Below are 111,865 nucleotides of genomic sequence, written 5' to 3' on the forward strand. Positions count from 1 at the left end.
TCAAGCTGGAGAACCGGCAGCACCACCCGGGCATGGCGGCGCAAGGCTGCGGCAAGCTGCACATCCTCGGCAGCGGCCTCGCTGAAGATGATGTCCAGCGCCACTGCCGTGGCGCCTGCCGCGCTCAGCCGGTCGACGAGCGTCGCATGCAGGCTGCGCGGCCAAGGCCAGCGCCCAAGCTCGGCAAGGCTGGCGTCATCGATGGCGACGATCACGATCTGCTGATCTGCCGGATGCTCAGCACGGCTCAGGGCGATGTCATGCAATTGCAGATCGAAGCGCCACAACCAGCCCTGCAGCGCGCATGCCAGGGCCAGCAGCGCCAGCACGCCGCTGACCAGCGCCCATTCAAGCCGGATGCGCTGTGCCGGCTGCACGCTCAATCACTCACAGGGCCAACAGGAGCAGCACGGGCACGCCGAGCAGCCACCAGGGCCGGTAAGCCTCGATCTCAAACTGCTGCGGGCTGCTCCACTGGCCGACAAAACCATCCGGATCGGTGGCCCGCACACGGACGAACCATTGCCCGGGTTCGGGCTTGGGCAGGACCAGACGCGCCTCCTGCGTCTCGCGGCGGGTATGGATCTGGCTAAAAGCCAGATCCTGGGCCATCTCGACTTCAAAGCGCTGACCCGGCTCGGCCGGCCAGGCCAGCACCAGCTCCTCGTCACTGATGGCTGGTGCGGCAGGTGGATCCTGTAGGGCCTTGAGGGTGAAGGACACCACATCGCTCCACGGGCCGCGATCGCCATCCGCCCGCACCGAGCCCAGGCGCCATTGATACTCGCCGGGCGGCAGCGCCACATTGATGCTGCTGCCGCTCAGATCCTCACGTGCATACACCGGTGTTTCGAAACCGGCCGGGCCGGCGACCTGCAGGCGGTAGCGTGCCGCCTCCGGATTGCGCGTCCAGCTGAATTCGACACGCTCTGCCTGGATGATGTTGCCGGAACGCTCACCACTCACGAAGGGTGGCTCAGGCCGCGCCTTAAGGCGGAAAGCGGTTTCGCTGTGCTGCCCCTCCAGTCCGCTGGCGCTCACGGCGCGCAGACGTAAACGGTAATCGCCATCGGGCAGATCGGCCAAGCGCGCCTCGCCTCCGCTCACCAGTTGCTCTGCCGCTGGCAAAGCAAAACCAGCCGGGCCCGCCACGATCACGCGGTGCGCTGCGGCCCCCGCCGTTTCAGGCAGCGGAATGCGCAGCAGGGGGCGCTCAAAGAGCGCTGGAATGGCGGCCGTAGCGGGCGCCGGCAAGAGGGTTTCGGTGTGCACGCCGCGCGCATCCACCACCGCACCTTCTCCGGCCTCAATACGCTGCTGCTGATTGGCCGCCACCGCACCCTCGGTAACTTCCACACGCGCTGCCGTGCCATCGTAGCCAGCACGGAATTCGGTGCCGCGCACACCGATCACGGCCGTTGGAGTGCGGATTTCGTAGCGTGCCGCCGGACCACGTTGCGGCTGCACCTTGGTTTCGATGCGCCCGCGGCTCACCTCCAGCCTGCTCTGCTGCACCTCGGTGCCGCGCAAGCGCTGCAAGAGCTCGATGCGGGTGCGGCTGTCCGGCTGCACGATGCAGCGCGAGCCATCCGGCAGCACCAGCACGGCATAGGCGCCGGGTCCGGTGCTGATCACTTCATTCACGGCCAACTGGGCGCCTGCCACCAACAGCCCCTTGCTGCCACGCACCTCGCCCAGCACCGATTCGACGCGCGCCTGCTGCGGCTCACTGCGCAGCAGGGCGTAAGGGATGCGCAGGGTGCTGCCCGGCTTCAGGCGCTGCGGGTCGGCAATGCCATTGAGCTCCTGCAGGCGTGGCCACTGCGCCGGGCGGGCGAGCAGGCGCTGGCTGATATTGATCAGGGTGTCGTGTTCGGCAATCTGCAGCTCAAGCGTCTCGCCGGCGGGGGCCGCCAGCGCCGACAGAGGCAGGAAACTGGCGGCCAGCAGCAGGCGGCGCAGGAATGTGTGGCGAAGTGTCATCGGGAAGCTCGGCAAACGGGGCGGGAATTGCACGCGAGGGGGCGGCTCGGGCACACTCGGAGTATGCCACTGGGCACAAATAGCAACTGATAAACACTTCACAGGGAGCAGGAAATGAGCTTTTTCAGCGAATTCAGAGAGTTCGCCCTCAAGGGGAACGTGGTCGATCTGGCGGTCGGTGTGATCATCGGCGGGGCCTTCGGCAAGATCGTCGATTCGATGGTGGGCGATGTGTTCATGCCGATCGTGGGCGCTGTGGTCGGCAAGATCGATTTCTCGAATCTGTTTCTCGTGCTGGGCACCGTACCGGCGGGTGTGGAGAACAATCTCGCCGCGCTGAAGAAGGCCGGTATTCCGGTGCTGGCCTACGGCAACTTCATCACCATCGCGATCAACTTCGCGATCCTGGCCTTCGTGATCTTCATCATGATCAAGCAGATCAACCGCCTCAAGCGCGAAGCGCCCGCCGCCCCGGCCGAAGCGCCCGCCACGCCGGAAGACGTGCTGCTGCTGCGCGAGATCCGTGACGCGCTGAAAAAGTAAGCACCGCGCACCGCGCTTCATCAGGGCGGCCGCTGGCCGCCCTTTTTCATTCCCGCCTCAGCAAGCCTTGTTGCCCTGGGCCGCGCACAGCCTGGCGCGGGCCGCCTCCATCGAGCCCAGATCGATGAGCTTGCGATAACCCAGGCTAGCGAGGGTTTGCGCGGCGAGGGCGGAGCGCCGCCCAGAGCGGCAGTAGAGCTGCACTTCGTCGTCCTTGCTGACGCCCGCCATGCCAATGCGCTGGCCGATCAGCTGATGATCAATGTTCAGCGCCCCCTCCAGATGGCCCGCGGCATATTCCTCCGGCGTACGCACATCGATCAGCACCGTTTTCGCACTGGCCAGCCCACCAGTCAGAACCAGCAGGGCTACAAGGCACAGCTTCTTCAGCATTTCGGTCTCCTTAGAGTCTGATCCACATCAACGCCGAGATTCTCGCCGCCAAACAATAATTGGCTTTTGCCAATAATCAAGCTTCGATGGCTCGCCCCCCCAAGCAGCGCTGCATCCGATGTGCGCCGGTTTCAGACTACTTCAAGCCACGCGGTGTGCCCTTGCACGCGCTGGACGAAATCGCTCTGGAGCTCGACGAGCTGGAGGCCTTGCGCCTGGCGGACCTGGACGGCCATTACCAGACCGAGGTCGCGCTGCGCATGGGCGTCTCGCGCCAGACCATCGGCAACATCCTCGCCCGCGCCCGTCACAAGATTGCCGATGCCCTGCTCAACGGCAAGGCCCTGCGAATCTCATCCACATCGCAGGGCGAGGCTCAACGCCCTCCTCACCCGCCCACGGGAGAGGATCTGGTGGAGAGGGCCGCAATCACGGGGCCGTCTCCTGTCGATTTAACCCAAGTACTGAAGGCAATGCCATGAAACTCTGCATCCCCGTCGCCAGCCCGGAAGGGCTCTCCAGCGCCCTGCACGCCGACTTCGGCGCCGCCCAGCATCTCGTGATCGTGGATGGCGAAGCCGTTCATGTGCTCGACCGGGCTCAGCCCGAATCGATCAGCGAGGAGCTGGTCAGTGGCATCCAGGGCATCCTGTGCAGTGAAATCCATCCGCGCCTGCTCTTCGAGCTGCAGCGCAACGGTATCCAGGTGTATGGCTGCGAAGCGGCCACCGCGGCCGAAGCTCTCGCCCAGTTCCAGGCTGGTGAGCTGGAAGCCGCACCACCCTTCGATCCGCATGCCGAACAAGCGGGCGGAGGCTGTGGCGGTCACGCTCACGGAGACGATCACGAATGCTGCGGTGGCAAAGGCCATGACAACCCAGACCATGAGTGCTGCGGTGGCAAGGGGCACGCACATGAAGGGGGTGGCTGCGGCGGCCATGGCGGCAACAAGAGTGGGGGCTGCGGCTGCGGGCACTGAGCGACGGGCCGAGGCTGGGCGACCTGTGGACGCCCTGTCAGCCCCAGCGAAGGCTGAAGCGTTACACTTGCGCTGCCTTCATCGGAACGCCTCTATGCCCCGCCTGCATCCCGCCGCCCTGCCCCTGCTCTTCGTCTGCCTCCTTGCCGGCTGCTCCACGCTGAGCGAAGACGAGTGCCGGCAGGGAGACTGGGAACGCGTCGGCTATCGTGACGGCCAGAACGGCCAAGCGCCCGAGCGCATCTCTACGCACCGCAAATCCTGCAGCGTGTACCGCCTGGAGCCGGACGAGACGGCTTGGCGTCTTGGGCGCGAGCGCGGCCTGAATTTCTACTGCACACCGGCCAACGGCCTCTCCGCCGGCCGACGTGGAGAGCGCTATGCCGGGGTATGCCCGGAGCGCTCCGAAGCGGCTTTCCTGCGCGGTTTTGAAGCCGGGCGTGAGATCCACCTCGCCCGCGAGCACATCGACTATCTGGAGCAGGAACAGCGCAGCATCGAAGTTCGCATGCCAGGCGCTCGCAACGAAGAAGAGTTGCGCCAGTATTCAAATCAGCTGACCCGGCTACGCCTGGAACGCGAGCTCGCCGGGCGCGAACTGCGCCTGTCCGAGCAGCGTGCCGAGCGCCTGCGCTGGTAAGTCACGGGAGAGGTCATGAGCATCAGTCGCAAACCGATCAACCGTGGCGGCATCAAATCCGCCGGCTATGATCGGGCCAGCCGCGTGCTTGAGATTGAATTCTCAAGCGGCAAGGTGCTCCAGCACACCAATGTGGGCGACGAGATCGCCCAGCGCTTCCTCGCCAGCAGCTCACCGATGGGCTACTACCAGGACAAGATCGAGGAAGAGTACCCGACCCGACGCTAAGCCCCCCGATCAGGCGTGTTCCGGAACCTTCTGCTGCGGATGCCCCGGCTCGTATTCATACTTGGGCAGGATCGGGTTCATGCTGTCCCAGCACTGAGCGCTGTGGGTCCACAGATCTGCAGCGGGACGGAACAGGGTCGGATCGTCCAGGCTGCCCGCCTTGAGGGCGATGTAACCGGGCAATGCCGCGCTTGACATGAACAAGGGCGAACCGCACTCCGCGCAGAAACCTCGCCGCACCGTGTTGCCGCTATCCGCCACCGACACGAAATACTTCGGCACACCCTGCCTCAGACAGAAGTGATCGGCCTGCACCACCACCAGCGGCGCAAAAGCCCCGCCACTGCTGCGCTGACAATCCCGACAATGACAGTTGAGCATCACAACCGGCTTCGCCTCGCATTCATAACGAATTGCTCCGCAAGCACAACCTCCTGTCAGTACGACAGTCATGATCGCCTCCCGAGGATGCCTGGATGATTTGACTATAGGCCGCTGCGCATGGCGATCCTGCCAGCCTGCCCCTAGGCGCGCCAGATGCAACAAAATGTTTCGAAGCGCTAGCGCCCGCCCCGCCGGAAGCGCTCTCCAGCAAGGCCGCAGGGGCTTGGGGCCACTCGGACGACGCTTACATTTGCTTGCAAGCACGCGTCAGCCGGTGCGGCAGGGCTTCGTTAATCTGCACAGACGGCAGGCCGCCGCCTTCAGACTCAGGAGATCATCATGCAAGCCCGTTCCCTGCTCATCCCACTCGCCCTGCTGCTCAGCACAGCCAGCAGCTTTGCAGCCAGCACTCCGCGCACCCCCGAAATCCGCCAGGACCGTCGCGAAGTCCGCTCCGACAAACAGGCCGTGCATGCCGATCACCGCGAATTGCGCCACGAGCGCCGCAGCGGAGATCTGAGTGGCGTACGGGCCGAACGGCATGATCTGCACACGGATCGCCGCGACCTGCATCAGGACAAGCGCGATTTGCGTCGTGATCGCCGCGCTGCCGGTGCGCCGGGCTAAGCCCCACACGCATGAAAAAGGCCGACCCGTGGGTCGGCCTTTCTGTATCCGGAAACAGCCAGGATTACTTTTCCGACAGCGCTTCCACGCCAGGCAGAGCCTTGCCTTCGAGGAATTCCAGCGAAGCGCCGCCACCGGTGGAGACGTGCGAGACCTGATCTTCCAGGCCAGCCTTCTCAACCGCTGCCACGGAGTCGCCACCACCGACGATGGTGATCGCGCCCTTGGCAGTGGCTTCGGTCAGCGCGTTGGCCACGGCGTAGGTGCCGACAGCGGAAGCGTCGATTTCGAACACGCCCATCGGGCCGTTCCACAGCACGGTCTTCGCGCCACGGATGATGTCTGCATACAGTGCAGCGCTCTTCGAGCCGATGTCCACGCCTTCCTGATCCGAAGGAATCGCGGTGGAGGCGACTTCAACCAGACCATCCAGCGTACGGGCGCCGAAGTCCAGACGCTTGGTGACCATGGTGTCGATCGGCAGTACCAGCTTGTCGCCAGCCTTGGCCATCAGGCTCTTGGCGAGTTCGACCTTGTCGTTTTCGCACAGCGAATTACCGACTTCATGGCCTTGGGCCTTGAGGAAGGTGAAGGCCATGCCGCCACCGATCAGCAGCTTGTCGACCTTGGGCAGCAGGGCTTCGATCACGTCGATCTTGCCGGAGATCTTGGAGCCGCCGATGATCGCGACCAGCGGACGCACCGGCTTGTTCACGGCTTCGCCAAGGAAATCGAGTTCCTTCTTCAGCAGCAGGCCGGAAGCGCGCGGCAGGTTGATGCCGACCACCGAGCTGTGGGCGCGGTGAGCGGTGCCGAAAGCGTCCAGCACGAACACGTCGCCGTTGCGCGAGAGGGCTGCGCGGAAGGCTTCAACAGCTTCCGGCGTGGCCTTGGTGACGTTGCCTTCCTTGTCCTTGACCTTGCCTTCTTCTTCGAGGTGGTAGCGCACGTTTTCGAGCAGCACCACTTCGCCCGCGGCGAGCTTGCTGGTCACAGCTTCGACTTCAGCACCGACGCAGTCCGACAGGAACTTCACCGGCTTGCCCAGCAGCTTTTCCAGACGCTCAGCAACCGGGGCCAGCGTGCACTTGGCGACAACCTTGCCATCCGGGCGGCCGAGGTGTGACATCAGGACGACGGAAGCGCCCTTGTCCAGCGCGTACTTGATGGTCGGGATGGCGGCGCGGATGCGCTTGTCGCTCTCGACGACGCCGTTATTCACCGGCACGTTGAAGTCCACGCGCATCAGTACGCGCTTGCCGGCCAGGTCCAGATCTTCGATGAACAGCTTGGTCATGTATTTGTCCTTGGTTTGTAAGGATTTTCAGGGGAATCAGTTCGGCATTCTACAAACAAACCCAGCGAAAGGCAGCGGAACAGGGATTGCTTTGGACCTCCTCCTGCAAGAACCTGCGTTTTGTCAAATTCTGTGGGTCGGGTTGTTACCTGAGCACCCGTGATTTACCTTGATTAGAGCTAAGTCCGACAAAGGCACACCCGTCGAAAGACGGGGTCGCAAAGTTTCCGGTCTAAGGGGCAACCTACGACAGCGGGACCGCCAGAACACAGCCCATCACTGGGCTGCGCCCTGCCGTTCATGCTTGCTCCCTCCGGATTGATCAGTCATTCAGGAGACCTGCATGAGTGCGCCGCAAAACAAAAGTCACCAACCCCGCCGTAACGGTGTCCTCCTGCTGACACTGCTTCTTCCGGCAGGCCTTGCTCAAGCGGCAACCTATGCACCCTGGCTCAGGCAGATTGGTGTAAATGATGCAATCATGTCGGCCGCCAACTGGGGAACCGGACAGCTGCTCGGCGTGGTCGACACCGGAATCAATCCAACCCACCCTTCGTTTGCCACAGGGCAGGTTTCACAGACCCTGAGCACCTGCGCCGCTGTCAGCTTTCGCTGCAGCAACGGATTCCGTGATGACAACAGCCATGGCACGGCAGTCGCAGCCATCGCGGCCGGCAACAAACCCTTCGCCTGGAACGCAAGCTATGGCGGCTACACCACGACCGCAGGGAGCGTGATCAGCGTCGCCCCCAACGCCAACATCGTTGCTAAAAAAGTGCTGAATGCCTCCGGGTCTGGCTACAGCACTGACGTGGCCAACGGGGTGCGCAAGGCTGCCGATGCCGGCGCGAGCGTAATCAATGTCTCAATCACCTACGGCAACACGGCCGACATGGTTGCCGCCATCAACTATGCGGCCTCCAAGGGCGCATTCATCGTCTGGGCGGGTGGCAACAGCAATGTCGCACTACTGAATGGTGCCAATACCAACGGGCTGACCGCCCAAGCCATCAGCCGACTGGTATTCGTGGGCTCGGTGAGCCCGACCAATGCAAAGTCCTCATTCAGCAATACCCCCGGCAGCGGCAAGCTGGTCAATACCAATGGCCAGGCAACGGGCTATTCGCTGCGTTGGCTGGTCGCACCGGGGGAGTCCATTCTCGCCCCCTACACGACAGCCGGTACCGGTACCTGGTCTTACTGGTCCGGCACCTCAATGGCGGCCCCTGTCGTCAGCGGTTCGTTGCTGCTGCTGCAATCGGCCTGGCCGATCCTGAAAACTCGCGGCACCAGTATCGACCTGCTGCTCGCCACGGCCACTGACCTGGGACCTGCAGGCGCTGACAGCACCTATGGCGTCGGGCTTGTAAATCTGGGCCGCGCATTTCAACCCTATGGCACTCTCAGCGTGACCCGTGCCAATGGCAGCACCATCGCCCTGAGTAGCCTCACCGGCAGCATGATCAGCAGCGGCGCGCTGGGCAGCATGGCCTCAGTGCAGTCAAAACTCGCCAGCTACACCGCGCTGGATACCTATCTGCGCAACTTCACGGTCAATCTCTCTGGCCTGATCAAATCCCCCGCCGCCAAAGCTAGCCTCAATGCGCTGCCTACGAACGTCAACAAGGGCCCTCGTGCAATCAAACTCGCGGACGGGCGCGAACTCGCCTACTGGCAGGGCCCCGGTGACAGCCCCAGAGACCACCTGGGTGAATTCGGCTTCAACGAGGAACTGGCCTCGCAACGTCAGCAAGGCTTTGCCATGTTCACCGACGCCAGCGGCACCAGCATCGCGATGGGCTACGGCTATCCGGCACAGTACGCCTTCACGCGCGCCATGACCGGCGATGAAAACCTGGCCTGGCTCTCACATGACAGCGCACTCCCCGACCTGATGAACCTCAGCCAGGGCGGCGCACTCGTTGCGGCTGGCCTGCCATTAAGTCAGTCGCTGCGCTTTGCTGCCAGCTGGAGCAACACGGCGGCAACCGAAGCAGGCCGCAACGGGAACTGGTCGCCCTCCTGGGCGACCCCCGAAGCACAAGGCATACAGTTGGGCATGAATTACCAGCTCACCCAGATGTTCAGCACCGGAGTGAAGATCGGCGCACTGACCGAGCAGCATGGTCTGCTCGGCAGCACGTATGACACACACTCCGCAATGAGCCTGGGCCGCAACAACAGCATGAGCTACGCGGCCACGCTGGGCATGCGCTTAAGTGCAAATCATCACCTACTCTTCGAAGGCGGCTTCGCACGCAGCTCGGCGGCGCAGGCCGATGGCCTCTTTGCCGGAACTAGCCGCATCCGCTCAACGTTCTGGAGCGCGAGCTACCAGCAAACCAAACTGCTAGCGTCACGTGACCGCCTGACCCTGAGCCTGCGTCAGCCCTTGCGCGTCAGCCAGGGAAACATCAACGTGACGAGCACCATGATCGCGGAAGACGGCGAGGCATACCTCGTGCATGAATCAGCCAGCCTGCGGCCAGATGGCAGGGAGCTGGAGCAGCGCATCACCTACGCCTTGCCTACTGGCAAACTCAGCGACATGACACTGCAAGCCAGCTACCGAAAAGATGCGAACAACATCCAGGGGGATAACGATGCCTCGGTCGGCATGATCTGGAGCACCCGTTTCTGAAATCCCGGGGCACCAAAACAAAACGCCCGGCAGATTGCCGGGCGTTTTCATAAATCAAGCACGCATCAACCAAACATTACCCGGCCTTCAACCAGCGTGTGCTTCACTACGCCTGGCAGCGGCATGCCGAGGAAAGGCGTGTTCTTGCCCTGACTCCTGAGCGCTTCGCGGGTGAGCACCTGATCGGCTTCAGCATCGAAGATCACCACATCGGCACGCGCACCCACCCCGAGGTGGCCGCCCTTGGTGATGCCCATGATGCTGGCGGCACTGGCGGTGACGCGGGCCAGCGCGTCGGGCAGGGACACCTTATCTTCCTGCGCCCACTTGATCACCAGCGGCAGCAAGGTTTCGAGGCCGGTCATGCCCGGCTCGGCTTCGGCGAACGGCATCTGCTTGCCATCGTCATCCACCGGGGTATGGTCTGAACACACGGCGTTGATCTTGCCGCTGGCGAGGCCGGCGCGCAGCGCCGTGCGGTCGCGCTGGCTGCGCAGCGGTGGCACCACGTAGCACTGCGGGTTGAAGTAGCCAATGTCGATGTCGCACAGGTGCAGGTGGTGGGCGGCCACGTCGCAGGTCACGTCCAGCCCGCCAGCGCGTGCGCGCTCAATACATTCCAATGCGGCAGCCGAGGAAATACGCGTGATGTGCAGCTTCACGCCGGTCATGCGCGCGAGGCTCAGGTAGGTTTCGAGCGCCACGGTCTCGGCTTCCACCGGAATCCCGGTGAGGCCCATGCGCGAGGCGACTTCGCCATCGTGCGCCACGCCGCCCTTGCCCAGATAGGGGTCAATCGGCTGCAGCCAGACGCGGAAGCCGAAGGTGGCGGCGTACTGCATGGCACGCAGCAACACATTGGTATCGAGCACCGGCGTATTCACCTGCGAAAAAGCCACACAACCGGCTTCGACCAGCTCGGCCATCTCGGTGATGCGCTTGCCTTCAAGCTTGGCGGTGAGCGCGCCGACCGGATACACGTGGGCGCAGTGCAGCTTCTTGGCGCGGAAGCACAGCATCTCGACCAGACCCGGCTCATCCAGTACCGGATCGGTATCCGGCGGGCAGGCCAGGCTGGTGATGCCGCCAGCCATCGCTGCCTGCATTTCGGACTCCAATGTGGCGCGGTATTCGAAGCCAGGCTCGCGCAGACGGGCCGACAGATCCACGAGACCGGGGGCGACGATCAGCCCCTTGGCGTCGATCACCTTCTCGGCCACAAAGCCGGCCGGAGCGCTGCCGAGGGCAACGATCTTGCCGCTCTCGATGAACACATCCTGCTGAGCGTCGATCTGGTTGGCCGGGTCGATCACGCGGCCGTTTGCAATCTGGATTTTCATGTTCTCAGTTCCCCGCTGCCAGCATGCTCATCACCGCCATCCGCACCGCGATGCCGAAGGTCACCTGCGGCAGGATCACTGCGTTGGCGCCGTCGGCTACGGCCGAGTCAATCTCCACGCCGCGGTTCATCGGGCCCGGGTGCAGCACAATGGCATCCTTGGCGGCGAGCGCCAGCTTCTCTTCGGTGAGGCCGTAAAACTTGAAGTATTCGCCGCTGGAAGGCAGCAGCGCGCCGCTCATGCGCTCGTTCTGCAAGCGCAGCATCATCACCACATCCACGCCTTTCAAACCCTCTTCCATATCGTGGAAGACGCGCACGCCCATGCGTTCCACGTCGGTCGGCAGCAGCGTCTTCGGCGCGATCACGCGCACTTCCGGCACGCCCAGCGTAGTGAGCGCGGCGATCTCGGAACGCGCCACGCGCGAGTGCAGCACATCGCCGACGATGGCCACCGTCAGCTTGGTGAAGTCCTGCTTGTAGTGGCGGATGGTGTACATATCCAGCAAGCCCTGCGTGGGGTGCGCATGGCGCCCGTCGCCGGCATTGACCACGCTGATGTGATCGCGCCCGGTGTTGCGCAGGTGCTGGGCCAGGAGATAGGGCGCACCGCTGGAGGCGTGGCGCATCACAAACATGTCCGCGCCCATGGCGCAGAGATTGTCTACCGTGTCGAGCAGGGTCTCGCCCTTGCTGGTGGAGCTGGTCGACACGTTCAAATTGATCACGTCGGCCGACAGACGCTTGGCGGCGATTTCGAAGGTGGTGCGGGTGCGCGTGCTGTTCTCGAAGAACACGTTGAACACGCTCTTGCCACGCAAGAGCGGCAGCTTCTTCACTTCGCGCTCGGCCACTTCGGTGAAGGGCGCGGCGATGTCGAGAATTTCGGTGAGAATGGCCTTGGGCAGGCCGTCGAGGGTCAGCAGATGGCGCAGGCGGCCATCCTTGGTGAGCTGAGGATTAAGCACTTTTCACCTCCAGGGAAAGATTGCCGGCCACATCGCGCTTCAGATCCAGTTTGCTGCCTGCGGGCAGGCGCTCCGGCAGATGCCAGGCGCACCAGGTCGGGCCGATCGGCAGTTGGCGCTCGCCACGATCGACCAGCACAGCCAGATCCACGCAGGCCGGGCGGCCGTAGTCAAAGAGTTCATTGAGCGCAGCACGCGTGGTGCGGCCGGTGTAGAGCACGTCATCCACCAGAATGATGTGACGCTCGCTCACGTCGAACGGGATCCCGGATTTCTGCGGGTGCGGATGCAGGCCGCGCGAGCCGTAGTCGTCGCGATAGAAAGACACATCGATGCTGCCCAGCGGTTCGGCAATGCCCAGCAACTGGTGCAGGCGCTCAGCCACCCACACGCCGCCGGAGTGGATACCAACCAGTGCAGTATCAGGCCGCAGTTGCGAGCGGATCAGGGTGGCGAGTTGCTCGCAGAGCACATTGGCGTCAGGCAGGTTCATCGTGATTGTCCGTGTCCAGAAAACTTTGCAGGATGCGCTGGGCAGCCAGCGCATCGAGATGTTGTTTACGTTCGCGCCAGCTGCGGCTGACTTCGCGCAACATTTCTTCAGCTTCCGCGGATGACAGGCGCTCATCCACCAGCGCTACCGGCAGGCCGAAGCGGCCATTCAACTGGTTGGCAAAGCGCTTGCAGCGCGCCGTCATCTCGGTGGCCGTGCCATCGAGTGCGCTGGGCAAGCCGACCACCAGCCTCACTGGGCGCCATTCCTTGATGAGCTTCTCGATCTCCCCGAAACGCAGATCATTGGCCTCACCGTGGATGGTCGTGAGCGGTTGGGCCAGGCGGGTTTCGGTTTCGCCGGTAGCCACGCCGATGCGGGCCGTACCAAAGTCGAAGCCGAGCAGGGTACCCATCATGCAGATGCCCGCAACACAAGCGTTCTACACTCCGCTCGCCCCTTGAGGGAGAGGAGGCGGGAAAGCGGGAAGACGCACTTCACGCGTGCCCCGCCACATCCGAGAGATTCGCGAAGTCGATGCCCAATAGATGAACAGCGGCGTCCAGGCGTTCCTCAGCCGGCCGCTCGAAGATGATGCGCGGATCGGCCGCCACCGTGAGCCAGGAGTTCTGCGCCAGCTCTTCCTCGAGCTGGCCGGCCCCCCAGCCGGCATAGCCGAGCGTGATCAGCAATTCTTGCGGTTCGCCGCGTTCAGCCAGCGCCTGCAGGATGTCCTTGGAACTGGTCAGGGCGATCTCGGGCGTCACCTTGAGGCTGGACTGCCAGTCGCCATGCGGGCGATGCAGCACGAAGCCACGATCGGTCTGCACCGGACCGCCGAAGTAGATCGACTCATCGCCGCGCTCGGCATGCTGAAGGGGGATCTCGATCCGCTCCATCAATTCCTTGATGTCCAGATCGAGCGGGCGATTGACTACCACGCCCAGCGCGCCGTCCTCATTGTGTTCGGCCAGATAGACCAGTGCCTTGGCAAAAGGGCCATCGGCCAGCCCAGGCATGGCGATGAGGAAATGATGGGTAAGGTTCACGTTTTGCACCATTCCATTTTAACCTGTTTGCCCGCGCCCTGTTCCGGCCCGCAATCACCTGAAGCCATGTCCCGCGACCCTGCCGCCCTCGTCTGGTTCCGCCGCGATCTGCGCGATTTCGATCACGCTGCGCTCTCCCATGCCTTGCAGGCTCACGCCAAGGTGTTCTGCGCCTTCGTGTTCGACACCGACATCCTCGACGCGCTACCTTCCCGGCAGGATAGACGGGTGAGCTTCATCCATGCCAGCCTCGCCGAGCTGGATGCCCGTTTGCGCGAAAAGGGCGGCGGCCTGATCGTGCGTCATGGCCGCGCAGAGGAAGAAATTCCGCGCATCGCGAACGAATTGAAAGTGGTGGCGGTTTTCGCCAACCATGACTACGAGCCGGCCGCGATCGCCCGCGATACCCGCGTGGCAAACAGCCTGAAGGACAGCGGCATTGTCTTCCGCTCCTTCAAGGATCAGGTGATCTTCGAGCGACGTGAGATCCTGACCCAGTCCGGCAAGCCCTTCGGCGTATTCACGCCCTACAAGAATGCCTGGTTGCGCAGTGTGCAGCCGCGCGATCTGGGAGCCTGGCCGGTTGCCGATTTCGCCGGTCATCTTGCCTCGCCGCCGGAAGGCAGCCACCTGCCGGCGCTGAGTGCACTCGGATTCGAGACCTGCGATTTGCGCGTCACTCCCGGCATGCGTGGCGGCGAAGCCTTGTGGGAGGAATTCACCGGGCGCATCAACCAGTACCACGCGGCGCGCGACTTCCCCGCTGTAAAGGGGGTTTCCTACCTGTCCACCCACCTGCGCTTTGGCACCGTATCGATCCGCGCACTGGCCGGCAATGCCCACGCGCGCAGTGGCGCCGGAGCCGAAAGCTGGTTGTCGGAACTAATCTGGCGCGAGTTCTACCAGCAGTTGCTGTTCAACCATCCCCACGTGGTCGAGCATGCCTACAAACCGGAGTTCGACGCGCTGCACTGGGAACAAGGCCCGGCTGCCGATGCCCTGTTCGATGCCTGGTGCGAAGGCCGCACCGGCTACCCGCTGGTTGATGCTGCGCAGCGCCAGCTGCTCGCCAGCGGCTTCATGCACAACCGCCTGCGCATGGTCAGCGCCAGCTTCCTCACCAAGGACCTGGGCATTCACTGGCTGCGGGGCGAGCGCTTTTTCGCGCAGTGGCTGCTCGACTACGATCTGGCCGCCAACAACGGTGGCTGGCAATGGGCCGCCTCCACCGGCTGCGATGCCCAGCCCTGGTTCCGCATATTCAACCCGATCACCCAGTCGGAGAAGTTCGATCCACAAGGCAAGTTCATCCGCCGCTATGTGCCGGAGCTCGCAGCTGTGCCAGACAAACTCATCCACGCCCCGTGGAAACTCAAACCCGCGGAGCAGCGCGCCATCGGCTGCGTGATCGGCCGCCACTATCCGGCCCCGATCGTCGATCACGCCACCGCGCGTGAGCACACCCTGGCGCGTTTCAAGGCCATCCGGTCTAAGCACGAAACCGACGCGGAATAGCCGCCCATACGCTATCGAACGGTCGCCCGGCGCGCGCCTGCTACCGCTCGTCGGGTCGTGACAAATTTCACGTTTTTGCCAAAAATTGTCAGATTAACATCCAGACACCTTGTCGGAATTTTTCCTACATTTCCCGTCCTGATAACAAGCCGGCAAGGAACTGGAGGAATCATGCAGCAGCTCTCTCATGGCTTGAAAGCCACTCTTCTGACATCCATCCTGAGCGTCGCGCTCACCGCCTGTGGCGGTGGTGGTGGTGGCGGGTCATCCAGCGAAACCAACAGCGCTACCAGCAGCAGCCCAAGTCAAACTTCGGCCAGCTCCGCGGCCAATAGCACAGCCGCCGCCTCGTCGAGCAAAACCTCGTCGTCAGTCTCCAGCACGAACGCCTCGGCCACTTCGAGTTCGGTCACCTCATCCACAGCAGCTTCCAGCGCCGCGACCAGCAGCACAGCCGCTACCTCATCGAGCAAGGCCTCGTCGTCGGTCTCCAGCACGGCCGCATCCAGCGCAGCAGCCGCTTCAAGCGTTGCCGGCGGCGCCGCCGCGACGACTTCCGGTGGTTTCTCCACTGCCACGGGCGGCAACGTTGCCAGCGCGCGCAAATTCACTGCAGCCAGCCACACTGAAATCAACACCATCATTGCCAACGCGCGTTTCAACGATGCGGGTAAAGAAGTCAGTACTGGAGCATATCCGCTGCACATCACCTACACCGGCAATGAAGACACACTGATAGCCCAGATCGTCGCGGACTCCACCATTGACGCCAATCACGATTGCCCGGCGCCGCACTGGAACGATGCCTACCGCTATGTCGAGGTGAAGAACTACACCGCAGGCATCACCATCGAGGGCGCCAACGGCTCCTCGGCCAACTTCGGCATCGTGATCAACGGTGGTTCGAACAACGTCATCGTGCGCAACATGAAGATCGGCGCACTCGGCGGAGCCAAAAACGATGCCGATATGTTCCGCATCGACGGCGGTTCCAACGTGTGGATCGACCACAACGAGATGTTCGCCGTAAACAACGAATGCAACGGCTCGCCCGACGGCGATCTGACCTTCGAGTCGGCCATCGACATCAAGAAGGCCTCGCACAACATCACCGTGTCGTACAACTACATCCACGACAGCAAGAAAGTCGGCCTGGATGGCTCCTCCTCGTCCGACATCGATGGCGGCCGCGAGATCAGCTACCACCACAACTACTACAAGAACGTGAACGCCCGCTTGCCGCTGCAACGCGGTGGCTGGATCCACGTGTACAACAACCTGTACGACGGTATCACCGACTCAGGCATCAACACCCGCCAGGCCGGCTACGCGCTGATCGAAAGCAACTACTTCCAGAACGCCAAGAATCCGGTGGTGTGCTTCTATGACAGCGGCAGCAACTGCGGTTTCTGGGATCTTCGCAACAACAACATCACCAGCACAGCTGACTTCGCCACCTACAACATCACTTGGTCGACACCCTCCAGCGGTGACAAGAGTGCTTCCAACTGGACCACCACTGGCGCCTTCCCGATCACCCTTCCCTACACCTACACGCCGCACACACCGGCCTGCGTGAAGGCCAACCTGCCCAGCGTCGCGGGCGTGGGCAAGGCATACGCCACGCTCAGCTGCAACTGATCCCGCTGCACAGTCAAAGCTTGCGGGCCGCCCTCGGGCGGCCCTTTTTGTCTCCGGCAAACTCACCTCACACAGCCGACCTGCGTCAGGAAAGCGCTCCTGCGGCTGGAGTATGATTGCCGCTCCCTGCTCCGGAAGCACTGGTTTGAAGATCCGTCTGGCAATCCTCCTGCGCGTGCTTGGCTTCACCCTCGGCGGCATCATGGCTGTAGTGGCAGCACTGGCCATGTGGGTGTGGATCAGCTTCGATGCTGAGCACACCGCTCAAGCGCTCACGCGCCACTTCAAGGATGTGCACCAGCGCGGCCTGCTCATGAGCCAGCCGCCGCAACTCTCCATCTGGCCGCGCCCAGCGCTGCTGCTCAAGCGTGCCTCGCTGACCGAGGCCGGCCGCTCCGAGGCCTTTGCCAGCGTGACCCAGTTGCGCCTGGAGCTGGCTACCCTGCCGCTGCTGCAGGGCATCTTCGAACTGCGGGGCGTGCGGGTCACCGGCCTGAGTGTCCGCCTGCAACGCAACCGCAAGGGCGAATGGAACTTTACCGACCTGATCGATCCGCCCGCCTCGGCAGGCCTGCCGGAATGGCAGCTCAGGCTTGAGCGTCTGCGCCTGGACGAAGCGCGCTTTGCTATCGAACGGCAGGGCGGCAACGAACGTATCCTGCTGCGTGGCCTGCAGCTTGACGCCAGCCTGCCCGCTGGCGAGATGGCCGGCAAGCTCAGCTGGCAAGGCGAGCTCAGCGAAGCGGCCAGCACCAGCGAGCTGAAGTTCCGCGGGGATGCGCGCCTTAAGCTGCAGGACGGGCTCTCCTCCGGCAGCCTCGACGAATTGCACACCTACTTCGATGGCAACAGTCATGGCCTACAGGGTGCCACCTTGCAGCTCGACGCCCAGCGCCTGCTATGGGCACGCTACGGCCGCGAAGGCAGCCTGGCCGATCTGCAGGCCCGCCTGCGCGGTGCTGCCGGGGCTCAGGCACTGGATTTCAACGCCAGCGCGCCCGACCTAGGCTGGCTGGACGAAACTCTGCAGGGCCGCGACTTCCAGTCCACGCTGGCCCTGCGCACGGTGGACGGGCAGAGCGAATTGCGGCTGAACCTGCCGGAGATGCAGGCCACCGCCCCACGCGGCTTCCACACCGCTCAGGCACGCTTCGACTGGAAGCAGCAGTACGGCAAAACGCTGGGCAGCGAAGGCCAGCTCAAGCTGGATCTCTACGCCGAACCGCTCAGCGGCCTGCTGCGTGCCGAGCGGGTTGCCGGCGAAATCGGCCTGCAACACCCACGTCTGCACACCCCGGCCGCACGCGCACGCCTCGACGGCAGCTTCAGCCTGCAAGCCGGCAACAGCGAGCTCACCTTGCAGGCCTTGCTCGGCGAGGATGCGCTGCAACTCAAGGCCCGCCTGCAGCAACTGTGGCCACTGAGCGGGCGCTTCGAGCTCGGAGCCACCCGCCTTGATGTCGATCGCCTGCTCGCGGAAGCCCGCCCCGGCAACAGCCTGCCACCGCTCACCCTGCCCGCGCTGGACCAGCACAGCCTTGGCGGCAGCTTGAAACTCGCCCACCTGCGCATCGGTGGCGTGGAGATTACCAGCCTGCAAAGCCCGCTGCTGATCGACAAGGGCCAGCTCAATGCCGACGGCTTCCTGGCCCGGATTCATGGCGGCGAAGTCTCCGGCAAGCTGCTGCTCGAGCCGGCCAGCAGCAGGGTCAGCCTGCAAGGCGACTTCACTGCGCTGCCACTCTCGGACATCACCCGCGAGAGCAGCCTGCCCCTGCCGCTGGGCGGCCAAGCCAGCGGCTCCTACCGCCTCGGCTGGCTGCAGCAAGCCAACCAGGCCCCGCTCGCCACACTCAGCGGCGCCATCCGCTGGAACCTCACTGACGCCACCCTGCAAGGCGTGGACCTCGAGCGCAGTCTGCAGGAGCTGGGCCCCGCCATCGGCGCCGGGCGCATGTCCGCCCGCAGCCCGGCCGCGGATGAACGCAGCGAACTGGGTAGCGCCAACAGCCGCTTCGTGTTTGAGCAAGGCAAGCTCGCGGTCGAACGCATCGAAACGCGCAGCAAATGGCTCAAGCTTGGCGGTAGCGGCCAAGCCGACCTGCCGCGCGGCGAAATGGATTTCAGCCTGCAAGCCGAACTCCTGCCAGCCGCACCACGCGAGCTCACCGCCCTGCGTGGCAAGCCGATTCCGCTACGCCTCAAAGGTCCACTGCTGCACCCGGATCTGCGCTACGAACCGGGCACTGCCAGGCCCACTGCTTCACCCGCCAAAAAATGACCCAGGAATTCAGCAGCTACATCGTCGGCGGCGCCGTGCGCGACCGCCTCCTCGGCCTGCCGGTGCAGGACCGCGACTGGGTCGTGGTCGGTGCCACCCCCGAAGCCCTCGTCGCCGCAGGCTACAAGCCGGTCGGCAAGGACTTCCCGGTCTTCCTTCATCCGCACACGCACGAGGAATATGCCCTGGCCCGCACCGAGCGCAAGACGGCGCCCGGCTACAAGGGCTTCGTCTTCCACACCGATGCCGATGTCACGCTCGAAGAAGACCTGATCCGGCGCGATCTCACCATCAACGCCATCGCCCAGGCCGCTGACGGCTCGCTGATCGATCCCTATGGCGGCCAGCGCGATCTCGCAGCACGCGTCTTCCGCCATGTCAGCCCGGCCTTCGCCGAAGATCCCGTACGCATATTGCGAGTGGCGCGCTTTGCCGCGCGCTTGCCGGACTTCACACTGGCGCCAGAAACCCTCGCCCTGATGCGCGAGATGGTGGCGGCCGGCGAAGTCGATCATCTGGTCTCCGAGCGCGTATGGCAGGAGCTCTCGCGCGGCCTGATGTATCAGCACCCGGCGCGCATGCTCGAAGTGCTGCGCGAATGTGGCGCCCTGGCTCGCCTGCTGCCGGAACTCGATGCCCTCTTCGGCGTGCCCCAGCCCGAGCAATACCATCCCGAAATCGATACCGGCCGCCACTTGCTGCTGGTGATCGACCAGGCTGCGGCACGCAACATGAGCCTGCCAGTGCGCTGGGCGGCACTGCTGCACGATCTCGGCAAGGGCGGCACCCCGCGCGAGAACTGGCCGCACCACTACGGCCACGAAGCGCTCGGCCTACCGCTGGTTGAAGCCGTCTGCGCACGCCTCAAGGTGCCGGTGGACTGCCGCGAACTGGCGCTACTGGCCGCCCGCGAGCACGGCAACATCCACAAAATCGGCGAGATGCGTGCCGACACCCTCACCAAACTGCTGGAGCGCAGCGATGCGCTCCGCCGCCCGGAGCGCTTCGAGGGCTTGCTCGAAGTCGCTGCCTGCGACTTTCACGGCCGCACCGGCTTCGAACAACAGGCTGACCCGCATACCGCCCCGTGGCGAACCCTGCTCGCCGCCTTCCGCGGCGTGAATGCCGGCGCGATTGCAGCAGCGCTTGCCGACAAGCGCCAGATCCCGCAGCGCGTGCATGAAGCGCGCGTAGCTGCCGTCGCCGCGGCGCTCGCTGGCCTGCGCTGAGCGGGCAAGACGAGTGCCAGGCCCGCGACGCATGGCGCACAATAGCGCCTCGCCTCCCGCTGCTGCCATGAAGCCGTTCCGCTGCCTGCTCCTCCTTGTCCTGCTCAGCCCGCTCGCCGCCCTCGCCGAAGGCTTTGCCTTGCCGGCCTTCGAACAGGTGCGCGCCAGCCATCTCAGTTCCGACGCTCTGCTGCTGGACCGCACAGGGCTGCCACTGGCCGATCTGCGCCTCGACACGCGCGTGCGCCGGCTCGACTGGGTACCGCTGGCCCAGCTCTCACCGGCCATGCGCGACGCGCTGCTGACCGCTGAAGACCGCCGCTTTTTCGCCCACAGCGGCGTGGACTGGGTGGCCTTCGCCGGAGCCGCCTGGCAGAACCTGTGGGGCGGCGGCAAGCGCGGCGCTTCAACCCTGACCATGCAGCTCGCCGGCCTGCTCGACCCGGCCCTGCGCATGCCGGCCAATCGCCGCAGCGTGGCGCAGAAATGGGATCAGAGCCGCGCCGCGCTGGAGCTTGAATCGAAGTGGAACAAGCAACAGATCCTCGAGGCCTACCTGAACCTCGCGCCTTTCCGGGGAGATCTGCAGGGCATCTCCGCCGCCAGCGAGCTGATCTTCAAGCTGCCGGCGAGCCGCCTCGGCCCGAGCGAAGCGAGCCTGCTCGCAGCCCTGTTGCGCGGCCCGAACGCCGCCCCGCCACTGGTGGCCAAGCGTGCCTGCCGGCTTGCCGCCAGCCTCGGTCGCAACAACCAGTGCGGCGAGATCACCCGCCTCGCCCAGAGCCAGCTCGACACCCCGCGCAACATGCCGCGCTACCGCCTCGCCCCGCACCTGGCGCGCCGCGTGCTGCAGCAAGGCGGCCAGCGCAGCACCAGCCTGCTCGATGGCCACCTTCAGGCACGCCTGCTGGCCGCCTTCACACCCCAGGATGATCCCGCCAGCGCAGTGCTGGTACTGGACAACAGCAGCGGCGAAGTGCTGGCCTGGATCGGTGCTCTGGACCCGCTCGGCGCCGATGGCGTCGTCCGCCCGCGCCTGGCACCGGACTGGTGGTGGCCCTACGCCACGGCGCTGGGCATCGAGCAGCGCCAATGGACGGCCGCCAGCCCGCTGCCGCTGGGCGCCGTGATCTTTGACCCACGTGACGCACGCGCCGCCACCCCCAGCTGGATGAGCCTGCGCTTCGCCTTGCGCGATCACCAGCCTGCCGCACTGATCGGCCTGCACGCCCGCCAGGAGCGCGAGGCCTGGCTTGAGCGCCTGCGCCTGCTCGGCTTCGAGCCTGACGGCGACACCCCGGCCGCGCCCAGCCTGCTCCAGCTTGCCAGCGCCTGGCGAGCCTTCGCGGCAAACGGCCAATGGCAGGCCGCACGCTGGCTGCCCACGCAGGAAAGCAACCCACGGCGAGCCTGGCGCGCCGACACCGCCTTCGTCCTCAGCGACCTGCTCGCCAGCCCCGGCCCGGCCGGCTGGGCCAGCCTGTGGCAAAGCCACGCCAGCGAAGACGGCAGCCGCCTGCTGATTGGCCACAGCGAGCGCTACACCCTGGCGCTGGCCACCACCGGCAACGATCCGCTGGGGCTGTGGCAACGTCTGCAGCTGGCGGCGGCCGGCGACTCTCGGCCGCCGCCAGCGCCGCCCGGCCTCGTTACCCAGAACGTGTATTTCGAACCCGCCCTGGAAACCCCTCGCAGTGAGTACTTCCTGCGCGGCAGTGAAATCGAAACCGTCACGGTGCTGGCAGACGGCCGGCGTGGCCGCATAATCTTCCCGGCGGCCGGTCTCAACCATGTGTTGGACGAAACCGGCCGGCCGCGCGAGCGCTGGATCCTGCAGGCCGAGAGCAGTACCGCCCTGCGCTGGCTGCTCGATGGCCACCCGCTCGGCGAAGGCCAGCGCCTGCTGTGGAATGTTCAGCCGGGCCAGCACCGCCTGGCGATCAGCGATGGGCGCGGTGAAATCCTTCACGCCATCGAATTCGAAGTTCACCCAGCCCCCGAGAGTCAGGAACGATGAACAGCTCGCTCGAAGTCTTCCACACCGCCCCCCAAGGGCAGCCACGCCCGCATCCGCTGCTCTTCGTGCACGGCGCCTATGCCGGCGCCTGGCTGTGGCAGCGCCACTACATGCCCTGGTTTGCCGGCCTCGGCTGGGATTGCCACGCCTTCTCCTTCTCCGGCCACGGCGCCAGCCCGGGGCAGGATCGCCTGAACAGTTTTTCGATTGCCGATTACGTTGCCGATCTGGCCGGCGTGATCCGCGCCATGCCGGTCGCCCCTATCGTGATCGCTCACTCCATGGGTGGGCTGGTACTGCAGAAATACCTTGAAAGTGCCGACCTGCCGGGCGCCGTGCTGCTCTGCTCGGTACCACCGCAAGGCCTGCTCGGCGCCACCCTGAACCTGATCTTCTCGCGCCCGAATGTACTCTTCGATCTGAATCGCATCATCGGCGGCGGTGAGCCGCAGCTCGACAGCGTGCGTGAGGCCCTCTTTCACCAACCAGTCAGCCGGGCGCTGCTCAACGAGTGCTTCATGCACATGCAACCCGAATCGATGCGCGCCGTGTGGGACATGAGCGGTTTCGACCTGCCCCGCCCGGCACGCATGCGCCGCCCGCCGATGCTGATCCTCGGTGCAGCGGAAGATGCCCTGATCCCGCCCTCACAGGTCGAGCAAACTGGCCGCGCGCTGGGTCTGCCGGTCGAATTCATCGCCAATGCCGGCCACGCCCTGATGCTCGAGCCGCACTGGCAGCCGGGCGCCGAGCGCATCGCGGCCTGGCTCACCGCAGAGGGCTTCTGAAACACGGCAGGAGGTCACGGAGAGGAGGGCCCGGAGCACCATGCGCTACCGTATAATATTGTCAGGCAACTTATGAACTAGTCTTACCATGCCCGGCTCGCTGATCACCCTCGAAAACGACCACCAACGCCTTGGCCTCTTGCCCTCACTCGGCGGCAGCGCCGCCTTCTGGGATGTACGACGGGATGAGCGGAATTCGCCCTGGTGCCCGATCTGGCGCCCTTATGCCCCCTCCGGCTCACGCCGCATCATTGCCAATTTCCCGCTCGTCCCGTGGTCCAACCGCCTTCCTGGCGGCGGCTTCGAGCTCAACGGCCGCTTCTATCCAGTGCACAACCCGCTGCCCGAGAACCCCATGCCCTCCCACGGCACCGGCTGGCGCCAGCGCTGGCTGGTGACCCGCATCTCGGCCAGTGAGATAGAGATGAGCATGGAGACCCGCCAGGCCGAGGATGCACCGTTTCACTACCAGGCCCGCCAGCGTTACCAGCTCGATGCTGCGCAGATGCGCATGCGCCTGGAAGTTACTCACCTGGGCGAGGAGCCCTTGCCCTATGGCCTCGGCTTTCATCCCTACATCCTGCGCGCACCGGGCCTGCGCCTGCGCTTCGGTGCCGCCGGTTACTGGCCAGCCAGTGACGGCCTGCCGCATGAGCACGCCGAGGCCTTGCCAGCGGAGTGGAACTTCAATCAGCTGCGCGAAATCGGCTCCGGCCTGATCGACCACAACTTCCACGGCTGCGACGGGCGCATGACAATGGAACGACCGGACATCGATCTGCGCCTGGACTGGCAGACCACCCAGCCAGCCGGGCTGGACACCGCCATCCTGTATCGCCCGACCCACGACGAGTGGTTCTGCTACGAGCCGGTTACCCACATCACCGCCGCCCACGGCCGGGCCGGCATGCCGGGCTTGCGTTTGCTTGGCCAAGGCGAGAGCATGGCGCTCGAAGTCGTCCAGACCCTCTCCAGGATCCAGCCATGAACGTGCAGCATTTCGAACTCGACCGCGAGTTCATCACCCTCGACAACCTGCTCAAATTCCTCGCCATCGCCTCTTCGGGCGGCGCTGCCAAAGTCATGGTGGCCGAAGGGCTGGTGAAGGTGAATGGCGAGATCGAGCAACGCAAGACGCGCAAGCTGCGCGCTGGCGACGTGGTGCGCGTGCACGGCGGTGAAGAGATTCACATCACTGGCGGAGTCAGCCCGCAATAGCGCCCTTCAGGCGTACATCGAGGGCCTCGCCCACGGCCCCGGCCGACTCGCCGAAGCTGCCGGAAAATGTCTCTGCGGGATCGCCGCCGGCCTTGCTGGCGCGCACCCATTTACCAAGCGTGGCGGCGCCCTTGTCCGCCACCAGCTGATCAACCGCTGCCGCCGCGTAGTGTACGACGACACTCGCGCCATATTTCCCCTGCGCCTTGCGATAGCTTTCCGCCGTCTGCAATTCGCCCAGACTCGGCAGGCCCTTGCCGGCCAGGCGCAGGTTGTCGCTACGCAGCCTGTGGCTCTCGGCCAGGCTGCGCAAGGCCAGCGCATCGAGTGCCGCACTGGCGATGTAATCACGCAAGCCGTTGCCCAGCCAATGCAGCTGCCCCTTATTGCTGCCCACGACCTGCAGATAACGCCCAGTCACCGTGGAGGCGGTGATCGCCGCGAGGCGCTCGGGCGTGTCGAGACGGCCCAGATCGAAGAACACCACACTGTCCTGCCACAGCGAACTGGAGCCGCGTGCCAGCTTGTCCGCTTCCTCCTGGCTACGCCCCAGCTCGCGCGCAATCGCCGCGCTCATGGCAGCCCGATCCGGCAGCAGGAAGACTCTCAGGGTGATCGGCAGCGCGCTGCCCAGCCGCTCGCGCAGCAAGCCTTGCGCCTGCCCGAAAGCTGCTTCGACGAGCGCTTGTGAGGCTTCCGGAATATCTCCCTCGGCAACCATCTCGAGCGCCTTGCCTCCCTTCATCGCCTGTTGATACCACCCCTCGAAACCGGCATAGAACTCCCGTTGGGCAAGGCCGAAGTGCTCGCGAAAGCAGGTGCTCTCGAGCGAAAAACTGTCCATGCATTGCATGTAGGCAACCAGTGCCGGGAAGATGCCCTCCCCCTTCTTTTCAGCCAGCGCCATCATCATCAGATCGGCCATCTCGTAGGGCAGGCGCTTCTGGTCCATCAGACGAGTCCAGGCATCAAAGCTCAGCCCATCCATCTCGCCGGGAGCCACCGGATCGCTCGCCCCGCGCAGGCGGTTGACGCGATCGAGGCGCCACTTCTCCAGGCTCTGACTACCCAGGCGCTTGGCCACCAGCGCCCCCATCCAGTCCGCCATGCCTTCCTTGATCCAGCGATTGGCGCGCTCCATGCCGCCGAACTGCCCGACGAGCTGGCCCTGCAACATGTGAGTCAGCTCATGCGCCATGGTGAAACGTGCATTGGCCAACCCGGCCGGATTGGTCAGCTTCAGGAAGACGGTGTTCTTGCCCGGTGTCGCCAGCCCGCTGGTGAGCCGCCCTACCTGCTCAGCCTTGTCCGCCGAATAACCGCGCTCCACGCGCAGGGACTCGATGTAGCAGGCCTCGCTGGGGCACAGATTCACGAAGGTCGGCTTGTCCAGCGTCACCCCGAAATGCTCGGCGGCAATCCCGTTGAAAGCATCGATGCTGCGCTGCACTTCGGCCGCCAGCTTGGCATCCGTACCGGCCGCAACATGAAGGATGATGCCCGCCTGCGCAGGCAGCCACACCACCAGGCTCAACAAGGCGACCAGCAACTCCAGGGCAGGCATCGCAGCACTCCTCCACGCAAACATGGCACGCATCCTAGCCGAAGCGGTGGCGGCGAGGTTTGCACGAACGCGTCGGAAGCCAGCCGAATGCGGTTGTGCTGCGCGGGCACAACCCTTAGAGTGAGATGGGTACTCCTGCGCGGCAAACGAAACCCAAACTGGGGGAAATATGAGACAAACCGCACCTTGGCCCGACTTCGACGGCAACCCGATCATGGAGGGCGACCGCATGGTGCATCCCTCCGGCGAATGCGGCATCGTCGTGCTGCGCAGTGATGCGCCAGACGACAGCGCTCGCTGGCGTGTCGATTACAGCGGTGGCATCTCGCGCAGCCTGTCAGCCGAAGTCAGTCGCGACGGTCGTTGCGTCGTGATCGACGAGACCGGCAAGACCTTCTGAGCGGCGGGCCGCAAACGACCAAGCCATGAAAAACGGGCCTCCCGCGTGAGCGAGAGGCCCGCTTGCAGCGTGTCGGCCGCCGCTCAGGCGACGATCGGCCGGTACTTGGGCACCAGCAGCTTCATGACGCCCCAGCCGATCAGGTAGGCCACCGCACACACCGAAAAGATCACGAAATAACCCGCCCTGATCCCTTCGAAGCCCAGCAGCTTCCATTGGTTCGTAGCTGCAAAATCAAACAGCACGCCCGAGCCCTTGTTGATCAGGTAGGAACCCACGCCACCAGCCATGCCACCTATGCCCGTCACCGTGGCAATCGCCGTGCGCGGGAACATGTCGCCAACGGTCGAGAAGATGTTCGCGGACCAGGCCTGGTGCGCTGCACCAGCAATCCCGATGATGATCACCGGGAACCAGTAGGAGTAATGCCCCAGCGGCTGGGCCAGGAGCGCCAGCAGGGGGAAGAAGGCGAAGATCAGCATCGCCCGCATGCGCCCGGCGTAAGGATCCATGCCTTTTTTCGTCACGAAATAGGACGGCAGCCAGCCCCCGATGATGGACAGCAAGGTGATCGCGTAGAGCACGAATAGCAGCAGTTGTGCCATCAGCGAATCCGAGCTCAGGCCGTACACATCGCTGAGGTAGGCCGGCGTCCAGAACAGGTAGAACCACCACACGCCATCGGTCATGAATTTGCCGAAGATGAAGGCCCAGGTTTGCTTGTACTGGAAGCACTCGGCAAACGAGATCTTGCGTTCGATGCGCTCAACATTGTTATTGGCGAGGGTTTCAGCGGTCTTGTCCTGACTGATGTACGCCAGCTCGGCGGCATTCACCCGTGGATGCTGATGCGGCTTCTTGTACATGAACACCCAGAACCCCATCCACACGAAGCCCAGGGCACCGATCAGCACGAAAGACATTTCCCAGCCGTAGTGGCGGGCAATCACCGGAATGGTGACCGGTGCCAGCAGTGCTCCGACGGTCGCGCCGGCGTTGAAAATGCTGGTGGCAAAGGCCCGGTCCTTCTTGGGGAAGAATTCGGCCGTAGCCTTGATGGCCGCCGGAAAGTTACCCGCCTCGCCCAGCGCCAGCACGAAACGCGCAAAGACGAACAGACTGGTACTGACGGTAACGATCAGCCCGGCATCCCCCACCGCAGCGATGGCTTCCTTGGCCCCTTCAAAACCGACCAGCCACTCGCCCGCCACCACACCTGAAGTCGCAATGCCACAGAAGGCATGCAACACCGCCCCCAACGACCAGATTCCGATCGCCCACAGAAAGCCCTTCTTGGTATCCATCCAGTCAACAAAGCGGCCAGCAAACAACATGCTGAACGCGTAGAAGATGGAGAACAGCGCCGTGATGTTGCCGTAGTCGCTATTGGTCCAGTGAAACTCTGGTGCAATGAAATCTTTCCAGGTCAGCGACAGTACCTGTCGGTCCAGGTAATTGACCGTGGTCGCAAAGAACAGCAAGGAGCAGATAGCCCAGCGGTATTGCGACATTTTTCCATCGGGATGTTTTCCTGCCATGTTCATGCTCCTGCTGCAACGGTAACCAGATCCGGGAAGTGCATTCAAAACCTAGGGAAAACCCTAGTTTCGGAGCGAAGTATGGCTCAGAGGACATGTCCGGAACTCGCGCGTGCTCAAATCCGGCGCAAAAAAACAGGCCTGCACCTTGCGGTGGAGGCCTGTTTTCCTGGCAGGAGCTGACTGGATCAGAGGATCATGCCGGCGCCAACGGTATTGTTGTTGCTCTCATCGATCACGATGAAAGCCCCGGTGCCACGATTCACGCTATAGGCATCGGAGAACAAGGGCTGAGCCAGCTTGAAGCCAACCTTGGCGATATCGTTCATGGCAAGCTGCGTGGCTTCCACATGCGCCTGCGAGTTCACATCCACCTTGAAAGCCACGCCGGTGAGCTTGGCCTTGGTGGTGCGCGTGGTGTGGCGGATCAGGTACGTGCGGGCCGGCGACAGCGGGGTCTCGGAGAGCCAGCACAACATAGCTTCGATTTCCTTCTTCTGCTCCGGCACTTCACCGCTCTTGACCAGCATGTCGCCACGCGAGATGTCGATTTCATCTTCGAGCAGGATGGTGACGGACTGTTCGGTCTGGCCTTCAACGATATCCACGCCGCCGATCTGCACCGCCTTCACGCGGCTCTCGCGGCCATTCGGCAGGGCGGTGAGCAGGTCGCCGACCTTCACCGAGCCGGACTCGATGCGGCCCTGGAAGCCACGGTAGTCGTGCAACTCGGGGTTGGCGGAATCCTGCGGGCGGCATACGAACTGCACCGGGAAGCGGAAGGCTTCGGCGTGACCCTGATGCGCGCTCGGCGCAGCTTCGAGCAACTCCAGCAAGGTCGGGCCCTGATACCAGCTCATGGTTTCCGAGCGATCAACAAGGTTGTCGCCGTTCAGTGCCGACATCGGGATGAACTGGATGTCGCGGCCGTCGTTGAAGAGGCCCATCTTGGCGATGAAGGCTTTGTAGTCGGCGACGATGGCGTCGAACTTGGCCTGATCGTGATCGATCAGATCCATCTTGTTCACCGCCACCACAACGTGGGGGATGTTCACCAGATGGGCCAGATAACTATGCCGACGGGTTTGCGTCAGCACGCCCTTGCGCGCGTCGATCAGGATGATGGCCAGATCGGCGGTGGAGGCAGCGGTCACCATGTTGCGGGTGTACTGCTCGTGGCCCGGTGCATCGGCAATGATGTACTTGCGCGTACCGGTGGAGAAGTAGCGGTAGGCCACGTCGATGGTGATGCCCTGCTCGCGCTCGGCCTGCAGGCCGTCGGTGAGCAGCGACAGATCGACCGCTTCCATGCCGCGCTTGGCGGAGGTCTTCTCGATGGCGTTGAGCGTGTCGGCGAGGATGGTCTTGGTGTCGTAGAGCAGGCGCCCGATCAGGGTGCTCTTGCCGTCATCCACGCTGCCGCAGGTCATGAAACGCAGCAGGCCGTTGTCTTGAATGTTTTCGTGTGCAGACATCTTAGAAATACCCTTCTTTCTTCCGCTGCTCCATGGAGGCTTCGGAAGTCTGATCGTCGAGGCGCGTCGCGCCGCGTTCAGTAATCGTGGTGGTGGCGGTTTCGATCACGATCTTCTCGACCGTGTCAGCGTCCGACAGCACCGGTGCGGTGCAGGGGATATCGCCCACGGTGCGGAAACGCACGGTCTGGTTGATCACCTCTTCGCCAGCCTTCGGCACGTTGAGGATCTCGCCATTGGCCAGTTGCACGTTCACCGGCATCATCGCGCCGCCGCGCATCACCACATCGCGCTTATGCGAGAAGTAGATCGAGGGCAGTTCGAGTTTCTCGCGCTCGATGTATTGCCACACGTCCATCTCGGTCCAGTTGCTGATCGGGAAGGCGCGGATGTTTTCGCCACGGTGCACGCGGGCGTTGTACAGACTCCACAGCTCCGGGCGCTGGTTCTTCGGATCCCAGGACCCGAACTCATCGCGGAAGCTCATCACGCGCTCTTTGGCGCGGGCCTTCTCTTCATCGCGGCGGGCGCCACCGATACAGGCATCGAACTCGAATTCGGCGATGGCTTCGAGCAGGGTCACGGCCTGATGCTTGTTGCGCGATTCGTCCGCGCTCTTGAGCACCACGGTGCCGCGCTTCATCGAATCTTCGACCGAGCGCACGATCAGGCGCTCGCCCAGCTCGGCCGCGCGCTTATCGCGAAAGTCGACCACTTCCTTGTAGTTATGGCCGGTATCGATGTGCATCAGCGGGAAAGGAAACTTGCCGGGGCGGAAAGCCTTTTCAGCCACCCGCAGCATGCAGATGGAATCCTTGCCGCCGGAGAACAGCAGCACCGGGCGTTCGCACTGACCAGCCACCTCACGCATGATGTGGATGGCCTCGGCTTCGAGCCAGTCGAGGTGAGAGAGGGTTTGTTTGCTCAGAGTCGTCATGGTTGGATCTTCAGCGTAGCCGCAGGGCCATTGAAATCATTTCTTGTGGAGGCCGCATTCCTTGTTGGCGGGGTCCTCCCACCACCAGCGGCCGGCACGTACATCCTCGCCCACGGCAATCGCGCGGGTGCAGGGCGCGCAGCCAATGCTGGGATAGAACTGGTCGTGCAGGGCGTTGTAAGGCAGGCCATGAATCCGGATATAGGCCCACACCTCCTGCTCGCTCCAGTCGGAGAGCGGATTGTACTTCTCCAGCCCGTTGGCATCATCGAACTGGCGCACCGGCAACTCGGTGCGCGTGGCACTTTGCGCGGCGCGCATGCCGGTCACCCAGGCTTTTTTGCCGGCCAGCGCGCGCTTGAGCGGCTCCACCTTGCGGATCGCACAGCACGCTTTGCGCAGCTCCACTGATTCGTAAAAGGCGTTGATGCCCTGGCTGCGCACATAGGTCTCGACCGCCGTCGCATCCGGGAAGTACACCTTCAGGCGGGTGGCGTAGCGCTTCTCGACCTCGCCCATCAGCGTATAGGTCTCGGCCGGCAGGCGGCCGGTATCGAGCGAAAAGATCTCGATCGGCAGCTTCTCGGCCAGGATCAGGTCAGTCAGCACCATGTCCTCGGCGCCAAAGCTGTTCGCGAAGGTCACCTGACCCAACTGAGCACCATGCTCTTCAGCAATCGCGTGCAGCAGTTCGAGCGCATTGGCGCGCTTCACCGCGATGTTGGCGCGCACGACCTCGTCGATAACCGGATTCGTGGCCGGATTGGCTGCACGCGGCTTGAGGAAGGAAACGGTTTCCGCCATATCAGCCCCGGGCGTAGCGGCGCCACACGGGCTGCTCGATCACGGTCGCACCCTGATAGGGCTCGGAGAAATCCTTCAGGGAAGCCAGTGCATCTTCGGCCGAACGATCAGCGCGAATGTCATAGGCATCATAGCCACAGCGCTTGAGGAAGAAGAGCTGATCGCGCAGCACATCGCCAAAGGCGCGCAGTTCATTCTTGAAGCCGAAGCGCGATCGCAGCAGAGCGCCGGTGGAATAGGCGCGGCCATCAGCGAAACGCTCGATGAACACGGCAATCACCGGGAACACGTTCAGATCCGCCTGATTTTCAGCCAGGGTCTCGACCAGTTCATGGGTTTCCAGCCACACGCCGATTTCGCCGACGGCCACCCGCGCGGCGAACTCGGCCTTGCGCGCCAGCCACACGGACAGCGGCAGCAATACCTTGCCCGCAGGTACTTCGGTGCCGGCAATCTGCTCGGCGGTGGCGCTTTCGGCGCCAGTGAGCTTGAACAGCACGACCTTGCCGGCCTGCTTCTTCACTTCGGTTTCCACGATGGGCAGACGCACGATCTGCCAGGCGTCGTCGGTCACGATGCTGGTCACACCAGCTTGCAATTTGATCAGATTGCTCATGGCTCAGGCCTCCACTTTCTGCTTGCCCGGCTGGCGGTCGGCATACACCCGCTCCTTGAAGGGCGTGTGCCCGAGGCGGCGCACGGTGTCGATGAAACGCTCATCCACGCTGCGGTTTTCGAGATACACCTCGATCAGGCGCTTGACCACGCCGGCGACCTCATCGGCCGCAAAAGACGGGCCAATCACGGCGCCAAGGCTGGCGTCGTTGCCCTGCTTGCCGCCGATGGAAACCTGATACCACTCGGAATCGCCTTTATCCACGCCCAGCACGCCGATATGGCCGACGTGGTGATGGCCGCAGGAGTTCATGCAACCGGAAATGTTGAGTTCCAGCTCGCCGATGTCGTGCTGATAATCCAGATCGTCAAAGAGCTGCTGGATCGAGGCGGCAATCGGAATGCTCTTGGCATTGGCGAGATCGCAGAAATCACCGCCTGGGCAGCAGATGATGTCGGTGATCAGGCCGATGTTGGGTGTCGCCAGACCTGCGGCCCTGGCCTCCTGCCACAGCGCATACAGATCACCGAGCTTGACGTCAGAGAGCACGATGTTCTGCTCGTGCGTGGTGCGCAGCTCGCCATAGCTGTACTTGTCAGCGAGGTCTGCTACCACTTCGAGTTGCTTATCGCTGATATCGCCCGGAGCAATGCCGGTGGGTTTGAGCGAAAGGGTCACGGCACGATAACCCGACTGCTTGTGGGCATGCACGTTGCGCTGGAGCCAGTTGGCAAAAGCCTTCTCGGCAGCAGCCCTGGCTTCGATGGCGGCATCGCCGTCGGCCAGTTTTGCGTAGGCCGGGGCGGTGAAGAACTTCGCCACGCGATCGAATTCAGCCTGGGTGATGGTGTTCGGGCCATCCTTGTGGTGCGCCCACTCAGCCTCCACCTGACGCTTGAACTCTTCAATACCCAAGGCTTTCACCAGGATCTTGATGCGTGCCTTGTAGATGTTGTCACGGCGACCGTGGCGGTTATAGACCCGGATGATGGCATCCGCATAGGTCAGCAGATGCTGCCAGGGCAGTGCGGCCTCGATGACTTCGCCAAGAATCGGGGTGCGGCCCAGACCGCCCCCCACCCACACCTTGATCAGCAATTCGCCCGCGCCATCACGATAAAACTCCAGACCGATGTCATGCATCTGCACCACGGCGCGGTCATTGCTGGAGCCACTCACGGCGAACTTGAACTTGCGCGGCAGCAGTGCGAATTCCGGATGGAAAGTGCTCCACTGCCGAATGATTTCGGCCAGCGGGCGCGGATCCACCACTTCATCCGGCGCGATGCCGGCGAACTGATCGGTGGTCACGTTGCGGATGCAGTTGCCGGAGGTCTGGATAGCGTGCATCTCCACCGTAGCCAGTTCGGCAAGAATATCTGGCACATTCTTCAGCTCAGGCCAGTTGTACTGGAAATTCTGACGCGTGGAGACGTGGGCGTAGCCCTTGTCCCAGGTGCGAGCAATGTGCGCGAGCTTGCGGATCTGCGTCGAATTGAGCAGACCATACGGCACCGCCACACGCAGCATCGGGGCATAACGCTGGATATAGAGGCCGTTCTGCAGGCGCAGCGGCTTGAATTCGTCTTCTGACAGCTCGCCAGCGAGGTAGCGGCGGGTCTGGTCGCGGAATTGCGCCACGCGCTCATCCACGATCCGCTGGTCATATTCGTCGTACTTGTACATTCGAGTCTCTCTGATGAATCAATGTGCCGCAATCAGCTTGGAGCCGATCAGCACCAGCATGCAGGCCAGGATGGGGCGCAATACTTTTTCGGGAACCTTGGCGGAAATCTGGCTGCCCACCCAGATACCGGGGAGGGAGCCGAGCAGCAGGCTGCCCAGCAAGAACCAGTCGACGCTGCCCAGCAGCCAGTGACCAATCCCGGCCACAAGGGTCAGGGGTACGGCATGGGCGATATCCGAGCCCACGATGCGATGCGCGGGGAGTGAAGGATACAGGAAGAAGAGTGCCGTTACGCCCAGAGCCCCTGCTCCCACCGAGGAGATCGAGACCAGGACACCCAGCACCGCACCAGTCAGCACGGTGAGCCAGAAAGTACGGCGTGGGTTAGGCTGGGCCGGTGCGTGGCGCTGGGCAAAAGCCTGCAGCTTCTTGCGAAAGATCAACGCACCTGCCGTCAGTACCAGCGCAATGCCCAGGAACAAAGAGATCAGCTTGCTGGCGCCGCCGATGCCGCCCGGAAAGAACCGATGGACCAGCAGCAGGGTCAGCGCCGCCCCCGGAATCGAGCCGTAGGCCAGCGCCCGGGTAATAGCCCAGTCTACGGTGCCTTTGAGGCTGTGGGCCACCGTGCCGCCGGCCTTGGTCACGGCCGCGTAGAGCAGATCGGTACCGACAGCAACAGAGGGCGACACGCCAAAGAGCAGGACCAGTAGCGGCGTCATCAGGGAACCGCCGCCAACACCGGTCAATCCGACAATGGCTCCTACCGCAAAACCGGCGAGGGGATACATCAAGTCCATGAAATGCTTTCTTGTGTGCTCAGGGGCTGGCAATGCGCAAGCCTGTCCTTGTGAAAGCGGATCTTAGAGGCTGAGATATCTCAAACACCCGGGTTCTTTTCTGGATGCTTAGAACTTTTGGTGATATAGATCCTTAAAATTCTTGGGAACGCCGCCATGAACCTCCAGCAACTGCGCTACGTCCTCGAAGTCGCCCGTCACAATCTGTCGGTCTCTGAAGCGGCCGAGGCACTGTTCACCTCGCAGCCTGGCGTCTCCAAGCAGATCCGCCTGCTCGAAGACGAACTGGGTATCGAGATCTTCGTGCGCCACGGCAAACGCCTCACCGCCATCACCGAGCCGGGCCTGCAGGTGATGGCCGTGGCCGAACGCCTGCTACGTGAGGCCGACAACCTGCGCCAGGTCGGACAGGACTTCCGCAACGAAGACGCCGGGCGCCTGGTGATCGCCACCACCCACACCCAGGCCCGCTACGCCCTGCCTCGTGTCGTAGCCGATTTCATGCGCCGCTATCCGAAGGTGCAACTGCATATCCACCAGGGCAACCCACGCCAGATCTGCGAGCAGGTGCTCGCAGGCGAGGCGGATATCGCCATTGCCACGGAAGCCGCCAGCGATCTGCCGGATCTGGTGTTGCTACCCTGCAAACAATGGAACCGCAGCGTGATCGCACGCAAGGGGCACCCGATCCTGAAGGAAAGCCCACTCACCCTGGAAGCCGCCAGCCGCTTCCCGATCATCACCTACGATTCGGCCTTTGCCGGGCGCGGCCTGATCAACAAAGCCTTCCTGGCCCGTGCGCTGAAGCCCAACATCATCCTCACCGCCATCGATTCGGATGTGATCAAGACCTATGTGAACATGGACCTGGGCATCGGCATCATCGCCAGCATGGCCTTCGATCCGCTGGTAGATCGCGAACTGGCGGCCATGGATGCCTCTCACCTGTTCGAATCCTCCACTACCCGCATCGGCCTGCCGAAGAATGCCTGGCTGCGCGGCTACGCCTATGCCTTCATCGAGATGTTCGCGCCACAGTTGCAGCGCAACGTGGTGGATGCCGCGCTCAGAGGCGGTTCGGCGGCAGATCCGGGTTTGTAGGCTCGACCAGCAGGCGTGCCGTGATCAGGCCATTGATCGCGCCGAATACCGTGGCAGTGGCCGAAAACACCGGCCACAAGCCCCACAAGCCCTCATGCGGCACCAGCCAGACGCGCGCCAACAGCATCTGCCCGGCAATATGCGCAAACGCCGCGACCAGCGACAGACTCACCGCACCGAACCAGCGCCGTGGCAGCCACTGCGCCAGCCCCAACGCTGCCAGGCTCAACAGGCTGCCGGCCAGACTCAGGAAGAAGCCAGGCGCGAACAACTGACCCAGCAGCAGGCTTGCTGCAAACACCCTCAGCAGCGCTACCCAGGCCGCCTCGCGCCAGCCGTGCCGCATCAGCACCAACAGCACCACGATGTTCGCCAGGCCCGGCTTCACTCCTGGCAAGGGCGTGGGAATGGCCGCCTCCGCCACGCTCAGGGCGATGGCCGCAGCCGCGTAGCGCGCCACGCGATAGTCGGAAGCATCGGGTTGGAAGGTGATCTGTGCCATTTCAGTAACTCAGGGAATCGTAGGACTCGCTACGCCCCTGCAGTTGCAGGCTGACTTCGTTCGGCGCACAGATGGCCGCCGCCCCGGAACGCGTCAGCCAGCCCTGCTTGACGCAATACTGGCGTGGTCCCGGATCCGAAACCACGCGCGCCCGGCCTGGCTGTACCTCGATCAAGGTCTTGCCCAGCGGCCCCATGACTTCAATGCCCCCGGGCCGATCCAACGGCAGGCTGGCTACGGTCTTGCCCCCGGCCCGTACCACTGCGAGGCTCGGGCGATCCGGCCCCCACAGCTGCAGTGCGGCCAGCACGGTAGCCGCTACGGCGACCAGCACGGTCAGGTAATCACCGGGGCGCAGCAAGGCCAGCCAGGCACGGACAGCCATCCCTCAGGTCTTCTTCAGACCAGCATCCAGCGAGCGATGGCGCACGATCACGCGCGCCTGCTGGGCAAACTCACGCGCTAGCCACTCCGCCAGATACACCGAACGATGCTGACCGCCAGTGCAGCCGATCGCCACGGTGAAATAGCTGCGGCCGTCATGGCAGAAGCTGGGCAGCCAGTCAGCGATGAACTTGCGAATGTCCTGCGCCATGCGACGCGCGTCATCCGAAGCTTCGAGGAAGGCAATCACCGGCTGATCCAGCCCGGTCAGCGGACGCAGGGCTGGATCGTAGTAAGGATTGGGCAGACAGCGCACATCGAAGACGAAGTCCGCATCCACTGGCAGGCCATGCTTGAAGCCGAAGGACTGGAACAACAGAGTCGGCCCGACCGTTGGAGCAGACTCGATCAGCTCGCGAATCCAGGCCCGCAGCACGTTCGGATGCAGGGCGCTGGTATCGATGCGTTGGCCAAGTTCGGCCACATGCGCCAGCAGTTCGCGTTCGCGATCGATGGCTTCCTTCAGCGTGGTCTGGTCTTCAGCCAGCGGGTGACGCCGGCGCGATTCGGAGTAACGCGCGATCAGGGCTTCATCACGCGCGTCAAGAAAAATGAAGCGCAGGTCGGGGACCATTCCACGCACATGGGCAATCACCTCGGGCAAGGCTTCGATGGAAGCACCTGCGCGCACATCCACCGCGACGCCGACACGTTGATAACCCTCGGCCTGCAATTGCGCGATAAGTTGCGGCAACAGGGTGGCGGGCAGGTTATCGACGCAGTAATAACCGGTGTCTTCGAGCAGCTTGAGGGCGATACTCTTGCCGGAGCCCGAAAGGCCGCTGATCAGGGTGAGTTGCATGCGGGGACCTGCTGGATGAGTCTGCGCAGAGGATAGCGAATTTCAGCGCCGCAAGGCTTGATGTATGGTCTGGTACGCGACTCGGCGTTCAGCGCAGCGCGCCAGGATCTGCTCCCGCTCGGCCGCATCGGCAGCATGCCAGCCAGTGATTTCATCCAGCGTGCGGAAGCAGCCGACGCAGGTATCGGTGCGGCCATCCAGGCAGCACTCGCGCACACAGGGTGAGGCCGGCAACTCAGCAGCCATGTTTACCAGCTCAAATTGCGGCCGGTGTAATCAAGGAAGCAGCCGTTATCGTCCGCACCGGCATCGGCAATCACCTGGCGCAAACCTTCCACCGATTCGCTCACACCGACCAGCGCATTCGGCCCGCCCATCTCGGTACGTACCCAGCCCGGATGCAGCGCGATCACCGTTGCGCCCTGCGGCCCGTACTCGTTGGCCGCCGCCTTGACCACCATGTTCGAGGCCGCCTTGGAGCAGCGGTACGCCAGTGCGTCCGCCCCGCTGGTCTCGTAGATCGACCCCATTTTCGACGACAGCACCGCAATCACACCCTTGGCCTGTGCCACGCAGGGAGCCAGCACCTGAATCAGGCGCATCGGCCCGAGCACGTTGGTATGCATCACTTCATCGAAAGCCGCGTCGCCGGGCGCGGCAAAACTGCCGGTGTCCGGGCCGAACACGCCGGCATTGCAGATCAACAGATCCAGTGGCTCATCGTCCAGATGCCAGCCCAGCGCGGCGACCGATTCCGGGTCCGTCACGTCCAGCGCCTGCACATCCACATCCGCCGGCAGCCAGCCACGCGCCTGCTCGGGCGAGCGGCAACAGGCGATCACCCGCCAGCCCTCGGCCGCGTACTGCACGGCAAACTCCAGGCCGATGCCACGGCTGGCACCGGCAATCAGCACGGTCTTGCTCATTTCGCAGGTTCCTGTCAGCTAGAGGCATGTGCCCCTGTCATGTTCCGCCTCATTATGGGCGCTCATGTGCGGGAAGGGTAGACTCGGGCGCCCGACGTCTTGCCGCCACAGTTTGTGCGGCGCACAATCCAGCACAAGAGCCCGCCACCATGAGCCGCCTCATCGAATATCCATTCACCCTCGCCCCGGAAGCGCCGGCCCTGCTTGAAGTGGCAGCAGGTGTGCGCTGGCTGCGCATGGCCCTGCCATGGAGCCTCAATCACATCAATCTGTGGCTGCTCGACGACGGGGAAGGCGTGGCGCTGGTCGATACCGGCCTGGGCGATCCGCCCTCGCGCGGCTTATGGACAGCGGTGCTGGAACAACTCGGTCGCCCCCTCACGAAGATCGTCGCCACCCACTACCATCCGGATCACCTAGGCAACGCCGAATGGCTCTCGGCCGCGACCGGAGCGCCGATCTGGATTTCGATGGCGGAATACCTGCTGGCCCATGCCCTGCACGCCCAGACCAGCGGCTTCGACATGGCCAGTCAGCACGCCCACTTCCAGCGCCACGGCCTGGACGCAGACCGGCTCGCGAAGATGAACGCGCGCGGCAACATCTACCGGCGTGGCGTGCCCACCCTGCCCAGTCGCTACCGCCGCCTGATCGACGGCGATGTGCTTGAAATCGGTGGCCGCGGCTGGCACGCCATTGCCGGCTACGGCCATTCGCCCGAGCACATCGCGCTGCACTGCGCCGAAGCCGGTCTGCTGATCTCAGGCGACATGCTGCTGCCGCGTATCTCCACCAACATCAGCGTCCCGGCCGCGATGCCCGAGGAAGACTCGGTCGGTCGCTTCCTCAGCTCGCTCGAACGCTTCCGCCCGCTGCCTGCCGACACGCTGGTGCTCCCTGCTCATGGCCTGCCCTTCCGGGGCATACCTGCCCGAGTGGACCAGCTCGTCGCACACCACGCCGAACGCGATGCCACTATGCTCGCAGCGATGCGGGAATGCCGCAGTGCAGCAGAGTTATTGCCGGTGCTTTTCCCGCGCGAACTCGATCCCCACCAACTCATGTTTGCCCTGGGCGAAGCCATCGCCCACCTGAACCATCTGTGCCAGCAAGGCCGCGCCCAGCGCATTGAAGAAGCAGAGGGCCTGATCCGTTATCAGGCTCTGGATTGAAACCCCCGCTTGCTCTTTCAGGAGTTCACCATGGCAGCCCCCCAGACCGAAACGCCCAAAGCCGAACTGCCGGACCCGCAGGAAGTTGCTCGAACCTACGCTGAAGTGGCTCAACGCGCCTCCAAGCTGCTCACCGAGCACATGCAGCGCGAGAGCAAGCGCGGCATCCAGCCGCCCTCGGATGAGCTGGGCGTGGCGCAGGCCTTCCTAGACATGATGAACAAGCTGCTGGCCGACCCCTACCGCCTGGCCACGGCGCAGATGAATCTGGTGTGGGATTACTTCTCGCTGTGGCAACACTCCATGCAGCGCCTGTGGGGTCTCTCGCCAACGCCGGTGGCGGCGCCCGACAAATCCGACAAGCGTTTCAAGCATGAAGACTGGCAGGACCATTTCCTGTTCGACTTCATCAAGCAAAGCTACCTGATCACTGCCCGCCACATTCACGACACCGTATCCAGCGTCGACGGGCTGGACGAAGAGAGCCAGCAGAAGGTGAACTTCTACACGCGCCAGTACATCGACGCACTGGCCCCCTCCAACTTCGCCTTCACCAACCCGGAAGTCTTTCAGGAAACCATGCGCTCGCATGGCCAGAATCTCATCAAGGGCTTCAACAACCTCTTGCGTGATGTAGAAGAAGGGGACGGCAAACTGCGCATCCGCATGACCGACACCAGCGCTTTCGAACTCGGCAAAAACGTCGCCACCACGCCGGGCAAAGTCGTGTTCCAGAACGACATGATGCAGCTCTTGCAGTACACCCCCAGCACCACCAAGGTGAATACCCGCCCGCTGCTGATCGTGCCGCCCTGGATCAACAAGTACTACGTGCTCGACCTGCGCGACAAGAACTCCTTCATCAAGTGGGCCGTGGATCAGGGCAATACCGTGTTCGTGATCAGCTGGGTAAATCCGGATGCCCGCCATGCTGAAAAGAGTTTCGACAGCTATCTCTCCGAAGGCGTGCTGGCCGCCCTCGACGCCGTGCTCGAGCAGACTGGCGTAAAAGAAGTGAATGCCGCCGGCTACTGCCTGGGCGGCACCCTGCTGGCCAGCACCCTGGCCTACATGGCCGCCAAGAAAGACAAGCGCATCGCCTCGGCGACCTTCTTCACCACCTTGCTGGACTTCTCCCAGCCGGGCGAGCTGGGCGTATTCATCGACGAGCCGCAGGTGCAAGGCCTCGAAAAGAAAATGGCCGCGCGCGGCTATCTCGAAGGCAGCGAAATGGCTACCACCTTCAACATGCTGCGTGCCAATGACCTGATCTGGTCCTTCGTGGTGAACAACTACCTGATGGGCAAGGACCCCTTCCCCTTCGACCTGCTCTACTGGAACTCGGATTCCACACGCCTGCCGGCCAAGATGCACAGCTTCTACCTGCGCAAGATGTATCTCGAGAATGCCCTCAGCGAGCCGGGTGGCATCGAGCTGTGTGGCGTGAAGATCGATCTCTCCAAAATCAACGTGCCCTGCTACTTCATCTCCACCATCGAAGACCACATCGCGCCCTGGAAGAGCACCTATCTCGGTGCGCTGCGCCTGGGCAAGACACCGCGCTTCGTGCTCGGTGGCTCCGGCCATATTGCCGGCATCGTCAACCCGCCAGTTGCCAACAAGTACGGCTTCTGGGTGCGTGAAGACGGCAAGCTGCCGGACAACAGCGAGGACTGGCTAAAGGATGCCAGCCACCAGGCCGGCTCGTGGTGGACCGACTGGCAGGCCTGGGCACAGGCACAGGATCCGGGCCAGGTTGCCGCCCGTGATCCCGCCACGGGCAAACTACCGGTGCTCGAAGATGCACCGGGTAGCTATGTGAAAGCGCGCCTGGACAAGGCACCGCGCTAAACGACGACCCCATGTGCAAAGGGGCGCATGCCACAAGGCTGCGCCCCCTTTCTTTGGTTTCGCCAGCCCGGCCTCAGCCCAGAGCAGTATCCAACACCATCATAAGAACAAAACCCGCCATCAGGCCCAGTGTGGCCGGCGTCTGATGGCCATTGCGGTGGGTTTCCGGAATTACTTCGTGTGACACCACGAAGATCATCGCCCCGGCCGCCAGTCCCAGGCCCACGGGATAAGCCAAGGCAAAGCCCCCGGCCAGACCGAGCCCCAGCACGGCTCCCAGCGGCTCCATCAGACCGGACAGCATGGCCAGCAGCACGGCACGAAGATTGCCGACCCCCGCAGCCCTGAGCGCCATCACCACCGCCAGCCCTTCCGGAATATCCTGAATCGCAATCGCCGTCGCCAGCGGCAAGCCGACCGATACATCGCCACGTGCGAAGCCCACGCCCATTGCCATGCCTTCGGGCAGGTTGTGCAACGTGATCGCCAGCACGAAGAGCCACACCCGGTTCAAGCGTTCCGCGCCCGGCCCGCAATCACCGCAGCTCTCATGCGTGTGCGGCGTGAACTGGTCCAAACCCAGCATCAGCAAAACCCCAAGCCCCAGCCCCCCCGCGACCACCAACGCCCCTAATACGCCACTCCCGGTAAGCGTTTCGGCGGCAGCGATGCCCGGCAGGATCAAGGAGAAGGAGCTCGCGGCCAGCATCATCCCGGCAGCAAAACCGAGCATGCAGTCTTCCGCTTTCTGCCCCACATTACGCAGCACCAGGCCACTCGCAGCCCCCAGTGCGGTCGTGGCAAACCCCGCCAGACCGGCCAGCATGCCCTGCCGCACCCCGGGCGCCGCCACACCGGCAAACAGGCTGACAACACTCTGCACCAGCAACAGCAAGACCAGCCCCCCCGCCAGCAACAAACCCGCCGCGGTAAAAGGGTGTTTGCGCGCGTGATCCAGCCAGCTGGCACGAAAAGAGGAATTGGCAAGGGCGGTGGCGGCGGTATTCATGGCAGGCATCGAGCAAGCGGGAGAGCGTCGATTGTCGCGCCAAATGCAACTAGCCGGTGCTATTAACACGATTGCCAGCCAGCAACTGCCCACTAAGTCGCACGACTCAAAAAAACCGCAATCCCGATCAAGAAAAATCAGAATCACGTCTCTAGTGTGACCGGTAACCGGCGACTTTTCAGTCGCACGGTATCAATAATACGGAGACAAAAATGAAGAAATTCCCAGCCTTGGCAGCTTCCTTGCTGCTCAGCCTGACGCTCACTGCCTGCGGCGGTGGCGGCAGTTCAGGCGACACCGCTACCAGCAGCACAGCCAGCTCAACCAGATCCTCCGCTGCAGCCTCGAGTGGCAGCTCTCTCGCCGCCAGCTCAGCGGCGACCAGCTCCAGTTCGCTTGGCGACTCCAGCAGTTCGGCCACCTCCAGCACAGCCTCAAGCAGCGCTACGACCGGCGGCGTAACCATCCACATGCTGGGTGACTCGACGATGACGATCTATACCGAAGATCGTCGGCCGCAGATGGGCTGGGGCGAAAAGCTGCCCATGTTCTTCAATAGCAGCGTGACCGTAAAGAACTGGGCTCTGGGCGGGCGCAGCTCGCGCAGCTTCTATAACGAAGCAACCCGTTGGCCGGCAATCCTGCCCGTCATCAATGCCGGCGATTACGTAATCATCCAGTTCGCTCACAACGACCAGAAATACGGTTCGGACTACGCCGTCTATGGCACTTACGCCTTCTGCAGCGACGGCAGCGGCGACGGTGAAGCCTGCACGGGTGCAGTTGACGCACTGGATAGCAGCGCTCAGAAGAACGAGCACTCCTATTACCAGTACCTCAAGCAATATGTGTCTGAAATCAAGGCCAAGGGGGCCTACCCCATCCTGATGTCGCCCATCGTGCGCAAGTATTTCAGCGGTAGCTCAATCACGGCCGAAGGCCAGCACAATGTCGCCATCAAGGGCACCGAAACCTATGTCCGCGGTGACTACCCCGCAGCCATGAAAGCCGTGGCCACCAAGTACGGCGTGCCCTTTGTCGACCTGACCGCAGAAACCAAGAGCATCGTAGAGAGCTATGGTGATACCGCTGCAACCGCCAACCTCTACATCGCCGCCGACAGCACGCACCCGCAGGTTCTCTTCGCCACGCTGATCGCCAAAAAAGCTGTCGAAGGCATGAAGAGCCTGAACATCCTGAAGCCTTACATGGTGGATGTCAGCTCGCTGGTGGCCAGCCCCAGCTCACTCGCCTGGAGCACCCGCTACGTTAATGTGGCGTCGACCAAGTCGATCACGCTCTCGGCTTTTGATCTGGCACCTGCCGCCGGAACCGTCACCGCCACATCGCCCTCCAGCGCCTTCGAGCTTTCACTCGACCAGACGACCTGGAGTAACGCGGTCACGGTGAACTACACCAACGCCGCCTTTACCAAGACGCTCTATGTGCGCTTTACGCCGACCGCGGTGCAGGACTACAGCGGCAATATCAGCTTCTCCCAGGCAGGGAGTTCGCTCGGAACCGTGGCGGTAAGCGGCAGCGGTGTAGCCGCAGGTGCGGGCGTTGACTCCTACGCCACCTGGTTTACGGCGGGGACCTCAGTGACAGCCGTGACAGATGGCCTGGTGACCGCTTCCGATGTGCTGGCCAGCGACCTGACCGCCACAACCTCGAAAGTCATCGCGGTAGATGGACAGGACACAACGGTTGCCCGCTACTCGGTGAACACCTGGGCAAGTCGGGACGAAGGCAAGTATCTGGAGTTCGCGGTCACCCCCAGCGGGGCCTTCAGCGTCTCGGCGATTTCGGCCTATCTCACCACCAGCGGTGGCTCCACCGTTGTTGCCGACATGGACTATTCCACCGACAAGGTGAGCTGGACCAAGCTCAACTCGACAACCCTGGCGTTCAGCAAGGACACCATGACAAAGCTTGAGTACAGCACCACGATTCAGGTCGCCGCAACTGGCACGCTCTACCTGCGCATTTACCCCTGGAACACCTCTGGCTCTGCCACCACCACCGGTAAATCGCTCGGCTTGTACGGCGTGAAAATCTTCGGCAAAGTTTCCCAGTAAATACAACACCGACCAGCAGGCCGGGCCTTGGTGCCCGGCCTTTTTCATGCTGGGCCATTGCGGTTTTCCCGAGCGGGTGCAAACCGCCTGAGCTAACTCAAGCAGGGCTTGTCCGAACTGCCCATGAGCCCCATCGAAAGCCTAAGATGCGCATACATCACCCGAGGAGAGGCTCATGCCCGTCACCCCCGAATTGCTCGATGAACTCAACACCCTGCTGCGCTTTGATCTCGATACCAATCAGCAAGGCATCAAGATTCACCATGATGCACCTGCAGCCATCGCCGCCTCCGCCCAGCGCCTGCATGACAAGGGCCTGATCACCCAGATCGATGGCGGCTATCTGACTCCGCTCGGCCGTCATGCCGCCGAACACGCCCAGACCCTGATCTCCATTCTCACCACCTCGCCCGGGCTCGGCAACACGCCCTGAGCACCGTTGCCCGGGTCCGGCCATGCCGGACTGCGGGTAAGTTCCGCTCCTTACGTCGGCCGTGCACTTCCACCGCGCCGGCCCGCAGCGCCCGCGCACGCGCCCGCTTGCAACAATCCTCCCTGACAAGAAGATGGCATCAGGGAGAAAAACATGCTCAGAAATTTGCTTACGCTCACGCTGTCGCTGGGCCTGCTCGCCGCATGCGGCGGCGGCGGTGGCAGCAACGCAGGTCAGGCAGCCGGGAGTTCCACCACCAGTTCGGGGCAGAGCAGCGCAGCCGCGAGCAGCGCCGCCAGTGCCAGCTCGATGGCAGCCTCTGTTGCCAGCAGCAAAACCTCCAGCACGGCCACCCAAAGCAGTGCAGGCTCCTCGGCTGCAGCAAGTTCGCTTGCTGCCTGCAGCGGCAGTTTTATGGGTCACAGCAAGCTGCTAATCGGCGCACAGATGGAAGACGCTACCGCGACGGCGGCCCCCTTCGATGTACGCTACCGCTATCTGGCCGGCGGCATCCGCGATGCAGGCTCATGCACCGCCAGTTGCGACGGCAGTTGTGGCAGTTGGTGGGGGTGCTGGCAAGACACCAGCAAGGCACCTGGCCAGTACATTCTGAGCCATATCCAGACTACCGGCAGCGCGACCTGGCAAGGCAAGGCCCGTGCGCAGATTCCGGCCATCACTTATTACGAACTCCTGCATGGCGCGAAGACCAGCGAAGGCGCTGCGGAAGTGGCTGCCATCAACGACGCGGCCTTCCTTACCCGCTACCTCGACGACTGGCGCTTCCTGTTGCAGACGATCGGTGGCAACCAGGCCCTGCTGCATATCGAGCCGGATTTCTGGGGTTTCGTCCGCCAGAGCAATGCTAGTCCGCAACTGGTGCCGGCCAAGGTCAGCAGCGCCAATCCGACCGATTGCGGCTCACAGGCCAACACCGCCACCGGTCTGGCCAAATGCATGATCGCCATGGTGCGCAAGTACGCCCCGAACGCCAAGGTCGGCCTGCACGCCTCACCCTGGCTCAGTGGTACAAGTGGCGACGGCATCGCCACCGGCAACTTCATGGTGGCGCTCGGCGCAGCTGATGGCGATTTCGTCGTCACCGATCCATCGGATCGCGACGCGGGCTACTACGACAGCATTGGCCAGAACCGCTGGTGGACCGACACCAGCGCAGCCGCCTATCTGGCCTGGAGCAAAGCCGTCTCCGATACCGTGGGCAAACCCAGCGTCATGTGGCAGATCCCGCTGGGGAATGCGGCACAAACCAATACGACCAACCACTGGAAGGACAATCGTGTTGACTACCTGTTCAGCCACCTGACCGAGGTCCGCAACGCCAAGGTCGTCGCCCTGCTCTTCGGTGCCGGCGACAGCAACCAGACCACGCCGGAAAGCGACGGCGGCAACCTGATCAGCCAGACCACCAGCTATTGGCAAGCGGGTGGCACGCCGCTGTGCCAGTAAGCACGCGCTGAAAACAAAACGCCCGGACAAGTCCGGGCGTTTTTCATTCGACAGGCGGAAATTACGCAGCCTTGGTGACTTCCGCGTAGGCCCATTCCAGCCAAGGCAGCACGGCTTCCAGATCGGCGGTTTCCACCGTGGCGCCGCACCAGAAGCGCAGGCCGCTCGGGGCATCCTTGTAAGCGCCGATGTCATACGCAACGCCTTCCTTGTCGAGCAGCTTCACCAGGGCCTTGACCTGATCCGGCGTGGCGTCGAGCGAGAAACACACCGAGGTGTTGGAGCGCGACACTTCGTCCTTGGCGAGGAAGTGGATCCACGGCGTTTTGGCGACAAAGCGCTCGAACACGGCGAGGTTGTCATTGCTGCGCTTGATCAGTGCCGGGACGCCACCGATGGAGTCGACCCAAGCCAGCGCATCCAGATAGTCTTCGTTGGCGATCATCGACGGGGTGTTGATGGTGGCGCCTTCAAAAATTTCGGTCATCAGCTCGCCGCCCTTGGCGATGCGGAAGATCTTCGGCAGCGGCCAGCTCGGCTTGTAGTCCTTGAGGCGTTGCACGGCGCGCGGCGACAGGATCAGCATGCCGTGAGCACCTTCACCACCCAGTACCTTCTGCCAGGAGTAAGTAACGACATCCAGCTTGTCCCACGGCATTTCCATGGCGAACACGGCGGAGGTGGCGTCGCACAGGGTCAGGCCTTCGCGGTCAGCGGGGATCCAGTCGCCGTTCGGCACTTTCACGCCGGAGGTGGTGCCGTTCCAGGTGAACACGATGTCGTTCTTGGCATCCCACTGGGCGAAATCCGGCAGTTCGCCGTAAGGGGCGCTGAAGTTGCGCACGTCCTTGAGCTTGAGCTGCTTGACGATGTCGGTCACCCAGCCTTCCCCGAAGGATTCCCAAGCAAAGGTGTCCACCGGGCGGGCACCGAGCAGGTTCCACATGGCCAGCTCGAACGCACCCGTGTCAGACGCCGGCAGGATGCCGACGTGGTAGTCCGCCGGGATGCCCAGCAGGCGCTTGGTTTCGGTGATGGCCTTGGCCAGACGGGCCTTGCCCAGGGAGCTGCGGTGCGAGCGGCCGAGAATGTCCTTCGGCAGATTGGCCAACGAGTAGCCAGGACGCTTGGCGCAGGGGCCCGAAGAGAAGTTCGGCGAGTTCGGTTTGATGGTGGGTTTCACGGCAGACTCCAGTGAAGAAGGAAAATTCTGAGTCCGCCATTGTAGTCCGGCGGGCGCGGGAGGGGAAACCGCTAGCCGGCTACGATTTTTCTTGCCCCCTCTTCCGACATCCGGCCGCTTAACAAGCTGGCCTGCCCCTAAACTGGCCTGTCACGCAATCCATCTACCAGTGACCTAGGGATGCCCATGCCGGCACGTTCGTTGATCAAGACAGTCACGCTGGCCCTGCTGCTGCCTGGAATGGCAATGGCCGCGCCGCAACTGAGGCTGCATAACGCGCTGGCCAAGTGTGTGAGCATCGAGATGACGCCGCCGCAATCAAGACACCAGCAGCTGATACTGGAGGCGGATTTCCGGATCAAGCAAGCAACAGCGGCCTGTGGCTGCACCTCGATGCGAGTCGCCTGGCACAGCGAGCTTGCGGGCGAAACCCTGAGCCAAGAGCGCTTTAGTCTTTCAGGCAACACGCACAAGCGGCTGGTACTGGGTGCAACCGACCGCACACAGGGCCTGAGCGAAATGAACCTGCATTTCAGCTGCGCAGCAGAGTAAGCGCGAAATGAAAACGGGAGGCCGAAGCCTCCCGCAGAGCTTTACTCAGGCTTGCCGGATCAGAAGCTCGTCACGTCCGACGGGCTGACATCACAGTAAGCAGTGTTGAAAAACTCGCCGTACTTCTCGGTCGAGCCATTGCCCTTTTCGATGCCCTTCCACTCCTCGCAGATCCGCGGCTTGGAGGTGATGGCCGAGGTCCACACCAGGCCCTTGACCTTCAGGTTACGGATCGTGGCCTTGTCACCATAGTTACGGTTCAGGCCCACTACGGTGCTGCTGATCGTGCCATTAATGGTTACGTTGTTGATCTGCACATAGCGCGGACCGCCGTTGCTGGTGCAGTCCCCGCAGGAACGCCACAACTTGCCAACCGCGCCATAGGTGTTGAAGTTCTCGATCACAAAGGTGCTGTTCTTCGAGTTGTGCTGGAAGGTCTTGTCCTGCGCAGCATTGGCCGAGCCACCCGAGATCGTGAAGGTACCGCCCTCAGATTTGTTGGTCGCAGCATCCTCACACACGTCTTCCCACACCACATTCTCAGCCCGGCAATTGCCAGATACGCAGTGAATGCCATCGGCCGCATTGGCGTTGATGCGTACATTCTTGATGGTGGCATTCTTCAGCGTGAACAGCGGTTGCTGGGATTCGCTGCCGCCATTGCAGGAAGTCCCGACAGTGATGCCACCGCAATCGACGGTAGCATTTTCGATGGTGCTGCCAGGCGCGCATGTATTGGTGGCAACACTGGATGCGGCGCTGCTAGCCGCCGAGCTGGCCTTGCTCGATGACGCAGCGCTGGAAGCCGTCGCACTGCTCGAAGCAGCAGCACTCGAAGCAACGCTGGATGCGCTGGAGGCACTCGAAGTGCCGGAAGGCACCGAACACTCATTGGTACCGCCGGCCACCTTGGTGCCCGTGCCGAAGGTGACTTCACCACACACGAAACTGCCCGAGAGCGTCTTGTAGGTGAATTTGTCCGCACGGCCATAAGCCACGCTCGTATTGGCCGGCACACTGCAGGTTTTACCTTCGCTGCAGATCGTGACATAACCAGCGGGGCGGTTGGCCGCCTGGGCCGCACCAATGCTTGCCAGAGCCGTCAAGCCCAGCATGAAGTACTTGATTGTCATTGCTTGTCTCCTGAGATTTATTGTCTGGCGCTCATGCGCCATTTTTTGTACTGCACCGGGGGGATGACACCCCTTCCGGTGCATTCAGGCTAGATCAGGCCTTAAAAAACGCAAACTGCGCTCGTCAGAAAGATCAAGTTTTGTGCGCTGCAAGATCAGCATGAAAGTCACGCTCAGCGAGTTTTTCAAGCTGCTAATCAGCATGCGTTTTGCGCAGAAATCGCGCCGGCGCCGCCTTGTCGCCAGAAAATCCCGTAGAATCCGCCCCGTCATCGGGGAGTAGCCACCCGCAGCAAGCGGGCCCAGCGTCAACAGACTTGGTCGCAAGACCATGGCGCTGGGAGCCAAGCCAGGTTCGGCGAGACCTTTGACTGTTGCGGTGTCGATGCAGGTCGACGGGTCGCGGCAGTCATTGTGTTCGTCCGTCGGCCTGCCTCGTAATGACTCACATGGAAGCCTTCCTCGTCTCCACGGGCATCGTCGCCCTCGCCGAAATGGGCGACAAGACGCAGCTGCTCGCCCTCGTGCTCGCCGCACGCCTCAAGAAGCCCCTGCCGATCTGCCTGGGCATCCTTGCCGCCACACTGGTCAATCACGCCTGCGCAGCGGCTGTCGGGCAATGGATCACCCTGCATCTCGGCGCGGATGCCATGCGCTGGATCCTCGGCGTGTCCTTCCTCGCCATGGGCGCCTGGATGCTGATCCCGGACAAGCTGGATGACGACGATGCCCCCAAGCCGGCGCGCTTCGGCGCCTTCCTGACCACTACCATCGCCTTCTTCATCGTCGAAATGGGTGACAAGACCCAGATCGCCACAGTCGCGCTGGCAGCCAAGTATTCCGCACTGGCCTGGGTGGTGGCCGGCACGACCGTCGGCATGATGCTGGCCAATGCGCCGGTGGTGTATTTCGGCGACAAGCTGACGAAGATTGTGCCGATCAAGGTCGTGCACATCGTCTGCGCGCTGATTTTCGCTGCGCTGGGCATGGCCGCCCTGCTGAATCTGGGCGAAATGCTCTGATCAGAGCCAATTCTGTGCGGCTTCGAGCGCAATCAAGGCCTGCTTGCGCTCGATGCCCCAGCGATAGTCACTGAAATCTCCACTCTCACGAATCACCCGATGGCAGGGGATCAGCGCAGCAATGGTATTGGCGCCAATCGCACTGCCAACAGCGCGGGCGGCCTGTGGCTTGCCCAGAGCACGGGCGATCTGACCATAACTGGCCAGATCGCCCGGCGGAATACGCAACAAGGCCTGCCAGACCTGAATCTGGAAATTGCTGCCACGCAGCAGCAGATGCAGGGGTGCCGAGCCCGGCAACCGCTGGAAGGCTGCATTCAGCGTGCGCTGGGCCGCATCCGGTTCATGGCACAGACGGGCTCTGGGCCATTCCTCACGCAAGACAGCCAGGGCAGCCGCTTCCGCCAGAAATTCGAGGCGGCAGATGCCCCGTGGGGTCAGGGCCACGAAAGCTTGGCCAAGGGGCGTAAGGCCGCTGCCATAGAGAATGTCCAGCCCGGCCCCGCCTTGCGCCACCTCACCGGGCGTAACGGCCTCGCAGGTCACCATCAGGTCATGCAGACGACCAGGGCCGGACAATCCGCTGGCGAGACTGGCCTCCAGGACCGAGGCGGAAGCCCGCAGGCGCCGACGCGCCTCCTCCTTGCTCAGGAACTGCAGGAAGCGCTTGGGGCTCACGCCCGCCCAGGCACTGAACAGGCGCTGCAGATGAAAGCTGGACAAGCCCAGCGCATCCGCCAGCACAGCTAGATCGGGCTGCTCGCGGGCATGTTCGCGCAGGAAGCGAATGGCCTGCGCGATGGTGGCGTAAGCCTCGCTCTGAGTGGCCGCAGAATGAATGGGGAGATCGGATGGCATGCGCGAAGTGTCGCAGCCGGTAGCGCCGGCCGCCACCCGATTCTTGCTAGAGCCCCGGCGGGCGCTGCATTTCCTCGAACACGGTGGCCGAGGTGTCGACGATGAAAGGCGTCTCCGGCAGGTTCTGATAGAACCATTCGGCGATCACCAGCTCACCTTGGCCGCGCTCGAAGGGGCCGATGTGGGCCAGGTCGCCGTTCATGAGCTTGCAGTCGAAGTAGCGCAGACGATCCTCGCCCATCAGACGGATCGAGTGGATCTTCTCCAGCGCGATGCGATCCACGCGCATCGGCCGGCTGGCCGGATTGCGGAAATACAGGAAGCCGTCGAGTACTTCGATGATGGCCACGCCCACCAGCGGCCCACGCGTGAAACGGCGCACCAGCTGATAGGCAAGGATGGCCACGATCAGACCACCCACGACTTGTTTGCCAGTGCCATCCAGATTGCCGCCTAAAAGAACGAAGACCAGACACACCACGCCGACTGCGACACTCACCCACAGGGTGCGCTCGGCCTGCTTGACCGAGCGCTCATGCAACTTTTTGCTCATGGAATCCTTATTTTGCGAGCGGCTCGGTGCGGCCAACCAGATGCAGCACATTACCTTCTGGGTCGCGGAAGAAGAACAGCTGCACGCCATTCTCCAGCGCCTTGTAGTCCTCCAGCACTTCGACGCCACGGCCCTTCAGGCGGCCAGCGCCCTCGGCCACATCCGCCGCATTCATGCGCAGCGCGATGTGACGGATACCCTGAGCGCGATAGTGCTCGGTGCCGATCTCACGCTCGGCCTGGATGAACTCGATGATTGAGCTGCCATCGGCTGCCAGCACAAAGGCCGTGCCATGACCATCGTCGCGCACGATCAGCTGGAACTTGAGCGCGTCGATATACCAGGCGCGCAGCGCCTCCGGATCCCTGGCGATGATGCAGGTGTGCTCGATGCCCTGGATCAGCACGTTCTTCGGTGCGTCGGCAAGGCGCGGCGGCATCGCCAGCGAGAGGCGGTTGGGGCGCGAGATCAGGTGCAGGATGTTGCCGTCCGGATCACGGAAGTGATAAGTCGCCAGACCTTCCGGGAACTGGTGTGGCGTTTTGCCAATGGTTTCCACGCCGCTTTCGCCCAGGCGATGCACCGCCTCACCAAAATCATGCGCATCCACCGCCAGCGCGATGTGGCGCAAGCCGCTGTCCTTGACCTGGGGCTTGCCGGCACACAGCGAAGGCTCCTGGCTCGGCACCAGCTCGATCATCGAGCCGTTGGCCATGAGCAGGAAATACACACCTGCGCCGTTATCCAAGATGCACTTCATGTCGAGATTCTTCACATACCAGTCACGCAGGCGCGTGGTGTCGGCAGAAAAAACCGCAACGTGTTCGATGCCCTGATAGATCGCCATGGAATTGCCTCGGGAAACGGGTGGGTGGCAGCAGCCTGGCAAACCGCGCCCGGCTGTCCGTGAAATGCTTCGGAAGCTTGCTGCGCGCAATCCTAGCTTTTTTTCGCGATCTCGTAACGCGGCAAGCGCAAACTGATTGCAATGCTCAGCGCGGCCATGATCGCGCAGAGCACGAAGCCAAGGTGGATTCCGCCCACCAGTGCGTGACGCGCCTGCTCGATCAGCGCCGCTGCATCAAAGCCCAGCCTGCCCGCCAGCTCGGCCAACGCCTGCTGATCAGCCGCCCGGATCAGAATCTGTGGCGTATCCATCAGGCTCTCCAGTGCCGCTGACTCCAGCTTCAGGGCTGCCACCGCCCCTCCTGCATCGTGCGCGTAGCGGGCATTGACCATCACGCCAGCAATGCCCACGCCGAGCATGCTGCCGATCATCCGGGTGGTCTGGATCAGCGCCGAGCCCACGCCCAGATCACGCTTGCCCGCCACGGCCATCATCTGCAGGGTCAGGTTGGGCAGTTGAAAGCCCAGGCTGAAGCCGCACAGGGCAAATTGCAGCAGGATCTGCCAGTTCGGCGCGCCCGGCCCGAGCAGACTCAGGCACAGGCAGCTGACCAGCGTGCCGATCTGGCCCCAGGCAATCACCCGCTCGGCGCGCGCGACGCGCGGCAGAATGCGGCCATTCACGATGCTGCCGAGCGTGATGCACACCAGCAGCGGCGTCATCAGATAACCGGCCTGTTTGGGTGAGAAGCCAAAACCGCCTTGCAGCAGCAGCGGCGAGTAGAACACCAGCACGAACATCGACAACCCGGTCAGCAAGCCCAGCACCATCAGCTTCAGCGCATCACGATTGGCGAAGAGGCGCGGCGGAATGATCGGCGAAGCGGAATGGTGCTGATGCCACACGAAGAGCGCCCCGCAAAAGATGGCGCCCAACATCAGGGCCGGGCCACGCCAGTCGGCAAAGCCATGGGTCTGGATCGCTTCCGAGCCGAGCAACAGGGTCGTCACGCTCACCGCCAGCAGCAGGGCACCGAGCCAGTCGATGCTGCGGTCGCCCTCCTCGTGATGCACGATGTGGGGCAGATAGCGCCACACCATAGGCAGCGCCAGCACGGCCACCGGCAGATTGATGGTGAACACCGAACGCCAGCCGAAATGCTCAGTGAGCCAGCCACCCAGGGTCGGCCCGAGCGCCGAGGCCACGCCGAAACTGGCCGACAGCAGCACCTGCCAGCGCACGCGCTGGGCGCGGTCCGGGAACAGATCCGGTACGCAGGCAAAAGCCACGCCCACCAGCATGCCACCGCCAATGCCCTGCAGACCGCGCGCCAGCATCAGCTGCGTCATGCTGCCGGCGAAGCCGCAGGCTGCCGAAGTGACCGTAAAAGTGATGATCGCCGCCAGCACGAAAGGCTTGCGGCCATACAGATCGCCGAGCCGCCCGGCAATCGGAATCGTGATTGCGCTGCCCAGTAGATAGGCCGAGGCGATCCACGGATAGAGATCGTAGCCCTGCAGCTCGGCCACGATGCGCGGCATCGCGGTGCCGACCACGGTCGAATCCAGCGCAATCAGGATGATCACCAGACAGATGCCCAGCATTGCGGCCAGCGAGGCACGGAAAGAGCGGGGTGCATGTTCCATTTCAGAGCTCCTCGCTGCGGACTCGCAGCCCTTGCACCAGGGACTCCAGCGCGGCTCCGATCAAGCCATGCTGATCATCCGGAATGCCGGCAAACAAGCCCTCGGTCCGCGCGGTAAGCAGCGCATCGAACTTGCGCGCCTCGGCCAGTCCGGTTTTGGTCAGGTGCAGTTGCAGGCAACGCCGGTCCTCTGGCAAGGGCTCGCGCGTGACCAGCCCTTCCTCCACAAAGCGATCCACGATGCGGCTGATCCAGCTCTTGTCCAGCCCGGCCACGCGCCCAAACTCCCCCTGCGTCAGCGGCCCGCTGCGCAGCAGAAGCATCAGCAAGCGATGGTGCTGTGAATAGCCCAGCGCGTGCGTGTGGCGGCGCTGGTCGAGAAGATAGAGACGGATGAGTTCGCGCAGCTGCTGAGCGAGAACCTGCTTTGGATCGAGGGAGGGCATGGGGAGATTCTTTGGTTGCTATACGCAACAGTCTAGCAAGATGGTTGCTAATAACAACCGTCTTAACCTTCCATTACAGAGTCACCTCCACTGCGCGAACGCCTCGTAAGACGGCCGAAACATGCCGCGCACTGAACCGGCGGCAGCCCCAGCAGTCCAATCAGCCACTTTGCAGCCACACACGGAGAAACTCATGCAATGCCCCGTCTGTACCGACAAAACCCTGATCATGAGCGAGCGCCAAGGTATAGAAATCGACTATTGCCCTGGCTGCCGGGGGATCTGGCTAGATCGTGGCGAGCTGGACAAGATCATTGAGCGCAATGCCGCCGAGCAGGCGCCCGCCGGCGCTTCACGCCCCGTCGCGCCAGCCTCTGCACCACCTCCTCAGCACACACCGCGCCCACAGCACGACGAGCACTACCGCCACAAGCGCAAGAAGAGCTTCTTCGAGGAGCTGTTCGACTGAGAGCCCTCTTTCTTGCCCATCCGATGCAAAGCAAACGGGCCGCCATGCGGCCCGTTTTCACGTCTGATGCTGCCGCACGAAGCGGCGTGGGTCAGCGGTACTGGTTGATGTCGTCGCGGGTGGCGATGGCGACTTTGCGGGCCTGCTCGGCGAAGTCTTCACCCTTGCCGGCGTAGAGGATGGCGCGCGAGGAGTTGATCATCAGGCCAAGGCCGGCGGCGGTCTTGCCCGCATTCACTGTGGCCTGCACGTCGCCGCCCTGTGCGCCGACGCCGGGCACCAGCAGGGGCATGTCGCCGATGATGGCGCGCACGTCAGCCAGTTCCTGCGGGAAGGTGGCGCCAACGACCAGCGCGGCCTGACCGTGCTTGTTCCACTTCTCGGCAACCAGCCCGGCAACGTGTTGGTACAGCTTCTTGCCGCCATCGACCGTGAGGTTCTGCAGGTCGGAGCCGCCGGGGTTGGAGGTGCGGCAGAGCACGATGAGGCCACAATCCGGGTACTCGAGGTAGGGCTCGACCGAGTCGAAGCCCATGTAGGGATTCACGGTGAGCGCGTCGGCCTGATAGCGCACGAAGGCTTCGCGAGCGTACTGGGCCGCAGTGGCGCCGATGTCGCCGCGCTTGGCGTCGAGGATGACGGGGATGTCCGGGTACTCGGCGTGGATGTAGTCGATCAGTGCTTCAAGCTGGGCCTCGGCGGATTCGCCGGCGAAGTAGGCGATCTGCGGCTTGAAGGAGCAGGCGACGTCGGCGGTGGCATCGACGATGGCTTTGCAGAACTCGTAGATCGCGTCCGGCTTGCCTTGCAGATGGGCGGGAAACTTGGCGAGATCCGGGTCCAGGCCCACGCAGAGCAGGGAGTTGTTCTTTTGCCAGGCGGCGGCGAGGTCGTCGATGAAGGCCATGGTGAGTCCAGCAGAGAGGGGAGTGGCCCGATTTTACCGCAGCGGGCTGCGGGTTATTGCCCACAGGCATAAGGACATTCAAAACAGGGGCTTTCCAGTACCGGTCCCACCGCGCAGAATCCACCTCCTTCATCACGGAGGAATATTCATGCGCTTCGATACGCTGGCCATCCATGCCGGTTACAGCCCGGACCCCACCACCAAGGCCGTGGCGGTGCCGATCTACCAGACCACCAGCTACGCCTTCGACGACACCCAGCACGGCGCCGACCTCTTCGACCTGAAGGTGAAGGGCAACATCTACACGCGCATCATGAACCCCACCACCGACGTGCTGGAGCAGCGCGTGGCCGCGCTGGAAGGCGGCATAGGTGCGCTGGCGCTGGCCTCGGGGCAGGCGGCGATCACCTACGCGATCCTCACCATCGCCGAGGCGGGCGACAACATCATCGCCACCAGCGCGCTTTACGGCGGCACCTACAACCTCTTCGCCCACACTCTGCCGCAGTACGGCATCACGGTGAAATTCGTCGATGCGTCTGATCCGCAGGCCGCTGCCGCACTGATCGACGAGCGCACCAAGGCGATCTACTGCGAATCCATCGGCAACCCGCTTGGCAACGTGGTGGATTTCGCCGCCTTCGCCGAAGTGGCGCATGCCGGTGGCGTGCCGCTGATCGTGGACAACACCGTGCCTTCGCCCTACCTGACCCGCCCGATCGAGCACGGCGCAGATATCGTGGTGCATTCGCTGACCAAGTACATGGGCGGCCATGGCACCAGCATCGGCGGCATCATCGTCGACTCGGGAAAATTCCCGTGGGCCGAGCACAAGGCGCGCTTCAAGCGCCTGAACGAGCCGGAAGTGAGCTACCACGGCGTGGTCTACACCGAGGCGCTGGGCCCGGCGGCCTTCATCGGCCGTGCCCGCACGGTGCCGCTGCGCAATATGGGCGCCTGCATTTCGCCCTTCAACGCCTTCCTGATCCTGCAGGGGCTGGAAACGCTGGCGCTGCGCATGGATCGCCATGTGGAGAACGCCACCAAGGTGGCCGAGTTCCTGCGCACGCATCCGAAGGCCGCTTGGGTCAATTACGCCGGCCTTGCCGATCATCCCTCGAAACCGCTGGTCGACAAGTATTTCGGCGGCAAGGCCTCGGGCCTGCTGACCTTCGGCGTGAAGGGCGGGCGCGAAGGCGGCGCGCGCTTCCAGGATGCATTGCAACTGATCACGCGTCTGGTGAACATTGGTGATGCGAAATCGCTGGCCTGCCACCCGGCTTCCACCACGCACCGCCAGCTTTCGGCCGAGGAGTTGAAGAAGGCCGGCGTGTCGGAAGACATGGTGCGCCTGTCGATCGGCATTGAGCATATCGACGACCTGATCGCCGATCTGGATCAGGCGCTGGCCGCCGTCTGAACGCATCTCACGCAGATCAAAAGAGCCGGCCACGTGCCGGCTCTTTTCATTGCAGGCTCAGCCGCAGGATCTGGCCCTCGGACTCGTCGGTGATGAGATAAAGCCAGCCATCCGGCCCCACGCGGATATCGCGTACCCGTTTGCCGACCGGGATGCGCTCGGCGCCGCTGATGCGCGTGCCATCCAGCGTCAGGCGGTGCACCGCCTGATCCTTCAGCGCCGCCACGAACAGGTTGCCGCGCCAGCCCGGGACTTTGTCGCCACTGTAGAAACTCATATTGCCCGGCGCGATGGAAGGATCCCAATAGCATTGCGGCTGGGCCATGCCGGGCTTCGCCTGACCCTCGCCGATCTTGAGCCCGGTGTAGTGGGTGCCGTAGCTGATCACCGGCCAGCCGTAGTTTGTGCCGGCAGCAAGCAGATTGATCTCGTCGCCACCTCGCGCACCATGTTCGACCAGCCACAAACGATCACTCCCGGGCTGGCGGACGAAGCCCTGCGGATTGCGATGGCCCAACGACCAGATTTCCGGCAACCAGCCGGCCTTGCCCGCGAAGGGATTGTCGGCCGGCACGCTGCCATCCGGATTCAGGCGGATCACCTTGCCGAGGCTTTGTTGCGGGTCTTGAGCCGGCTCGAATTTCTGCCGCTCGCCCAGCGCAGCGTAGAGCTTGCCGTCGGCACCCAACGCGAAACGCACGCCAAAGTGGCCGTTACCGGAAACCTTGGGCGTCTGCCGGTAGATCACGCGCAGCTCGCGCAAGGCCAAGCCCGCTTCATCCAGCCGGGCGCGCGCAATGGCGGTGCCGGCGCCCCCCTCGCCCGCTTCGGCGTAGCCCAGATAGACGAGACGGTTGCGGGCAAAATCCGGATCCAGCGCCACATCCAGCAGCCCGCCCTGCCCCTTTGCCAGCACCGCCGGTACGCCAGCGAGCGGAGCCGAAAGCTGGCCCTGCGATGTCACGATACGCAGCCGCCCGGGGCGTTCGCTGACCAGCATGCGGCCATCGGGCAGGAAGACCAGCGCCCAGGGGTTCTCCAGCCCGCGTGCCACTTCCGTGAGCTGGATGCGCCCCGGGCTCGGCACTGCTGCCACGGCATCACAGCGCGGAGCTTCAGCGGCCAGGGCGTTCAGGCTGGCAAGACCCGCGCTCAGGTATCGGACTATCCGCATCGTCGTACTCGCTCTTGTCAGGGTCAGGCTTCGACTGAATTGTAAAAGGCGGGTTCCCCCTTCAGAGAGTCGCAGCTACAGGATCTGTGGCCACTTCTGGCGGGACTGCCGCGAGCGCTCCAGGCCCGGGTTGCGCCAGGTCTACTCCCTTGCCGCCGCCCCCACCGTCCCCGCACACGCCGCCATGACGGCGGCGATGGCCAGCCACTGCAGGCCGGTCAGGCGCTCGCCCAGGATCACGAAACCCGCCAGCGCGCCGATAGCCGGCTCCAGGCTCACCAGGGTGCCGAAGGCGCGCGTCGTCAGGCCGCGCAGCGCGATCATCTCCAGCGAGTAAGGCAGCGCGCTCGACAGCAGCGCCACGCCCAGCCCCCACAGCGCCACGCTTAGGCTGAACCATTGTGGGCCCGCACTCCAGGCCCCGAAAGGCACCACCAGCACGGCCGCCGTGAGCATGCCTAACGACACTGACAAGCCGGCGTGCAGGTGCGACACGCGTTTGCCGGCCAGGATGTAGAGCGCCCAGAACACGGCCGCCAGCACTGCAAACCCCACGCCCACCGGATCCAGCCGCGCGCCGTGCGCGAAAGGGTTCAGCAACAGCACAATGCCCAGCGCCGCCAGCAGCACCCACACAAAGTGCCCGGCGCGCCGGGCCGAGAGCAGCGCCACCGCCAGCGGGCCGGTGAGCTCTATCGCCACACACACGCCCAATGGCAGGCTGCGCAAGGCGAGATAGAAGGACAGGTTCATTACCCCCAGCGCTGCGCCGTACTGCAGAACCCGCCCCAGCTCGGCACGCGCCGGCCAGTGCCGCCAGGGCCGCCACAACAAGGCCAGCAGCAAGGCCGAGCCGGTCAGGCGCCAGGCCGTGGTTCCCGCAGCACCAATCATTGGGAACAAGTGCTTGGCGAAGGACGAACCGATGCATAGCGCAGCCATGCTGCCCAGCAAGGCGAGCACAGACAGCAGCAGACTGGGGCGGGAAGCAGAGGGGTGCATGCGGCGCGAGAGGGAGAAGGCTCAGCCGCCAGGCTTGCCCTGCGGGCAGGATGGAAACGGGGCGGGAGCCGCATGCTAGCAAAAGGGTCTGCTGTGCGCATGTGCTCGGCACGCCAAGTCGCCATAATGGAGCCTGCATTCCCTGCTGGCTCCGCGACATGCCCTCCGAACACCTGCCCGACGATTACCTGGTGCGCATCCTCGATGCGCGCGTCTATGAAGCCGCCAGCGAAACCCCGCTCGACTTCGCCCCCAAGCTCTCGGCCAGCCTCGGCCATCAGGTGTGGATCAAGCGCGAGGACATGCAGCCGGTGTTCTCCTTCAAGTTGCGCGGGGCTTACAACAAGATGGCGCGGCTTAGCCCGGAGCAGCGCGCGCGCGGCGTGATCTGCGCCTCGGCCGGCAATCATGCGCAGGGCGTGGCGATGTCCGCGCAGAAGCTCGGTTGCCGCGCGGTGATCGTGATGCCGCTGGCGACACCGGCGATCAAGGTGGAGGCGGTGCGCGCGCGCGGCGGCGAAGTGGTGCTGGCCGGCGACTCTTACGACGACGCCTATGCCCGGGCGCGCGAACTCGAAGCACGCGACGGTCTGACTTTTGTTCATCCTTTCGATGACCCGGATGTCATCGCCGGGCAGGGCACGATAGGTGTGGAGATCCTGCGCCAGCACTCAGGCCATATCGACGCCGTGTTCTGCGCGGTGGGCGGCGGCGGCCTGCTCGCCGGCGTGGCGGCCTACATCAAACGGATCCGCCCGGGTACGCGCCTGATCGGCGTCGAAGCCGTGGACTCCGATGCCATGGCGCAATCACTGGCCGCCGGCAAGCGCATCCAGCTCGCCCAGGTCGGCCTGTTTGCCGACGGCGCGGCCGTGAAGCTGGTGGGCGAAGAAACGTTCAGGCTATGCCTTCAGTATGTGGATGAAATCGTGCTCGTGGATAACGACGCGATCTGCGCGGCGATCAAGGATGTGTTCGAGGACACCCGTTCGATCCTGGAACCTGCCGGCGCACTCGCGCTGGCCGGAGCCAAGGCCTGGCTGGCACGCGAAGGCGGCAGCGGACGCAGCGTGGTGGCAGTGGCCAGCGGCGCCAACATGAATTTCGACCGCCTGCGTTTCGTGGCCGAGCGCGCCGAGCTTGGCGAGCAGCGCGAAGCCGTGCTGGCGGTGACGATTCCCGAGCAGCCCGGCAGCTTCAAGGCTTTCTGTCGCCTGCTCGGCGGGCGCAATGTCACCGAGTTCAACTACCGCCTGAGCGAAGGTGCCGAGGCACACGTTTTCGTCGGCGTCTCGATCGCCCGGCGCGCGGAAGCCAGCGAGCTGGTCGCGCAGCTCGCCACTGCCGGCCTGCCGGCGCTGGACCTGACCGACGACGAGATGGCCAAGACCCACACCCGCTACATGGTGGGCGGCCGTGCGCCGCATGCGCAGAACGAGCGCATCTACCGCTTCATCTTCCCCGAGCGCCCCGGCGCCCTCCTGCGCTTTCTCGATAATCTGCGCTCGGACTGGAACATCAGCCTCTTCCACTACCGCAACCACGGCGCGGACTTCGGCCGGGCGCTGGTGGGCATGCAGGTGCCGCCCGAGGATGCGGCCGAGTTCGAAGCTTTCCTCGCCCGCGTCGGCTACGACTGCGTGGAGGAAACTGCCAACCCGGCCTACCGACTGTTCCTGCGCTGAGCGCGCAGCGCCCCCGCTTCAAACCTCAAGGAGTTCAGCATGATCGGTTACGTCACCCTCGGTACCCAGGACCTCGCCCGCGCCTCGGCTTTCTACGATGCGCTTTTTGCCAGCATCGGCGCCAAGCGCCAGTGGGAGTCCGAACGCAGCGCCGCCTGGGGCATGGATGACAGCAGCCCCGCACTGGGCGTGATCAAGCCCTTCGACGGTCAGCCCGCAACGGTTGGCAACGGCACCATGGTGGCGCTCGTCATGCCCAGCCGCGAAGCAGTGGATGCCTTCTATGCCAAAGCCATCAAACTGGGCGCAGCAGATGAAGGCAAACCCGGCCCGCGCGGCAGCAGCGGCTACTACGGCGCCTACTTCCGTGATCCGGATGGCAACAAGATCGCGGCGTATCACGACTGAGCGGGGGCACCGCCCATGATCGAAACCCTGGCCATCAGTGGCTACCGCTCGATTCGCGAGCTGGCCGTTCCACTGCAGCGTCTGAATGTTGTGACGGGCGCCAACGGCAGTGGCAAGTCCAGCCTGTATCGTGCCTTGCGCCTGCTGGCCGAGGCGGCACAGGGTGGGCTGATCGCTGCGCTGGCGCGCGAGGGCGGTTTTGATTCGACGCTCTGGGCGGGGCCGGAAAATCCCTCGGCCGCCGTGCGGCGCGGGGAATTCCCGCTCCAGGGCACGCGGCGCAACAGGCCGGTCGCGCTCAGGCTCGGTTTTGCGGGCGAGGCGTTCTCCTGCGCGTTCGAGCTGGGCCTGCCGGTGCCGAGCCTCTCAGCCTTCAGTGGCGACCCGCAGATCAAACTGGAGTCGATCTGGAGCGGTGCCCGGCCGCGCCCGGCCGCCATGCTGGTCGAGCGCCATGGCAATTTCGTGCAGGCGCGCGGCGAGGATGGCGAGTGGCAGGTGCTCGACAGCAGCCTGCCCGCCTTCGAGAGTCTCTTCAGCCGGCTCGCCGATCCGCAACGTGCGCCGGAAGTGCTGGCCCTGCGCGAGAGCATCCGCTCCTGGCGTTTCTACGATCATTTCCGCACGGATGCCGCAGCACCTGCGCGGCAGGCCCAGATCGGCACCTATACACCGGTGCTGGGGCACGATGGCGCCGACCTGGCCGCTGCCCTGCAGACCATTCGCGAAATCGGTGACGCAAACGCACTTGAAGCCGCCATCGATGATGCCTTCCCGGGCTCCTCGATCGAGATCGGTCGGGCCGGCCGGCGCTTTGAACTGCAGGTGCATCAAGCGGGTCTCTTGCGTCCGCTGGAAGCGGCCGAGCTTTCGGATGGCACGCTGCGCTACCTGCTGCTGGTAGCTGCACTGCTCACCCCTCGCCCGCCGCAGCTGATGGTGCTCAACGAACCCGAGACCAGTTTGCATCCCGATCTGCTGCCGGCGCTGGGGCGACTTATCCGTCATGCAGCACAGCATTCGCAGCTGATCGTCGTCTCGCACGCCGCGCGCCTGGTGGCCGCACTGGAAGATGATCCGGACTGCAACACCCTGCAGCTCATCAAGGAGCATGGCGAAACCCGCTTGCAGGGTGCTTCGCTGCTGGACGCCGGGCGCTGGAAGTGGCCGGAAAGGTAGTTCTGTTTTCCAACGCCCGACGCCTCCTCCGCACCATGAAAAAGGCCCGCTCTTTCGAACGGGCCTTTTCGTTTTCCGGCGTCTGAAGCGGCTTATTCGCCGATCTTGAAGAGCAGCGAGTCAGCGCCATCGTTCAATGCCACAGTCATCGGCATCTGTTTGGCCGCCGGGCCCCACAGCTGGCGCGGACCGGGCGAGGCGAAGAGATCATCCGCCGCCCAGGCTTCGCGGCGCGAAACGAAAAATTTCATCGCCGGCGCGCTGGTGCGTACCAGCGCCTTTTCGATCACGTATTCATCCTTGCCGTGGCGGCGCTCGATGTTGAGCAGGCCGGAGAGCGGGATCGCCAGCGGCTCGCCACCGGCGCTGAGGCCGGACACGCTGGCCATGTAACCGGTACGGCCGTCGAGGATCAGGGCACCCACGGTGAGGCCCAGGTTCCAGGTGTAGGCGGCATCGAACAGGGTCGGCGCACCACAGCGACCTTCGTAGCCGAAGAAGTGGTGATGGGTGGCAAAGGGCACTTCCGGCGCGACTTGCTGCAGGCGTGCGCGCACCATGTCGCTCAGGAGTTGCTCGGTGGGAATCAACGACACCTGCAGGTTGCCGTGCGAATCACGATCAGCCAGCAGCATGTTGATGATGTAGCCGGGCAGCGAGCTGAACAGCGCGCTGTTGGCGGCCGAAAGCTTGGCGGCCACGAAAGCCGGGCGGGCATCCACCGGCAGCGCGGCAAAGGCCTCGGCGTGATGCGCAAGGCTGTCGTTGAGTTCGGCGATCAGCGCATTCATCTCGGGGATGAATTCGATCAAGCCTTCCGGCACCAGGACCACACCGTGCTTGAGTTTCTTGCTGCGGTAACGATCGATGACCGCGTTGGCAATCTGCTCGACGATGGCGGAGAGCGACAGCTTCTTCTCAGCGACCTCTTCTGAGATCAAGGTCACGGCGGGCTTCACCTGCAGCGCGACTTCGAGGGTCACGTGCGAAGCGGAGCGACCCATCAGTTTGATGAAGTGCCAGTATTTGATCGAGGAGCGGGTGTCTTGCAGGATGTTGCCAGCCAGCTCGGCATAGATGCGCGTAGCGGTGTCGAAGCCGAAGGAAATCGGCAGCAGGCCGGGCACCTGCAGATCGCCGTCGATGGTCTTGGGCGCGCCGATCACCTGCACGCCGGAGCCGTCGGCCTTGATGCCTGAGAACAGGAACTCGGCGAGGATCGCGGCGTTGGTGTTGGAGTCGTCACCGCCGATGATGACGATGGCGTCCAGATTGTGCGTAATGCAGGTCTGCTTGACTTGCTCGAACTGCTCGGGCGTCTTGATCTTGGTGCGATCAGTGCCGAGGAAGTCGAAACCACCGGTATTCAGGATGCTGGCCACATCGGCATCGGTGATCTCGAACAGTTTGCCTTCCAGCAAACCCTTGGGGCCGCCTTTCACCCCGAACAGGGTGTTGTCTGCACCAAGCATCTTTTTGATGCCGCACAGCACGTTGTGCCCGCCCGCGGCGGGGCCGCCCGAGAACAGGGCCGCAACGCGCTTGCCGGAAACGCGTGGGCTCGCCGGGCCGGCCACGCGCAGCACGGCATTGCCCGAGGCCTTCACGCTCTGTGCGAAGTGTTGGGCCACGGTGGCGCTATCCTTGGTCGTCAGCACCTGGCTGCTCGCGGCAAAGGCGATGGCCTGGGGCGCTGCCGCCGTGCCAAAGGCGTTGCAGGTGGGCAGGGGCAGCTGGCGAACTTCGTTTTCGAAGACGGAACGATGGCTTTCCATCTGCTGCAATTGGGCGGCGAGTGTGCTCATGGCAGGGGTCTCTCGTGGTTCTGACGCGGAGGTTCTGGATATGAAACAGCCGGCAAAGCCGGCTGTTTGAATGACGCCATTTTAAACCTGGACGGTTACAAGCGGCGTTCCGGTTTTTCGGGGCCGATCAGCCCTTGAACATCTGGTGCGGAATCAGCTTCCAGTAATCCTCTTGCGAAGCATCGTCCAGACAGGCCTGGATGATCTTGCGGCCCAGCGGGTCCAGATCCGGCGTAAGGAAGGGGGTCAGCTCGCGCTTGAAGAACTCGCGCCACATCTGCGCGCCATGTTCAAACACTTCTGGGCCACCTTCCAGCTGGGTCTGCACATGCAGCAGCACCGGTGGGATCATCGAGCCTTCAACCTTCACCTGACGCGGCACATAGCCCAACAGCGAGCACGGCGACTCGACCAGCTCTTCGCGGTGGAAACGCGCCGAGCCACGGCGGGCCAGGTATTCGCGCACGATCCACTCGGACATGAAGCCCACGTGCCAGGCGCCGATGTTCTGGTTCGGGATCAGCACATGGCGGGTTTCAGTATTGGCGACGATCTGGCGCAGCAGCAGGTTGGCCTGATCGACACGGCGACCGGTACAGAAGGCCCAGTAGGAGCCCACGCCTTCGCACTGCATTCCACCAGCCGCCGAATCCTGGATCGACGGGTTGGCGTGGCCGCGCGGCGCAGCCAGACGCCACAGCCAGGCCAGTGCCGGGCTCAGCACGTGGAGCATGCCGAGGATGCCGTAGAGCTGACTATCTTTGTGGGTGGGCGGGCAACGCACACCAAAGGAGCGGATGTTCACCGCTACCGGCCCTTCCTGCACGTCATGCACCATATCGCGCGGAATGATCAGGCGCGGGTTCGGGCAGGGCTTGCCCGGAGAGTCTTCAATGTGTTCCCACAAAAGCGCCTGGCCGCCGGGCACGATGTAGTGGTTCAGGAAGATCAGCGGACGCTCGGGGTGCATCACCAGACGCTCAAGGTGCGGATCGGTGCCGTAGCCCTTGATGTGATCGACGCGCACGAACCAGCCGGCTTCCGCATCCTTGATGTTGAGCTTGGTCTGGCCTTCGTTGTAGTGCGGGTGAGCACAGGCCATGTCGTCGGCCATCGGGTTCAGATGGCAGGCTTCCGGCAGGTTCAGGGTGCGCTGCTCACCGGTCACGACGTTCTTGCCCAGCAGCAGGCGGCCGTCTTCCATGCGGTGCACATGCTCGGTCATCTCGCTCTTGCCGCCGCCCGAGGCGCCTTCGTGCATGATGATGGTCTGGTTGTCGTAGGGGGTAACCACGCCCACCGCGGCGCAGTGGTTGGTGGTCCAGCCTTCGCGCTCACCAATGTCCAGCAGCAGCGAGTACACGCCCTTCTTGGCCGAAGGACCGGGATAGAGGTTGTAGGCGAAGATTTCCTGATGCGTCTCGGAGCGTGCGTGCACCACCACCTGCTTGCCATCGAAATGGGTATGGCGGAAGGGCGGAGCGATGAAGATCGCGCCACCGGCAAGCTTGAAGTTGGACGGCACCTGGCTGTTCGGGATCATGCCCTGCAGGTCAGCCAGGGCGCCGGCAAAGAAAGCCGCGCCCTTGGGCACGATAGCCAGCGCGCCATAGCCCAGTTCATCGGGGCCGGCGTAAAACGGAACGACGATCAGTTCCTGGGTCTTGAGCCAGTCGAGCGTCTTCTGGCGCATCTTGTCGAAGCTCTCGCCGAAACGCTCCTGATAGGTCGGCTTGTCGGTCGGCAGCTTGTCGCCGATGACCATCGCATCCGGATCGCGGCGGCGCATCTTGGGATCGATGAAGTTGATGCAGATGCCGTTGCGCGCCTTGGTAACGGTGGCCTCCGCCACATAGCCCTTGCCCGGCACGTCGAAACCGACCTCGACCTCGCCCTTGTCTTCACGGTTAGCGTGGCGCCAGTCCGTCTCACCCGGCTTGCGGTTCAGCGCCCAATTGAGCAGATCTTCGCGACATTCGGCCACGTAGATGGCCGGAGCGGCACTGAGCACTTCGATGACGTGCGCCGGCAAGCCCAGCTTGGGCCAGTCGTTCTTGAAATCGATGGGTTTGATTGTTTGCGTCATGGTCGGTAAGGGCCTGGCGTTGAGAGGCGGCAGCCGGAACAGCGCTACCACCAAGGGAAACCCCGAAGGATACAGGGACTCCCAAGCGAGTTGTTGACCTGACCCGGGTAGAGCGCGAGGGCCGTGCAAGCGCTCCGACGCTTGCCTCAAGGCGCCCGCTCTGCAATGCTTGGCGCCGCTTTTCCTCTGCTTGCCTTCCGCTGTTCGGGCCCTTATGAAACTTCTCCTCCTGTGGGTGCGCCGCCTCTTGCTGGCAACCCTGCTCCTCCTCTTGGCCTGGCACCTGTGGTTGCTGGGCTGGGTTCTGTGGTGGAAGTGGGTCGATCCGGGCTATACCAGCTTCATGCTGATTCGCCTGGCCGAGCTGCAGGTGAAGGATCCGGCGGCCCGCCTCAAGCACCAGTGGGTGCCTTACGGAAAGATTTCGATCCATCTGAAACGAGCCGTGGTCGCAGCCGAAGACGACACTTTCGTGGATCACGATGGCTTCGATCTGGAAGGTATCCAGAAAGCGCTAGAAAAGAATGACAAGAAAGGCCGGGTGGTGGCGGGGGGCTCCACCATCAGCCAGCAGCTGGCCAAGAACCTGTTTCTGTGGTCCGGCAGCACGCGCTTCGAGAAGTATTCGCGCAAGGCGCTGGAAGTACCGGCCACGCTGATGATCGAAGCCTTGTGGGACAAGCGCCGGATCCTCGAGGTCTATCTGAACTCGGTGGAATGGGGCAATGGCATCTTCGGCGCAGAAGCGGCTGCGCGCCGCTACTTCGGCACCGGTGCGGGCCAGCTCGCGCCGGCCCAGGCCGCACGCCTTGCCGTGATGCTGCCCAACCCGCGCAAATACGAAAAGAACTACTCGCCGCGCCTGGCCGCCCACGCAGCGCGCGTGCAAGCACGCATGGCGGGCTCCGAAGTGCCCTGAGCAGCCTTGGCAAAGGCCGCCAGGAAACTGCTGCATCGCGACATTCACGCGTAGAATTCCGCCTTTATAACGAGGCCTCGCCATGACCGAAAACGAAGACCTCCAGCCCGAAGTCGATGAAAACGAGCTCTTCCAGCAACACTTGCTGGAAGTGCAGGGCCTGCTCGGCCGTCATCGCCTGGTTGAGGACCTGGTCAGGCGCCAGGAGATGCCCCGCCACGACCTGGTGGACGGCCTCGTACACCGCCAGAATCTGGTCGAGCTGCAGAAAAAACTCGACACCCTCGACGCCGCCGAGATCGCCCGCATCCTCGAAGCCCTGCCGCACAACGAGAGCGTGGTGGTGTGGGAGCTGGTCAAGGCCGCGCGCGGGGAAGAAATTCTCGACGAACTCTCGTCGGACGATTTCCGCGACACCCTCACCTCGGAACCCGAGCAGCCCGAGCGCAAGCCGCTGATGCTCAACGCCTTCGAGCTGCACAACGGGCGCCTGCGTCAGATCAACATCGAGACGCGCGCCGCGCTGGCTGCCGCCAAGCCGATCTGGGTGGACCTGATCGCGCCGGACAAGGAAGAGCTGGAGTGGGTAAAGCAGGTGTTCGGCCTCTCCCTGCCGGATCCGGAAGACCTCACCGACCTTGAAGAATCGGCGCGCTTCTACATCGAGGATGAGAGCGAGCAGATCCATCTGCACTCGGACTTCCTGCTCGACAAGGCCGATGAATCGCGCAACGTGGCGGTGGCCTTCGTGCTCCATCACGGCATCCTGTTTTCGATCCGCAACGAAGAGCTGCCGGTGTTCCGCCTGCAGCGCCTGCGTGCACGTATCCAGCCGGGCTATGTGTCCGACGGCAAGGACGTGCTGCTCGACCTCTACGCCGCCGATGTGGAGTACTCCGCCGACACCCTCGAAGATGTGTATGCCTCGCTCGAGGCCGTCGGCAAGCAGGTGCTCAGCACCGAGATGACCGACACCCAGGCCGCCAAGATCCTCGCCGCGATTGCCGCCGAGGAAGATCTCAACGGCCGCATCCGACGCAACGTGATGGACACGCGCCGGGCCCTGTCCTTCCTGATCCGCGGCAAGTTCCTATCCAAGGACCAGCAGGAAGATGCACGCCAGATCCTGCGCGACATCGAGTCGCTGGACGGCCACACCGCCTTTCTGTTCGACAAGATCAACTTCCTGATGGATGCCACGGTCGGCTTCATCAACATCAACCAGAACAAGATCATCAAGATCTTCTCGGTGGCCAGCGTGGCCATGCTGCCACCGACCCTGATCGCCAGCCTCTACGGCATGAACTTCAAGTACATGCCCGAGCTGGAGTGGAGCCACGGCTACGCCTTCGCCCTGCTCCTGATGCTGTTCTCGGTGCTCGTCCCCTTCTGGTACTTCAACAAGAAGGGCTGGTTGCGCTGAAATACCGCATCAAGCGGCAGCGTTTTCGGTAGCGCGGGAACGTCCTGCGCGTTTTAGCTGCAAAGCAAGTCTTGCCTTACAGCCACCCGCGCAAGGTCTCCCAGGCCAGCTTGGCCAGGAGGCTCACCGCCAGGATCAGAAACAAGCGCCTGATCCATTGATTCCCGCCGCGCATGGCCAGGCGCGAACCGACCACCGAACCGCAGATCGCGGCCACTCCCAGCGGCACGGCCAGCTCATAGGCCACCATGCCCGCCGGCACCAGGAACACCAGGGTGGCGGCATTGGTGCCGAAGTTCACGACCTTGGCGCAAGCCGTGGCGCGCAGGAAATCAAAGTGGAAGAAGCGCACGAACAGGAACAGCAGGAAGCTGCCAGTACCGGGGCCGATGAAGCCATCGTAGAAGCCCAGCGCCAGGCCCAGTGCGGCCCCCTTGATCAGGTCGGCGCGGGTCGGGGTGCGGCTGGTATCCAGATGCCCCAGCTGTGGCCGGAACCAGGTGTAGACCAGCATGATGGCCAGCACCACGATGATCACCGGCCGCATCCACTGACTGGGCATCAGGTCCAGCATGCGCACACCGAGATAGGAGCCGGCAAAGGCGGTGATCACGGTGGGCAGCATCAGGCGCCAGGGCAGGTCCATCTTCGCCGCGTACTGGCGGATCGACATGGCATGGCCCATCACCGAGGAGAACTTGTCCACGCCCATGATCTGGGCCGGTGAGAAGCTCGTCAGCACGCTGTAGAAAGCGGGAATACCGATCAGGCCACCGCCACCGATAGCCGCATTGATGGCCCCGGTGATGAAGGAAATGGGCAGCAGGATCAGGAGTTCGTGGGTCACTGTTCGGGAAGCGATGTATGGGGTGATGATGTAGGGCGGACTTGAGTCCGCCACTCACATGTGGCGTGCGGCTGAAGCCGCACCTACAGGAATCATGCAGAGCGCAACGCTGCGATCACGGGTGCGGTATCCGGGCGCTGGCCGCGCCACAGGAAGAAGCATTCGGCGCCCTGCTCCACCACCATGCCCAGACCATCAGCCGTCTGGCCCACACCGGCGGCTCGCGCGGCGAGCACGAAGGCGGTCGGCTCTTTCTTGTAGGCCATGTCGTAGGCGAGCGACTCCTTGTCCCACACGCCAGCCGGCAGGGGCGGCACGTCATTGGTCATAGAGGACGCCGAGCCGTTGATGATCACATCGAAGCGGCCACTGATATCGGCAAACCCTCCCCCTGCGAGCTGGATGCTGCCGGCCTCACTGCCAAACTCGGCGGCCAGTTCGACGGCCTTGCTGGCGGTGCGGTTGGCGATGAAGATCTCGGCCGGCTGCTCGTCAAACAGCGGCAGCAGGGTGCCGCGCACCGCGCCACCGGCGCCGAGCAGCAGCACGCGTGCCCCCTTGAGCGAGCGGCCGAGGTTGTGGGTGATGTCGCGCATGATGCCGAAGCCGTCGGTGTTGTCGCCGAGGATCGTGCCGTCGTCCCGCAGCGTGAACATGTTGATGGCGCCGGCCGCGCGGCCACGCGGGGTCAGCTCATCCGCCAGTTCGAAGGCTTCGAGCTTGAAGGGCATGGTGATGTTCATGCCTTTGCCGCCGCTCTTCTGGAATTCGCGCACGCCAGCCACGAAGCCATCCAGCTCACCAAGAATCGCGCCGTACGCCATGTCCTGCCCGCACTGCTGTGCAAAGGCGGTCTGCAGGGCCGGCGACTTGGCCTGGGCGATGGGGTTGCCGATGATGGCGTAGCGATCAGTCATGGAGCGACTCCTGCAATGTTCGGGGATGGCGGATCTTAGGTTTGGGCTAACCAGCTGTCCAATATATATTTCAGGATGAATTGATCGCCTGGAGATATGAATGGAGCTGCGCCACCTGCGCTACTTCGTGGCCGTTGCCGAGGAGCTGCATTTCACGCGAGCCGCGGCCCGCCTGCACATTGGCCAGCCGCCCCTGTCGCAGCAGATCCAGGCGCTTGAGGCGGAGCTGGGTGTGAGCCTGTTTCATCGCACCCGACGCAGCGTGCAACTGACCGAGGCTGGTCGGCATCTGCTCGAGCGGGCACGCACCATCCTCGCCGCCAGCACGGACGTGGCGGCCGAATTGCAGCGCATCGCACGCGGCGAGAGCGGTGAATTGCGCATTGCCTTCACCTCCAGCGGCCTGCTGATCCCGGAGCTGCGCAGTGCCCTGAAGACCTATCGCCAACGCTACCCCGGCGTGAGCCTGCGCCTCTCCGAGATGTATACCCACGCCCAGTTTGCCGCCCTGATCGCGGGTGAGCTGGATGTGGGCTTCGTACGCTACAACGAACCTGCCGCACCGGCCGGCCTGCGTCTGCAGCTGCTGCGCCGCGACCGCCTGTGCCTGATCCTGCCGGACGATCATCCGCTCGCCTCGCAGCCACGGATCCATCTCGCCGAGTGCCGCAACGAGGCCTTCATCGGCTACCCGGCCGGTGCCGGTGCCAGTCTGGTGGACTACCTGCAGGCGCTCTGCCGCAACGCGGGCTTCGAGCCGCACATCACCCAGGAAGCGCGTGAAGCACAGACCCAGATCGGCCTCGTTGCAGCCGGTATAGGGGTGGCGGTACTGGCCGAACCGCTGGCCCTGATCCGCGTGGAGGGAGTGCGATTCATTCCATTGGCTGACCCTGGCGCAGAAGTGTGCATGGCCCTGGCAACCCGGACCGAAGAGGCATCACCACGCGTACAAGGTTTCATGAACGGCTTGCTTCCGGCTCGCGTCGACTGATGCAACGGGGTTGCATCTGACCAGCACACATGTTCCAATCCGCCCCATGCCTGCCCAAGTCACCGCCAATTCCAGCCAGATCGAGCGCATCCACGCCCTCGGTGCGCGTGCGACGCCGGCGCGCATCGCCGTCCTGAAGCTGCTCGAAGCAGCCGAGCGCGCCCTGAGTCACCGCGAGATCGAAGAAGCGCTGGGCGCCGGCTTCGATCGCGTCACGCTCTACCGTGTGCTCGACTGGGCGGTGGAAGCCGGCCTCGCCCATCGCATCACCGATGTCGAGCGGGTCTTCCGTTTCAGTCTGGCCGCGCCGGATGCCGCCGCCCACGGCGAGCACGCCCATTTTCGCTGCGACTGCTGCGGCAAGGTTTTCTGCCTGGCTGACATCCCCGCCCCGCAACCGACACTGCCCGCCGGTTTTGCCGGCCGCGCCGTCGAGTACTGCATCACCGGGCAATGTGCCCGCTGTGACGAAAAAGAATCCACATGACCCTGCTCTCCATCCTTGCCGCCACCCTTGCCGGTGGCCTCCTCAGCGTCATCGCGGCCGGTCTGCTGATCGCAGGCTTCCCGCAACGCTGGCTACCGCGCCTGGTTGGCTTTGCCACCGGCGTACTGCTGGCCGTGGCGCTGCTTGACGTGTTGCCGGAGGCTTTCGAGTCCGGTGTCGAAGCACACGCCCTGTTCGTCACCCTGCTCGCTGGCCTGCTGGGCTTCTACGGGCTCGAACGCATCGCCCTGTGGCGCCATGCGCATGTGGACGAAGAAGGCCATGACCACCACTGTCCCAACCACGGCCACCATCATCACGCGGTGGGTAGCCACACCGTGGTTTCGGTGCTGATCGGCGATGGCTTTCACAATCTGGTCGACGGCGTACTGCTCGCTGCGGCCTTCCTGACCGATCCAGTGCTCGGCTGGAGCACCGCCTTCGCCGTGATCGCTCACGAAGTGCCACAGGAAGCCGGTGACTTTGCCATCCTGCGTGCCGCCGGCATGAGCACCCGGCGCGCCCTGCTGTGGAACGGCGTCTCCAGCCTCGCCTCGATTGCCGGTGGCCTGCTCGGCTACTTCGCGCTCTCCGGCATGGAAGGCCTGCTGCCCTACATCCTCACCGTCGCTGCAGCCAGCTTCCTCTACATCGCGATCTCCGATCTGTTGCCGATGCTGCGCCATGAACCGCATCGCCACACCTCGATCTGGCAAACCGTGGCCCTGCTCGCCGGCATCGCCGTGATTGCCCTCGGTTCGCTGGGCCATGGCCACTGACAAACGCATCCCGGTCGTTCTGCTGACCGGCTTTCTGGGAAGCGGCAAGACATCCCTGCTCAACACCCTGCTGCGGGCGCCGGAGATGGCCGGCGCGGCGGTGCTGATCAACGAGGTCGGCGCGGTGGGGCTGGATCACCTGCTGGTCGAGCAGGTTTCCGAAGACATCACCCTGCTCGAATCCGGCTGCCTGTGCTGCACCGTGCGCGGCGATCTGTCGCGCAGCCTGCGTGACCTGTTCATGCGCCGACTGAGACGTGAAATCGGCGCGCTGGACCGGGTGGTGATCGAAACCACCGGCCTCGCCGATCCGGCACCGGTGATCCATACCCTGCTCAAGGATTTTTTCCTCGCCGAGCGCTTCCGCCTCGAAGGCGTGATCACCACCGTCGATGTGCGCCACGTGCACTGGCAACTCGGCCAGCACCCGGAAGCCGTCAAGCAGGTGGCGATGGCTGACCGCGTGGTGCTCACCAAGTGCGATCTGGCGGACAGCCTGATGATTGCCGAAGCCGAAGAACGCGTGCGCGAACTCAATCCGGCGGCTGATCTGTGGCACGGCGAGCCCGGCAAACTGCCGTCAGGCCTGCTCGAAGGCATGAGCCTGTATGCGCCGGAAGGCAAGATGCCGGACGTTGCCCACTGGCTGAATGAATCCGCCATCCGCGAGCAGCAGCGCCTGAATGCCCGCCACGGCGTGTTCGGTCAGACCGCTCCGGCCGCAGCACTGCACGACGAAGCCATCAGCACCCATGTGCTGCATTTCAGCGAACCCTTCGCCTGGGGGGACTTCGCCCGCGCCCTGGATACCCTCCAGTCGGTCGTTGGCGAACACATCCTGCGTATCAAGGGCCTCGTGGCTGTCGAGGGCGAAGACCTCCCGCGAGTCATCCATGCCGTGCAGCACGAGCGCTATCCAGACAGCCAGCTGCCTGCCTGGCCGGACGAAGACCGGCGCAGCCGCCTTGTCTTCATCGTGCGCGAGTTGCCCCGCAGCGTGCTGGAGAAAGCCTTCTCCGCCTTCTGCTCAGCCCAGCCGGACGCCTCTATCTAAACGTTTGCGTGGCGCCCTGCCACGTCACCCCGGTATGCAACAGGCGTAATTGCGTGATCCATTTCACGCTTGCAGCCAAACCCCGCCCGAACGCGTCCGACGGGAGTCTATATTCCATTAGGGCTCACCCTTACGGGCAGCGCATCAGGACTCAATCTACGTCCCTTTGCGCCGTCAACCATACTAAGACGGGCGGGTAAACCGAGGCAGCAATGCTAGCGGCTTCAACCCGGATGTTGCGAGGCAGGCAAGCAGCTTTGCCGGCTGGCGTCAGGCAGTTCAATTACCAGGAATCGGCGCATGAACCTCATGCCCTTGAAGGCTCCGGCGAATATCGACTTCAATCAGCCCGCCCAGTGCCAGGCACTGCTGCGGCGGATCAGCGTCACCGATCTGGAAGAGGCCGGCCGCACCCTGATCCAGTTGCTTGAGGGCATGGCAGTAGCCAGCCCGCCCCCACTGGCCCAACTACAGGTACTGGAAGAAGCCCGCCAGACCCTCGATTACGTGCTCGGCGAGGTTTCAAAACGCTACGCTTCACGCCCGCTCCCCCCTTCCAGCCACGAAGAGGAGACGCTGCGTCAGGTCGTACGGCTATGGTCGCTGATGGCCACCAACTACGGCTTCGTGGCCCAGCGCGGCACACTGGCCGGCGATGGCAGTGTGGACGACAAGCGCGCCCTGATCGCCCAGCGCCGCATCCGTTATCACGCCCTGGCCATGACCGAGTACTTCCGTGCCCGCCAGGAAATGCCGGAAAACCTGTGGCTGGATCTGCACCAGCTCTTCGCCTCGGCAGAGCGCAGCGGCGTGGCCAGCACCCGTGTACCGGACGCACTGAACGAAACCTGGGGCGCCCAGAGTCCGCTCGAAGCCTATGTTGCTTTGCTGCTGACCGATGCGGCCAGCCCCTACAGTCGCACCCCGCGTGAGTTCCTGTGGGTCGTGCGCTGGGCCCAGCGCTTTGCGCCCTACTGCACTCTGCACACTGGCGGAGTGGGCACTAACACCAACCTCTACCTGTTGGAACCCGACAGTGACCACGGCCTGCGCCCGGCCGGCACGGTCGATCCCGCCGCAGTCGTCCGCAGCCTCGACACCACCAAGCTCGCAAGCCACATCCAGGCCGTCGTCAGTCAGCTCAAGAGCGGTGTTTCAGCCGCTTCGCTGGGCCTTGGTGACGACTGCGTGCAGCCGGCCTGCGCCCGCCTCATCGTATCGCTCTACCGCCCCTGGGGGCTGGCTTCTTCCGGCCGCAAATTCCCGCGCAAGCTGCTCCATGGCCAAGTCGAGGTGTGTACCGATCCGGTCGGCGTGGCCTATTTCCTCACCGGCAAGGCCTTCGAGCAACCCGAAGACGAGCAGATCCACTACAACGACTTCACCCGCACCGAAGCCATGCTGGCGCTGGGCGAGCGCGTCGAGCAGGCTGAAATGACGGATGCCCAGCTCACCGAACATGCCCTGAAATTGGGCTACGTACTGGAGCCATGGGATGTGCTGGATCAGTCCGTGGCGGGCTTCCGACTGATGCGGGCGCAGGGCGAATCACGCCTTGATCACCGCCAACTGATCGGCGTGCGCACCAACGCGCAAGAGCGGATCCTGCTGGCCGAGATCTGCTGGCTGCAATACTTGCAGAACGGCGCGCTGTGCTGCGGCATCTCGCTGATGCCGGGGCCACCCACGGTACAACCGGTGCGCCTGATCGATCCGCAACGCAAATCCCTGCGCGAACGCTTCAAACTAGGTTTCCTGATCCCGGGCGTCACCGCGCTGAAGACCGAACCGAGCTTGATCGTACCGGCAGGCTGGTATGTGTCGGATCGCCGCGTCGAGGTGCGCGCCGAAACTCCTTGGGTAGCACGCATGATCAAGCTCATCGCGCGTGGCGCGAATTTCGACCGGGTCAGCTTTGTACGGGAAGACGCAGTCGCTTCGCCGGAAAGCGCGCCGTAAAACAGCTCCCCTCACCCGGTTGGCTGCGGATCAGCAACAGCCCCTGGTGACGGTTCAGCACATGCTTGACGATGGCCAGACCAAGGCCGGTTCCACCAGTTTCACGCGAGCGGCCATGATCCACGCGGTAAAACCGCTCGGTCAGGCGGCTGATATGCTCCGGGCCGATACCAATGCCGTTGTCGGCCACTGCAAACTCCCCGCAGCCATCGGCCGCCACGCGCCAGCTCAGGCGGATCGTGCCGCCTTCCGGGGTATAGCGCACGGCATTGCTGGCAAGGTTGGAGAAAGCGCTGTGCAGTTCCTTCTGGCAGCCCAGCAGGGTTGCCGGCATTACTGCATCCAGCACGATGGCATGCTTTCCGGCTGACAGCTGTTCGGTCTCGTAGAGCACGCTGCGCACCAGTGCGCCGGCATCTACCGGATCTTCCACGCTGGTCAGCTGATTGGCCTGCAGGGTGGAGAGCTGAAGCAGATCGTCAACCAGACGCTGCATACGCTGCGACTGTTGCAGCGCTAGCCCGAGATAATGCTCGGATTCGCCGGGCGTGATGTCCTCACCCGCATCCAGCATGGTCTCGATGAAGCCATTAACCACGGTGAGCGGGGTCTTCAGTTCATGCGACACATTGGCCACGAAGTCGCGGCGCATCGTGTCCAGGCGTTCGAGCTGGGTAATGTCACGCGCCAGCACCATTTCCTGATCATCACCGAAAGGAATCACCTGCACCGCGAGGGTGAGCCCTTCCTGACGACTGCTGTGCAGCACCAGTGGCTCGCGCGTGAGCTCGGCCGGCGCGCGCAGGTAATTCACGAAAGTCGGCTCACGCACCAGGGTGGTAATCGCACGGCCCATGTCGCGTTCGCCATCGAGTCCAAAATAGCCCGCGGCGGCGGCATTGATCCATTCGATGGTGTGCTGGCGGCTCAGATAAATCACGCCATCCGGCAAGGCCTGGCTGGCCTCGCGAAACCGCGCCAGACTATGCGCCAGGCGTTCGCGCTGCTCGCGTTCGCTGCGCGCACGTCGCGCCAGACTGGCAAAGATGTAGTCCCAAACGCCAAAGGCCACTGGCGTAGGCGTACCAAGCGGCTTCTGGGCCCAGTTCACCAGCCGGGCCATGTGCCGCAGGTGGTGCAGCAGGATCAGCAGCAGCAGGCCGATCAGCAACAGCAGGGCCGTCAGCGGATCGAAGAACAACCACAGCAGACCGCCCGCCCCGAGCACGAGGAGAACCGTTTCGCCCGCTGCCAGCAGGATGTAACGCCCGGCAAGAATCTTCTTTACTCCTGGTCTGCGGTCGCAGGCAACTCGGCCGAGAAACGATAACCACTGCCACGCACGGTCTGGATCAGGCGGTCGTGGCGGCTGGCTTCGAGGGCACTGCGCAGGCGGCGGATATGTACATCCACGGTCCGTTCTTCCACGAACACATGATCACCCCACACCTGATCAAGCAACTGTGCCCGCGAGTGTACCCGCTCGGCGTGAGTCATGAGGAAATGCAGCAGGCGGAATTCAGTCGGGCCGAGATTGGCCGGCTCACCGCCAGCAGTCACGCGGTGGGTGGCCGGGTCGAGGCGCAGGCCACCGATCTCCACGGCATCTTCAGTTACCTGCGGAGCCCGCCGGCGCAGCACAGCCTTGATACGGGCGACCAGCTCGCGCGGCGAGAAAGGCTTGGTCACGTAATCGTCCGCTCCGATTTCCAAACCCATGACCTTGTCCTGCTCTTCGCTGCGCGCGGTCAGCATGATGATCGGGATCGTGCGGGTGCGTTCCTCGTTGCGCAGGCGACGAGCAAACTCCACGCCGCTCATGCCGGGCAGCATCCAGTCCAGCAACACCAGATCCGGCAGGGCTTCGCGCACGATGCGTGAAGCGGTCTCGGCGTCGCTGGCCCGCATCACGGCATGGCCGGCGCGCGTCAGGTTGGCGGCAATCAGTTCCTGGATCGCAGGTTCGTCTTCAACAAGCAGGATGTTCGCAGGCATGGCACTCCCCTTCGTGCGTTCGATTCCTGCAGTCTATTGCCAATGCATGACTGTTTTGTGACAGGTAAGCATTGTGCAACACAAGCGGTTCCGCCAACAGCCGGACGAGGCGCGCCCGATCACGGCTTTTGAAGGATAATCGCTGCATCCACCGCTGCTACGGCATCTCCACATGGCTGGCCTGAACCCCGATACCCCTCTGCCCACTGCACTGACCCTGCATCAGCGCGCCCGTACCCTCGAGATCAGCTTCGAGGATGGCCTCAGCGCCACCCTGAGTCACGAGCTGCTGCGGGTGTATTCACCCTCCGCCGAAGTGCGCGGCCATGGTGCCGGCCAGGAGGTGCTGCAGTTCGGCAAACAGGACGTCGAGCTGATCGACATCCAGCAGATCGGCAATTACGCCGTGAAGCTGGTGTTCTCCGACGGTCACGACAGCGGCCTGTATTCCTGGGATTACCTCCACGAGCTGGCCAGCCGACATGAAGGCCTGTGGGCCGACTATCTGGCCCGCCTCGCCGCCGCAGGAGCCAGCCGGGATCCGGCTGCACCGGTCCCCGATCATCTTCGCCCCGCCGCCCCGGCCAAAGCCTGCGGCAAGCACTGAGACTACTGCCATGAACGACAAGACCACCCATTTCGGCTTCGAGCAGGTTCCGGAGAGCGAGAAGGCCGGCCGCGTGCGCGGCGTGTTCTCCTCCGTCGCGCAGAAATACGATGTGATGAACGATCTGATGTCCGCCGGCATGCACCGCCTGTGGAAGGCCTTCACCATTGAACTCGCCAACGTACGCCCGGGCGAAAAAGTGCTGGACGTAGCGGGCGGCACCGCGGACCTGTCACTCGCCTTCGCCAGGCGAGCGGGCCAGACCGGTCAGGTCTGGCTCACCGACATCAATCACGCCATGCTCAGCGTCGGGCGCGACCGCACGACAGACAAGGGATTCCTGCTGCCGGTCGCCCAGTGTGATGCCGAGAAGCTGCCCTTCCCGGACAACCACTTCGATCTCGTCACCGTGGCCTTCGGCCTGCGCAACATGACCCACAAGGATGTAGCCCTGGCTGAAATGCGCCGCGTGCTCAAGCCAGGCGGGCGCCTCCTGGTGCTGGAGTTCTCACAGATCTGGAAGCCACTGGCCAAGGCCTACGACGTGTATTCCTTCAAGGTCCTGCCCTGGCTGGGCCAGAAGATTGCTAACGACGCTGCGAGCTACAAGTACCTCGCTGAATCGATCCGCATGCATCCGGACCAGCCCACTCTGGCGGGAATGCTTACAAGTGCCGGCCTGCAGCGCGTCGAGTTTTTCAATCTGGCCGCTGGCGCCGTCGCCCTGCATCGTGGTTACAAGCTCTGATTTGGCGCAAGGCTTGAAACCTTTCCGGAAGCACTCCATCTAAGTGGAAGCGCGCGTCTTGCGCGCATTCGCTCGCAGAGAGAAAACCCATGTTCAAGAACCTCATGCTTTCCATCGCCTTCGTCTCAGCCCTTGTCGGCGCGAGCATCGAAGTGGCCGAAGCCAAGCGTCTCGGCGGCGGCCGCAATACCGGGATCCAGCGCCAGGTGGCACCCACCCAGCGTCAGGCGACGCCCACGGCCACCCCGCAACAGCAGGCTGCGCCCACTCAAGCTGCGCGTCCAGCCAACCAGCCGGCTCCGGCCGCACAGCCCAGCGGCTGGCGCAAATGGGCCGGCCCGCTCGCCGGACTCGCCGCCGGTATCGGCCTCGCCGCCCTTCTCTCGCATATGGGAGTAGGGGCCGAGTTCGCGGGCATCCTGCTCGCCATTCTCGCCGTCGTCGTTGTCGTAGCCCTGCTGCGCCGCTTCATGGGTGGCGCCCGCCAGCAGCAGGCTGAACCGGCCTTTGCCGGCGCCGGCAACGTCAGCCCGATGCAACGTGAGGCCACCCCTCAAGCCGCTTTTGGCGGCGCAGCTGGAGCGAGCCCTGAAGCTGCAGAAGCTCGTTTCCCAGCAGGCTTTGATGTGGCCGCCTTCGAACGTCAGGCCAAGCTGAACTTCATCCGTCTGCAAGCGGCCAACGATGCCGGCAACCTTGCTGACATTCGCGATTTCACCTCGCCAGAGATTTTCGCCGAGATCAAGCTGGGCATCGACGAGCGCGGTGGCAAGGCTCAGAAGACCGATGTCGTCGTTCTCAACGCCGAAGTGCTCGAGGTGGTGGAAGAAAACGGCCAATACATTGCCAGCGTGCATTACTCGGGCTCGCTACGTGAGGATGATGCGGCGGCCCCGCAAGCCTTCGATGAAATCTGGCATCTCGCCAAGCCAGTCGACGGCAATCGAGGCTGGACCCTCTCCGGCATTCAGCAGCTCAGCTAAACAAGAACGCGCCATCCAGACGGCCACCGGGGTATCCTCCGGTGGCCGTTTTCATTTCTGTCACCGCCATGTTCGACGCCCTGCCGCTATCCCTGATCAATCTTTTGTTAGCTGCCGAGCGCTGGGCTGCCGACCTGCTGCGACCACACGCCGGCCAGACGGCGGCGCTGCAACTCGGGGGCCTGTCGCTACGCTTCACCGTCACGGAAAGCGGCATGCTGCATGCCGCGAGCAAGGATGCGCCTGCGGATCTGAGCCTGAGCATTGCCGCCGATGTGCTGACACAACTCTTCGATGGGCCGGAGGCCTTGCGTCAGGCTGCGCACATCGAGGGCAACGCGCGCTTCGCAGAAAGCGTGGGGCTGCTGCTGCAGCATTTGCGCCCCGATCTGGCCGGGCACTTCGCACCGCTGATCGGTGACGTCGCAGCACATCGACTCGGGCAGACTGCTGCCAGCCTGAGCCGCCACACGCTGAAGGCCGGGCAGAGCCTCGCCGGCTCGGCACTCGACGCCTTGCGCGCGCCGGGCGCCACACTGGTCGGTAAACACGAGATGAACGCATTCAGCAACAGGCTGGAAGAACTGCTCACTCGCCTGCAGAAACTCGAAAAGCGCCTCCCCTGAAACAACAAAGGCACCCGAAGGTGCCTTTGTCTGCTACAGCGTTCCGCCTGCGCTCAGTGCGTGCGATGACGAAACTTGTCGATCGCAGCCAGCTGAGCAATCGCTTCGGCCAGTTCGGCCTGTGCAGCGGCGTAATTGACTTCGCCCTGGCGAGCCGTCATCAGCTCTTCAGCACGCTTCTTGGCTTCCATTGCCTTGGCTTCGTCCAGATCCTTGCCACGGATTGCGGTATCCGCCAGCACGGTGACCAGGTTCGGCTGAACTTCAAGCATGCCACCCGCCACGAAGATTACTTCCTCTTCGCTCTTGTTCGGGAGCTTGATGCGCACCGTACCCGGACGGATACGGGTCAGCAGCGGAGCATGCCCGGGCAGAATGCCCAGATCGCCCGACTCGCCCGGCAGGGAGACGATTTCGGCCAGCCCGGAGAAGATTTCCTCTTCCGCGCTGACGACATCGACGTGTACGGTCATTGCCATTTTTTACCCCTTGGGAAGGGGGAAGGGTCAGAGGGAAGAATAAGGTCAGGCGCCAAGCCAGTCCTTATCTCTCCCCCTTATCCATCCCTTATTGCAGCGTCTTGGCCTTCTCGATGGCTTCGTCGATGGTGCCGACCATGTAGAACGCCTGTTCCGGCAGGTGGTCGTAATCACCGTTAACGATGCCCTTGAAGCCCTTGATGGTGTCCTTCAGGCTGACGTACTTGCCGGGCGAGCCGGTAAACACTTCGGCCACGTGGAAGGGCTGCGACAGGAAACGCTGGATCTTGCGAGCACGACCCACAGCCAGCTTGTCTTCCGGAGCCAGTTCGTCCATGCCCAGAATCGCGATGATGTCGCGCAGTTCCTTGTAGCGTTGCAGGGTTTGCTGCACGCCACGGGCCACGTTGTAGTGCTCTTCGCCAACGACCAGCGGATCAAGCTGGCGGCTGGTGGAGTCGAGCGGATCAACCGCCGGGTAGATACCCAGGGCAGCGATATCACGCGACAGCACAACGGTGGAGTCGAGGTGGAGGAAGGTGGTGGCAGGCGACGGGTCGGTCAAGTCATCGGCAGGCACATACACGGCCTGGATCGAAGTGATCGAGCCCACCTTGGTGGAGGTGATGCGCTCCTGCAGCTTGCCCATTTCTTCAGCCAGCGTCGGCTGATAGCCCACGGCGGAAGGCATACGACCGAGCAGTGCGGACACTTCGGTACCGGCCAGGGTATAGCGGTAGATGTTATCCACGAAGAACAAAATGTCGCGGCCTTCGTCACGGAACTTCTCGGCCATGGTCAGGCCGGACAGTGCGACGCGCAGACGGTTGCCCGGGGGTTCGTTCATCTGACCGAACACCATCGCAACCTTGGACTCCTTCAGGTTGTCGAGCTTGATGACCCCGGCTTCAGCCATCTCGTGGTAGAAGTCGTTGCCTTCACGGGTACGCTCACCCACACCGGCAAACACCGACAGACCGCTGTGCTGCTTGGCGATGTTGTTGATGAGCTCCAGCATGTTCACCGTCTTGCCCACGCCGGCGCCGCCGAACAGGCCAACCTTGCCGCCCTTGGCAAACGGACACACCAGATCGATCACCTTGATGCCGGTTTCGAGCAGATCCACGGAAGGCGACAGCTCGTCGAACTTAGGCGCCGGCTGGTGAATCTCGCGACGCTCGTCGCACTCCACCGGGCCCACTTCGTCGATCGGACGACCGAGCACATCCATGATGCGGCCCAGGGTGCCGTGACCGACCGGCACCGTGATGCCCTTGCCGGAAGCATTGACCTTCATGCCACGGCGCAAGCCGTCAGAAGAGCCCATGGCGATGGTGCGGACGATGCCGTCACCCAGTTGCTGCTGGACTTCGAAGGTCAGACCCTTCTCCACCAGCGCGTTTTCTTCAGCAGCGTCGAGCACCAGGGCTTCGTACACGCGCGGCATGGCTTCGCGGGGGAACTGGATGTCCACCACGGCGCCGATACACTGAACAACGGATCCTTGACTCATTGTCATATCCTCAATAACTAAATTCAAACCGCTGCGGCGCCGCTGACGATTTCCGAAATTTCTTTCGTGATCGCAGCCTGGCGGGTCTTGTTGTAGACCAGCTGGAGTTCCTTGATGACGTTACCGGCATTGTCGGTTGCAGCCTTCATCGCCACCATGCGGGCACTCTGCTCGGACGCGATATTTTCCGCGACCCCTTGGTACACCAAGGCTTCCAGGTAGCGGAGCAACAGCTCGTCGATGACGGTCTGAGGATCCGGTTCGTAGAAGTAATCCCAGGAGTGTGCAGGCGCCCCCATGCGCTCACCGGTCAGCGGCAGCAGCTGCTCGATCACCGGTTCCTGGCGCATGGTGTTGATGAATCGGGTGTAAGCGATATAGACCGCATCGACCTCACCGGCCAGATACTTATCGACCATCACCTTGACCGGGCCCACCAGCTTGTCCAGATGCGGCGTATCACCGATGTGGACCAGGTGCGAAACCACTTTTGCACCCATGCGCTGCATGAAGCCGTAGCCCCGATTGCCGATTGCCGTGACCTCGATGTTCTTCACACCCTCGGCTTGCCATTCCCGCATGCTGTTCACCGTCATCCGCAGGATGTTGGTGTTCATCGCTCCGCACAAACCCTTGTCAGTCGTGACAAGGATCAGGCCAGCCCCCTTCACCGTCTCGCGCGGAGTCAGGAAGGGGTGCTTGTAATCAGCGATGTTGGCATTCGAGAGGTTAGCCGCCAGACGACGCACCTTCTCGGCATAGGGACGGGCGTGCCGCATCTTTTCCTGCGCCTTGCGCATTTTGGATGCGGCCACCATCTCCATGGCCTTGGTGATCTTCTTGGTGCTCTGAACACTCTTGATCTTGGTCCGGATTTCTTTTCCGCCAGCCATGATGTGTCCTGATCAGTTGTTCCAGCTCTTCTTGAACTCGATGATCGCGGCCTTCAACACGGCTTCAGCGTCAGCGTCCAGATCCTTGCTCGAATCGATCTTGCTCATCAATTCGCCTTGGCTGCCACGCAAATACTGATGCAGGGCCGCTTCGAAGGGCAGGATATTCTTGACGTCGACATCGTCGGCATAGCCACGGGTGATCGCGTACAGGGTCGCAGACATTTCAGCGGTCTGCAGCGGTGCGTACTGAGCCTGCTTGAGCACCTCCACCACGCGGCGGCCACGCTCGAGTTGCTTGCGGGTTGCATCGTCCAGGTCGGAAGCGAACTGCGCAAAGGCAGCCAGCTCACGATACTGCGCAAGGTCGGTACGAATACCGCCGGAGAGCTTCTTGACGACCTTGGTCTGAGCCGCCCCCCCCACACGCGATACCGAGATACCGGCGTTGATAGCGGGACGAACACCGGCGTTGAACAAGTCGGTTTCGAGGAAGATCTGGCCGTCGGTAATCGAAATCACGTTGGTCGGCACGAAGGCAGACACGTCACCCGCCTGGGTTTCGATCACAGGCAGAGCGGTCAGCGAACCGGTCTGACCTTTGACTTCGCCGTTGGTGAATTTCTCGACATACTCTTCCGAAACTCGTGCGGCACGCTCCAGCAGACGCGAGTGCAGGTAGAACACGTCGCCAGGATAGGCTTCGCGGCCCGGCGGACGGCGTAGCAGCAGCGAGATCTGGCGATAGGCCCAGGCTTGCTTGGTCAGATCGTCATAAACGATCAGCGCATCCTGGCCACGGTCGCGGAAATACTCGCCCATGGTGCAGCCGGCGTACGGCGCGATGTACTGCATCGCAGCGGAATCCGAAGCCGAGGCAGCGACAATGATGGTGTATTCCATCGCGCCGTGTTCCTGCAGCTTGCGCACCACGTTGTTGATGGTGGAAGCCTTCTGGCCGATCGCCACATACACGCAGAAGAGGTTCTTGCCCTTCTGGTTGATGATGGTGTCGACTGCCACGGCGGTCTTGCCCGTTTGGCGATCGCCAATGATCAGCTCGCGCTGGCCACGGCCCACCGGCACCATCGAGTCGATAGCCTTCAGACCGGTCTGCACCGGCTGCGACACCGACTTACGCCAGATCACACCCGGAGCGACCTTTTCGATCTTGTCGGTGAGCTTGGCGTTGATCGGGCCCTTGCCATCGATCGGCTGACCCAGTGCATTGACCACACGGCCAATCAGCTCGGGGCCGACCGGCACTTCCAGAATGCGGCCGGTGCACTTGACCGTGTCGCCTTCGGAAATGTGAGTGTATTCGCCGAGTACCACGGCACCCACGGAATCGCGCTCAAGGTTGAGAGCAAGGCCGAAAGTGTTGTTCGGGAACTCCAGCATTTCGCCCTGCATCACGTCGGCCAGGCCATGCACGCGACAGATCCCGTCAGTCACGGAGACCACGGTGCCTTCGTTGCGTTCAGTCGCGCCGAGTTGCAGGTTCTGAATGCGACTCTTGATGAGATCGCTGATTTCAGAAGGATTGAGTTGCATGAATGTGCTCCTAGTTCTGTAGCGCGGCGGCCATGGCGGCAAGCTTGCCGCGCACGGAGGCATCGATCACTTCGTCGCCCACGGCGATACGCACACCACCGATCAGGTCCGGATCAATCTGCACGGTAACGCGCACTTTCGACTTGAAGTGCGCCTCCACATCGGCAGACAGACGGGCCAGGGCTGCGTCGTCCAAGGGAAAAGCGGAAGTCACGACTGCGTCCTTGACGCCTTGATGGGCATCCCTAAGCTGACCGAACACCTCGCTGATCTCGGACAGGACTTGTGCGCGCTCGGCTTCAACCAAGACACGTACGAAGTTGGCCTGCTCGACCGAGGCCTGCACACCCGAGCTTTCCAGCAACAGCTGGGTCAGCTGGGCAGCAGCAAAACGCGGGTCGCCGAGGCATTCGCTGACCTGCGCATCGGCCGCTACGGCAGCCAGACGCTCAAGCAGTTCGCCCCAAGATGCGAGCGCGCTCGCATCCCGCGCCAGCGCAAAGACGGCCTCGGCGTAAGGACGCGCAAGGGTGACGTTTTCGGCCATGGCTCAGTTAAGTTCCTGTTTCAGGTTGGTCAGCAGCTCGGCATGGACCTGGGCATCGATCTCGCGGCGCAGGATGCGCTCGGCACCCGCAACAGCCAGTGCGGCCACTTCGGCGCGCAATTCTTCGCGGGCGCGTTGGGCAGCAGTGGCAGCTTCGCCTTGGGCGGCTTCACGCGCGGCAGAAACAATACGCGCCGCTTCGGCACGTGCTTCTTCCACGATGACTGCAGCCTGCTTTTCGGCCCCGCCACGTACATCAGCAGCAGATTCGCGCGCTTTGCGCAATTCTTCGCCAACACGCTTCTCGGTCAGAGCCAGATCGTTCTTTGCCTTGTCCGCCGCAGCAAGTCCGTCAGCGATCTTGCTTGCGCGTTCGTCGAGGGCCTTCACGATCGGCGGCCACACGAATTTCATCGTGAACCAAACGAACGTCAAGAACACCACGATCTGCGCAATGAAGGTTGCGTTCAGATTCACGGCAGATTCCTTTCCTGGTGATGAAGAGTGAAACGATCAGGAAAGATCACTTCAGGAACGTGGAGGTCGCGAACCAGAGGGCGATACCGGTACCGATAATGAACGCGGCATCGATCAGGCCAGCCAGCAGGAACATCTTGACCTGCAGGGCGTTCATCAGCTCGGGTTGACGTGCGGATGCCTCGAGGTACTTGCCACCCATCAGGGCGATACCGATACAGGCACCGATAGCGCCCAGACCGATGATCAGACCGCAAGCGAGTGCGACGAGACCGTAAACTTGTTCCATGTTGACTCCTAAGCGTAAGTGATTGATGAAGCGTTGAAAGGGTGGGTAAAACTGGAAATCAGTGGCTTTCGTGCGCCTGGCCGACATACACCAGGGTCAGCATCATGAAGATGAAGGCCTGCAGCACCACGACCAGGATGTGGAATACAGCCCAGGCAAAGCCGGCAACGAAGTGCCCAAAGAACAGCAGAATGCTCGGCAGGTTTGCGCCAGTCCAGGCAGCCCCCATCAGAGCGATCAGCATGAAGATAAGTTCGCCGGCAAACATGTTGCCGAACAGACGCATCCCGTGCGAGATGGTCTTGGCTGCAAATTCGATGAGCTGCATGGCGAAGTTCACCAGACCCAGCACCACGGCCAGAATAGGATTCTTGCTGGTGCCGAAGGGCGCGCTGACCAGCTCGTGGGCCCAGCCGCCAATGCCTTTGATCTTGGCGTTGTAGTACAGGCAGATCAGCAGCACAGTGACGGACATGCCCATCGTGGCGTTGATGTCTGCAGTCGGCACAACACGCATGTAGGCATGGTGAGGATCATGACCCATACCGGCATAGAGGCCTTCCCAGATGCGCGGAATCAGATCCAGCGGCAGGAAGTCCATGGCATTCATCAGGAACACCCAGACGAAGATGGTGAGTCCGAGCGGCGCCACGAACTTACGCGATTCGGCGCTGTGAATCAGCCCCTTGGCCTGGTCACCCACCATTTCGACGAGCAGTTCAACGGCGGCCTGGAAGCGCCCCGGCACGCCGGAGGAGGCGCGACGCGCGGCCAGCCACAAAACGAAGCCGCCAAGTACTGCCAGAAAAACCACCCAGAACACGGTGTCATAATTGATCAGGCCAAAATCGACCAGATTCTTCTGGGCAGCACCCGTTCCGTTCAGGAAGGTCAGGTGGTGAGCAATGTATTCGCCCGCAGTTACGGTGCGCTGGGCGACGTCGTGTTCAGCAGCCATGTCAAGGTTTCACCAAAAAAGCCAAAAAATTCGCTTGCAGGGTGATGATCAGACCCATCACCAGTGCGCCCCAATGAACGCCCGGATACAAGGCCGCCACCAGAACCAAAATCACTAACGAGAGCAGTGTCTTGAGCACTTCTCCCGTAAAAAATGCGCTTGTTTGCGCCTGGCCCGTGCGTTTCGTCGCTCGCAGCAACCAGAGCGCGAATACGGCCGTCGGCAACACACAGACCAGAGCTCCGAAACCTGCCGATGCTGCGCCGCGCAAACCAAATAGCAGGGCAGCTGCTACAACGCCGATCAGGGCTGCAAGTGCTTGCAGGGCTACGAGCTTCAACATCCTTGACCAATGCGGCGAGTAGGGCTTTTACAGCCTAGAGCCGCGCCATCTTAGGAGCGTCTTTGGGGCAAGTCAATCATGCGGCACCGCGGCAAACCCCTAACAGTTTTGATGTTTTTTGCTTTAGCCAAGCGAAGGTCTTTTAGATCAAGGCTCGGCCCGCCAGAAGAGTCGTTCGACATTTTTTACAAATCCGCCTTGATTGTGCGCAACAGCATTTACTTTTCAGGCAATTCACCACTCCACTTTCGACATAAATCAAGCACAGCCCCGCTGCGACGCAAACGCAGCACCGCAACGGGAACTCGTAAAGCAACAGATAGGCCAGATTTCAAAATGTGCGGGCATCTGCACAGGTGAGGACGGCTGCCAGAATTGCGGCGATCCGCGCTTGCTGCGGTGCAGCGCAGCCATACGCCGGAGTTTGCGCTAAAGTCGCGCGCTGAAAGTCACGACTGCGTCGCAGTTTGTGCAGTTCCTGACAAGACTGAGGGAGTCCTTCAATGACGCTGGGCAAGCGCATTGGTATCACCATGTTGCGGGCCATCGCCCGCGTGCTGTTCCGCATCGAGGTGCGCGGCAATCCGCGCGTCTCGTCGAGCAAGCTGCTGATCATCGCCAACCACGAGTCTTTCCTGGACGGCCTGTTGCTGGGCATCACGCTTCCGCAACGTCCACTCTTCGTAGTCCATACCGGAGTGGCCCGGACCCTGTTCTTCCGCCTGCTGCTGAAGACCGTTGACCACCTGGCCGTGGACCCGACCAGCCCGATGGCCATGAAAACCGTCATCCGCGTGATCGACAGCGGCCGCCCGGTCGTGATCTTTCCCGAAGGCCGCATCACCACCACCGGCAGTCTGATGAAGACCTACGACGGCCCCGCCTTCGTGGCCGCCAAAACCGGAGCCACCATCTTGCCGGTGCGCATCGATGGCGCAGCGCGCACCTATTTCTCGCGCCTCTCCGGCAAGCATCCGCATCAGCTCTTCCCGCGCATCACGATCTCGATCCAGCCGACCACGCGCATCGAGTGGCCCTCCGAAGGCAGCAGCCGTGAGCGCCGGCGCAAGGCCGGTGAGGCCATGCGCCGCCTGATGCAGGAAATGATCTTCGCCAGCCGGCCGAACCAGACCCTGTTCGAGGCAATGCTGTCTGCGATCTCGATCCATGGCCGCTCCTGGCGGCTGGTGGAGGACATCAAGCAGATCGAGTACAGCTATGGCGATCTGCTCAAGATGACGCTCGCACTGGGCCGCCTGGTTGGCCGCAAGTGCGCCGAGGGTGAGCGCGTGGGGGTGCTCCTGCCCAATCTGGCCCCAACCCTTGGCCTGATCCTGGGCCTGTCCGCCTTCCGCCGGGTGCCGGCGCTGATGAATTACACCTCAGGCGCGGAAGGCATGCTGGCAGCCTGCGAGGCGGCAACCATCCGCCGCATCGTGACTTCGCGCGGCTTCATCGAACAGGCCAAGCTGGAAGACAAGATTTCAGTACTCGAACAGCATTACGAGTTGATCTATCTGGAAGACCTCAAAGCCGAGATGACGGCCTGGGACAAGGCCTGGCTGATCCTCTGGGCGCTGCGCTTCCCGGCCCTGGCTGCGCCCGGCGGTAATGCCGAAGATCCGGCCGTGGTGCTGTTCACCTCCGGCTCGGAAGGCAAGCCCAAAGGCGTGGTGTTGTCGCACCGCGCGATCCTCGCCAACATCCAGCAGGCGCGTGCGGTGGTGGACTTCTCCTCGGAAGACAAGCTGCTCAACGCCCTGCCGCTGTTCCACTCCTTCGGCCTCACAGTGGGCGGCCTGCTGCCAGTGATTTCGGGCGCCAGCGTATTTCTGTATACGTCACCGCTCCATTACCGCGTCATCCCCGAGCTGGTGTATGACCGCAACTGCACGATCCTGCTGGGTACCAGCACCTTCCTGTCGAATTACGCCAAGCATGCCCACCCGTATGATTTCTATCGCCTGCGCTACGTGATCGCCGGCGCCGAGAAGCTGACCCAGACGGTGCGCACGAACTGGTTCGAAAAATTCGGCATTCGCATCCTGGAGGGCTATGGCGCGACCGAGTGCGCGCCGGTGCTCGCCGTGAATACCCGTATGGCGTATCGGACCGGATCGGTGGGCCAGCTTCTGCCGGGCATGCAAGCCAGGCTGATGCCGGTGCCGGGCGTAGAGCTGGGCGGGGCACTGCATGTCAGCGGGCCGAACCTGATGAGCGGCTATCTGCGCGCCGACAATCCAGGTGTGCTGGAACCGCCCTCTTCCGAGCTGGGCAGCGGCTGGTACAACACCGGCGACATTGTGGACATCGATGCCGATGGCTATCTGTTCATCGTTGGCCGCCTCAAGCGCTTCGCCAAGGTGGCCGGCGAGATGATCTCGCTCGAAGTCGTCGAACGCCTGGCCCTGCAGGCATCGGACAAGGGTGTGCATGCTGCCACCAGCCAGCCCGATGCGGCGCGCGGCGAAAACATCCTGCTCTACACCACCGACAAGATGCTGACCCGTGACCTGATTCAGGCCGCCGCACGCAGCGCCGGCTCGCCGGAGATCGCGGTGCCGCGCAAGATTGTCGTGGTCGACGAATTGCCCGTGCTCGGTTCGGGCAAGACCGATTATGTGACCCTCAAACAATGGGCCGAAACGGCCTGAGCAAGTTTCGTAGGGCGAACTTAAGTTCGCCGCCGGCCCCGGTGTGCGACTGAAGTCGCACCTACATCGAGACACCCGTCCGCCCGCCATCGCAGCGTGCGGCTTGAAACAGAATTTGCTGGAGACCCGATGCTGCGTCTGATCCTCAAGGGCCTATTGCGCCCACTGTTCCGCCTCGTGTTCCGGGTGCAGGTACATGGCGAAGCCGATATCCGCGCAGAGCGCCTGCTGATCGTGGCCAACCACGAATCCTTCCTCGACGAGCTGCTGCTGGGTCTGTTCCTGCCGCAACGGCCGGTCGTCGTCGTATACAGCTCGGCGAGCTGCAGCCGTGTGCTCCGCTTCTTCGCGCGCGGCCTGGTCGATTACCTCACCATCGATCCGAACAACCCGATGGAACTCAAAACGGTGATCCGGCTGATCGAAACCGGCCGGCCGGTGCTGATCTTCCCCGAAGGCCGTATCACCACCACCGGCAACCTGATGAAGACTTACGACGGACCCGGCTTCATCGCCGCCAAGTCTGGTGCCACCCTCCTGCCGGTTCGCATCGAGGGCGCTGCGCGCAGCTACTTCTCGCTGCTGCAGGGCCATTATTCGCGCTCGCTGTTCCCGAAGATCCGCCTCTTCGTGCAGGAACCAACACTCATCGAAACCGCCAAGGCGGCCCACGGCGAGCAGCACTATCTGGCTGGCCAGGCCATGCACCGGGTGATGACCGACCTGATGTTCGCCGGCCGCGCTGAGCAGACCCTGCTTGCAGCCCTGCTCGAAGCAGCCCGCATCCAGGGCCGCAACTGGCGCCTCCTGGGAGACGTGGAACATGTCGATTACTCCTATAGCGACATCCTGCGCACCGCACTGGTCCTGGGCCGCAAACTCGCCGCACGTAGCGCCGAGAATGAACGCTTCGGCGTGCTGCTACCAAATGTGGCGGCCCTGCTGGCGCTGGTCTTCGGCCTTGGCGCCTTCCGCCGCCCGCCCGCCATGCTCAATTACACTGCCGGCGTGGACGGCATGCAGGCCGCCTGCAGCGCTGCCTGTATCCGCCAGATCATCACTTCGCGCAAATTCATCGAGCAGTTCAAGCTCGGCGACAAACTCGCCCGCCTGCAGGGCGTGGAATTCATCTACCTTGAAGACCTGCGCCGCGAAGTCAGCCTCGCTGACCGCCTGTGGTGGTTGTGCTTCGCCCGCCACCGGCCGCTTGCCGCGGTGCCTGCCTCGCGCCCGGAAGATCCGGCGGTGGTGATGTTCACCTCCGGCTCGGAAGGCAAGTGCAAAGGCGTGGTGCTCTCGCACCGCGCGATCCTCGCCAATGTGTCGCAGCTGCGCTCGGTGCTGGATTTCTCGGTCAATGACGTGATTGTCAATGCCCTGCCGCTCTTTCACAGCTTCGGCCTCACCTGCGGCGGCATGATCCCGCTGCTATGCGGCGCCAAGGTCTTTCTCTACCCCTCGCCGCTGCACTACCGGGTGATCCCGGAGCTGGCCTACAACGCGTCCTGCACGATTCTCTTCGGCACCAACACCTTCCTGGCCAATTACGCCAAGCACGCCCATCCCTTCGACTTCTACCGCCTGCGCTACGTGGTGGCCGGCGCCGAGAAGATCACCGATAGCGTCCGCCAGGCCTGGTTTGAGAAGTTCGGCACGCGCATCTTCGAAGGCTATGGCGCCACCGAATGTGCGCCGGTGCTCAGCGTGAATACCCAGATGGCCTATCGCTCGGGCAGTGTCGGCAAGTTCCTGCCCAGCATCGAATACCGCATCCAGCCCCTGCCCGGCGTGGAATCGAAGGATGGCCAGCCAAGCGGCCAGCTGCATGTGCGCGGCCCCAACCTCATGAGCGGCTATCTGCGCCATGACGCGCCCGGCATCCTGCAGCCGCCGCACTCCGAAATCGGCCCGGGCTGGTACGACACCGGCGACATCGTGGAGATCGACGCAGAGGGTTTCGTGCATGTACTGGGCCGTGTCAAACGCTTCGCCAAGGTGGCCGGTGAGATGGTGTCGCTCGGCGCCGTGGAATTGCTGGCTGGCGAGGCTGCACCGGAGGGCCAGCATGCCGCCATCGCGCTCAGCGACGACGAGCGCGGCGAAACCATCCTGCTCTACACCACGGCCACCGGCCTCGCGCGCGAAACACTCCTCGCCACGGCTCGCAGCAAGGGCAGCCCGGAGCTGGCCGTACCGCGTCGTATTGTTTACCTCGACGCCTTGCCGCTGCTGGGTTCGGGCAAGGTGGACTATCCGGAACTGAAGCGCCTCGCGGCCGCCTGAGCGTCCGTTAGCGGGCTCGCAGCGGGGGGGCGTCCATGCACAGGATGCCCTCGACTACACGCCCTGAGCAGGTTCTTAAAAACGCCCGAAGTGCACACTTCCGTGCAGCCAAGCACCAGGCTTGCGCAAAAACCTCTTTTTTAGAGCGGCTATTTCCGTGAAATAGTTCCGCACTGCACAACACGCCCTTCCGGGCAGCAATCCGGGATTTCCCCAAGCTGGCGCGCGCTGGGGCTTCTCACTCGGCGCATAGATCCCTATGCATCCATGCTGCGTGGCACAACCCGTGCTTGATCTGGAACAAGTTTACCTGCCCTTCCGCCCCTGTGTGATCGTCGCACAAGTGTCATGCGGGCATGGCAAAAACGGTGAATCCCACACGGAGGGCCCACCATGCAAGCTGCCGCGTCGTCCATTTCCTGGTCCGGGGAAACCGACAATCTGCGCTCGCGCTTCCCGCTGGTTGGGCTGATCGAAACCCTGCTCGGCCCGGTGTTGGCGGTTGTCACCCTGATCATCAGCGTGTTGGCACACGAGGGCAGCTTCGATCGCCACTACTTCGCGCTCTCCCTGCTGACCTTCCTGCTGCTCTTTCCGGGCATCCTGCGCATCTCGGAGAGCCGCTGGCGCATGGCGCTGAAGGCCAGCCTGGCCTGGCTGGTGCTGTGCGCCACGCTCTACTTCATCGGCTATGTCACCGATTATCTGGACTTCTACGACCGCGACATCATCCTGACCTGGCAGCTCGCCACCCTTGCCGCCCTGCTCGCCTCGCACGAAATTGCACGCCAGAGCCTGCTGCGGGTGCTGGCCCATGACCCCTCGAGGGTCGTCATCGTGGGCGCCAACGATACCGGCGTGGAACTGGCCGCCCACTTCGAGCAGGATCGCTACGCCGGCTCACGCTTTCTGGGTTTCTTCGACGACCGCCCGCGCGAACGCATGGGCCATCACATCGGTGATCGCCCGGTACTCGGCGCCATCGACAATCTGGCCAGCTACGTCAAGACAAACGCCGTCAATCAGATCTACATCGCCCTGCCGATGGCCTCCCAGCCACGCATCCTGGCCCTGCTGCAGAGCCTGCGCGACACCACCGCCTCGGTCTATTTCGTGCCGGACCTGTTCGTGACCGAACTGATCCAGGGCCGCGTCGAGCATGTCAGCGGAATGCCCGCAGTGGCTGTCTGCGAAAGCCCCTTCACAGGCGTGAACGGCATCATCAAGCGCGCCGAGGATCTGGTTCTGGGCAGCCTGATCGTGCTGCTGATCTCGCCACTGCTGCTGGGCGTGGCCCTGGCCGTGAAATTCACTTCGCCCGGCCCGGTGATCTTTGCCCAGCGCCGCTACGGCCTCGATGGCAAGGAAGTGATCGTCTACAAGTTCCGCTCCATGACCGTCACCGAAGACGGCGACAAGGCCTACACCCAGGTCAGCAAGGGCGATGCTCGCGTCACCAAGGTTGGCGCCTTCATCCGCAAGACTTCGCTCGACGAGCTGCCGCAATTCATCAACGTGCTGCAGGGGCGCATGAGCATCGTTGGCCCGCGCCCGCACGCAGTGGCGGTGAACGAGAAATATCGCACCGTGATCTCCGGCTACATGGTGCGCCACAAGGTGCGCCCGGGCATCACCGGCTGGGCTCAGGTGAATGGCTATCGCGGCGGCGACGATCTCGAGCACATGAGCAAGCGCATCTATTACGACCTGCAATACCTGCGCAACTGGTCGCTGAGCCTGGACCTGCGAATCATCCTGCGCACCGTCGGCCTGGTCGCAAAAGACAGCGCCGCTTACTGAACAACACGTCGTCAAGAACAGGCTCTACCCCCTCGTTTCAAGGAGAACTCTCATGAACATCATCATCCGTTGTCTGGTTGCCTGCGTGGCTTGCTTTGGCTTCATGGTCGCCACCAGCCTGTCGCAATCGCGCGCCCCGCAAGCACCCAGTGCCGCTGCCGAGCCGGCTCCGGCCAGCCCGGTTGTGGCCGTGATTCCGCACACGCGCTCTGTCGAGTGAGTCGTGCATGAACCAGCGCCGCTCGCTCCCTGCTGGCTGGCTGGCCTGGCTGGGCCTGTGCTGCCTGGTGGCGGCCGGCCCCGCCCATGCCGCGCCGGAGCGCTTCGAGGACACGCTGTGCGTGACCGCCAAGTTCTCGCAGGGGCAGCCGCTCTCCGAGTTGCCGATGCTCACCGATCTGGGCGTGAAGTGGGTGCGCGACACCGTCGCCTGGTTCGATATCGAAAAGCGGCCGGGGCAGTACCAGGCCTTTCCGCCGGAGTTCCAACAGCGCCTGGATTTCTATCGCCAGCACGACATCGGGCTGGTCATGCTGCTGGCCTACGACAATCCGCAGGCCTATCCGAACACCCCGGCCAAGCCCGGCAACTCGGCCGATCCGGTGGCCTACGGACGCTATGCTGCCGAGATGGCGCGACGCCTGCGCACGCAGGGCCTGCGCTTCGTGATCGAGTTGTGGAACGAGCCACACAACGATCTCTTCCACAAATTCGGCGGCAACTGGAATGGCGCACCGCCCTCGCCCTGGGTGGATCACTACCTGCGCATGGTGGACGAGGCTACCCAGCGCATCAAACTCTTTGACCCGAGCATCCGGGTCATCACCGACGATGACATGTGGGTGATCCACTACCACTTCCTGGCGCGCGGGCTGACACGCCAGATCGATGGCTTCGCGATCCACCCCTATACCGGCGGCGACATCCCGGAACTCACCGCCGTGACCTATGACACCGACTGGACCCGCCCCTACCAGGTGGTAGACCCGGACCGCAGCTTCGGCTCGGCGATGCGCCGCCTGCGCGAGTTCGGCAGTCAGAAACTCGGCAAGCGCCCCGAAATCTGGATCACCGAGTGGGGCTGGGGAGTCGGCGAGAAAGCGCCTCTCGGCCCGCTCAGTGAAGAGGCCGTGGCCACCTACCTGCCACGGGCTATGGTCCTGGGGGCCGCCACCGGTGCCGAGGCGACCTGCTGGTTCAGTACCCGTGATTCGGTGGACGGGCCGATGGGCCTGACCGACAACAACAGCCGCCCGCGCCCGGCCTATTACGCCTTCCGCGATCTCCACGCCAAGCTCGGCAAGGCGCGCTATGTCTGCCCGCTCAGCACCCAGAGCGGCAGTGGCGCAGCCATGGCCTATCTGTTCCGCGATGCCAAGGGGCCCCTGGTCGCGCGCTGGGATGCTTACCCGGCGGTGCAGGGTGCCGGCAAGCTCAGCCTCGAGCGCCCCGCCACTGCGCCGGCGTGCGCGCGTTCATGAGGCCGACGCCATGTCCGGGCACAGCACCAGCCTGCATCACCCCAGCCGCTCCAACGCAGCGGAGCGGCCAGCCATGAACGCGCGCGCCCTGCCCTCGCAACACACCGATCTACTCTTCGTGTACCTCGCCTATGCACTGCGCTACCTCTACCTGTTGATCCTCACCCCTTTCTATGGACGGGTGCTCGGCGTGGAGGGCTATGCCCAGGTGCTGGCCGCCATGTCGCTGATGAACATGGTGTGGCTCTTCGTCAGCTGGGGCTTCGTACCGGCCGGCGGACGCGAGATCGCCACCGCGCCGCGCAGCGGCTATGGCGGCATTTTCTGGCAGCACGTGTCCGCACGCGCCCTGCTGTCGACCCTGGCCCTCGGTGGTGGCATCGTCGCCACCCTGGCCTCGCCGATCCTCGCCAGCCACCCTGTGATCGGCGTCTGTGCGGTGCTGCTGGGCATCGTTTCGGCCTACAACCTGGGCTGGTATTTCACGGCCAGCGAGCGCCCGCGTCACACCGTGAAGCTGGAAGTGCTGGGCTTCGTACTGAGCCTGATCCCGATCCTCAGCCTGGTGCGCGCGCCCGGCGATGCCTGGGTGGTGCTGGCCTGCCTGCTGGTTTCCGGCGTACTGGCCCTGGCCCTGGCGCACTGGTGGGTACGCCACGAGATCAGCCCGGCGCGTTTCTCGCCGGCAGCCGGGCTGGCGCTGGTGCGCAGCAGCAGCACCCTGTTCGTGTACACCTGCAGCTCGACCCTGCTGGTGGCCTCTTCCACCTACCTGCTGAGCCTGCTCTCGAGCGGCAGCGAAGTAGGTAGTTTCGGCGCCGCCGAACGCCTGGTCAGTGTGGGCCTCAGCGTGATGGGCCCGGCCAGCCAGATCTTCGTGCCGCGCATCACGGCCCTGTTCCTGCACGACGAGGGCGCGGCCTTCCGCATGGTGCGCAAGGCCGCCCTGCTGCTGGGCGGTATCGGCCTCGCAGGCCTCGTGGCCAGCCTGCTGCTGGGGCATTGGGTGGTGCGCCTGATCTTCGGCGCCGGTTTCGAGGCCAGCGTCCCGGTGCTGCATCTGCTGGCCATCGTGTTTCCGCTGGCCGCCATCAACCAGATCATCGGCGCCTATGTGCTGGTGCCACAGCACCGCGAAGGTCTGCTGACCCGCGTGACCCTCATCGGCGCCGGCCTCAGCCTGCTCTGCGCCATCCCGGCCGGCCTTGCCTGGGGCGCATTGGGCATGGCTGCCGCGCGTGTCGGCGGCGAGCTGGCGGTGGCCGCCATGCTGCTGCTCACCAGTTGGCGCATGGGCATCCTGCAGCGCCTGCTCGATCCTGAAAGCGAGAAAACCCCATGATCCAGAACCCGCTGCCACAAGCCTTCGTGATCGTCGCCACCAAGGGCCGTCCGGTCGAAACCGCCAACCTGCTCGGCTACATCGCGGCACAGAGCCATCTGCCGCTGCGCACCCTGGTGGTGGGCGCCGACGCGGCCGACGTGGCGGGCCTCGGCAGCCATCCGCTGGTGCATGGCGGGCAGGCAGAAGTTCTCGTGTGCGGGCGCGCCGGCCTGACCCTGCAGCGCAACGCTGGCCTCGATCGCCTTGCCGCGCTGGTCGATGAACTCAAGCCGGCAGACTGGTTCGTGGCGTTCTTCGATGATGACTTCCGCCCGGCCAGCAACTGGCTGGTGTCTTGCGCCCAGCGCTTCGCGCAGTCACCAGAGGTGGTCGGCCTGTGCGGCAACCTGCTCGCCGATGGCATCCACTCCAGTGGTTACGACGAGCAGACCGCGCGCGATTACCTGCTCGGCAAACGCGCGCCGGAATCCCACTGGGCCCATGGCAAGCAGCTGACCGAGCTGGTCGACGGCCTCTATGGCTGCAACATGGCCTATCGTGGCCCCATCGCGATTGCCCAACGCTTCGACGAGAAGCTGCCGCTCTACGGCTGGCAGGAAGACATCGACTTTGCCGGCCGCGCCCGCCGCTACGGCAAGCTGGTGTGCGAGCCGGCTTGCCGCGGGGTGCACATGGGGGTTCAAGGCGCGCGCACCAGCGGCCTGCGCTTTGGCTATTCGCAAATCGCCAATCCGGTCTACCTGATCCGCAAGGGCAGCATGCGGACCAGCTTCGGCGCCCGCCTGGCGGCCCGCAACCTGGCCTCGAACCTGTTCAACTCGCTGCGCCTGAATCGCCGCAAGGATTACGCCGGCCGCCTGCGCGGCAATTTCCAGGCCCTCGTTGATGCTGGCCTCGGTCGCCTGCACCCCGAACGGGTGCTGTCCATCCGCTAGGACACACGATGAGCCTCGAATGGATCGGTGTCGTGTTCCTGCTGCTGGGAGCCGGCCTGCTGTGGTCGGCCCCCGAGCGCCTGCTGAGCCTGCAGATCGTGGCCTGTGTATTCGCCGGCAGTGCGGCCTTCAGCCTGCCGGCGCTGGGCGGCGCCACGGTGGCGCCCGGTTTTGCGGTGCTGCTGCTGCTGGCGCTATGCGTGCTGAAGTTCGGCCACCTGCACAGCATGTTCGAGGCGATGGCACCGCGCCAGCCCGGCTTCCCGTTGTTAATGCTGGTGGTGTGGGGCTTCGTGTCGGCGGCGGTGCTGCCGCGCCTGTTCGGCGGCGAGGTGGACGTGGTGTCGATGAACCGCTCAAGCGTGGTGCTCGGCGCCGTGCCGGTCGAAACACTCGCGCCGGGCTCTGGCAACATCACTCAGAGCGTGTATGCGGCCGGTGAGCTGGTGGTGTTCGCCGTGGCCCTGGTCTTCCTGCGCCTCGAAGGCGGGCTGGAGCGCGCCGGGCGCGCCATGCTGTGGCTGGCCGGGCTCAATCTGATCGCCGCAGTGATCGATCTGGGCGGCTATTACAGCGGCCTTGGCAATCTGCTCGAACCGCTGCAGACGGCGAACTTCGCCTTCATGCCGGAGGCAGCCTTTGGCAATGTGAAACGCATCAACGGCACCTTTCCGGAAGCCTCCGCCTTCGCCGGCTTTACCCTGCCGCTGATGGCCTTCTGCTACGTGCTGTGGCGCGAGCGCTGCTGGCCGCGGCTGAGCGGGCCGCTCGCCCTGGGCAGCCTGCTGGCCCTGCTGCTGGCCACCTCCAGTGCCGGCTACGGCGGCCTCGGCGTGTATGCCGCGCTGGTTCTGGTGATCTCTTTCTGCGAGGGCTGGCGCCCGGGCGGGCACACCCATCTGTGGCATTACCTGGGCCTCGGCCTCGCGGCGGCGCTCGTGATCGGCGCCATCCTGGCCCTGCTGCCGGCCGTGCGCGAGCAGGCCTGGGACATCATCGAAAACACCCTGCTCTACAAATCCAGCTCCTCCTCGGCAATCGAACGCGGGGAATGGAACCAGATTTCCTGGCAGGCCTTCCTCGATACCTGGGGACTCGGTGCCGGCATGGGCAGCGCCCGCGCCTCAAGCCTGCCAATGGTACTGGTGTCCAACGTAGGCCTACCCGGCAGCCTGCTGTTTCTGGCCTTCCTCGCCCGCGTGCTGCTGGCGAAACTGCCGGCCGGCATCGATGCCACCCAGCGTGCGCTGGTCATCGCCGCGCGCCACGGCGTGCTGGCAGCACTGATCATCGCCAGCCTGGTCGCCTCGGTCTTCGATCTGGGCGTGATGTTCTACCTCCTGTGCGCCATCGCCTGCTGCCCGGCTCTGCTGTATGTGCCGCGCCGCACTCCGCAGGCAAGGCCGGTGATGGCCAGTGATGGGGTCTTCGCATGACGGCCTCCGTCCCGCTGCCCACGCCCAGCGCCACCCGCCCCGGCCTCGCCTGCGGCCGTTACCTGTTCTTCAACCCGCTGCTGCGCACCGCGATGCGCCTGATCGATGCCCTCACCGGCCTGCGGCACAGCCTCGCCCGGCCCATGCCGGCCAGCCTCGCCCCCGACCGCATCCTGCTCTGCATGCAGGCCCACATCGGCGACCTGATTTATGCCAGCGCCGCCATCCCGGTGCTGCGTGCAGCTTTCCCGGCCGCGCGCATCGATTTCCTGGTCCATCCGGCCGCCGCCCACTTGCTGGCCGAGCACCCCGAGCTGGGCCAGATCCACAGCCTGACCCACTGGAAGCTGGACCGCTCCGGCCAATCACTGTGGCGCCGCCTGCTGCGCTACCTTGGCGCGCGCCGCACGCTCCTGCAAACCCTCCGCGCCAACCACTACGCGCTGGCCGTCGATCTCTACGCCTACTTCCCCAACAGCATCCCGCTGCTCGCCAGTGCCCGCATCCCGCTGCGCCTGGGGTGGGCCAGCGGCGGCTTTGGCGGCCTGCTGAGCCATGCGCGTGAATGGGACTGCGCCGGCCAGCACATCCTCGAGTGGCATCGCCGCCTGCTTGCCCAGATACCGGCCTGCCGCCCGCATCTGGGCCATCTGCAAACCTCCTGCCCACTGCCCGCCACGGCCCTCGCACGCAGCCGCGAGCTGCTGCAGGCGGCCGGCATTCACTCGCCCTTCCTGTGTTTTCACGTTGGCGCTGGTGGCGCGCACAAACAATGGCCCGAACCCGCCTGGCATGAACTGGCCCTGGCCTGTGCCGCGCGTGGCGAGCGCATCGTGCTGCTCGGCTTCGGCCCAGCTGAAGAAGCCTTGGCACAACGCATTGCCGCACGCGTGCCGGCAGCGGCCGTGAGCCTCGCCGGCCAGCTCGATTTCACGCGCCTTGCCGGCTGCATCGCCCAGGCCCGTCTGTTCGTCGGCCTCGACTCGATGGGCACCCATCTTGCCGCCGCGCACGCCATTCCGGTCGTCGGCATCTATCCCGGCATCATGGACGGCAGCTGGCGCCCGGCAGGTCGCCATAGCCGCATCATCACCACCCCCAAGCCCTGTGCTCCGTGCTTCCTGCCCGCCGGCTGCGCAAGCATGGCCTGCCTGCGAGAAACCCCGGCCAGCGCGGTGTTCGCAGCCATCGAGGCCAGCCTCGGCGAGCAGATGGAGGCCGTCCATGCCTGAGGCCCGCGAGATCCTCATCAACGGCCGCTTCCTCGGCCGGCGCCCGACCGGGGTGGACCGCTTCGCGTTCGAACTGCTGCGCGCACTCGATGATTGGCTGGAGGAGCGGCCGCATCCCACGCTGCGTTTTCGCATCCTGGTGCCGCAAGGCGTGAGCGCCCGTTTCCGTCATCTCGCCGTGGAAACCTGCGGTCGGCGCCAGGGTCTGCTGTGGGAGCAGCTTGAGCTGCCGCTGGCCGCCCGCGGCCTGCCACTGCTGAGCTTGTGCAATGCCGCGCCACTGTTCAAGCGCCAGCAGATCGTGACCCTCCACGATGCGGCCCCGGCGCAGGTGCCAGAATCCTATGGCCGCGCCTTCCGCCTCTGGTATCGCCTGCTGATGCCCTGGCTGGGCAGCATCGCACCGCGGGTGCTGACCGTATCGCAGTTCTCGGCTCGCGCCATTGCCACGGCCTACCATGTGCGCGCCGACAAGATCCGGGTGCTGGCCGAGAGCGGTGAGCACATGCTGCGGGTGGCGGCCGATGCCGGCCTGCTGGAGCGCCATGCGCTGCTCAGCCGGCCGTACGTGCTAGCCGTGAGCAGCATGGTGCCGCACAAGGGGTTCGCCACCCTGGTGCGCGCCGTGGAATTACTCGGGGCGGACTGCGGCTTCGATGTGGTGATCGCCGGCGGCACCGATCCGCGCATCTTCGCCGGCGCCAGCCTGCCCGGCTTCGTGCGCCATGTCGGCTATGTCACGGATGGCGAGCTGCGCGCGCTCTACGAGCACGCGGCCTGTTTCGTCTTCCCGTCCTATTACGAAGGCTTCGGCCTGCCCGCTGCCGAAGCAATGGCCCTGGGCTGCCCGGTGATTGCGGCCAATGCGGCGTCGATCCCGGAAGTGTGCGGCAGTGCCGCGCGCTACTTTCCGGCCGGCGATGCCCAGGCGCTGTCCACCCTCCTGCAGCAGAGTCTGCGCGACGAAGCCTGGCTCCGGGCTGCGCGCGATCGCAGCCTGGCTCAGGCCACGCACTGGCGCTGGCGCGATTCAGCCAGCCAACTGCTGGCAGCCCTGACATGAAGCCGGCACCGCTCTCGCCCAGCGAGGTCGAAGTCGTCACCGTGACTTACGGCGAGCGCTGGGGACTGCTGCGCCAAGTGATCAGCGCCGCCCTGAGCGAGGGCGCAGGCGGCGTAACAGTGGTGGATAACGCCGCCGCGCCGGGCCTCGCCGGACGCATCGCCGCCGAGTTCGACAGCCGCGTGCAGCTCATCCATCACAGCACCAATCTCGGCTCGGCCGGCGGCTTCGCGGCCGGCATGCGTGCCGCGCTGACCCGCACGAAGCGCTTCATCTGCTTGCTTGATGATGACAACGTGCTGGCACCAGGCTGCCTCGCGAGTCTGCTTGCCACCTACACTGCACAGGACATGCCGAGCGCGCCAGCGCACTCGGCTGTACTGGCCTTCCGCCCCGAGCATTACGTGGCCGGCTCGCTGGCGCAGCAACAGCGCGAGCGCAGCAGCTACCTGGGTTTTCATGTGGCCGATATCGGCCACAAGCTGCTGCGCCATCTGGGCCACCGCTGCGCACCACAGTCACAGGGCGGCGAAGTGCGCTGGGGGCCATGGGGCGGCCTGCTTTTCCACCGCGCCGTGCCCGAGAGCATCGGCCTGCCCCGTGCCGATTACGTGCTCTACAACGACGATATCGAATGGACCCTGCGTCTCACCGACGCCGGTGGCCGCATCGTGCTCGACCGGCAGGCACGGATCGTGGACGTCGATCAGTCCGGCCATGCCGCCGCCAACTATCCGAACGTGTTCGTGGCCCTGCTGACCGGCAGCAGCGACATGCGTATGTACTATGAATTCCGCAATCGCTCACACCTGGAACAGCTGCGCAACCGCAGACCGGACCTCGTCATGCGCGTCAATCGCCTGCTCTTCTGGCTCATCCTGCAGATCTATGCACTGGCACTGGGGCGCCCGCAACGCCTGCGCCTGCTCAAGGCGGCCCGCCACGATGGCGAAAGCGGTCGTCTCGGCACCTGCCCTGCCTATCCCCTGCCGGCCTGCAACGGGGAGGCCGCATGAGCAGCCGCCCGCGCCAACAATGGATCGATGTGGCCAAGGGCCTCGGCGTGGTGCTGGTGGTGCTCGGCCACAGCCCGCTGGTCGGCTATGGCGCGCTACGCGGGCTGATCTATTCCTTTCACATGCCGATGTTCTTCGCCATCGCCGGCCTCACCCTGTGCAATCTCAGCCCGCGCCAATGGCTGATCCGGATCGGCTCGCTGGTATGGATCTACGGCATCGTGTCGCTGGCCTTCCTTCCCCTGGCGCTGGGCCTGGACAGCAATTTCGTGCCGACCCCGCAGCCACGCCTGCTGCATGTGCTGCTGGGCATCCTGTACGGCACGGCTACCAGCCTGCGCGTTGATACCCTGTGGTTCCTGCCTGCCCTGGCCCTGGGCATGCTGCTGGCCTGGCCGCTGATCCGCCTCTGCGAGCAGCGTCCGGCCGCTCAGCAGGCGGGCTGGCTCAGCGCCTGCGCCCTGCTGCTGATCGCCATCGGCGCCGCCTGCCTGAATGACATCGACAAGAGTCCGCCGCTCAAGCAGATGACCTGGCACGGCGCCGGATCCAACGCCCTGCTGCCCTGGTCGGCTAATGTGGTGCCCTTCATCAGCGGTTTCATTCTGCTCGGGCGCAGCTTCATGGCCTGGCCCGCGCCCAGCGTGCGGGCCCTGTGGTACTTGCTGCCACTGTGGGCGCTGGCCTTCAGCCAGTCCGCACGTCAGCTGCTGCCGTGGACCCTCGAGCTGGCCCACGCTCAAATCGGCCCGACCCCAGCGTGGACGGCCTTGACCGCCCTCGCCGGCACCCTCAGCTTCCTGCTGCTGGCACGCCACGCGCTAGGCGGTGCGGCCCCCGCCGCCTGGCTGGGCCGCAGCAGCCTGCCAATCATGGTGCTGCACCCGATGCTCCAGCACGCCATAGCCAGCCGCGGCGACTCTCCCTGGCTGGCGCTGCTGGCCCTGATCCTGGCCATCCTGCTGCCGGCTCTGCTAGACCATGCCGTGCTGAACCGCCACAGCCTTGGCCAGTTTGTTTTCTACCCGCGCAGCTTGATCCGGAAACTCTGCCATGGCGCCCCCTGAAACGCACGCTGCCACGCCCGCACGCCTCGCTTGGCTGGATGCCGCCCGCGGCATCGGCATCGTACTGGTGGTACTAGGCCACATCCTCGGCGGCCTGCGAGACGCCGGCCTCATCGAGCGGAGCGGCTTCGGCGCCCACCTGTTCTACGCGATCTACAGCTTTCACATGCCGCTGTTCTTCTGGCTGGCCGGCAGTCTCGTGGACGCACGACTCGCCAAGGGCTACGGGCGCTTCCTCCAGGCCACCCTGATCGGCGTGGTGTGGCCTTATTTCCTGTGGGGCTTCCTGCAAAGCCTCGCCAACCATCTGGGCTCGGCCTACACCAACCATCAGTACCCCTTCGACGCGCAGCGCCTGATTTCCTTTCTGTGGCAGCCGCCGGCCCAGTTCTGGTTCCTCTACGCCCTGTTCCTGCTGCACCTGCTCGCCCTGCTCAGCCGGCACATCCCGCGCGGCCTGTGTCTGGGTGCAGCCAGCGCGCTGTCGCTCGCTGCCCTGTGGGCCTGGCCGGAGAGCTCCAGCATCCTGGTGTGGACTGCCATGCCGGCCTGGGCCTACTTCGCCGGCTGCCTCCTCGGCAATGCCCCGCTGTGGCCCGGCGAGGCCGCCCTGCGTCGCGTCGCGCCCGTGCTGGTGCCGCTGCTGCTGCTGGCCTGCGGCACAGTCTCCATTCTGGTGCAGGACCACGGCGACGCGCCCGGCCTCAATCTCCCGATCCTGCCCGCCACCCTGGCCGGGGTGGGCGCCGTGATCCTCGCCTGCCGCTGCTGGGGCCAGCACCTGAGTGGGTTGCAATGCCTGGGCCAGTTCTCCATGAGCATCTACGTGCTGCATGTACTGATCGTGGCAGGCACCCGGATTGCTTTGGTCAAACTGCTGCACATCGAAGCCCTGTGGCTGATCCTGCCCAGCCAGCTATTGCTGGGCATCGGCGTTCCGCTCGCGCTGGCGGCACTGGCACGACGCTGGAATATCAACCGCCTGCTCGGCCTCGGCTGAGCTCAGGAGAGTGTCATGAAGATAGCCATCGTCCATGAATGGCTGGCCACTTACGCCGGCAGCGAAAAAGTTGTCGAACAGCTCCTGGCCCTCTATCCGGAGGCTGACCTGTTCGCGGTAGCGGATTTTCTACCGGACAATCAGCGCGCCTTTCTCGGCGGGCGCACGCCAGTCACCAGCTTCATCCAAAAGCTGCCGCGCGCGCGCAAGTGGTTCCGCCACTACCTGCCACTGATGCCGCTGGCCATGGAGCAGCTCGATCTGTCAGCTTATGAGCTGATCATCTCCAGCAGCCATGCAGTGGCCAAGGGCGTGCTCACCGGGCCGAACCAGACCCACATCTGCTACTGCCACTCACCGATCCGCTATGCCTGGGATCTGCAGCATCAATACCTGCAGGAATCCGGCCTCACCAGCGGCCTCAAGGCCTGGATCGTGCGCGCGCTACTGCACTACATGCGCCTGTGGGATGTACGCACCGCCAACGGGGTGGATCACTTCATCGCCAACTCAGCCTTCATCGCCAAGCGCATCCGCAAGGTGTATGGCCGCGAGGCCGCGGTGCTGCATCCACCGGTGGATGTCTCCGGCTTTGCCCTGGGCGGCGACAAGGAGGACTTCTATCTCGCCGCCTCACGCATGGTGCCCTACAAGAAGATGCCGCTGATCGTCGAAGCCTTCGCTAGGATGCCCGGGCGCCGCCTGGTGATGATCGGTGACGGGCCCGAGTTCGAGAAATGCCGCGCCCTCGCCACCCCCAACGTGAGCCTGCTCGGCTACCAGAGCTTCGAGGTGCTGCGTGATCACATGCAGCGCGCGCGCGGCTTCGTCTTCGCAGCCGAGGAGGATTTCGGCATCACGCCGGTCGAAGCCCAGGCCTGTGGCACTCCGGTGATTGCCTTCGGGCGCGGCGGGGCGCTCGAAACAGTCATTGCCACCGGGGACCCAGCCGAGCACACCGGCCTGTTCTTCGCCCGCCAGGATGTAGACGCGATTTGCGCCGCAGTGGAGGCCTTCGAGGCCGGCGCCGGCTTCGATCCACTGGCCTGCCGGCGCAATGCCGAGCGCTTTGGACATGCCCAGTTCCGCCAGCGCTTCCAGCAACTGGCCGAGACATACGCCCCAGCATGATCAACCCGGCGCGCGATCAGCTGGTCGGCCTGCAGCAGCTGCGCTTCATCGCCGCGCTGCTGGTGTTGATCCACCATGTGCTCGAAGAGCTGCACGCCAGCCCGCTGGTGATGCTGCCCAAGTTCATCACCACGGTAGGCGCCTGCGGCGTCGACATCTTCTTCGTGATCAGCGGCTATGTGATGTGGCACAGCACGCGCGGCTTCTCGCCCGAAGTCACGGCCGGGGATTTCATGCGCCGCCGGATCCGCCGCATCTTCCCGATCTACTGGTCCTTCCTGTGCCTGATCCTGCTGCTGTGGAGCAGCGGTCTGGCCTTCCGCTCGCTCGAATACTCCCTGCCGCGCTTTCTGTCCTCGATCTTCCTGCTGCCGGGGATTGCGCGCGAGGAGCCCATGGTCATGGGCGTGGCCTGGACGCTGGTCTACGAGATGTACTTCTATGCCCTGTGCAGCCTGACCCTGCTCTTTCCGCGCGTACGCTGGCGGCCCGCCTGCATCGCCGTACTCATGCTGGGGGTGCCGGCGCTGGCAGGGCTGGCCGGCCTGCAGCATGCCCAGGCCTGGTACAGCAGCCCGCTGATCATCGAGTTCGGTTTCGGTCTGCTGCTGGGAGCTTCCGGTCTGCGCATCCCGCTCGCCTGGCGCCCCGCCCTGCTGACCCTGGCCGGCCTGTGCTTCCTGTTTGCCACCCGCCTGTTCGGCGGCGAATACACCGGCGGCCTGGCCGACACCTACCGCTGGTGGACCTGGGGCCTGCCGGCCCTGCTGGTGGTGGCCTGCAGCCTCTCCGGCAGCTTCTGCGAAGGCCGCGCCGGCGCCTGGCTGAGCCGCATGGGTGACGCCTCCTACACGCTCTATCTGAGTCACGCCTTCGTCATGATCGCGCTGGCACGCCTGCTCAAGTCCGGTGGCGGCGAGCAGCTGACAGTTGTGATCCTCGGCGGCAGCCTCAGCGTGATTGCTGCCTGCTTCTTCGCTGCCCTGCTGTATTTCTGGCTGGAGCAACCCCTCACCCGTCAGCTGCACGCCCGCAGGCGCTAGGCCTACCCCGATGCCGGCATTCGAGCCACGCTATCTTCGCTTCGAGCACAGTCCGCGTGCCCTGCCCGGCAGGCCGGAGCTGCTCGACTACTGGCACAGCATCCGCAGCCGCAAATGGCAGGTGCTGGCAGCTGGCGTCCTGCTGGCGGTACTGGCGGGCCTCGCCAGCCTGCTCATAACGCCCTTGCACGAAGCCGAAGCCCTGCTGCTGATCGGCGACAACCCGGGGCAGCTGCTATCCCTCGACGACCTCAGTGAAGTACAGGGCGGGCGCAGTCATTTCGTAACCCAGGCGGAATACCTCGGCGCGCGCAGCCTGGGCCTGCGCGTGGTGGACAGCCTCAAGCTGTGGGACGAGGCCGAGTTCGATCCGCGCCGTGCCCGCCCCGGCCTGCGCGCCCGCCTGCTGGGGCTCATCGGCAAGACCCCGGAAGCCATCGAATGGACACCTGAATTGCTCACCGAGGTGACCTGGCAGCGCTATGCCAGCCGCCTGCAGGTAGCGCCGGTGGGCAAGAGCCAGCTGCTGGCGATCCGCTTCTATGCAGCCGATCCGGCGCTGGCCGCGCGGGTGGCCAATGGCGTGGTGGATAACTATCTCGGCGCCCTACTCGAAACCCGTATCCTGAATGCCGAGCAGGCCGGTGAAGTCCTCAGCCAGCACGAAGCCCAGCAACTGCAGAACCTCAAGTCCTCGGAACGCGCCCTGCAAGCCTTTCGCGAACGGCGCGGGCTGGTGGACCTGGGCGGCAACGGCCAGGCCCTCGTCGCCCAGCGCATCACCGATCTGGGCATCCAGCTGGCCAGCGCCCGCAGCCGCCGGATCAGTGCCGAGAGCACCTGGGAGCAGGCCCGCACAGCCGCCCCCGACGAGCGCGCGCGCCTGCCCGGTGTGCTGGGCAATGCCGATGTGCAAAACGCGCGCGGCGTAAGCGATCTGGCCCGCCAGAATCTGGCCCGCCTGCAGGAGCGCTACGGCAGCGAGCATCCACGCCTGCGCGAAGCAGCGGCCGAGCTGGCCTCCGCCGAGGAGCGCCTGAACAGCCTGATCAGCGTGGCCCTGGCCGGACTGGAAGCGGACGCCCAGCGTGCCCGTACCAGCGAACGCATGCTGCAGGCCGAACTCGACAGCGCCCGCGCCGTGGTGCAGCGGCTCAATCGCGATGAAGCCGCGCTGGCCGCGCTGGAGCGTCAGGTCGCCAGCGACCGCAGCTATCACGCTCGCTTCAGCGTGCGGAACAAGGAAGTCAGCGCCCAGCGCGATCTGCGCGGCGATCCGGCCCGCCTGATCCAGTCGGCAAGCCCTCAGCTGCGCCCGGTGAGCCCGAACCGGCCACGCCTGATCCTCACTGGTGGCGTACTGGGCCTGCTGCTCGCGGCGCTGCTCGCCATCCTGCGCGATCGCCTGGCGCTCGGTGTATTCAGCGCCAGCGAGGCGGAGCGACGCTTTGCCCATCCGGTGCTGGCCGAACTGCCCTGGGTGTCGCTGCCCTGGGTCCGCAGCCTGGCCACGGTTCAGGTGGACGCACCGCTGAGCCGCCTCGCCGAGAGCATCCGCAGCCTGCGCTCAAGCATATTGCTGGCCGATCTGGACCTCAGCTGCCGGCGCACCCTGATCACCTCCAGCGTCGCCGGCGAAGGCAAGAGCACCATCAGCGCCAATCTGGCACTCGCCATGGCGCAGACCGGGCCGTGCCTGCTGATCGATGCCGACCTGCGCCGCGCCGGCCTCACTGAACAGCTCGGCGTACAGCGCGAGCTGCCGGGCCTGGGCAATCATCTGCAACTGGGGGTAGCGGTGGAACGCTGCATCCATCGCCTGATCGGCAGCGATCTGGATGTGATGCCGGCCGGCCTGCCCCTGACGGAACCGCTCGAAGCGCTGCAATCGCCGCGCATGGTGGAGCTGCTCGCGCAGCTATCCACCCGTTACGCCAACATCATCATTGATTCACCACCGCTGGCACCGGTCAGCGATGCGCTGGCCCTGGCCCCGCTGTGCACCCGCTGCCTGCTGGTAGTGCGGGCCCGCGACACCGTGCACCCGCTCTCCGCGCGTTCGCTGCGGCGCCTGCGGCGTGCGCGCGGGCGCATCCTCGGCCTGGTCTTCAACAACGTGACTTCACCGCCCGGCCCCACCGCAAGCGGGCTGGCCATGCAGCCGGCGATCAGCGAGGCCTGAGGGGCTCACCCGCCCAGCATCCTAGAAACGGAAGCTCGCGGCCAGCCCGAAGGACGGCGTGTTGTCCATGTACTGGGTGCTCACAGCGTTGCCATCGCGGTCTTCAACCTTGAGGCGGCCGTTGAGCATCATGCCGGCATAGGCGTCGAGGCTCACGACCGGCACCGGCTTCCAGGACAGGTGCAGAAACACCGGCACATAGCTCAGCTGACCGACGCCGCCGGCCGAGAAGGCATTGTCTTCAGCGAGGCGGAAGCGCGAATTACGCCAGGAGCCGCCCAGACCCAGTTCCACGCCAGGCGTCACGCGATAAGCCAGCTCGAGGCCGGCCGGCCCGGACAGGCCCAGGCCCAACGGGTTGAACAAGCGCCATTGCTCGTTGAAACGCCAGTCGACCATCACGAAGGGGAAGAACTCGGTGTCCTTGTCCAGGGTGCGCGAAGCCGTCAGGCCGAAGCCGATGCGCTGGCCCTGACCGAACTGCTTGTTGGCGCCCGCAATCAGGCCCCAGGCCAGCGAATCGCTGCTCTTGGCATCCTCCTCGCCGGCCCATTCGGCGCGCGGCGTCAGCATCATGCTCCAGCCGTCCGACAGGCTGCGGTTCAGCGGCAGGCCCAGCGACAGACGCTGCACATCCTGCCAGGGCGCGGCACGCGTGCCCTCGAAAGACCAGAATTCGTGATCGCCGCGCAGTTGCAGGCCCAGCGTGGTGCCGGCGCCGATCGCTGCGGTGTGGGAGAAAGACAGCTGAGTGTTTTCCACCGAAGTCGAGCCGCCCCCGGACAGGTTGGCTTCATTCAGATGGACCTGGCCCAGCGACACGCTGGTGCCCGCCATCTGGGCCTGGGCGCAGGCGCCCCACAACAGGCAGGTGGCGGCGAGAATCTTGCGGACGGTCATGAGCAGCTTTCGGGGAAAGAGAGGGAGGACGGCGTTAACCGGGCGTGTGACACAGACCGGAGAACAAAGTTCATTGCCCGATCATGCCCGGGCGAGCCGCTTCAGGCCTGCTCGCCAGAGCAGCGGCCCACCGCGCCAGATGGGGCCGTGCCTGTGAGGGTGCCTGCGGCCGAACCCAGCCCGAAAAAAAGAGCTCCGGCGCGAGCTTGTCATGGCGCACCCGTCGGAGTCATGAAGACGGTTTGGGCCACATAGGCTCCACGCCACCTCGGCCTCCGGCGGAAAAGCCGGCCCTGCAAGAGCAGAGTTTCCAATTTTCAGTAATTCCTGAAACTTGTGATAGGCTTGATCCAGATCAATAAACAACAGAGAGCTGGGCATGACTCCCCTTGTCCGCAGTTTCGTTTCGCACTTCGGCGAGATGGGTTCCCGCTGGGGCATCAACCGCACCGTGGGGCAGATCTACGCGCTGATCTACGTCTCCGCCGAGCCGATCAATGCCGACCAGATCGCCGAGGAACTGGAGTTTTCGCGCTCCAATGTCAGCATGGGCCTCAAGGAACTGCAGGCTTGGCGGCTGGTGCGTCTGCGCCATTTTCCGAACGACCGGCGCGAGTATTTCGAGGCTCCCGGCGACGCCTGGGAGGTGTTCCGCACCCTGGCGGAAGAGCGTCGCCGCCGCGAAATCGAGCCGACCCTGTCGATGCTGCGCGCCGCGCTGATGGACGACGCTGCCAGCGCTGAGGATCGCCACGCCCAGGAGCGCATGCGCGACATGCACGGCCTGATCGAGCAGCTCACCAACTGGTTCGACGATATCCAGCGCCTCGACAGCGCCACCCTCAGCAAGCTGATGGGCATGGGCTCCACCGTCCACAAGCTGCTCGACTTCACCGACAAGATCAAGCGCGCCACAGGCGCCAAGCCACGCACTTAGCCCCGTTTCAGCGCAGCACAGAGAACCGACATGGACGCCCTCGACCCCCTCCTCCTGGCCCGCCTGCAGTTCGCGGCCAACATCAGCTTTCACATCCTGTTTCCCACCATCAGCATCGCCCTGTGCTGGGCGCTGCTGTTCTTCCGCTGGCGCTGGATCCGCAGCCGCGACACGGCCTGGCTGGAAGCCTACCGGCTGTGGACCAAGGTCTTCGCGCTGACTTTCGCAATGGGCGTGGTCTCGGGCATCACCATGAGCTTCCAGTTCGGCACCAACTGGCCCGGCTACATGCAGCGGGTCGGCAATATCGCCGGGCCGCTGCTGGGCTACGAAGTGCTCACCGCCTTCTTCCTCGAAGCCACCTTCCTCGGCGTGATGCTGTTCGGCCATGACCGGGTATCCGAGCGGCTGCACCTGGCCGCCACGGCACTGGTGGCGCTGGGCACCACGGCTTCGGCGTTCTGGATCCTGGCCCTGAATTCCTGGATGCAGACGCCGGCAGGCTTCTATGTCGAGGGCGGCCAGTACCATGTAGCGAGCTGGCTGGCGGTGATCTTCAACCCCTCCTTCCCGTATCGCTTCGGCCATATGCTGCTGGCTTCCGGGCTCACCGCGGCCTTCCTGATCGCCGGCCTGTCGGCCTGGCAGATCCTGCGCGGACGGGCCAGCGCCGCTACCGGCGTAGCGCTGCGCACCGGTCTCTTCGCAGCCGCGCTGCTGATCCCGCTGCAGATCC

At 63.8% G+C, this 111,865-nt stretch carries 108 protein-coding genes and 2 riboswitches (2 of these 110 cut by a window edge); of the genes, 58 read left to right on the top strand and 50 right to left on the bottom strand.

The window, feature by feature from the left end:
- Window positions 1-377, bottom strand: partial view of a CHASE2 domain-containing protein gene (locus Q3Y64_RS12900; RefSeq protein ID WP_303562410.1) — the beginning only. The gene continues 1,843 nt to the left of window position 1, outside the view; the window shows 377 of its 2,220 coding nt (coding positions 1-377); its start codon is at window positions 375-377; its stop codon lies beyond the left edge, outside the window.
- Window positions 378-387: 10 nt separating this feature from the next.
- On the bottom strand, window positions 388-1,983 hold the full coding sequence (locus tag Q3Y64_RS12905) for a FecR domain-containing protein (protein WP_303562412.1): 1,596 nt from the start codon (window positions 1,981-1,983) through the stop codon (window positions 388-390).
- Window positions 1,984-2,097: 114 nt separating this feature from the next.
- Here Q3Y64_RS12905 and mscL point away from each other — a divergent pair, with 114 nt between their 5' ends.
- Window positions 2,098-2,526: a large conductance mechanosensitive channel protein MscL gene (gene mscL / locus Q3Y64_RS12910; RefSeq protein ID WP_101940841.1), complete on the top strand. Its 429-nt coding sequence runs from the start codon at window positions 2,098-2,100 to the stop codon at window positions 2,524-2,526.
- Between the two features lie 57 nt (window positions 2,527-2,583).
- Here the strand turns inward: mscL and Q3Y64_RS12915 are convergent, their stop codons facing one another.
- On the bottom strand, window positions 2,584-2,919 hold the full coding sequence (locus tag Q3Y64_RS12915) for a rhodanese-like domain-containing protein (RefSeq protein ID WP_101940840.1): 336 nt from the start codon (window positions 2,917-2,919) through the stop codon (window positions 2,584-2,586).
- An 86-nt stretch (window positions 2,920-3,005) separates the two neighbouring features.
- Here Q3Y64_RS12915 and Q3Y64_RS12920 point away from each other — a divergent pair, with 86 nt between their 5' ends.
- The 4 genes from Q3Y64_RS12920 (at window position 3,006) to Q3Y64_RS12935 (ending at window position 4,766) form a co-directional block, all read left to right on the top strand.
- Window positions 3,006-3,401, top strand: a complete 396-nt coding sequence (locus tag Q3Y64_RS12920) for a DUF134 domain-containing protein (RefSeq protein ID WP_303562416.1) — start codon at window positions 3,006-3,008, stop codon at window positions 3,399-3,401.
- Entirely contained in the window at window positions 3,398-3,898 is a 501-nt protein-coding gene (locus Q3Y64_RS12925; protein WP_216821631.1) for a hypothetical protein, read from the top strand. Before Q3Y64_RS12920 ends, Q3Y64_RS12925 begins: the two co-directional genes overlap by 4 nt.
- 94 nt (window positions 3,899-3,992) lie before the next feature.
- Entirely contained in the window at window positions 3,993-4,538 is a 546-nt protein-coding gene (locus tag Q3Y64_RS12930) for a DUF2799 domain-containing protein (RefSeq protein ID WP_303562419.1), read from the top strand.
- Window positions 4,539-4,553: 15 nt separating this feature from the next.
- Entirely contained in the window at window positions 4,554-4,766 is a 213-nt protein-coding gene (locus Q3Y64_RS12935; RefSeq protein WP_101940837.1) for a KTSC domain-containing protein, read from the top strand.
- A gap of 9 nt (window positions 4,767-4,775) precedes the next feature.
- Here the strand turns inward: Q3Y64_RS12935 and Q3Y64_RS12940 are convergent, their stop codons facing one another.
- Entirely contained in the window at window positions 4,776-5,147 is a 372-nt protein-coding gene (locus Q3Y64_RS12940; RefSeq protein ID WP_216821630.1) for a GFA family protein, read from the bottom strand.
- A 342-nt stretch (window positions 5,148-5,489) separates the two neighbouring features.
- On the opposite strand from Q3Y64_RS12940, the gene Q3Y64_RS12945 reads away from it, so the two are divergent.
- Window positions 5,490-5,777, top strand: a complete 288-nt coding sequence (locus Q3Y64_RS12945) for a hypothetical protein (RefSeq protein WP_101940835.1) — start codon at window positions 5,490-5,492, stop codon at window positions 5,775-5,777.
- A 64-nt stretch (window positions 5,778-5,841) separates the two neighbouring features.
- Here the strand turns inward: Q3Y64_RS12945 and pgk are convergent, their stop codons facing one another.
- The gene (gene pgk, locus Q3Y64_RS12950; protein WP_303562425.1) at window positions 5,842-7,074 is read right to left on the bottom strand and encodes a phosphoglycerate kinase; all 1,233 of its coding nucleotides are present in this window, start codon (window positions 7,072-7,074) and stop codon (window positions 5,842-5,844) included.
- Window positions 7,075-7,257: 183 nt separating this feature from the next.
- Window positions 7,258-7,340: riboswitch (cyclic di-GMP riboswitch) on the top strand.
- Window positions 7,341-7,555: 215 nt separating this feature from the next.
- Between pgk and Q3Y64_RS12955 the strand changes: the two genes are divergently transcribed.
- Window positions 7,556-9,715, top strand: a complete 2,160-nt coding sequence (locus Q3Y64_RS12955) for a S8 family serine peptidase (protein ID WP_303562427.1) — start codon at window positions 7,556-7,558, stop codon at window positions 9,713-9,715.
- Between the two features lie 65 nt (window positions 9,716-9,780).
- Here Q3Y64_RS12955 and Q3Y64_RS12960 read toward each other — a convergent pair whose 3' ends face one another.
- The 5 genes from Q3Y64_RS12960 to Q3Y64_RS12980 all read right to left on the bottom strand — a co-directional run bounded on the left by Q3Y64_RS12960 (window position 9,781) and on the right by Q3Y64_RS12980 (window position 13,576).
- A complete protein-coding gene (locus tag Q3Y64_RS12960) occupies window positions 9,781-11,055 on the bottom strand; it encodes a dihydroorotase (protein ID WP_101940832.1) in 1,275 nt (424 codons plus the stop codon).
- Between the two features lie 4 nt (window positions 11,056-11,059).
- Window positions 11,060-12,022, bottom strand: a complete 963-nt coding sequence (locus Q3Y64_RS12965; RefSeq protein WP_101940831.1) for an aspartate carbamoyltransferase catalytic subunit — start codon at window positions 12,020-12,022, stop codon at window positions 11,060-11,062.
- Window positions 12,015-12,515, bottom strand: a complete 501-nt coding sequence (gene pyrR / locus Q3Y64_RS12970) for a bifunctional pyr operon transcriptional regulator/uracil phosphoribosyltransferase PyrR (RefSeq protein WP_303562431.1) — start codon at window positions 12,513-12,515, stop codon at window positions 12,015-12,017. Before pyrR ends, Q3Y64_RS12965 begins: the two co-directional genes overlap by 8 nt.
- Window positions 12,502-12,933 carry a Holliday junction resolvase RuvX gene (ruvX, locus tag Q3Y64_RS12975; RefSeq protein WP_303562433.1) on the bottom strand — a complete coding sequence of 144 codons (432 nt, stop codon included), beginning with the start codon at window positions 12,931-12,933 and terminating at the stop codon, window positions 12,502-12,504. Before ruvX ends, pyrR begins: the two co-directional genes overlap by 14 nt.
- A 79-nt stretch (window positions 12,934-13,012) precedes the next feature.
- Window positions 13,013-13,576 (bottom strand): YqgE/AlgH family protein, encoded by a 564-nt coding sequence (locus tag Q3Y64_RS12980; RefSeq protein WP_101940828.1) that lies wholly within the window; start codon window positions 13,574-13,576, stop codon window positions 13,013-13,015.
- Between the two features lie 54 nt (window positions 13,577-13,630).
- Between Q3Y64_RS12980 and Q3Y64_RS12985 the strand changes: the two genes are divergently transcribed.
- From Q3Y64_RS12985 to Q3Y64_RS13020, 8 genes are all read left to right on the top strand, one after another.
- Window positions 13,631-15,079: a deoxyribodipyrimidine photo-lyase gene (locus tag Q3Y64_RS12985; RefSeq protein WP_303562436.1), complete on the top strand. Its 1,449-nt coding sequence runs from the start codon at window positions 13,631-13,633 to the stop codon at window positions 15,077-15,079.
- A gap of 171 nt (window positions 15,080-15,250) precedes the next feature.
- Entirely contained in the window at window positions 15,251-16,720 is a 1,470-nt protein-coding gene (locus Q3Y64_RS12990; protein WP_101940826.1) for a pectate lyase, read from the top strand.
- A gap of 145 nt (window positions 16,721-16,865) precedes the next feature.
- Window positions 16,866-19,001, top strand: coding sequence for an AsmA family protein (locus tag Q3Y64_RS12995; RefSeq protein WP_303562439.1), 2,136 nt, complete (start codon window positions 16,866-16,868; stop codon window positions 18,999-19,001).
- Window positions 18,998-20,230, top strand: coding sequence for a multifunctional CCA addition/repair protein (locus Q3Y64_RS13000; RefSeq protein ID WP_101940824.1), 1,233 nt, complete (start codon window positions 18,998-19,000; stop codon window positions 20,228-20,230). Before Q3Y64_RS12995 ends, Q3Y64_RS13000 begins: the two co-directional genes overlap by 4 nt.
- A gap of 67 nt (window positions 20,231-20,297) precedes the next feature.
- Complete coding sequence (locus Q3Y64_RS13005; protein ID WP_303562442.1) at window positions 20,298-22,247, top strand: transglycosylase domain-containing protein; 1,950 nt, start codon at window positions 20,298-20,300, stop codon at window positions 22,245-22,247.
- A complete protein-coding gene (locus tag Q3Y64_RS13010) occupies window positions 22,244-23,035 on the top strand; it encodes an alpha/beta hydrolase (protein ID WP_101940822.1) in 792 nt (263 codons plus the stop codon). The genes Q3Y64_RS13005 and Q3Y64_RS13010 overlap by 4 nt, the downstream gene beginning before the upstream one ends.
- Before the next feature lie 88 nt (window positions 23,036-23,123).
- Entirely contained in the window at window positions 23,124-24,023 is a 900-nt protein-coding gene (locus Q3Y64_RS13015; RefSeq protein ID WP_101940821.1) for an aldose 1-epimerase, read from the top strand.
- Window positions 24,020-24,253, top strand: a complete 234-nt coding sequence (locus Q3Y64_RS13020) for an RNA-binding S4 domain-containing protein (RefSeq protein WP_101940820.1) — start codon at window positions 24,020-24,022, stop codon at window positions 24,251-24,253. The genes Q3Y64_RS13015 and Q3Y64_RS13020 overlap by 4 nt, the downstream gene beginning before the upstream one ends.
- Here Q3Y64_RS13020 and Q3Y64_RS13025 read toward each other — a convergent pair.
- Window positions 24,240-25,817 carry a hypothetical protein gene (locus tag Q3Y64_RS13025; protein WP_303562446.1) on the bottom strand — a complete coding sequence of 526 codons (1,578 nt, stop codon included), beginning with the start codon at window positions 25,815-25,817 and terminating at the stop codon, window positions 24,240-24,242. The genes Q3Y64_RS13020 and Q3Y64_RS13025 overlap by 14 nt on opposite strands.
- 169 nt (window positions 25,818-25,986) lie before the next feature.
- On the opposite strand from Q3Y64_RS13025, the gene Q3Y64_RS13030 reads away from it, so the two are divergent.
- On the top strand, window positions 25,987-26,217 hold the full coding sequence (locus Q3Y64_RS13030; RefSeq protein ID WP_143707331.1) for a hypothetical protein: 231 nt from the start codon (window positions 25,987-25,989) through the stop codon (window positions 26,215-26,217).
- An 83-nt stretch (window positions 26,218-26,300) separates the two neighbouring features.
- On the opposite strand, the gene Q3Y64_RS13035 is transcribed toward Q3Y64_RS13030, so the two are convergent.
- From Q3Y64_RS13035 to Q3Y64_RS13065, 7 genes are all read right to left on the bottom strand, one after another.
- Window positions 26,301-27,755, bottom strand: a complete 1,455-nt coding sequence (locus Q3Y64_RS13035; RefSeq protein ID WP_101940817.1) for an MFS transporter — start codon at window positions 27,753-27,755, stop codon at window positions 26,301-26,303.
- Window positions 27,756-27,943: 188 nt separating this feature from the next.
- On the bottom strand, window positions 27,944-29,230 hold the full coding sequence (locus Q3Y64_RS13040) for a sulfate adenylyltransferase subunit 1 (protein ID WP_303562449.1): 1,287 nt from the start codon (window positions 29,228-29,230) through the stop codon (window positions 27,944-27,946).
- A 1-nt stretch (window position 29,231) separates the two neighbouring features.
- A complete protein-coding gene (gene cysD / locus Q3Y64_RS13045) occupies window positions 29,232-30,167 on the bottom strand; it encodes a sulfate adenylyltransferase subunit CysD (protein WP_303562451.1) in 936 nt (311 codons plus the stop codon).
- Between the two features lie 36 nt (window positions 30,168-30,203).
- Window positions 30,204-30,971, bottom strand: coding sequence for a phosphoadenylyl-sulfate reductase (locus tag Q3Y64_RS13050; protein WP_303562453.1), 768 nt, complete (start codon window positions 30,969-30,971; stop codon window positions 30,204-30,206).
- 1 nt (window position 30,972) lies between these two features.
- Entirely contained in the window at window positions 30,973-31,587 is a 615-nt protein-coding gene (locus tag Q3Y64_RS13055; RefSeq protein WP_303562455.1) for a DUF934 domain-containing protein, read from the bottom strand.
- A 3-nt stretch (window positions 31,588-31,590) separates the two neighbouring features.
- Window positions 31,591-33,273, bottom strand: a complete 1,683-nt coding sequence (locus tag Q3Y64_RS13060) for a nitrite/sulfite reductase (RefSeq protein ID WP_303562456.1) — start codon at window positions 33,271-33,273, stop codon at window positions 31,591-31,593.
- Window positions 33,274-33,291: 18 nt separating this feature from the next.
- A complete protein-coding gene (locus Q3Y64_RS13065) occupies window positions 33,292-34,074 on the bottom strand; it encodes a sulfite exporter TauE/SafE family protein (protein ID WP_303562458.1) in 783 nt (260 codons plus the stop codon).
- A 156-nt stretch (window positions 34,075-34,230) separates the two neighbouring features.
- Here Q3Y64_RS13065 and Q3Y64_RS13070 point away from each other — a divergent pair, with 156 nt between their 5' ends.
- Complete coding sequence (locus Q3Y64_RS13070; RefSeq protein ID WP_101940810.1) at window positions 34,231-35,175, top strand: CysB family HTH-type transcriptional regulator; 945 nt, start codon at window positions 34,231-34,233, stop codon at window positions 35,173-35,175.
- Here the strand turns inward: Q3Y64_RS13070 and Q3Y64_RS13075 are convergent.
- Genes Q3Y64_RS13075 through Q3Y64_RS13095 form a run of 5 tightly spaced genes read right to left on the bottom strand, consistent with a single transcriptional unit; the run spans window position 35,141 to window position 37,849 of the window.
- A complete protein-coding gene (locus Q3Y64_RS13075; protein ID WP_101940809.1) occupies window positions 35,141-35,677 on the bottom strand; it encodes a Gx transporter family protein in 537 nt (178 codons plus the stop codon). The genes Q3Y64_RS13070 and Q3Y64_RS13075 overlap by 35 nt on opposite strands.
- Window position 35,678: 1 nt before the next feature.
- Window positions 35,679-36,062 (bottom strand): NusG domain II-containing protein, encoded by a 384-nt coding sequence (locus tag Q3Y64_RS13080; RefSeq protein WP_101940808.1) that lies wholly within the window; start codon window positions 36,060-36,062, stop codon window positions 35,679-35,681.
- 3 nt (window positions 36,063-36,065) lie between these two features.
- Window positions 36,066-36,923: an RNase adapter RapZ gene (gene rapZ, locus Q3Y64_RS13085; protein ID WP_101940807.1), complete on the bottom strand. Its 858-nt coding sequence runs from the start codon at window positions 36,921-36,923 to the stop codon at window positions 36,066-36,068.
- A 42-nt stretch (window positions 36,924-36,965) separates the two neighbouring features.
- Complete coding sequence (locus Q3Y64_RS13090; protein ID WP_101940806.1) at window positions 36,966-37,169, bottom strand: DUF1289 domain-containing protein; 204 nt, start codon at window positions 37,167-37,169, stop codon at window positions 36,966-36,968.
- Window positions 37,170-37,171: 2 nt separating this feature from the next.
- Window positions 37,172-37,849: an SDR family oxidoreductase gene (locus Q3Y64_RS13095; RefSeq protein ID WP_303562463.1), complete on the bottom strand. Its 678-nt coding sequence runs from the start codon at window positions 37,847-37,849 to the stop codon at window positions 37,172-37,174.
- Between the two features lie 149 nt (window positions 37,850-37,998).
- On the opposite strand from Q3Y64_RS13095, the gene Q3Y64_RS13100 reads away from it, so the two are divergent.
- Window positions 37,999-39,021, top strand: a complete 1,023-nt coding sequence (locus tag Q3Y64_RS13100; RefSeq protein WP_303562465.1) for an MBL fold metallo-hydrolase — start codon at window positions 37,999-38,001, stop codon at window positions 39,019-39,021.
- A 30-nt stretch (window positions 39,022-39,051) separates the two neighbouring features.
- A complete protein-coding gene (locus Q3Y64_RS13105) occupies window positions 39,052-40,872 on the top strand; it encodes an alpha/beta hydrolase (RefSeq protein WP_303562467.1) in 1,821 nt (606 codons plus the stop codon).
- A 73-nt stretch (window positions 40,873-40,945) separates the two neighbouring features.
- Here the strand turns inward: Q3Y64_RS13105 and Q3Y64_RS13110 are convergent, their stop codons facing one another.
- Entirely contained in the window at window positions 40,946-41,881 is a 936-nt protein-coding gene (locus Q3Y64_RS13110; RefSeq protein ID WP_216821628.1) for a ZIP family metal transporter, read from the bottom strand.
- 212 nt (window positions 41,882-42,093) lie between these two features.
- On the opposite strand from Q3Y64_RS13110, the gene Q3Y64_RS13115 reads away from it, so the two are divergent.
- The 3 genes from Q3Y64_RS13115 (at window position 42,094) to Q3Y64_RS13125 (ending at window position 45,859) form a co-directional block, all read left to right on the top strand.
- Window positions 42,094-43,959, top strand: coding sequence for a rhamnogalacturonan acetylesterase (locus Q3Y64_RS13115; RefSeq protein ID WP_303562471.1), 1,866 nt, complete (start codon window positions 42,094-42,096; stop codon window positions 43,957-43,959).
- A 175-nt stretch (window positions 43,960-44,134) separates the two neighbouring features.
- Window positions 44,135-44,392, top strand: a complete 258-nt coding sequence (locus Q3Y64_RS13120; RefSeq protein ID WP_101940800.1) for a TIGR02647 family protein — start codon at window positions 44,135-44,137, stop codon at window positions 44,390-44,392.
- A gap of 153 nt (window positions 44,393-44,545) precedes the next feature.
- A complete protein-coding gene (locus Q3Y64_RS13125; protein ID WP_303562474.1) occupies window positions 44,546-45,859 on the top strand; it encodes a hypothetical protein in 1,314 nt (437 codons plus the stop codon).
- A gap of 61 nt (window positions 45,860-45,920) precedes the next feature.
- Here Q3Y64_RS13125 and Q3Y64_RS13130 read toward each other — a convergent pair whose 3' ends face one another.
- Window positions 45,921-47,042, bottom strand: a complete 1,122-nt coding sequence (locus Q3Y64_RS13130; RefSeq protein WP_303562476.1) for a phosphoserine transaminase — start codon at window positions 47,040-47,042, stop codon at window positions 45,921-45,923.
- Window positions 47,043-47,243: 201 nt separating this feature from the next.
- On the opposite strand from Q3Y64_RS13130, the gene Q3Y64_RS13135 reads away from it, so the two are divergent.
- Window positions 47,244-47,594, top strand: a complete 351-nt coding sequence (locus Q3Y64_RS13135; protein ID WP_303562477.1) for a DUF2195 family protein — start codon at window positions 47,244-47,246, stop codon at window positions 47,592-47,594.
- A 59-nt stretch (window positions 47,595-47,653) separates the two neighbouring features.
- On the opposite strand, the gene Q3Y64_RS13140 is transcribed toward Q3Y64_RS13135, so the two are convergent.
- A complete protein-coding gene (locus tag Q3Y64_RS13140; protein WP_216821627.1) occupies window positions 47,654-48,727 on the bottom strand; it encodes a pectate lyase in 1,074 nt (357 codons plus the stop codon).
- Between the two features lie 262 nt (window positions 48,728-48,989).
- A riboswitch (yybP-ykoY riboswitch) is annotated at window positions 48,990-49,163 on the top strand.
- A 13-nt stretch (window positions 49,164-49,176) separates the two neighbouring features.
- Between Q3Y64_RS13140 and Q3Y64_RS13145 the strand changes: the two genes are divergently transcribed.
- Entirely contained in the window at window positions 49,177-49,749 is a 573-nt protein-coding gene (locus Q3Y64_RS13145) for a TMEM165/GDT1 family protein (protein ID WP_303562598.1), read from the top strand.
- On the opposite strand, the gene Q3Y64_RS13150 is transcribed toward Q3Y64_RS13145, so the two are convergent.
- The 5 genes from Q3Y64_RS13150 to Q3Y64_RS13170 form a co-directional block, all read right to left on the bottom strand.
- Window positions 49,750-50,607, bottom strand: a complete 858-nt coding sequence (locus Q3Y64_RS13150; protein ID WP_303562480.1) for a methylated-DNA--[protein]-cysteine S-methyltransferase — start codon at window positions 50,605-50,607, stop codon at window positions 49,750-49,752. It lies immediately after the preceding gene.
- A gap of 46 nt (window positions 50,608-50,653) precedes the next feature.
- Entirely contained in the window at window positions 50,654-51,160 is a 507-nt protein-coding gene (locus Q3Y64_RS13155) for a hypothetical protein (RefSeq protein ID WP_303562482.1), read from the bottom strand.
- A 7-nt stretch (window positions 51,161-51,167) separates the two neighbouring features.
- Complete coding sequence (locus tag Q3Y64_RS13160) at window positions 51,168-52,007, bottom strand: VOC family protein (RefSeq protein ID WP_101940794.1); 840 nt, start codon at window positions 52,005-52,007, stop codon at window positions 51,168-51,170.
- A gap of 92 nt (window positions 52,008-52,099) precedes the next feature.
- The gene (locus tag Q3Y64_RS13165; RefSeq protein WP_303562485.1) at window positions 52,100-53,653 is read right to left on the bottom strand and encodes an MFS transporter; all 1,554 of its coding nucleotides are present in this window, start codon (window positions 53,651-53,653) and stop codon (window positions 52,100-52,102) included.
- A 1-nt stretch (window position 53,654) separates the two neighbouring features.
- On the bottom strand, window positions 53,655-54,098 hold the full coding sequence (locus tag Q3Y64_RS13170; protein WP_303562487.1) for a MarR family winged helix-turn-helix transcriptional regulator: 444 nt from the start codon (window positions 54,096-54,098) through the stop codon (window positions 53,655-53,657).
- 193 nt (window positions 54,099-54,291) lie between these two features.
- Here Q3Y64_RS13170 and Q3Y64_RS13175 point away from each other — a divergent pair, with 193 nt between their 5' ends.
- Entirely contained in the window at window positions 54,292-54,567 is a 276-nt protein-coding gene (locus Q3Y64_RS13175) for a zf-TFIIB domain-containing protein (RefSeq protein WP_173893963.1), read from the top strand.
- A 91-nt stretch (window positions 54,568-54,658) separates the two neighbouring features.
- Here the strand turns inward: Q3Y64_RS13175 and pyrF are convergent, their stop codons facing one another.
- Window positions 54,659-55,474 (bottom strand): orotidine-5'-phosphate decarboxylase, encoded by an 816-nt coding sequence (gene pyrF, locus Q3Y64_RS13180; protein WP_303562490.1) that lies wholly within the window; start codon window positions 55,472-55,474, stop codon window positions 54,659-54,661.
- Window positions 55,475-55,622: 148 nt separating this feature from the next.
- Between pyrF and Q3Y64_RS13185 the strand changes: the two genes are divergently transcribed.
- The gene (locus tag Q3Y64_RS13185; protein WP_303562492.1) at window positions 55,623-56,894 is read left to right on the top strand and encodes an O-acetylhomoserine aminocarboxypropyltransferase/cysteine synthase family protein; all 1,272 of its coding nucleotides are present in this window, start codon (window positions 55,623-55,625) and stop codon (window positions 56,892-56,894) included.
- Window positions 56,895-56,940: 46 nt separating this feature from the next.
- Here the strand turns inward: Q3Y64_RS13185 and Q3Y64_RS13190 are convergent, their stop codons facing one another.
- Window positions 56,941-58,068: a PQQ-dependent sugar dehydrogenase gene (locus tag Q3Y64_RS13190; protein WP_303562494.1), complete on the bottom strand. Its 1,128-nt coding sequence runs from the start codon at window positions 58,066-58,068 to the stop codon at window positions 56,941-56,943.
- A 141-nt stretch (window positions 58,069-58,209) separates the two neighbouring features.
- Window positions 58,210-59,070, bottom strand: a complete 861-nt coding sequence (locus Q3Y64_RS13195; protein ID WP_303562496.1) for a DMT family transporter — start codon at window positions 59,068-59,070, stop codon at window positions 58,210-58,212.
- A gap of 158 nt (window positions 59,071-59,228) precedes the next feature.
- On the opposite strand from Q3Y64_RS13195, the gene ilvA reads away from it, so the two are divergent.
- From ilvA to Q3Y64_RS13210, 3 genes are read left to right on the top strand one after another with little or no spacing between them, the layout of a single operon-like run.
- Window positions 59,229-60,755 (top strand): threonine ammonia-lyase, biosynthetic, encoded by a 1,527-nt coding sequence (gene ilvA, locus Q3Y64_RS13200; RefSeq protein WP_303562498.1) that lies wholly within the window; start codon window positions 59,229-59,231, stop codon window positions 60,753-60,755.
- A 39-nt stretch (window positions 60,756-60,794) separates the two neighbouring features.
- Window positions 60,795-61,163, top strand: coding sequence for a VOC family protein (locus Q3Y64_RS13205; RefSeq protein ID WP_170022332.1), 369 nt, complete (start codon window positions 60,795-60,797; stop codon window positions 61,161-61,163).
- Window positions 61,164-61,178: 15 nt separating this feature from the next.
- On the top strand, window positions 61,179-62,342 hold the full coding sequence (locus Q3Y64_RS13210; RefSeq protein WP_303562502.1) for an AAA family ATPase: 1,164 nt from the start codon (window positions 61,179-61,181) through the stop codon (window positions 62,340-62,342).
- A gap of 92 nt (window positions 62,343-62,434) precedes the next feature.
- On the opposite strand, the gene Q3Y64_RS13215 is transcribed toward Q3Y64_RS13210, so the two are convergent.
- Both Q3Y64_RS13215 and Q3Y64_RS13220 read right to left on the bottom strand, forming a co-directional pair.
- The gene (locus tag Q3Y64_RS13215) at window positions 62,435-64,147 is read right to left on the bottom strand and encodes a diphosphate--fructose-6-phosphate 1-phosphotransferase (RefSeq protein WP_101940782.1); all 1,713 of its coding nucleotides are present in this window, start codon (window positions 64,145-64,147) and stop codon (window positions 62,435-62,437) included.
- 127 nt (window positions 64,148-64,274) lie between these two features.
- Complete coding sequence (locus Q3Y64_RS13220) at window positions 64,275-66,233, bottom strand: DUF4914 family protein (protein ID WP_101940781.1); 1,959 nt, start codon at window positions 66,231-66,233, stop codon at window positions 64,275-64,277.
- A 214-nt stretch (window positions 66,234-66,447) separates the two neighbouring features.
- Here Q3Y64_RS13220 and mtgA point away from each other — a divergent pair, with 214 nt between their 5' ends.
- Both mtgA and corA read left to right on the top strand, forming a co-directional pair.
- Window positions 66,448-67,152: a monofunctional biosynthetic peptidoglycan transglycosylase gene (mtgA, locus tag Q3Y64_RS13225; protein ID WP_303562505.1), complete on the top strand. Its 705-nt coding sequence runs from the start codon at window positions 66,448-66,450 to the stop codon at window positions 67,150-67,152.
- An 82-nt stretch (window positions 67,153-67,234) separates the two neighbouring features.
- Complete coding sequence (gene corA / locus Q3Y64_RS13230) at window positions 67,235-68,575, top strand: magnesium/cobalt transporter CorA (protein ID WP_217423411.1); 1,341 nt, start codon at window positions 67,235-67,237, stop codon at window positions 68,573-68,575.
- 76 nt (window positions 68,576-68,651) lie between these two features.
- Here corA and Q3Y64_RS13235 read toward each other — a convergent pair whose 3' ends face one another.
- Entirely contained in the window at window positions 68,652-69,422 is a 771-nt protein-coding gene (locus Q3Y64_RS13235; RefSeq protein ID WP_303562510.1) for a sulfite exporter TauE/SafE family protein, read from the bottom strand.
- Window positions 69,423-69,514: 92 nt separating this feature from the next.
- Window positions 69,515-70,339 (bottom strand): shikimate dehydrogenase, encoded by an 825-nt coding sequence (aroE, locus tag Q3Y64_RS13240; protein ID WP_303562512.1) that lies wholly within the window; start codon window positions 70,337-70,339, stop codon window positions 69,515-69,517.
- A gap of 100 nt (window positions 70,340-70,439) precedes the next feature.
- Here aroE and Q3Y64_RS13245 point away from each other — a divergent pair, with 100 nt between their 5' ends.
- From Q3Y64_RS13245 to Q3Y64_RS13265, 5 genes are all read left to right on the top strand, one after another.
- Complete coding sequence (locus tag Q3Y64_RS13245; RefSeq protein WP_303562514.1) at window positions 70,440-71,333, top strand: LysR substrate-binding domain-containing protein; 894 nt, start codon at window positions 70,440-70,442, stop codon at window positions 71,331-71,333.
- A 46-nt stretch (window positions 71,334-71,379) separates the two neighbouring features.
- On the top strand, window positions 71,380-71,820 hold the full coding sequence (locus Q3Y64_RS13250) for a Fur family transcriptional regulator (RefSeq protein ID WP_101940775.1): 441 nt from the start codon (window positions 71,380-71,382) through the stop codon (window positions 71,818-71,820).
- Window positions 71,817-72,599: a ZIP family metal transporter gene (locus Q3Y64_RS13255; RefSeq protein WP_101940774.1), complete on the top strand. Its 783-nt coding sequence runs from the start codon at window positions 71,817-71,819 to the stop codon at window positions 72,597-72,599. The genes Q3Y64_RS13250 and Q3Y64_RS13255 overlap by 4 nt, the downstream gene beginning before the upstream one ends.
- Window positions 72,589-73,653 (top strand): GTP-binding protein, encoded by a 1,065-nt coding sequence (locus tag Q3Y64_RS13260; protein WP_303562518.1) that lies wholly within the window; start codon window positions 72,589-72,591, stop codon window positions 73,651-73,653. Before Q3Y64_RS13255 ends, Q3Y64_RS13260 begins: the two co-directional genes overlap by 11 nt.
- 300 nt (window positions 73,654-73,953) lie before the next feature.
- A complete protein-coding gene (locus Q3Y64_RS13265; RefSeq protein ID WP_303562519.1) occupies window positions 73,954-75,612 on the top strand; it encodes a hypothetical protein in 1,659 nt (552 codons plus the stop codon).
- Here Q3Y64_RS13265 and phoR read toward each other — a convergent pair.
- Window positions 75,563-76,840 carry a phosphate regulon sensor histidine kinase PhoR gene (gene phoR, locus Q3Y64_RS13270; protein ID WP_303562521.1) on the bottom strand — a complete coding sequence of 426 codons (1,278 nt, stop codon included), beginning with the start codon at window positions 76,838-76,840 and terminating at the stop codon, window positions 75,563-75,565. The genes Q3Y64_RS13265 and phoR overlap by 50 nt on opposite strands.
- A 56-nt stretch (window positions 76,841-76,896) precedes the next feature.
- Entirely contained in the window at window positions 76,897-77,607 is a 711-nt protein-coding gene (gene phoB / locus Q3Y64_RS13275) for a phosphate regulon transcriptional regulator PhoB (protein WP_101940770.1), read from the bottom strand.
- A gap of 172 nt (window positions 77,608-77,779) precedes the next feature.
- On the opposite strand from phoB, the gene Q3Y64_RS13280 reads away from it, so the two are divergent.
- The 4 genes from Q3Y64_RS13280 (at window position 77,780) to Q3Y64_RS13295 (ending at window position 80,571) form a co-directional block, all read left to right on the top strand.
- Window positions 77,780-78,214 (top strand): DUF971 domain-containing protein, encoded by a 435-nt coding sequence (locus Q3Y64_RS13280; RefSeq protein WP_303562523.1) that lies wholly within the window; start codon window positions 77,780-77,782, stop codon window positions 78,212-78,214.
- 10 nt (window positions 78,215-78,224) lie between these two features.
- Window positions 78,225-78,962, top strand: a complete 738-nt coding sequence (gene ubiE / locus Q3Y64_RS13285; protein ID WP_101940768.1) for a bifunctional demethylmenaquinone methyltransferase/2-methoxy-6-polyprenyl-1,4-benzoquinol methylase UbiE — start codon at window positions 78,225-78,227, stop codon at window positions 78,960-78,962.
- A gap of 89 nt (window positions 78,963-79,051) precedes the next feature.
- Window positions 79,052-79,945 carry a Tim44 domain-containing protein gene (locus Q3Y64_RS13290; protein ID WP_303562525.1) on the top strand — a complete coding sequence of 298 codons (894 nt, stop codon included), beginning with the start codon at window positions 79,052-79,054 and terminating at the stop codon, window positions 79,943-79,945.
- A 41-nt stretch (window positions 79,946-79,986) separates the two neighbouring features.
- Window positions 79,987-80,571 carry an SCP2 domain-containing protein gene (locus Q3Y64_RS13295; RefSeq protein WP_303562527.1) on the top strand — a complete coding sequence of 195 codons (585 nt, stop codon included), beginning with the start codon at window positions 79,987-79,989 and terminating at the stop codon, window positions 80,569-80,571.
- Between the two features lie 53 nt (window positions 80,572-80,624).
- Here Q3Y64_RS13295 and Q3Y64_RS13300 read toward each other — a convergent pair whose 3' ends face one another.
- From Q3Y64_RS13300 to Q3Y64_RS13340, 9 genes are all read right to left on the bottom strand, one after another.
- Window positions 80,625-81,050 (bottom strand): F0F1 ATP synthase subunit epsilon, encoded by a 426-nt coding sequence (locus Q3Y64_RS13300; protein ID WP_101940765.1) that lies wholly within the window; start codon window positions 81,048-81,050, stop codon window positions 80,625-80,627.
- 88 nt (window positions 81,051-81,138) lie between these two features.
- Window positions 81,139-82,563 (bottom strand): F0F1 ATP synthase subunit beta, encoded by a 1,425-nt coding sequence (gene atpD, locus Q3Y64_RS13305; RefSeq protein WP_101940764.1) that lies wholly within the window; start codon window positions 82,561-82,563, stop codon window positions 81,139-81,141.
- A 23-nt stretch (window positions 82,564-82,586) separates the two neighbouring features.
- On the bottom strand, window positions 82,587-83,456 hold the full coding sequence (gene atpG, locus Q3Y64_RS13310) for a F0F1 ATP synthase subunit gamma (RefSeq protein ID WP_101940763.1): 870 nt from the start codon (window positions 83,454-83,456) through the stop codon (window positions 82,587-82,589).
- Between the two features lie 12 nt (window positions 83,457-83,468).
- Window positions 83,469-85,010: a F0F1 ATP synthase subunit alpha gene (atpA, locus tag Q3Y64_RS13315; RefSeq protein ID WP_101940762.1), complete on the bottom strand. Its 1,542-nt coding sequence runs from the start codon at window positions 85,008-85,010 to the stop codon at window positions 83,469-83,471.
- Between the two features lie 10 nt (window positions 85,011-85,020).
- Window positions 85,021-85,557, bottom strand: a complete 537-nt coding sequence (locus Q3Y64_RS13320) for a F0F1 ATP synthase subunit delta (protein ID WP_101940761.1) — start codon at window positions 85,555-85,557, stop codon at window positions 85,021-85,023.
- Between the two features lie 3 nt (window positions 85,558-85,560).
- Window positions 85,561-86,034 carry a F0F1 ATP synthase subunit B gene (locus Q3Y64_RS13325; protein ID WP_101940760.1) on the bottom strand — a complete coding sequence of 158 codons (474 nt, stop codon included), beginning with the start codon at window positions 86,032-86,034 and terminating at the stop codon, window positions 85,561-85,563.
- Between the two features lie 46 nt (window positions 86,035-86,080).
- Entirely contained in the window at window positions 86,081-86,323 is a 243-nt protein-coding gene (atpE, locus tag Q3Y64_RS13330; RefSeq protein WP_101940759.1) for a F0F1 ATP synthase subunit C, read from the bottom strand.
- 58 nt (window positions 86,324-86,381) lie between these two features.
- The gene (gene atpB, locus Q3Y64_RS13335) at window positions 86,382-87,281 is read right to left on the bottom strand and encodes a F0F1 ATP synthase subunit A (RefSeq protein WP_303562531.1); all 900 of its coding nucleotides are present in this window, start codon (window positions 87,279-87,281) and stop codon (window positions 86,382-86,384) included.
- A 1-nt stretch (window position 87,282) separates the two neighbouring features.
- The gene (locus tag Q3Y64_RS13340) at window positions 87,283-87,624 is read right to left on the bottom strand and encodes an ATP synthase subunit I (protein WP_101940757.1); all 342 of its coding nucleotides are present in this window, start codon (window positions 87,622-87,624) and stop codon (window positions 87,283-87,285) included.
- A 503-nt stretch (window positions 87,625-88,127) separates the two neighbouring features.
- Between Q3Y64_RS13340 and aas the strand changes: the two genes are divergently transcribed.
- From aas to Q3Y64_RS13420, 16 genes are all read left to right on the top strand, one after another.
- Window positions 88,128-90,278 carry a bifunctional acyl-ACP--phospholipid O-acyltransferase/long-chain-fatty-acid--ACP ligase gene (gene aas, locus Q3Y64_RS13345; protein ID WP_173893961.1) on the top strand — a complete coding sequence of 717 codons (2,151 nt, stop codon included), beginning with the start codon at window positions 88,128-88,130 and terminating at the stop codon, window positions 90,276-90,278.
- Window positions 90,279-90,407: 129 nt separating this feature from the next.
- Complete coding sequence (locus Q3Y64_RS13350; protein WP_101940756.1) at window positions 90,408-92,561, top strand: AMP-binding protein; 2,154 nt, start codon at window positions 90,408-90,410, stop codon at window positions 92,559-92,561.
- Between the two features lie 393 nt (window positions 92,562-92,954).
- Complete coding sequence (locus Q3Y64_RS13355; protein WP_303562536.1) at window positions 92,955-94,361, top strand: undecaprenyl-phosphate glucose phosphotransferase; 1,407 nt, start codon at window positions 92,955-92,957, stop codon at window positions 94,359-94,361.
- 52 nt (window positions 94,362-94,413) lie between these two features.
- Entirely contained in the window at window positions 94,414-94,581 is a 168-nt protein-coding gene (locus Q3Y64_RS13360; RefSeq protein WP_303562538.1) for a hypothetical protein, read from the top strand.
- 7 nt (window positions 94,582-94,588) lie between these two features.
- Window positions 94,589-95,842 carry a hypothetical protein gene (locus Q3Y64_RS13365; protein ID WP_303562540.1) on the top strand — a complete coding sequence of 418 codons (1,254 nt, stop codon included), beginning with the start codon at window positions 94,589-94,591 and terminating at the stop codon, window positions 95,840-95,842.
- Between the two features lie 10 nt (window positions 95,843-95,852).
- Entirely contained in the window at window positions 95,853-97,184 is a 1,332-nt protein-coding gene (locus Q3Y64_RS13370) for an oligosaccharide flippase family protein (RefSeq protein ID WP_303562542.1), read from the top strand.
- Window positions 97,181-98,122, top strand: a complete 942-nt coding sequence (locus Q3Y64_RS13375; RefSeq protein WP_303562544.1) for a glycosyltransferase family 2 protein — start codon at window positions 97,181-97,183, stop codon at window positions 98,120-98,122. Before Q3Y64_RS13370 ends, Q3Y64_RS13375 begins: the two co-directional genes overlap by 4 nt.
- A gap of 8 nt (window positions 98,123-98,130) precedes the next feature.
- A complete protein-coding gene (locus Q3Y64_RS13380) occupies window positions 98,131-99,558 on the top strand; it encodes a hypothetical protein (RefSeq protein WP_101940753.1) in 1,428 nt (475 codons plus the stop codon).
- Complete coding sequence (locus Q3Y64_RS13385; protein WP_303562549.1) at window positions 99,555-100,790, top strand: glycosyltransferase family 9 protein; 1,236 nt, start codon at window positions 99,555-99,557, stop codon at window positions 100,788-100,790. The genes Q3Y64_RS13380 and Q3Y64_RS13385 overlap by 4 nt, the downstream gene beginning before the upstream one ends.
- Window positions 100,783-101,853, top strand: coding sequence for a glycosyltransferase family 1 protein (locus Q3Y64_RS13390; protein ID WP_101940751.1), 1,071 nt, complete (start codon window positions 100,783-100,785; stop codon window positions 101,851-101,853). Before Q3Y64_RS13385 ends, Q3Y64_RS13390 begins: the two co-directional genes overlap by 8 nt.
- Window positions 101,850-102,869 carry a glycosyltransferase gene (locus tag Q3Y64_RS13395; RefSeq protein WP_303562551.1) on the top strand — a complete coding sequence of 340 codons (1,020 nt, stop codon included), beginning with the start codon at window positions 101,850-101,852 and terminating at the stop codon, window positions 102,867-102,869. Before Q3Y64_RS13390 ends, Q3Y64_RS13395 begins: the two co-directional genes overlap by 4 nt.
- Entirely contained in the window at window positions 102,866-103,936 is a 1,071-nt protein-coding gene (locus Q3Y64_RS13400) for an acyltransferase family protein (protein WP_303562553.1), read from the top strand. The genes Q3Y64_RS13395 and Q3Y64_RS13400 overlap by 4 nt, the downstream gene beginning before the upstream one ends.
- Window positions 103,923-104,936, top strand: coding sequence for an acyltransferase family protein (locus tag Q3Y64_RS13405; RefSeq protein ID WP_303562554.1), 1,014 nt, complete (start codon window positions 103,923-103,925; stop codon window positions 104,934-104,936). Before Q3Y64_RS13400 ends, Q3Y64_RS13405 begins: the two co-directional genes overlap by 14 nt.
- Window positions 104,937-104,951: 15 nt before the next feature.
- Window positions 104,952-106,067 (top strand): glycosyltransferase family 4 protein, encoded by a 1,116-nt coding sequence (locus tag Q3Y64_RS13410; protein ID WP_101940748.1) that lies wholly within the window; start codon window positions 104,952-104,954, stop codon window positions 106,065-106,067.
- Entirely contained in the window at window positions 106,064-107,110 is a 1,047-nt protein-coding gene (locus Q3Y64_RS13415) for an acyltransferase (protein WP_303562555.1), read from the top strand. The genes Q3Y64_RS13410 and Q3Y64_RS13415 overlap by 4 nt, the downstream gene beginning before the upstream one ends.
- Before the next feature lie 10 nt (window positions 107,111-107,120).
- The gene (locus Q3Y64_RS13420; RefSeq protein WP_303562556.1) at window positions 107,121-109,292 is read left to right on the top strand and encodes a hypothetical protein; all 2,172 of its coding nucleotides are present in this window, start codon (window positions 107,121-107,123) and stop codon (window positions 109,290-109,292) included.
- 21 nt (window positions 109,293-109,313) lie between these two features.
- On the opposite strand, the gene Q3Y64_RS13425 is transcribed toward Q3Y64_RS13420, so the two are convergent.
- A complete protein-coding gene (locus tag Q3Y64_RS13425) occupies window positions 109,314-110,192 on the bottom strand; it encodes a DUF6268 family outer membrane beta-barrel protein (protein ID WP_101940745.1) in 879 nt (292 codons plus the stop codon).
- A gap of 379 nt (window positions 110,193-110,571) precedes the next feature.
- Here Q3Y64_RS13425 and Q3Y64_RS13430 point away from each other — a divergent pair, with 379 nt between their 5' ends.
- Together Q3Y64_RS13430 and Q3Y64_RS13435 are read left to right on the top strand one after the other, a co-directional pair.
- Window positions 110,572-111,129 (top strand): GbsR/MarR family transcriptional regulator, encoded by a 558-nt coding sequence (locus Q3Y64_RS13430; protein ID WP_170022298.1) that lies wholly within the window; start codon window positions 110,572-110,574, stop codon window positions 111,127-111,129.
- Between the two features lie 30 nt (window positions 111,130-111,159).
- Window positions 111,160-111,865, top strand: the 5' portion of a protein-coding gene (locus Q3Y64_RS13435) for a cytochrome ubiquinol oxidase subunit I (RefSeq protein WP_303562560.1). It continues 626 nt past the right edge of the window; the window shows 706 of its 1,332 coding nt (coding positions 1-706); its start codon is at window positions 111,160-111,162; its stop codon lies off the right edge, out of view.

This window comes from Uliginosibacterium sp. 31-12 (assembly GCF_030548425.1).
Lineage (GTDB): Bacteria > Pseudomonadota > Gammaproteobacteria > Burkholderiales > Rhodocyclaceae > Uliginosibacterium > Uliginosibacterium aquaticum.

Coding starts and splice junctions, on each gene's coding strand:
- Q3Y64_RS13005 (WP_303562442.1), top strand. CDS start 20,298: ATGAAGCCGTTCCGCTGCCTGCTCCTCCTTGTCCTGCTCAGCCCGCTC.
- aas (WP_173893961.1), top strand. CDS start 88,128: ATGACGCTGGGCAAGCGCATTGGTATCACCATGTTGCGGGCCATCGCC.
- Q3Y64_RS13125 (WP_303562474.1), top strand. CDS start 44,546: ATGCTCAGAAATTTGCTTACGCTCACGCTGTCGCTGGGCCTGCTCGCC.
- cysD (WP_303562451.1), bottom strand. CDS start 30,167: ATGACGACTCTGAGCAAACAAACCCTCTCTCACCTCGACTGGCTCGAA.
- pgk (WP_303562425.1), bottom strand. CDS start 7,074: ATGACCAAGCTGTTCATCGAAGATCTGGACCTGGCCGGCAAGCGCGTA.
- Q3Y64_RS13175 (WP_173893963.1), top strand. CDS start 54,292: ATGCAATGCCCCGTCTGTACCGACAAAACCCTGATCATGAGCGAGCGC.
- phoB (WP_101940770.1), bottom strand. CDS start 77,607: ATGCCTGCGAACATCCTGCTTGTTGAAGACGAACCTGCGATCCAGGAA.
- Q3Y64_RS12905 (WP_303562412.1), bottom strand. CDS start 1,983: ATGACACTTCGCCACACATTCCTGCGCCGCCTGCTGCTGGCCGCCAGT.
- Q3Y64_RS13375 (WP_303562544.1), top strand. CDS start 97,181: ATGATCCAGAACCCGCTGCCACAAGCCTTCGTGATCGTCGCCACCAAG.
- Q3Y64_RS12915 (WP_101940840.1), bottom strand. CDS start 2,919: ATGCTGAAGAAGCTGTGCCTTGTAGCCCTGCTGGTTCTGACTGGTGGG.
- Q3Y64_RS12985 (WP_303562436.1), top strand. CDS start 13,631: ATGTCCCGCGACCCTGCCGCCCTCGTCTGGTTCCGCCGCGATCTGCGC.
- Q3Y64_RS13065 (WP_303562458.1), bottom strand. CDS start 34,074: ATGGACTTGATGTATCCCCTCGCCGGTTTTGCGGTAGGAGCCATTGTC.
- Q3Y64_RS13055 (WP_303562455.1), bottom strand. CDS start 31,587: ATGAGCAATCTGATCAAATTGCAAGCTGGTGTGACCAGCATCGTGACC.
- pyrR (WP_303562431.1), bottom strand. CDS start 12,515: ATGAACCTGCCTGACGCCAATGTGCTCTGCGAGCAACTCGCCACCCTG.
- Q3Y64_RS13220 (WP_101940781.1), bottom strand. CDS start 66,233: ATGACGCAAACAATCAAACCCATCGATTTCAAGAACGACTGGCCCAAG.
- Q3Y64_RS12960 (WP_101940832.1), bottom strand. CDS start 11,055: ATGAAAATCCAGATTGCAAACGGCCGCGTGATCGACCCGGCCAACCAG.
- Q3Y64_RS13245 (WP_303562514.1), top strand. CDS start 70,440: ATGGAGCTGCGCCACCTGCGCTACTTCGTGGCCGTTGCCGAGGAGCTG.
- Q3Y64_RS13165 (WP_303562485.1), bottom strand. CDS start 53,653: ATGGAACATGCACCCCGCTCTTTCCGTGCCTCGCTGGCCGCAATGCTG.
- Q3Y64_RS13205 (WP_170022332.1), top strand. CDS start 60,795: ATGATCGGTTACGTCACCCTCGGTACCCAGGACCTCGCCCGCGCCTCG.
- Q3Y64_RS13110 (WP_216821628.1), bottom strand. CDS start 41,881: ATGAATACCGCCGCCACCGCCCTTGCCAATTCCTCTTTTCGTGCCAGC.
- Q3Y64_RS13150 (WP_303562480.1), bottom strand. CDS start 50,607: ATGCCATCCGATCTCCCCATTCATTCTGCGGCCACTCAGAGCGAGGCT.
- Q3Y64_RS13280 (WP_303562523.1), top strand. CDS start 77,780: ATGGCTGGCCTGAACCCCGATACCCCTCTGCCCACTGCACTGACCCTG.
- atpD (WP_101940764.1), bottom strand. CDS start 82,563: ATGAGTCAAGGATCCGTTGTTCAGTGTATCGGCGCCGTGGTGGACATC.
- Q3Y64_RS13095 (WP_303562463.1), bottom strand. CDS start 37,849: ATGAGCAAGACCGTGCTGATTGCCGGTGCCAGCCGTGGCATCGGCCTG.
- Q3Y64_RS13160 (WP_101940794.1), bottom strand. CDS start 52,007: ATGGCGATCTATCAGGGCATCGAACACGTTGCGGTTTTTTCTGCCGAC.
- Q3Y64_RS13145 (WP_303562598.1), top strand. CDS start 49,177: ATGGAAGCCTTCCTCGTCTCCACGGGCATCGTCGCCCTCGCCGAAATG.
- Q3Y64_RS13380 (WP_101940753.1), top strand. CDS start 98,131: ATGAGCCTCGAATGGATCGGTGTCGTGTTCCTGCTGCTGGGAGCCGGC.
- atpG (WP_101940763.1), bottom strand. CDS start 83,456: ATGGCTGGCGGAAAAGAAATCCGGACCAAGATCAAGAGTGTTCAGAGC.
- Q3Y64_RS13060 (WP_303562456.1), bottom strand. CDS start 33,273: ATGTACAAGTACGACGAATATGACCAGCGGATCGTGGATGAGCGCGTG.
- Q3Y64_RS12955 (WP_303562427.1), top strand. CDS start 7,556: ATGTCGGCCGCCAACTGGGGAACCGGACAGCTGCTCGGCGTGGTCGAC.
- Q3Y64_RS13385 (WP_303562549.1), top strand. CDS start 99,555: ATGACGGCCTCCGTCCCGCTGCCCACGCCCAGCGCCACCCGCCCCGGC.
- Q3Y64_RS13090 (WP_101940806.1), bottom strand. CDS start 37,169: ATGGCTGCTGAGTTGCCGGCCTCACCCTGTGTGCGCGAGTGCTGCCTG.
- Q3Y64_RS13140 (WP_216821627.1), bottom strand. CDS start 48,727: ATGACAATCAAGTACTTCATGCTGGGCTTGACGGCTCTGGCAAGCATT.
- corA (WP_217423411.1), top strand. CDS start 67,235: ATGACCGAAAACGAAGACCTCCAGCCCGAAGTCGATGAAAACGAGCTC.
- ruvX (WP_303562433.1), bottom strand. CDS start 12,933: ATGATGGGTACCCTGCTCGGCTTCGACTTTGGTACGGCCCGCATCGGC.
- Q3Y64_RS13000 (WP_101940824.1), top strand. CDS start 18,998: ATGACCCAGGAATTCAGCAGCTACATCGTCGGCGGCGCCGTGCGCGAC.
- aroE (WP_303562512.1), bottom strand. CDS start 70,339: ATGACTGATCGCTACGCCATCATCGGCAACCCCATCGCCCAGGCCAAG.
- Q3Y64_RS13020 (WP_101940820.1), top strand. CDS start 24,020: ATGAACGTGCAGCATTTCGAACTCGACCGCGAGTTCATCACCCTCGAC.
- Q3Y64_RS13035 (WP_101940817.1), bottom strand. CDS start 27,755: ATGGCAGGAAAACATCCCGATGGAAAAATGTCGCAATACCGCTGGGCT.
- Q3Y64_RS13355 (WP_303562536.1), top strand. CDS start 92,955: ATGCAAGCTGCCGCGTCGTCCATTTCCTGGTCCGGGGAAACCGACAAT.
- Q3Y64_RS13265 (WP_303562519.1), top strand. CDS start 73,954: ATGAACCTCATGCCCTTGAAGGCTCCGGCGAATATCGACTTCAATCAG.
- Q3Y64_RS13395 (WP_303562551.1), top strand. CDS start 101,850: ATGAAGCCGGCACCGCTCTCGCCCAGCGAGGTCGAAGTCGTCACCGTG.
- Q3Y64_RS13015 (WP_101940821.1), top strand. CDS start 23,124: ATGCCCGGCTCGCTGATCACCCTCGAAAACGACCACCAACGCCTTGGC.
- Q3Y64_RS13155 (WP_303562482.1), bottom strand. CDS start 51,160: ATGAGCAAAAAGTTGCATGAGCGCTCGGTCAAGCAGGCCGAGCGCACC.
- Q3Y64_RS12945 (WP_101940835.1), top strand. CDS start 5,490: ATGCAAGCCCGTTCCCTGCTCATCCCACTCGCCCTGCTGCTCAGCACA.
- Q3Y64_RS13400 (WP_303562553.1), top strand. CDS start 102,866: ATGAGCAGCCGCCCGCGCCAACAATGGATCGATGTGGCCAAGGGCCTC.
- Q3Y64_RS13255 (WP_101940774.1), top strand. CDS start 71,817: ATGACCCTGCTCTCCATCCTTGCCGCCACCCTTGCCGGTGGCCTCCTC.
- Q3Y64_RS13300 (WP_101940765.1), bottom strand. CDS start 81,050: ATGGCAATGACCGTACACGTCGATGTCGTCAGCGCGGAAGAGGAAATC.
- Q3Y64_RS13170 (WP_303562487.1), bottom strand. CDS start 54,098: ATGCCCTCCCTCGATCCAAAGCAGGTTCTCGCTCAGCAGCTGCGCGAA.
- Q3Y64_RS13185 (WP_303562492.1), top strand. CDS start 55,623: ATGCGCTTCGATACGCTGGCCATCCATGCCGGTTACAGCCCGGACCCC.
- Q3Y64_RS13430 (WP_170022298.1), top strand. CDS start 110,572: ATGACTCCCCTTGTCCGCAGTTTCGTTTCGCACTTCGGCGAGATGGGT.
- Q3Y64_RS13210 (WP_303562502.1), top strand. CDS start 61,179: ATGATCGAAACCCTGGCCATCAGTGGCTACCGCTCGATTCGCGAGCTG.
- Q3Y64_RS13070 (WP_101940810.1), top strand. CDS start 34,231: ATGAACCTCCAGCAACTGCGCTACGTCCTCGAAGTCGCCCGTCACAAT.
- Q3Y64_RS13250 (WP_101940775.1), top strand. CDS start 71,380: ATGCCTGCCCAAGTCACCGCCAATTCCAGCCAGATCGAGCGCATCCAC.
- Q3Y64_RS12920 (WP_303562416.1), top strand. CDS start 3,006: ATGGCTCGCCCCCCCAAGCAGCGCTGCATCCGATGTGCGCCGGTTTCA.
- Q3Y64_RS13425 (WP_101940745.1), bottom strand. CDS start 110,192: ATGACCGTCCGCAAGATTCTCGCCGCCACCTGCCTGTTGTGGGGCGCC.
- Q3Y64_RS12980 (WP_101940828.1), bottom strand. CDS start 13,576: ATGGTGCAAAACGTGAACCTTACCCATCATTTCCTCATCGCCATGCCT.
- Q3Y64_RS13115 (WP_303562471.1), top strand. CDS start 42,094: ATGAAGAAATTCCCAGCCTTGGCAGCTTCCTTGCTGCTCAGCCTGACG.
- Q3Y64_RS13260 (WP_303562518.1), top strand. CDS start 72,589: ATGGCCACTGACAAACGCATCCCGGTCGTTCTGCTGACCGGCTTTCTG.
- Q3Y64_RS13080 (WP_101940808.1), bottom strand. CDS start 36,062: ATGGCTGTCCGTGCCTGGCTGGCCTTGCTGCGCCCCGGTGATTACCTG.
- mscL (WP_101940841.1), top strand. CDS start 2,098: ATGAGCTTTTTCAGCGAATTCAGAGAGTTCGCCCTCAAGGGGAACGTG.
- atpA (WP_101940762.1), bottom strand. CDS start 85,010: ATGCAACTCAATCCTTCTGAAATCAGCGATCTCATCAAGAGTCGCATT.
- Q3Y64_RS13075 (WP_101940809.1), bottom strand. CDS start 35,677: ATGGCACAGATCACCTTCCAACCCGATGCTTCCGACTATCGCGTGGCG.
- Q3Y64_RS13290 (WP_303562525.1), top strand. CDS start 79,052: ATGTTCAAGAACCTCATGCTTTCCATCGCCTTCGTCTCAGCCCTTGTC.
- rapZ (WP_101940807.1), bottom strand. CDS start 36,923: ATGCAACTCACCCTGATCAGCGGCCTTTCGGGCTCCGGCAAGAGTATC.
- Q3Y64_RS13025 (WP_303562446.1), bottom strand. CDS start 25,817: ATGCCTGCCCTGGAGTTGCTGGTCGCCTTGTTGAGCCTGGTGGTGTGG.
- Q3Y64_RS13030 (WP_143707331.1), top strand. CDS start 25,987: ATGAGACAAACCGCACCTTGGCCCGACTTCGACGGCAACCCGATCATG.
- mtgA (WP_303562505.1), top strand. CDS start 66,448: ATGAAACTTCTCCTCCTGTGGGTGCGCCGCCTCTTGCTGGCAACCCTG.
- Q3Y64_RS13420 (WP_303562556.1), top strand. CDS start 107,121: ATGCCGGCATTCGAGCCACGCTATCTTCGCTTCGAGCACAGTCCGCGT.
- Q3Y64_RS13410 (WP_101940748.1), top strand. CDS start 104,952: ATGAAGATAGCCATCGTCCATGAATGGCTGGCCACTTACGCCGGCAGC.
- Q3Y64_RS13100 (WP_303562465.1), top strand. CDS start 37,999: ATGAGCCGCCTCATCGAATATCCATTCACCCTCGCCCCGGAAGCGCCG.
- ilvA (WP_303562498.1), top strand. CDS start 59,229: ATGCCCTCCGAACACCTGCCCGACGATTACCTGGTGCGCATCCTCGAT.
- Q3Y64_RS13040 (WP_303562449.1), bottom strand. CDS start 29,230: ATGTCTGCACACGAAAACATTCAAGACAACGGCCTGCTGCGTTTCATG.
- Q3Y64_RS13195 (WP_303562496.1), bottom strand. CDS start 59,070: ATGCACCCCTCTGCTTCCCGCCCCAGTCTGCTGCTGTCTGTGCTCGCC.
- pyrF (WP_303562490.1), bottom strand. CDS start 55,474: ATGGCCTTCATCGACGACCTCGCCGCCGCCTGGCAAAAGAACAACTCC.
- Q3Y64_RS12990 (WP_101940826.1), top strand. CDS start 15,251: ATGCAGCAGCTCTCTCATGGCTTGAAAGCCACTCTTCTGACATCCATC.
- Q3Y64_RS13390 (WP_101940751.1), top strand. CDS start 100,783: ATGCCTGAGGCCCGCGAGATCCTCATCAACGGCCGCTTCCTCGGCCGG.
- Q3Y64_RS13215 (WP_101940782.1), bottom strand. CDS start 64,147: ATGAGCACACTCGCCGCCCAATTGCAGCAGATGGAAAGCCATCGTTCC.
- Q3Y64_RS12935 (WP_101940837.1), top strand. CDS start 4,554: ATGAGCATCAGTCGCAAACCGATCAACCGTGGCGGCATCAAATCCGCC.
- Q3Y64_RS13350 (WP_101940756.1), top strand. CDS start 90,408: ATGCTGCGTCTGATCCTCAAGGGCCTATTGCGCCCACTGTTCCGCCTC.
- Q3Y64_RS13370 (WP_303562542.1), top strand. CDS start 95,853: ATGTCCGGGCACAGCACCAGCCTGCATCACCCCAGCCGCTCCAACGCA.
- Q3Y64_RS12925 (WP_216821631.1), top strand. CDS start 3,398: ATGAAACTCTGCATCCCCGTCGCCAGCCCGGAAGGGCTCTCCAGCGCC.
- Q3Y64_RS13405 (WP_303562554.1), top strand. CDS start 103,923: ATGGCGCCCCCTGAAACGCACGCTGCCACGCCCGCACGCCTCGCTTGG.
- Q3Y64_RS13320 (WP_101940761.1), bottom strand. CDS start 85,557: ATGGCCGAAAACGTCACCCTTGCGCGTCCTTACGCCGAGGCCGTCTTT.
- Q3Y64_RS13415 (WP_303562555.1), top strand. CDS start 106,064: ATGATCAACCCGGCGCGCGATCAGCTGGTCGGCCTGCAGCAGCTGCGC.
- Q3Y64_RS12940 (WP_216821630.1), bottom strand. CDS start 5,147: ATGCTCAACTGTCATTGTCGGGATTGTCAGCGCAGCAGTGGCGGGGCT.
- Q3Y64_RS13010 (WP_101940822.1), top strand. CDS start 22,244: ATGAACAGCTCGCTCGAAGTCTTCCACACCGCCCCCCAAGGGCAGCCA.
- atpB (WP_303562531.1), bottom strand. CDS start 87,281: ATGGCTGCTGAACACGACGTCGCCCAGCGCACCGTAACTGCGGGCGAA.
- Q3Y64_RS13190 (WP_303562494.1), bottom strand. CDS start 58,068: ATGCGGATAGTCCGATACCTGAGCGCGGGTCTTGCCAGCCTGAACGCC.
- Q3Y64_RS13105 (WP_303562467.1), top strand. CDS start 39,052: ATGGCAGCCCCCCAGACCGAAACGCCCAAAGCCGAACTGCCGGACCCG.
- Q3Y64_RS13360 (WP_303562538.1), top strand. CDS start 94,414: ATGAACATCATCATCCGTTGTCTGGTTGCCTGCGTGGCTTGCTTTGGC.
- atpE (WP_101940759.1), bottom strand. CDS start 86,323: ATGGAACAAGTTTACGGTCTCGTCGCACTCGCTTGCGGTCTGATCATC.
- Q3Y64_RS13050 (WP_303562453.1), bottom strand. CDS start 30,971: ATGGCGGAAACCGTTTCCTTCCTCAAGCCGCGTGCAGCCAATCCGGCC.
- Q3Y64_RS13120 (WP_101940800.1), top strand. CDS start 44,135: ATGCCCGTCACCCCCGAATTGCTCGATGAACTCAACACCCTGCTGCGC.
- Q3Y64_RS12930 (WP_303562419.1), top strand. CDS start 3,993: ATGCCCCGCCTGCATCCCGCCGCCCTGCCCCTGCTCTTCGTCTGCCTC.
- Q3Y64_RS13340 (WP_101940757.1), bottom strand. CDS start 87,624: ATGTTGAAGCTCGTAGCCCTGCAAGCACTTGCAGCCCTGATCGGCGTT.
- Q3Y64_RS13365 (WP_303562540.1), top strand. CDS start 94,589: ATGAACCAGCGCCGCTCGCTCCCTGCTGGCTGGCTGGCCTGGCTGGGC.
- ubiE (WP_101940768.1), top strand. CDS start 78,225: ATGAACGACAAGACCACCCATTTCGGCTTCGAGCAGGTTCCGGAGAGC.